The organism is Ottowia sp. VDI28 (genome assembly GCF_049532675.1).
Classification (GTDB): Bacteria; Pseudomonadota; Gammaproteobacteria; order Burkholderiales; family Burkholderiaceae_C; genus Ottowia.
Genome location: NZ_CP149820.1, coordinates 2,317,316 through 2,432,658 on the forward strand (window position 1 = coordinate 2,317,316; position 115,343 = coordinate 2,432,658).

General features: G+C 62.7%; 92 protein-coding genes and 6 pseudogenes (2 of these 98 running past the window's edge). 48 read left to right on the plus strand and 50 right to left on the minus strand.

The window, feature by feature from the left end:
* The 4 genes and pseudogenes from WJU18_RS11160 to WJU18_RS11175 form a co-directional block, all read left to right on the plus strand.
* On the plus strand, positions 1 to 1,484 hold the 3' portion of the coding sequence (locus WJU18_RS11160) for a VRR-NUC domain-containing protein (protein ID WP_423460122.1). The gene continues 202 nt to the left of window position 1, outside the view; the window shows 1,484 of its 1,686 coding nt (coding positions 203-1,686); its start codon lies off the left edge, out of view; the stop codon is at positions 1,482 to 1,484.
* The gene (locus tag WJU18_RS11165; RefSeq protein WP_423460123.1) at positions 1,481 to 3,826 is read left to right on the plus strand and encodes an ATP-dependent DNA helicase; all 2,346 of its coding nucleotides are present in this window, start codon (positions 1,481 to 1,483) and stop codon (positions 3,824 to 3,826) included. The genes WJU18_RS11160 and WJU18_RS11165 overlap by 4 nt, the downstream gene beginning before the upstream one ends.
* Positions 3,827 to 4,025: 199 nt before the next feature.
* Positions 4,026 to 7,312 (plus strand): annotated as a pseudogene (locus WJU18_RS11170) (carboxyl transferase domain-containing protein).
* A 68-nt stretch (positions 7,313 to 7,380) separates the two neighbouring features.
* Positions 7,381 to 9,108, plus strand: coding sequence for a thiamine pyrophosphate-binding protein (locus WJU18_RS11175; protein ID WP_423460124.1), 1,728 nt, complete (start codon positions 7,381 to 7,383; stop codon positions 9,106 to 9,108).
* A 20-nt stretch (positions 9,109 to 9,128) separates the two neighbouring features.
* Here WJU18_RS11175 and WJU18_RS11180 read toward each other — a convergent pair whose 3' ends face one another.
* Positions 9,129 to 10,103 (minus strand): LysR family transcriptional regulator, encoded by a 975-nt coding sequence (locus WJU18_RS11180; RefSeq protein ID WP_423460125.1) that lies wholly within the window; start codon positions 10,101 to 10,103, stop codon positions 9,129 to 9,131.
* A gap of 184 nt (positions 10,104 to 10,287) precedes the next feature.
* Between WJU18_RS11180 and WJU18_RS11185 the strand changes: the two genes are divergently transcribed.
* The 3 genes from WJU18_RS11185 (at position 10,288) to WJU18_RS11195 (ending at position 13,822) form a co-directional block, all read left to right on the plus strand.
* On the plus strand, positions 10,288 to 11,262 hold the full coding sequence (locus WJU18_RS11185; RefSeq protein WP_423460126.1) for a Bug family tripartite tricarboxylate transporter substrate binding protein: 975 nt from the start codon (positions 10,288 to 10,290) through the stop codon (positions 11,260 to 11,262).
* 86 nt (positions 11,263 to 11,348) lie between these two features.
* Positions 11,349 to 12,608 (plus strand): acyl-CoA dehydrogenase family protein, encoded by a 1,260-nt coding sequence (locus WJU18_RS11190; RefSeq protein ID WP_423460127.1) that lies wholly within the window; start codon positions 11,349 to 11,351, stop codon positions 12,606 to 12,608.
* The gene (locus tag WJU18_RS11195) at positions 12,605 to 13,822 is read left to right on the plus strand and encodes a CaiB/BaiF CoA transferase family protein (protein WP_423460128.1); all 1,218 of its coding nucleotides are present in this window, start codon (positions 12,605 to 12,607) and stop codon (positions 13,820 to 13,822) included. The genes WJU18_RS11190 and WJU18_RS11195 overlap by 4 nt, the downstream gene beginning before the upstream one ends.
* On the opposite strand, the gene WJU18_RS11200 is transcribed toward WJU18_RS11195, so the two are convergent.
* The gene (locus tag WJU18_RS11200; protein ID WP_423460129.1) at positions 13,815 to 14,750 is read right to left on the minus strand and encodes a helix-turn-helix domain-containing protein; all 936 of its coding nucleotides are present in this window, start codon (positions 14,748 to 14,750) and stop codon (positions 13,815 to 13,817) included. The genes WJU18_RS11195 and WJU18_RS11200 overlap by 8 nt on opposite strands.
* A 179-nt stretch (positions 14,751 to 14,929) precedes the next feature.
* On the opposite strand from WJU18_RS11200, the gene glcF reads away from it, so the two are divergent.
* From glcF to WJU18_RS11235, 7 genes are all read left to right on the plus strand, one after another.
* Positions 14,930 to 16,336 carry a glycolate oxidase subunit GlcF gene (gene glcF / locus WJU18_RS11205; protein WP_423460130.1) on the plus strand — a complete coding sequence of 469 codons (1,407 nt, stop codon included), beginning with the start codon at positions 14,930 to 14,932 and terminating at the stop codon, positions 16,334 to 16,336.
* A 22-nt stretch (positions 16,337 to 16,358) separates the two neighbouring features.
* Positions 16,359 to 17,921 (plus strand): FAD-binding oxidoreductase, encoded by a 1,563-nt coding sequence (locus WJU18_RS11210; RefSeq protein WP_423460131.1) that lies wholly within the window; start codon positions 16,359 to 16,361, stop codon positions 17,919 to 17,921.
* A gap of 172 nt (positions 17,922 to 18,093) precedes the next feature.
* Positions 18,094 to 19,296, plus strand: coding sequence for an imelysin family protein (locus WJU18_RS11215; RefSeq protein ID WP_423460132.1), 1,203 nt, complete (start codon positions 18,094 to 18,096; stop codon positions 19,294 to 19,296).
* Between the two features lie 72 nt (positions 19,297 to 19,368).
* A complete protein-coding gene (locus WJU18_RS11220; RefSeq protein WP_423460133.1) occupies positions 19,369 to 20,871 on the plus strand; it encodes a di-heme oxidoredictase family protein in 1,503 nt (500 codons plus the stop codon).
* Complete coding sequence (locus tag WJU18_RS11225) at positions 20,868 to 22,019, plus strand: imelysin family protein (protein WP_423460134.1); 1,152 nt, start codon at positions 20,868 to 20,870, stop codon at positions 22,017 to 22,019. The genes WJU18_RS11220 and WJU18_RS11225 overlap by 4 nt, the downstream gene beginning before the upstream one ends.
* Positions 22,003 to 23,109: a DUF1513 domain-containing protein gene (locus tag WJU18_RS11230; protein WP_423460135.1), complete on the plus strand. Its 1,107-nt coding sequence runs from the start codon at positions 22,003 to 22,005 to the stop codon at positions 23,107 to 23,109. Before WJU18_RS11225 ends, WJU18_RS11230 begins: the two co-directional genes overlap by 17 nt.
* A 73-nt stretch (positions 23,110 to 23,182) precedes the next feature.
* Positions 23,183 to 24,016, plus strand: a complete 834-nt coding sequence (locus tag WJU18_RS11235; protein ID WP_423460136.1) for an alpha/beta hydrolase — start codon at positions 23,183 to 23,185, stop codon at positions 24,014 to 24,016.
* Between the two features lie 507 nt (positions 24,017 to 24,523).
* Here WJU18_RS11235 and WJU18_RS11240 read toward each other — a convergent pair.
* The 6 genes from WJU18_RS11240 to WJU18_RS11265 all read right to left on the minus strand — a co-directional run bounded on the left by WJU18_RS11240 (position 24,524) and on the right by WJU18_RS11265 (position 31,243).
* Positions 24,524 to 25,210 carry an ATP-binding cassette domain-containing protein gene (locus WJU18_RS11240; protein WP_423460137.1) on the minus strand — a complete coding sequence of 229 codons (687 nt, stop codon included), beginning with the start codon at positions 25,208 to 25,210 and terminating at the stop codon, positions 24,524 to 24,526.
* A complete protein-coding gene (locus WJU18_RS11245) occupies positions 25,207 to 26,943 on the minus strand; it encodes an ABC transporter permease subunit (protein ID WP_423460138.1) in 1,737 nt (578 codons plus the stop codon). Before WJU18_RS11245 ends, WJU18_RS11240 begins: the two co-directional genes overlap by 4 nt.
* Positions 26,921 to 27,778 carry a branched-chain amino acid ABC transporter permease gene (locus tag WJU18_RS11250; protein WP_423460139.1) on the minus strand — a complete coding sequence of 286 codons (858 nt, stop codon included), beginning with the start codon at positions 27,776 to 27,778 and terminating at the stop codon, positions 26,921 to 26,923. The genes WJU18_RS11245 and WJU18_RS11250 overlap by 23 nt, the downstream gene beginning before the upstream one ends.
* Before the next feature lie 2 nt (positions 27,779 to 27,780).
* A complete protein-coding gene (locus WJU18_RS11255) occupies positions 27,781 to 28,932 on the minus strand; it encodes a substrate-binding domain-containing protein (protein ID WP_423460140.1) in 1,152 nt (383 codons plus the stop codon).
* 19 nt (positions 28,933 to 28,951) lie between these two features.
* A complete protein-coding gene (iaaH, locus tag WJU18_RS11260) occupies positions 28,952 to 30,361 on the minus strand; it encodes an indoleacetamide hydrolase (protein ID WP_423460141.1) in 1,410 nt (469 codons plus the stop codon).
* A 111-nt stretch (positions 30,362 to 30,472) separates the two neighbouring features.
* Positions 30,473 to 31,243 carry a Crp/Fnr family transcriptional regulator gene (locus WJU18_RS11265; RefSeq protein WP_423460142.1) on the minus strand — a complete coding sequence of 257 codons (771 nt, stop codon included), beginning with the start codon at positions 31,241 to 31,243 and terminating at the stop codon, positions 30,473 to 30,475.
* A gap of 199 nt (positions 31,244 to 31,442) precedes the next feature.
* Between WJU18_RS11265 and WJU18_RS11270 the strand changes: the two genes are divergently transcribed.
* Both WJU18_RS11270 and WJU18_RS11275 read left to right on the plus strand, forming a co-directional pair.
* Positions 31,443 to 31,994: a hypothetical protein gene (locus WJU18_RS11270; RefSeq protein ID WP_423460143.1), complete on the plus strand. Its 552-nt coding sequence runs from the start codon at positions 31,443 to 31,445 to the stop codon at positions 31,992 to 31,994.
* A 108-nt stretch (positions 31,995 to 32,102) separates the two neighbouring features.
* Positions 32,103 to 32,936 carry a helix-turn-helix transcriptional regulator gene (locus tag WJU18_RS11275; protein ID WP_423460144.1) on the plus strand — a complete coding sequence of 278 codons (834 nt, stop codon included), beginning with the start codon at positions 32,103 to 32,105 and terminating at the stop codon, positions 32,934 to 32,936.
* 9 nt (positions 32,937 to 32,945) lie between these two features.
* Here WJU18_RS11275 and WJU18_RS11280 read toward each other — a convergent pair whose 3' ends face one another.
* The 7 genes from WJU18_RS11280 to WJU18_RS11310 form a co-directional block, all read right to left on the minus strand.
* Positions 32,946 to 33,656, minus strand: coding sequence for an ABC transporter ATP-binding protein (locus tag WJU18_RS11280; protein WP_423460145.1), 711 nt, complete (start codon positions 33,654 to 33,656; stop codon positions 32,946 to 32,948).
* A complete protein-coding gene (locus WJU18_RS11285) occupies positions 33,653 to 34,402 on the minus strand; it encodes an ABC transporter ATP-binding protein (protein WP_423460146.1) in 750 nt (249 codons plus the stop codon). The genes WJU18_RS11280 and WJU18_RS11285 overlap by 4 nt, the downstream gene beginning before the upstream one ends.
* Positions 34,402 to 35,331, minus strand: coding sequence for a branched-chain amino acid ABC transporter permease (locus WJU18_RS11290; RefSeq protein WP_423460147.1), 930 nt, complete (start codon positions 35,329 to 35,331; stop codon positions 34,402 to 34,404). Before WJU18_RS11290 ends, WJU18_RS11285 begins: the two co-directional genes overlap by 1 nt.
* A complete protein-coding gene (locus WJU18_RS11295) occupies positions 35,328 to 36,200 on the minus strand; it encodes a branched-chain amino acid ABC transporter permease (RefSeq protein WP_423460148.1) in 873 nt (290 codons plus the stop codon). Before WJU18_RS11295 ends, WJU18_RS11290 begins: the two co-directional genes overlap by 4 nt.
* 191 nt (positions 36,201 to 36,391) lie before the next feature.
* Positions 36,392 to 37,537, minus strand: coding sequence for an ABC transporter substrate-binding protein (locus WJU18_RS11300; protein WP_423460149.1), 1,146 nt, complete (start codon positions 37,535 to 37,537; stop codon positions 36,392 to 36,394).
* Between the two features lie 32 nt (positions 37,538 to 37,569).
* Complete coding sequence (locus WJU18_RS11305) at positions 37,570 to 39,048, minus strand: indolepyruvate oxidoreductase subunit beta family protein (protein WP_423460150.1); 1,479 nt, start codon at positions 39,046 to 39,048, stop codon at positions 37,570 to 37,572.
* Complete coding sequence (locus tag WJU18_RS11310; protein WP_423460151.1) at positions 39,045 to 41,165, minus strand: thiamine pyrophosphate-dependent enzyme; 2,121 nt, start codon at positions 41,163 to 41,165, stop codon at positions 39,045 to 39,047. The genes WJU18_RS11305 and WJU18_RS11310 overlap by 4 nt, the downstream gene beginning before the upstream one ends.
* 217 nt (positions 41,166 to 41,382) lie before the next feature.
* On the opposite strand from WJU18_RS11310, the gene WJU18_RS11315 reads away from it, so the two are divergent.
* A complete protein-coding gene (locus tag WJU18_RS11315; RefSeq protein WP_423460152.1) occupies positions 41,383 to 42,291 on the plus strand; it encodes a LysR substrate-binding domain-containing protein in 909 nt (302 codons plus the stop codon).
* Between the two features lie 19 nt (positions 42,292 to 42,310).
* Here the strand turns inward: WJU18_RS11315 and WJU18_RS11320 are convergent, their stop codons facing one another.
* The 3 genes from WJU18_RS11320 to nirB are packed head-to-tail and all read right to left on the minus strand — an operon-like array spanning position 42,311 to position 47,994.
* Positions 42,311 to 45,103, minus strand: coding sequence for a molybdopterin-dependent oxidoreductase (locus WJU18_RS11320; protein ID WP_423460153.1), 2,793 nt, complete (start codon positions 45,101 to 45,103; stop codon positions 42,311 to 42,313).
* A 15-nt stretch (positions 45,104 to 45,118) separates the two neighbouring features.
* Positions 45,119 to 45,490, minus strand: coding sequence for a nitrite reductase small subunit NirD (gene nirD / locus WJU18_RS11325; protein ID WP_423460154.1), 372 nt, complete (start codon positions 45,488 to 45,490; stop codon positions 45,119 to 45,121).
* A 2-nt stretch (positions 45,491 to 45,492) separates the two neighbouring features.
* Positions 45,493 to 47,994 (minus strand): nitrite reductase large subunit NirB, encoded by a 2,502-nt coding sequence (nirB, locus tag WJU18_RS11330; RefSeq protein WP_423460155.1) that lies wholly within the window; start codon positions 47,992 to 47,994, stop codon positions 45,493 to 45,495.
* 248 nt (positions 47,995 to 48,242) lie between these two features.
* Between nirB and WJU18_RS11335 the strand changes: the two genes are divergently transcribed.
* From WJU18_RS11335 to WJU18_RS11360, 6 genes are all read left to right on the plus strand, one after another.
* Positions 48,243 to 49,418 (plus strand): nitrate- and nitrite sensing domain-containing protein, encoded by a 1,176-nt coding sequence (locus WJU18_RS11335; protein WP_423460156.1) that lies wholly within the window; start codon positions 48,243 to 48,245, stop codon positions 49,416 to 49,418.
* Between the two features lie 238 nt (positions 49,419 to 49,656).
* Complete coding sequence (locus WJU18_RS11340) at positions 49,657 to 50,877, plus strand: CmpA/NrtA family ABC transporter substrate-binding protein (protein WP_423460157.1); 1,221 nt, start codon at positions 49,657 to 49,659, stop codon at positions 50,875 to 50,877.
* Entirely contained in the window at positions 50,874 to 51,665 is a 792-nt protein-coding gene (gene ntrB / locus WJU18_RS11345; RefSeq protein WP_423460158.1) for a nitrate ABC transporter permease, read from the plus strand. Before WJU18_RS11340 ends, ntrB begins: the two co-directional genes overlap by 4 nt.
* On the plus strand, positions 51,662 to 52,465 hold the full coding sequence (locus WJU18_RS11350) for an ABC transporter ATP-binding protein (protein ID WP_423460159.1): 804 nt from the start codon (positions 51,662 to 51,664) through the stop codon (positions 52,463 to 52,465). Before ntrB ends, WJU18_RS11350 begins: the two co-directional genes overlap by 4 nt.
* A 226-nt stretch (positions 52,466 to 52,691) precedes the next feature.
* The gene (locus WJU18_RS11355) at positions 52,692 to 53,519 is read left to right on the plus strand and encodes an alpha/beta fold hydrolase (RefSeq protein ID WP_423460160.1); all 828 of its coding nucleotides are present in this window, start codon (positions 52,692 to 52,694) and stop codon (positions 53,517 to 53,519) included.
* Positions 53,516 to 54,556, plus strand: coding sequence for a leucyl aminopeptidase (locus tag WJU18_RS11360; protein WP_423460161.1), 1,041 nt, complete (start codon positions 53,516 to 53,518; stop codon positions 54,554 to 54,556). The genes WJU18_RS11355 and WJU18_RS11360 overlap by 4 nt, the downstream gene beginning before the upstream one ends.
* Positions 54,557 to 54,576: 20 nt before the next feature.
* Here WJU18_RS11360 and WJU18_RS11365 read toward each other — a convergent pair whose 3' ends face one another.
* Entirely contained in the window at positions 54,577 to 55,338 is a 762-nt protein-coding gene (locus WJU18_RS11365) for an IclR family transcriptional regulator (protein ID WP_423460162.1), read from the minus strand.
* A 146-nt stretch (positions 55,339 to 55,484) separates the two neighbouring features.
* Here WJU18_RS11365 and WJU18_RS11370 point away from each other — a divergent pair, with 146 nt between their 5' ends.
* The 11 genes from WJU18_RS11370 to WJU18_RS11420 all read left to right on the plus strand — a co-directional run bounded on the left by WJU18_RS11370 (position 55,485) and on the right by WJU18_RS11420 (position 66,041).
* On the plus strand, positions 55,485 to 56,459 hold the full coding sequence (locus WJU18_RS11370; RefSeq protein WP_423460163.1) for a Bug family tripartite tricarboxylate transporter substrate binding protein: 975 nt from the start codon (positions 55,485 to 55,487) through the stop codon (positions 56,457 to 56,459).
* A gap of 18 nt (positions 56,460 to 56,477) precedes the next feature.
* Positions 56,478 to 58,778: a xanthine dehydrogenase family protein molybdopterin-binding subunit gene (locus tag WJU18_RS11375; protein WP_423460164.1), complete on the plus strand. Its 2,301-nt coding sequence runs from the start codon at positions 56,478 to 56,480 to the stop codon at positions 58,776 to 58,778.
* A 20-nt stretch (positions 58,779 to 58,798) separates the two neighbouring features.
* On the plus strand, positions 58,799 to 59,191 hold the full coding sequence (locus WJU18_RS11380; protein WP_423460165.1) for a CoxG family protein: 393 nt from the start codon (positions 58,799 to 58,801) through the stop codon (positions 59,189 to 59,191).
* Positions 59,152 to 59,613: a hypothetical protein gene (locus WJU18_RS11385; protein ID WP_423460166.1), complete on the plus strand. Its 462-nt coding sequence runs from the start codon at positions 59,152 to 59,154 to the stop codon at positions 59,611 to 59,613. Before WJU18_RS11380 ends, WJU18_RS11385 begins: the two co-directional genes overlap by 40 nt.
* Positions 59,613 to 60,476, plus strand: a complete 864-nt coding sequence (locus WJU18_RS11390; protein WP_423460167.1) for an FAD binding domain-containing protein — start codon at positions 59,613 to 59,615, stop codon at positions 60,474 to 60,476. The genes WJU18_RS11385 and WJU18_RS11390 overlap by 1 nt, the downstream gene beginning before the upstream one ends.
* Positions 60,473 to 60,988 (plus strand): (2Fe-2S)-binding protein, encoded by a 516-nt coding sequence (locus tag WJU18_RS11395; protein WP_423460168.1) that lies wholly within the window; start codon positions 60,473 to 60,475, stop codon positions 60,986 to 60,988. The genes WJU18_RS11390 and WJU18_RS11395 overlap by 4 nt, the downstream gene beginning before the upstream one ends.
* Positions 60,985 to 62,205: an FAD-dependent monooxygenase gene (locus WJU18_RS11400; protein ID WP_423460169.1), complete on the plus strand. Its 1,221-nt coding sequence runs from the start codon at positions 60,985 to 60,987 to the stop codon at positions 62,203 to 62,205. The genes WJU18_RS11395 and WJU18_RS11400 overlap by 4 nt, the downstream gene beginning before the upstream one ends.
* A 2-nt stretch (positions 62,206 to 62,207) precedes the next feature.
* A complete protein-coding gene (locus tag WJU18_RS11405) occupies positions 62,208 to 62,918 on the plus strand; it encodes an isochorismatase family protein (RefSeq protein WP_423460170.1) in 711 nt (236 codons plus the stop codon).
* A 309-nt stretch (positions 62,919 to 63,227) separates the two neighbouring features.
* Complete coding sequence (locus WJU18_RS11410) at positions 63,228 to 64,922, plus strand: acyl-CoA dehydrogenase family protein (RefSeq protein WP_423460171.1); 1,695 nt, start codon at positions 63,228 to 63,230, stop codon at positions 64,920 to 64,922.
* A gap of 1 nt (position 64,923) precedes the next feature.
* Complete coding sequence (locus WJU18_RS11415; RefSeq protein ID WP_423460172.1) at positions 64,924 to 65,079, plus strand: CoA transferase; 156 nt, start codon at positions 64,924 to 64,926, stop codon at positions 65,077 to 65,079.
* The gene (locus WJU18_RS11420; protein WP_423460173.1) at positions 65,076 to 66,041 is read left to right on the plus strand and encodes a CoA transferase; all 966 of its coding nucleotides are present in this window, start codon (positions 65,076 to 65,078) and stop codon (positions 66,039 to 66,041) included. The genes WJU18_RS11415 and WJU18_RS11420 overlap by 4 nt, the downstream gene beginning before the upstream one ends.
* 114 nt (positions 66,042 to 66,155) lie before the next feature.
* On the opposite strand, the gene WJU18_RS11425 is transcribed toward WJU18_RS11420, so the two are convergent.
* The 5 genes from WJU18_RS11425 to WJU18_RS11445 are packed head-to-tail and all read right to left on the minus strand — an operon-like array spanning position 66,156 to position 70,879.
* On the minus strand, positions 66,156 to 67,268 hold the full coding sequence (locus WJU18_RS11425) for an SDR family oxidoreductase (protein ID WP_423460174.1): 1,113 nt from the start codon (positions 67,266 to 67,268) through the stop codon (positions 66,156 to 66,158).
* 7 nt (positions 67,269 to 67,275) lie between these two features.
* Entirely contained in the window at positions 67,276 to 68,244 is a 969-nt protein-coding gene (locus tag WJU18_RS11430; protein ID WP_423460175.1) for a Bug family tripartite tricarboxylate transporter substrate binding protein, read from the minus strand.
* A 24-nt stretch (positions 68,245 to 68,268) separates the two neighbouring features.
* The gene (locus WJU18_RS11435; RefSeq protein ID WP_423460176.1) at positions 68,269 to 69,186 is read right to left on the minus strand and encodes an SMP-30/gluconolactonase/LRE family protein; all 918 of its coding nucleotides are present in this window, start codon (positions 69,184 to 69,186) and stop codon (positions 68,269 to 68,271) included.
* Between the two features lie 8 nt (positions 69,187 to 69,194).
* The gene (locus WJU18_RS11440) at positions 69,195 to 69,518 is read right to left on the minus strand and encodes an AtuA-related protein (RefSeq protein WP_423460177.1); all 324 of its coding nucleotides are present in this window, start codon (positions 69,516 to 69,518) and stop codon (positions 69,195 to 69,197) included.
* 2 nt (positions 69,519 to 69,520) lie between these two features.
* Entirely contained in the window at positions 69,521 to 70,879 is a 1,359-nt protein-coding gene (locus WJU18_RS11445; RefSeq protein ID WP_423460178.1) for an acyclic terpene utilization AtuA family protein, read from the minus strand.
* Between the two features lie 105 nt (positions 70,880 to 70,984).
* Between WJU18_RS11445 and WJU18_RS11450 the strand changes: the two genes are divergently transcribed.
* Entirely contained in the window at positions 70,985 to 71,881 is an 897-nt protein-coding gene (locus tag WJU18_RS11450) for a LysR family transcriptional regulator (protein WP_423460179.1), read from the plus strand.
* Between the two features lie 206 nt (positions 71,882 to 72,087).
* On the opposite strand, the gene WJU18_RS11455 is transcribed toward WJU18_RS11450, so the two are convergent.
* The 3 genes from WJU18_RS11455 to WJU18_RS11465 form a co-directional block, all read right to left on the minus strand.
* A complete protein-coding gene (locus WJU18_RS11455) occupies positions 72,088 to 73,020 on the minus strand; it encodes a dimethyl sulfoxide reductase anchor subunit family protein (RefSeq protein ID WP_423460180.1) in 933 nt (310 codons plus the stop codon).
* 167 nt (positions 73,021 to 73,187) lie between these two features.
* On the minus strand, positions 73,188 to 73,916 hold the full coding sequence (locus tag WJU18_RS11460) for a 4Fe-4S dicluster domain-containing protein (RefSeq protein ID WP_423460181.1): 729 nt from the start codon (positions 73,914 to 73,916) through the stop codon (positions 73,188 to 73,190).
* Positions 73,913 to 76,849, minus strand: coding sequence for a molybdopterin oxidoreductase family protein (locus WJU18_RS11465; RefSeq protein ID WP_423460182.1), 2,937 nt, complete (start codon positions 76,847 to 76,849; stop codon positions 73,913 to 73,915). The genes WJU18_RS11460 and WJU18_RS11465 overlap by 4 nt, the downstream gene beginning before the upstream one ends.
* An 87-nt stretch (positions 76,850 to 76,936) precedes the next feature.
* Here WJU18_RS11465 and WJU18_RS11470 point away from each other — a divergent pair, with 87 nt between their 5' ends.
* Complete coding sequence (locus WJU18_RS11470; RefSeq protein WP_423460183.1) at positions 76,937 to 77,857, plus strand: LysR family transcriptional regulator; 921 nt, start codon at positions 76,937 to 76,939, stop codon at positions 77,855 to 77,857.
* Positions 77,858 to 77,878: 21 nt separating this feature from the next.
* On the opposite strand, the gene WJU18_RS11475 is transcribed toward WJU18_RS11470, so the two are convergent.
* Together WJU18_RS11475 and WJU18_RS11480 are read right to left on the minus strand one after the other, a co-directional pair.
* Entirely contained in the window at positions 77,879 to 78,469 is a 591-nt protein-coding gene (locus WJU18_RS11475) for a peroxidase-related enzyme (protein ID WP_423460184.1), read from the minus strand.
* Positions 78,470 to 78,505: 36 nt separating this feature from the next.
* Entirely contained in the window at positions 78,506 to 79,099 is a 594-nt protein-coding gene (locus WJU18_RS11480; protein WP_423460185.1) for an NADPH-dependent FMN reductase, read from the minus strand.
* Between the two features lie 83 nt (positions 79,100 to 79,182).
* Between WJU18_RS11480 and WJU18_RS11485 the strand changes: the two genes are divergently transcribed.
* From WJU18_RS11485 to queF, 7 genes and pseudogenes are all read left to right on the plus strand, one after another.
* On the plus strand, positions 79,183 to 79,878 hold the full coding sequence (locus WJU18_RS11485; protein ID WP_423460186.1) for a CoA transferase subunit A: 696 nt from the start codon (positions 79,183 to 79,185) through the stop codon (positions 79,876 to 79,878).
* Positions 79,879 to 79,893: 15 nt separating this feature from the next.
* Complete coding sequence (locus WJU18_RS11490; protein WP_423460187.1) at positions 79,894 to 80,535, plus strand: CoA transferase subunit B; 642 nt, start codon at positions 79,894 to 79,896, stop codon at positions 80,533 to 80,535.
* An 88-nt stretch (positions 80,536 to 80,623) separates the two neighbouring features.
* On the plus strand, positions 80,624 to 81,397 hold the full coding sequence (locus tag WJU18_RS11495) for a 3-hydroxybutyrate dehydrogenase (protein ID WP_423460188.1): 774 nt from the start codon (positions 80,624 to 80,626) through the stop codon (positions 81,395 to 81,397).
* A 45-nt stretch (positions 81,398 to 81,442) separates the two neighbouring features.
* Positions 81,443 to 82,216, plus strand: coding sequence for a peroxide stress protein YaaA (gene yaaA / locus WJU18_RS11500; RefSeq protein WP_423460189.1), 774 nt, complete (start codon positions 81,443 to 81,445; stop codon positions 82,214 to 82,216).
* A gap of 27 nt (positions 82,217 to 82,243) precedes the next feature.
* Positions 82,244 to 83,092 carry a 2OG-Fe(II) oxygenase gene (locus WJU18_RS11505; RefSeq protein WP_423460190.1) on the plus strand — a complete coding sequence of 283 codons (849 nt, stop codon included), beginning with the start codon at positions 82,244 to 82,246 and terminating at the stop codon, positions 83,090 to 83,092.
* Between the two features lie 97 nt (positions 83,093 to 83,189).
* Positions 83,190 to 83,501: pseudogene (locus tag WJU18_RS11510) on the plus strand (alpha/beta fold hydrolase); the annotation flags it as partial.
* A 543-nt stretch (positions 83,502 to 84,044) separates the two neighbouring features.
* The gene (queF, locus tag WJU18_RS11515) at positions 84,045 to 84,899 is read left to right on the plus strand and encodes an NADPH-dependent 7-cyano-7-deazaguanine reductase QueF (protein ID WP_423460979.1); all 855 of its coding nucleotides are present in this window, start codon (positions 84,045 to 84,047) and stop codon (positions 84,897 to 84,899) included.
* Between the two features lie 84 nt (positions 84,900 to 84,983).
* On the opposite strand, the gene WJU18_RS11520 is transcribed toward queF, so the two are convergent.
* From WJU18_RS11520 to fahA, 3 genes and pseudogenes are all read right to left on the minus strand, one after another.
* Positions 84,984 to 85,823 (minus strand): enoyl-CoA hydratase-related protein, encoded by an 840-nt coding sequence (locus WJU18_RS11520; protein WP_423460191.1) that lies wholly within the window; start codon positions 85,821 to 85,823, stop codon positions 84,984 to 84,986.
* A gap of 133 nt (positions 85,824 to 85,956) precedes the next feature.
* Positions 85,957 to 87,110: pseudogene (locus WJU18_RS11525) on the minus strand (Y-family DNA polymerase); the annotation flags it as partial.
* A gap of 88 nt (positions 87,111 to 87,198) precedes the next feature.
* A complete protein-coding gene (gene fahA, locus WJU18_RS11530) occupies positions 87,199 to 88,512 on the minus strand; it encodes a fumarylacetoacetase (RefSeq protein WP_423460192.1) in 1,314 nt (437 codons plus the stop codon).
* A gap of 555 nt (positions 88,513 to 89,067) precedes the next feature.
* On the opposite strand from fahA, the gene WJU18_RS11535 reads away from it, so the two are divergent.
* Entirely contained in the window at positions 89,068 to 90,831 is a 1,764-nt protein-coding gene (locus WJU18_RS11535) for a DEAD/DEAH box helicase (RefSeq protein ID WP_423460193.1), read from the plus strand.
* Positions 90,832 to 90,878: 47 nt separating this feature from the next.
* Here the strand turns inward: WJU18_RS11535 and WJU18_RS11540 are convergent, their stop codons facing one another.
* Positions 90,879 to 92,297 (minus strand): FAD-binding oxidoreductase, encoded by a 1,419-nt coding sequence (locus WJU18_RS11540; protein WP_423460194.1) that lies wholly within the window; start codon positions 92,295 to 92,297, stop codon positions 90,879 to 90,881.
* Between the two features lie 4 nt (positions 92,298 to 92,301).
* Positions 92,302 to 92,693: pseudogene (locus WJU18_RS11545) on the minus strand (DUF2069 domain-containing protein).
* Positions 92,694 to 92,750: 57 nt separating this feature from the next.
* Here WJU18_RS11545 and WJU18_RS11550 point away from each other — a divergent pair.
* The gene (locus WJU18_RS11550) at positions 92,751 to 93,989 is read left to right on the plus strand and encodes a YihY family inner membrane protein (RefSeq protein WP_423460195.1); all 1,239 of its coding nucleotides are present in this window, start codon (positions 92,751 to 92,753) and stop codon (positions 93,987 to 93,989) included.
* Between the two features lie 52 nt (positions 93,990 to 94,041).
* Here WJU18_RS11550 and WJU18_RS11555 read toward each other — a convergent pair whose 3' ends face one another.
* Positions 94,042 to 94,848 (minus strand): alpha/beta fold hydrolase, encoded by an 807-nt coding sequence (locus tag WJU18_RS11555; RefSeq protein ID WP_423460196.1) that lies wholly within the window; start codon positions 94,846 to 94,848, stop codon positions 94,042 to 94,044.
* Between the two features lie 158 nt (positions 94,849 to 95,006).
* Positions 95,007 to 96,305 (minus strand): O-acetylhomoserine aminocarboxypropyltransferase, encoded by a 1,299-nt coding sequence (locus WJU18_RS11560; RefSeq protein ID WP_423460197.1) that lies wholly within the window; start codon positions 96,303 to 96,305, stop codon positions 95,007 to 95,009.
* A 187-nt stretch (positions 96,306 to 96,492) separates the two neighbouring features.
* Here WJU18_RS11560 and WJU18_RS11565 point away from each other — a divergent pair, with 187 nt between their 5' ends.
* From WJU18_RS11565 to WJU18_RS11575, 3 genes are all read left to right on the plus strand, one after another.
* Entirely contained in the window at positions 96,493 to 96,951 is a 459-nt protein-coding gene (locus tag WJU18_RS11565) for a CBS domain-containing protein (protein WP_423460198.1), read from the plus strand.
* Positions 96,952 to 97,183: 232 nt separating this feature from the next.
* Entirely contained in the window at positions 97,184 to 98,266 is a 1,083-nt protein-coding gene (gene aroC, locus WJU18_RS11570) for a chorismate synthase (protein ID WP_423460199.1), read from the plus strand.
* Between the two features lie 166 nt (positions 98,267 to 98,432).
* Entirely contained in the window at positions 98,433 to 99,815 is a 1,383-nt protein-coding gene (locus WJU18_RS11575) for a sensor histidine kinase (RefSeq protein ID WP_423460200.1), read from the plus strand.
* Here the strand turns inward: WJU18_RS11575 and WJU18_RS11580 are convergent.
* The 14 genes and pseudogenes from WJU18_RS11580 to WJU18_RS11645 form a co-directional block, all read right to left on the minus strand.
* On the minus strand, positions 99,805 to 100,404 hold the full coding sequence (locus WJU18_RS11580) for a LuxR C-terminal-related transcriptional regulator (RefSeq protein WP_423460201.1): 600 nt from the start codon (positions 100,402 to 100,404) through the stop codon (positions 99,805 to 99,807). The two genes, WJU18_RS11575 and WJU18_RS11580, sit on opposite strands and share 11 nt — an antisense overlap.
* 106 nt (positions 100,405 to 100,510) lie before the next feature.
* Positions 100,511 to 101,827: a tryptophan--tRNA ligase gene (locus tag WJU18_RS11585; protein ID WP_423460202.1), complete on the minus strand. Its 1,317-nt coding sequence runs from the start codon at positions 101,825 to 101,827 to the stop codon at positions 100,511 to 100,513.
* Positions 101,828 to 101,833: 6 nt separating this feature from the next.
* Positions 101,834 to 102,502 (minus strand): site-2 protease family protein, encoded by a 669-nt coding sequence (locus WJU18_RS11590; RefSeq protein WP_423460203.1) that lies wholly within the window; start codon positions 102,500 to 102,502, stop codon positions 101,834 to 101,836.
* Positions 102,503 to 102,778: 276 nt separating this feature from the next.
* On the minus strand, positions 102,779 to 103,402 hold the full coding sequence (locus tag WJU18_RS11595) for an L-threonylcarbamoyladenylate synthase (protein ID WP_423460204.1): 624 nt from the start codon (positions 103,400 to 103,402) through the stop codon (positions 102,779 to 102,781).
* Between the two features lie 98 nt (positions 103,403 to 103,500).
* A complete protein-coding gene (locus tag WJU18_RS11600; RefSeq protein WP_423460205.1) occupies positions 103,501 to 104,355 on the minus strand; it encodes a 3',5'-nucleoside bisphosphate phosphatase in 855 nt (284 codons plus the stop codon).
* Positions 104,356 to 104,506: 151 nt separating this feature from the next.
* Positions 104,507 to 105,910, minus strand: coding sequence for an amidase (locus WJU18_RS11605; protein ID WP_423460206.1), 1,404 nt, complete (start codon positions 105,908 to 105,910; stop codon positions 104,507 to 104,509).
* Positions 105,911 to 106,051: 141 nt separating this feature from the next.
* Complete coding sequence (locus WJU18_RS11610; protein WP_423460207.1) at positions 106,052 to 107,539, minus strand: ABC transporter substrate-binding protein; 1,488 nt, start codon at positions 107,537 to 107,539, stop codon at positions 106,052 to 106,054.
* Between the two features lie 66 nt (positions 107,540 to 107,605).
* Positions 107,606 to 108,426 (minus strand): annotated as a pseudogene (locus WJU18_RS11615) (ATP-binding cassette domain-containing protein).
* On the minus strand, positions 108,392 to 109,420 hold the full coding sequence (locus WJU18_RS11620; protein WP_423460208.1) for an ABC transporter ATP-binding protein: 1,029 nt from the start codon (positions 109,418 to 109,420) through the stop codon (positions 108,392 to 108,394). The pseudogene WJU18_RS11615 and the gene WJU18_RS11620 overlap by 35 nt, the downstream one beginning before the upstream one ends.
* A gap of 120 nt (positions 109,421 to 109,540) precedes the next feature.
* Positions 109,541 to 110,317 (minus strand): ATP-binding protein, encoded by a 777-nt coding sequence (locus WJU18_RS11625; protein WP_423460980.1) that lies wholly within the window; start codon positions 110,315 to 110,317, stop codon positions 109,541 to 109,543.
* 12 nt (positions 110,318 to 110,329) lie between these two features.
* Positions 110,330 to 111,613: pseudogene (locus WJU18_RS11630) on the minus strand (sensor histidine kinase); the annotation flags it as partial.
* A gap of 316 nt (positions 111,614 to 111,929) precedes the next feature.
* Complete coding sequence (locus tag WJU18_RS11635) at positions 111,930 to 113,420, minus strand: sensor histidine kinase (RefSeq protein ID WP_423460209.1); 1,491 nt, start codon at positions 113,418 to 113,420, stop codon at positions 111,930 to 111,932.
* 148 nt (positions 113,421 to 113,568) lie between these two features.
* Positions 113,569 to 115,206, minus strand: coding sequence for a sensor histidine kinase (locus tag WJU18_RS11640; protein ID WP_423460210.1), 1,638 nt, complete (start codon positions 115,204 to 115,206; stop codon positions 113,569 to 113,571).
* Positions 115,207 to 115,294: 88 nt separating this feature from the next.
* Positions 115,295 to 115,343, minus strand: partial view of a helix-turn-helix domain-containing protein gene (locus WJU18_RS11645; protein ID WP_423460211.1) — the final stretch only. Its footprint extends 314 nt past the window's final position; 49 of the gene's 363 nt are visible here — the last part of the coding sequence; its start codon lies beyond the right edge, outside the window; the stop codon is at positions 115,295 to 115,297.

Below are 115,343 nucleotides of genomic sequence, written 5' to 3' on the forward strand. Positions count from 1 at the left end.
AGCTGGCATATGAGGAAATCCCCGACATCGCCGGGGCGGCAGAACCTCTGCTGGCACTCGGGTGGCTTGATGCCGTCCACCCCATCTCATTGGAAGAGTTGTTTGCCTTGCACACCAAACCGGAGCTGCTGAGGTTGTTCGCCTCGGCATCGGTTCGCCCGGAGATGCGCAAGGCTTCGATGCTTGAGGCCCTGCAGCCTGATTTCGGCGGGCCTAGAACTTACGCGGAGTGGAACCCCCTGGCACCCAAGGCCGCCTGGCGCGTGATGGTGGGTGATCTCTGCGAGCGCTTCCGGTTGATGTTCTTCGGCAATCTCTATCAGACTTGGTCGGAGTTCGTGTTGGCTGATCTGGGCGTGTTCCGCTATGAGCCCGTCGCCTTCGATGATGCCTCGCGCGCCTTTCAGTCGCGAGCTGATGTGGACGTCTATCTGGCGTTGCACGCCTGCCGGCAAGCGCTCGATGACAGCACGGAAATCGAAACAGTGCTGCAAGCCGCCGCGCGGTGCAGGAGCGATAACCCCTGGCTGGAGAAGCGCCGTGCCAAGTTGCTGCTGCGCATCGGCCAATCCTGCGAACGCGCGCAGGATTGGCCGCGTGCCGAGCAAGCCTATGCGCAAAGTAGCTATCCCGGAGCCCGTCACCGGCGCATCCGCGTGTACGAGCGCATGGGGCGTTTCGAGGAGGCCTTGGCCTGGGCTTGTGCATCCCTGGCGGAGCCGGAAAGCGATGAGGAGAGTCAGCGCGTGTCACGCATGCTGCCTCGCTTGAGGCGCCATCTGGGTCAAGAGGGCATGGTTTCGGGCGGTGCTTCGCCAGCCACTGCCAAGTCTACCGTGGCGCAACTGCGGATGGATCTGGAGCTGGATCCACCTGCCGAACCCGCTTCGGTCGAGTATGTACTGCGCGATCACTGGCATGCTGAAAACGCGCCGGTGTTCTATGTCGAGAACGCGCTCATTAATTCTCTGTTCGGTCTGCTGTGCTGGCCGGCCATATTCGCGCCGCTACCGGGGGCGTTTTTTCATCCGTTCCAGAGTGGCCCCGCGGATCTTGGCTCGCCGGATTTCGTGCAGCGGCGTGGCGGGTTGTTCGAGGCCTGCCTGGCGCAGCTCGAAGATGGCCGCTACCCTGAAACGATCCGCCAGCGTTTCGCGGACAAGCAGGGTATGCAATCGCCCTTTGTTTTCTGGGGCACGCTGACCGAACCCCTTCTGGCATTGGCGCTGGATTGCATCCCGCCCGCCCATCTGAAACTGCTTTTCGCGCGGCTTTTGAAAGATGTTCAAGCCAACCGCAGCGGTTTTCCAGATCTGGTGCGCTTCTGGCCGGAGGAGGGGCGCTATGAGATGGTCGAGGTCAAGGCGCCGGGCGACAAGCTGCAGGACAACCAGATTCGCTGGCTTCGGTATTGCGCCGAAAACGGCCTTCCTGTGCGTGTCTGTCACGTGCATTGGCGCGGCTTGGCCGGGGATGCGACATGACCTATGCCGTGGCGGTGCGGGCGCTGTGCGAATTCACGGCGCGAACAGGTGATCTTGATCTGCGCTACACGCCAGCGCCCAGCGCGCTGGAGGGTATGCAGGGGCACGCCTTGGTCCAATCCCGCCGGAGCAAGGCATATGAGACTGAAATCGCCCTGGCTGGGCAGTACGAGGACATGAAGGTGCGCGGCCGCGCCGATGGCTTTGATCCGCAAGCGGGGCAACTGGAAGAAATCAAGACCTACCGGGGCAAGATCGAGAGCGTCCGCGAGCATCATCGTGCCCTGCATTGGGCCCAGGCCCGGATCTATGCCCATCTGATGTGCCAAACGCGGGGGTTGGTGCAGTTGCGCGTGGCACTTGTGTACTTCAATATCGGTACGGGGGAGGAAACGGTATTTGTAGAGACGCACGAGGCCGCTGAATTGCAAGCCTTCTTCGAAAGCCAGTGCGCGCGCTTTCTGGACTGGGCTCGCAGCGAGGCCGCCCATCGCGTCCAGCGCGACGCGGCGCTGACGGATCTTCGGTTCCCGATGGAACGCTTCCGCGCAGGGCAGCGGGAGTTGGCCGTGGCGGTTTACCGCTGCGCTCGTTCCGAGGCGGCGGGCCAATGCCTGATGGCGCAGGCGCCGACGGGCATCGGCAAGACCTTGGGTACGATTTTCCCCTTGCTGAAGGCGGCCCCCCGGCAGGACGAGAGCCAGGGCATCGACAAGTTGTTTTTCCTGACGGCCAAGGGCACGGGCCATGCCTTGGCGCTGCAGGCATTGGATACCGTGAACGCCCAACTCGATAAGCAAGGCCAATCCTGCCGGTTGCGCGTGCTGGATGTACAGGCGCGCGACAAGGCCTGCGAGTACCCGGAGAACGCATGCCACGGCGAATCGTGTCCGCTGGCACAAGGGTTCTACGATCGGCTGCCGGCCGCAAGGGCCGCGGCGCTTGAGCACGCGCCGCCGTGGAATGCGCCCGCCCTGCGTGAAGTGGCATTGAAGCACCAGGTATGTCCTTACTACCTGGCCCAGGAGCTCGTGCGCTGGAGCGATGTCGTGGTGGCCGACTACAATTATTTCTACGACACCTCGGCCATGCTCTATGCGCTGACACAGGCCCAGCAGTGGAAAGTCGGGGTGCTGGTGGACGAAGCGCACAACCTGCTGGAGCGCGCGCGGCGCATGTACACGGCTGAACTCTCGCAGTATGCGCTGGCCGATGCGCGCAAGGCCTGCAAGGGTTCCGTGCATGTTGGCGTCACGGTCGACAGCCCCGTACGCAAGGCCTTGGATCGGTTGCATCGCGTCTGGAACACGCTCAACCAGGCGCAGGAAGAAGACTTCAAGACCTATGAGGTCGTGCCTGCCGCATTGCAGGGCGCCCTGCAGCGGGCCGTAAGCACCATCGCCGATGCGCAAGCCGACCGGCCGATGCTGCCAGGCGATGCGGTGTTGCGTTTTTACTGGGACGCTCAGCATTTCCTGGCACTGGCCGAGGAATTTGGCAGCCATGCGCTGTTCGATCTCAGCATGTCCAGGCCTGAGCTTGCCGAAGGGGTTCGGCCGCGCATAGTGGCTTCCATCTTATGCATCCGCAACGTCATCCCCGCGCCCTATCTGCAAGAACGCCATGCGGCGGCACATGCCACGGTCTTGTTCTCAGGCACCTTGAGCCCGTCGCATTTTTATAAGGACACATTGGGCTTGCCCGAAGAGACGCGTTGGATCGAAGCCGAATCGCCTTTCCAGGCCGAGCAATTGGCCGTTCGGGTGGCTGCCCACATTTCCACACGGTATCGAGACCGGGAGCGCTCGCTGAAGCCCATCGCCGATCTGGTGGCAGAGCAGTATGCGCGGCAGCCCGGCAATTACCTGTGCTTCTTCAGCAGTTTTGACTATCTGCAGCGGGTGGCTGAGAGCGTGCGGCAGGCCCACCCGCAATTGCCCATCTGGTTGCAGACGCCCTCCATGGACGACGAGAGCCGTGCGGCCTTCCTCATGCGTTTTACGGAAGAGGGGCAGGGCGTGGGGTTCGCGGTGCTGGGCGGCGCTTTCTCTGAAGGCGTGGATCTGCCGGGCCAGCGTCTGATCGGCGCATTCGTGGCCACGCTGGGGCTGCCGCAAGTCAACCCGATCAACGAAAAAATGAAGCAGGTCATGGATGGGTATTTCGGCAAGGACAAAGGCTACGACTACACCTATCTCTACCCGGGCTTGCGAAAGGTAGTGCAAGCGGCAGGGCGCGTGATCCGCAGCGAAGAAGACCGGGGCGCGGTCTTCCTGATCGACGACCGTTATCGCCGCCGCGAGGTGCGGGCGTTGCTGCCGAGTTGGTGGTTGGTTCGGTAATTTTGTTGAGCACAGTCCTTGTTTTCGTCATTCCCGCGCAGGCGGGAATCCAGTTCAGCCTTTGCACGTCCCCTGGATTCCCGCCTGCGCGGGAATGACGAGACAAGAACTCACCGAGGCTCGCGCTCCTGGGGCTTGTCAACTAAGTGGCGTTCGCGCCAGGAAGGCATACTTGCAGCTTCACTTGCGGGCTCCAGGTATGTTCAGACGAATTTTGATTGCGAACAGAGGCGAGATCGCGCTCCGGATCATCCGGGCGGCGAAAGACCTCGATGTGGAAAGCGTGTCGGTCTATTCGAAGGATGAAGCCTCTGCCGCGCACCCCGCGCTGGCCACGCAAGCGGTCTCCCTGGCTGGAAGCGGGCCTGGAGCCTACCTGCAGATCGATGAACTCATCCGCATCGCCCAGGCCCATGATTGCGATGCGGTTCACCCTGGCTACGGTTTTCTGAGCGAAAGAGCCGACTTCGCATCGGCTTGCACGCAGGCCGGACTGAAATTCATCGGCCCCACCCCTCGGCAGCTGGCTTTGTTTGGCGACAAGGCTGCCGCGCGCGCGCTCGCCGTCAGCCAGAACGTGCCCCTGATGCCCGGCTCCCAAGGCGCGGTCACCCTGGAGGCGGCCCAGGCGTTCTTCGCTGCCCAAAACGGAGCGGGCATCATGATCAAGGCCATCGGTGGCGGTGGCGGGCGAGGCATGCGGGCTGTGGCGCAATCGTCCGAACTCGCAGAGGCTTACGCGAGGTGTACCTCGGAAGCACGGTCGGCCTTTGGCGTGGACGGTGTCTACGTCGAAAGACTGATGGCCCGCGCCCGCCATATCGAGATTCAAATTCTGGGCGATGGGCATGACGTCATCAGCCTGGGCGAGAGGGAGTGCTCGCTGCAGCGAAGATTCCAAAAACTGGTGGAGATCGCGCCGAGCCCCCGGTTGGCTGAATCGATGCGACTGGAGATCACGGCAGCCGCGCTGAAGCTCGCGTCGGCGGTGAAGTATGAGGGGCTGGGAACCTTCGAGTTCCTGGTGGAGGAGGGCAGCGCCGATCTGCCCTGGGTGTTCATCGAGGCCAATCCCCGGTTGCAGGTAGAGCATACGGTCACCGAAGAGGTGACGGGATTGGATCTGGTGCAGTTGCAGATCGCCGTCGCTGCCGGCAGCCGCCTCTCTGATCTTGGCCTCGACGCCGCCCGTCCACCCGAGGCCAAGGGCTTTGCCATTCAATGGCGGATCAATGCCGAAACGCTGATGCCTGACGGCACCGCCAAGCCCTCCAGCGGAACACTGGATCGGTTCGATATGCCGAGCGGCCTTGGTGTGCGGGTGGAAACGCACGGCAGGACAGGCAATACACCTTCTCCTCACTACGATTCGCTTCTGGCCAAACTCATCTGCACGTCAAAGGCGAACGATTTTCCCGCGGCAGCCCGCCGGGCCACGAGAGCTTTGAGTGAAGTGCGCATCGAAGGCGTGGCCACCAATCTGGCGCTTCTTCAGGCTCTTGCCATCAGGCCGGAATTTGTCTCGCAAGACGTGCACACGCGTTACGTGGAGGAACATCTGGCTGAACTGCTGGAGCAGGCTGACAAGATCCAGCCAGCAGCCGGGCAGGGTCGTTCGTTGACGGGCCGCGGACCTTCCGGCGCGGCCAGAAGCGAAGTCGATCTGTCTGACAAGATCGCCATTCGCGCGCCCATGGCGGCCAAACTTGTCCAGTGCGACATGTCCGTGGGAGACATCCTGCCCTTGAGAAGCGAGGTAGCAGTTCTCGAAGCGATGAAGATGGAGCATGTTCTCCATACCCAAAGATCGGGCAAAGTCATCGAGATAAGAAAACAGGCGGGTGATCTCCTGGCGGAAGGGGACATCATTGTTCTGCTGGAGCCAGCCGAGGTTGGCGCAGATGCATCGGCCGAATCCGCTGAGGTGGATCCTGACCATATCCGGGCTGATCTGCAGCGCGTGATCGACCGCCATGCCCACACGCTCGATGAGAATCGCCCTCGCGCCGTGGAGACACGGCACGGGCGCGGGGGCCGCATGGCTCGCGAAAACATCGCGCAACTCTGTGCAGGCGGTGAGTTCCTCGAGTACGGCGCTCTGGCGTTGGCCGCGCAAAAGCAGCGCCGATCGCTCGATGACCTCATCCAGAACACGCCAGCCGATGGTCTGATCACGGGCCTGGGCACCGTCAACGAAGCCGAGTTTGGTGAGGAGGCGAGCCGGTGTGCCGTGATGTCCTACGACTACACGGTTCTGGCGGGTACGCAGGGCATGCGCAATCACCAGAAAACGGACCGGCTGCTCGATGTTGCGCACCGTCTTTCGCTGCCGTTCATTCTGTTTGCCGAAGGCGGTGGCGGCCGGCCGGGCGATACCGACATGCCGATCATCGCCGGCCTGCATCTGTCCACGTTCGCCGCATTCGCCAAGCTGAACGGCAAGGTTCCCGTGCTGGGCATCGTGTCGGGGCGGTGCTTTGCGGGGAACGCCGCGTTGCTGGGCTGCTGCGACGTGATCATCGCCACCAAGGACAGCAACATCGGCATGGGCGGCCCGGTGATGATCGAGGGCGGAGGCCTCGGCACGTTCGCGCCCGAGGAGATCGGCCCCAGTGGGGTTCAGCACCACAACGGCGTGATCGACATTCTGGTGAAGGACGAGACCGAGGCGGTAGAGAAAGCCAGAAAATACATCTCCTACTTTCAAGGACGGTGCGCCACCTGGGAAGCGCCCGATGCACGCGGGCTTCGCCACCTGGTGCCCGAGAACAGGCTTCGGGCCTACGATACGCGCGCTGCCGTGGAGGGCATCGCCGATGTGGGTTCCGTGACCTGGCTGCGCACCGGCTTCGGTACAGGCATTCATACTGCCCTGGTCCGCATCGAAGGCCGTCCCGTGGGCGTGATCGCCAACAATCCTCTGCATCTTGGCGGCGCGATCGATGCCGATGCGGCGGACAAGGCCGCGCGGTTCATGCAGCTCTGCAACGCGCACAAGCTCCCGATGATCAGCCTGATCGACACGCCCGGCTTCATGGTGGGACCGGAGATCGAGGAGAAGGCCCAGGTGCGTCACGTCAGCCGCCTTTTCATCAGCGCCGCGCATTTGCGCGTACCTTTTTCTCCGTCGTGCTGCGCAAGGGCTATGGTCTTGGCGCCATGGGGGTGGCGGCGGGCGGTTTCCATTCGCCGGTGTTCATCGTGTCCTGGCCCACAGGCGAGTTCGGAGGCATGGGGCTGGAGGGCAGCGTGCGGCTCGGGTTCCGCAAGGAGCTGGAGGCCGTGCCCGAGGGGGCTGAAAGAGATGCACTGTTCAACAAGCTCGTCGCGCAGCAATACGAGGCAGGCGGTGCCATCAACATGGCCGCCACTTTGGAGATCGACGCGGTGATAGACCCTGCTTCCACGCGGGATTGGCTGGCTAGAGGGCTGGCGCGATCACCCGCATGCCCGGACGAGGGCATCAAGGCGATTGATACCTGGTAAGAAGAATTCTTTCCGCGCACTCCCCGGTATTTACGAATATTTCCCTTCTGCAGTCATCGGAGTTCCCTATGCAAGACGCTCAAGCACCCCGCACACAAGACCAGATGGCGGGCCATCTGCTGGTGGAATGCCTCGTGGAACAGGGGGTGACCACGGCTTTCGGCGTTCCGGGCGAGAGCTTTCTCGCGGTGCTGGACGGTTTTCACACCTACCATGACCGCATTCGCTTCATCGTCAACCGCCAGGAGGGCGGCGCTGCCTTCATGGCCGATGCGCAGGGAAGGCTGACCGGCAGGCCGGGCATCTGCTTCGTGACCCGCGGGCCGGGCGCGACCAACGCCTCCATCGGTGTCCACACGGCCTTTCAGGACTCCACTCCGATGATTCTGTTCGTCGGTGATGTCGGCAGCGATTTTCGTGACCGGGAGGCCTTTCAGGAGGTCGACTATGCAAGCTTCTTCGGGCCGAGCACCAAGGGCTTTGCCAAGCGGGTCGAGCGCGTTGATTCGGCGGACCGGCTGCCTGAATATGTGGCCCGCGCTTTTGCCACGGCCATGAACGGAAGGCCAGGGCCGGTGGTGTTGGTTCTGCCGGAAGACATGCTGACGCAGCGCACGGCGGCGCGGCCCCTGGCTTGCGTGGAGCCGGCGGAAACCTGGTGCAGCCCCAAGGCGATGGCAGACTTGCGCGCCATGCTGATGGAGGCGAAAAGGCCGCTGGTGATCACGGGCGGCACCGGCTGGACGCCTGAGTCGGCACTGGCGCTGCAGCACTTTGCGGAACACTGGCAATTGCCCGTGGCCAACGCGTTCCGCTTTCAGGATCTCTTCGACAACAGCCACCCGCAGTATGCGGGCGACATCGGTATTGCGGTCAATCCCCGTTTGGCGGAACGGGTGCGCGAGAGCGATCTGGTGATCGCCATCGGCCCGCGCCTCGGGGAGATGACGACCAGCGGCTACACGCTGCTGGAAGCGCCGCGCTCCCGCCAGAAACTGGTGCACTTTCATGGGGGCGCCGACGAACTCAACAGGGTCTATCAGGCGGATCTCACGGTGGCCATCTCCATGTCGGCGGCAGCAGTCAGTCTGGCGGAGTTGCAAGCCCCGGCTACGGTGCCCTGGGGGGAGTGGACGCGCGCGGCTCAAGCGGACTACCGGGCCAATCTGGAGCCGCAGCCGCTCGCGGGCATGTCTTCGGAGTCGCCGCGCGGCGCGGTCGACATGGCGGCCGTCATCGGGCTCATGCAGAAGCACCTGCCGAAGGATGCCGTCTTGAGCAATGGCGCGGGCAATTTCGCCAGCTGGATCCACCGCTACTTCCGCTACCGCGGACTGGCGAACGGCCATCGCACCCAACTGGCACCCACGGGCGGTGCCATGGGCTACGGCGTGCCCGCCGGCATTGCCGCGAATTTGCTGACCGGGCGGGTGACGTTGACCATTGCCGGTGACGGCGACTTTCTGATGAATGGCCAGGAGCTGGCTACCGCGGCGCAGTTCGGAGGTAAAAGCATCATTGTCCTGCTCAACAACTCCATGCTCGGCACCATCCGCATGCATCAGGAGAGAGAGTATCCGGCCCGGTTGAGCGGAACCGAACTCCGCAATCCGGATTTCTGCGGCCTGGCACGGGCCTACGGATTCGCTGCGGAACGTGTCACGCGAACAGATGATTTCGAAGCAGCCCTGCTGCGGGCACTGGAGGCACCCACGGGCACCTTGATCGAGATTCCGCTGGAGCAGGAAGTCATCACGACCAGGGCGTCGCTGTCAAGGATTCGAGGGGGCGCGTAGCGCCAACCCGAAACCTGGCATCAGACCACCGGCGTGGCCAGGTCCTGAAAAAATTGCTCTGCGGCCACGGGAATCAGTTTTGCAACGGTTCTAACAGCTTGGGTGAAAGGCAGATGGCTGCTCGTGGCCAGGACCACGTGCTGGCGGTACTCCTTCTCGACGATGGGAATGGCCCGAAGCCGGCCCTCGACCTGCTCGTCGCGAATGGCATGGCTTGGCAGTATGCTGGCGCAGGGGTGGTCCAGCAGCATCCGCTTGACGGCGGCGGACGTGCCGCATTCCATGATGGGCTTCAACCGGAGTCCGTGCGTTGAAGCGCTTTCGTCGAGAAGCACGCGGATCGCGTTGGGAGGAGTGGGCAGTACGAAGGCCAGATGGCCAAGCTGGCTGATGCTCACATGCTCCGGCAGAGCGCTCAGCGGGCGGCCCTTCGAGGCTGAGAGCCCCTGCAGCAACACGGGCCGCGCGCCCACGACGCACAGTTGCGCATCGAACAGCCGCCGGTAGTTGTTGTTGCCCCAGGCACGGTAGCGGTTGAGAACCGCCAGATCGATACGCCCCTCCGCCAGCGCGCTTTCCAGCTCTCCCGTATAGCCTTCGTGAATTCTCAGGCGGATGCCAGGGTATTCGTTCAGCAGCGTGAATAGCGCGCTGGTCAGAGGCCCGGCAACACCGGGGACCAGGCCGACCGTCACGGTGCCTCCGAGCGTCCCGGCGACGACCTGGGAGGCTTCCCGAAGCTCTTCGGCTTGGGTCAGCAAGGCGCGTATCCGAGGCAGCATCGCCACCAGCAGTTCGGTGGGACTCACGCCTCGGCCGTGGCGATGAAACAGCGGGCCGCCGAATCCCTCTTCGAGTTCATGCAACTGCCGGCTGATGGCCGATTGAGCCAGGCCCAGTTGAATGGAGGCACGGGTCAGGCTTTGCATGTCCGATACGCAGATCAAGGTGCGCAGCGATTTCAGAGAGAAAAGATCGGTCGTATCGGAGTGCATGGAGGGCTTTTCAGGTTGAAGAGGGTTTGGCTTCCACGGGGCGAGCGCTCTCATGGCAGAAGCTCAATGCTCACTATTTATCTTGATTTTAGATTTCTGATATCTCCAAAAAATATATTCAATCAATGAAGCCAGAACTATATTTCTTCCGAGCCATGACCTATTCATCATGGAGGAGAAACCCATGTTCCCCCCGCGTCGCCAATTCCTCGTGGCCGCTGCGCTGACAGCGGCATCCGCGCATCCTTCCTTTGCCGAGGCTTCCTATCCCTCGCGGCCCATTCGCGTCATCGTTCCTTACCCGGCTGGCGGGGTCGTGGATCAGTACGCTCGGATCGTCATCGACGCAGTCAATCGCCAATGGCCGACGGGCTTCGTGGTCGAGCCCATCCCAGGTGCTTCCTCCAGCATCGGCACCCGCAAGGCCAAGCAAAGCAAACCGGACGGGTACACCTGGCTGATCAATGGCCCGGCCCTGATCGCCAACCCTCATCTGTTCAACGACGCGGGCTGGAACGTTCTGCGTGATTTTGTGCCGGTGGCCAACGCTGGCTATGGCCCGCTCGTGCTGGTCGCGAAGTCCTCGGCCGGCATCAGCTCCCTGAAGATGCTGCTGGACAAAGCCAAGGCCTCGCCAGGGACGCTGACCGCAGGCACCAGCCACGGATCATCAGTGCACATCAGTCTTGAAATGCTCCGCAAGACCACAGGTATTGATGTGACGCTGGTGCCTTACAGCGGCGCGCCTCAGATCATGCAGGCGCTGGGGGGCGGACAGATCGATTTCTCGTTTCTTCCTTATATGCTGGCGCAACCCCATGTCGAATCTGGGCGGCTGGTAGCGCTCGCGCTGTCATCTTCGGCACGATCATCCTTGTTTCCGAACGTACCGACCTTTGCCGAACTGGGTCTCGGAGACAGCGCGTTTCTCTCCTGGTACACCTTCGTGGTTCCCCGGATGACGCCAGTGCCGCTTCTGAAACAGATCAACGACGCATTCAACAAGGCGTTGGTGCAGCCCGATGTGATCGAGCGCATCAAGAAACAGGGCGGTGAAGCGGGAAGCCCCATGAGCATTGCCGAGCTGGAAAAGATGGTGAAGACGGACGACGACAAGCTGAGCCAGTTGATCCGCTCCACCAACATGCGCGGGGAGTAGCCCCGTAAGCAGGGTGTCCGCGCATCCGCGCAGGACAGGGCTCAAAAGCAGCCTTCCACGGCCGATACATTCCAAGGATTGTCAACGTGAATTTTGAAGAAACACCACGCGCGCGTGATCTGCGAGAGCGCATTTCCGAGTTCTTTTCAGCGAAGATCCTGCCCAGGCACCGCGAGTGGCACCATTCGGTCGTGGAGCTTGGAAAACCACCGGCTTTTCTGGAGCCGTTGCGCAAGGAGGCGAGAAAGCAGGGGCTTTGGAATCTCGCGCTGAATGATCCGGCCCATATGGATGGGCGCGAGCCCTACAGCAATGTGGAGTTCGCGCCGGCCTGCGAAATCATGGGGCGTCTGCCATGGGCTTCCCAGGTTTTCAATTGCCATGCGCCGGAACTGCCCAACATGCTCTTGCTGGAGCAGGCAGGCAACCTGGAGCAGAAGGCGCGTTGGTTGAAACCCTTGACTGAAGGGACCATGCGGTCCGCTTTCGCCCTGACCGAGCCTGACTTCGCTTCCTCTGATGCCACCAATGTGGGCACCCGCATCGACCGCGAGGGCGACACCTACCGCATCAATGGCCGCAAGTGGTTCATTACCGGGGCTGCACATCCTGATTGCCGGTTTGTCGTCGTTGTCGGGCGCAGCCATCCGGACAATCCGCGAACATCACAGCACACGGCGGTCATCGTACCCATGGACACGCCGGGCGTTCGCGTGGTGCGTCCGCTGCGGTTCATGGGCTGGGAGGACCACGTGGCCCCGGTGGGGGAGTTGGAATTCGTGGACGTGCGCGTGCCCGTGGAAAACAGAATAGGCGAGGAGGGTTTTGGATTTCAGGGTTCTCAGGCGCGTTTGGGGCCGGCTCGATTGCATCATTGCATGCGCTTGCTGGGGCAAGCCGAGGTCATGGTGGAAATGATGATGGCCCGAGCCAGGGAGCGTTCCACCTTCGGACGCCGCTTGGTCGAGTACGACACCATTCAGCGCTGGATTGCCGAATCGCGCGTGGAGATCGAACTCTCCCGCACCATACTGATGAAGACGGCGTGGGAGATAGACCAGGCCGGACACAAGGGCTCATGGCGTTCCGTGTCGATCTCCAAGGTGGCTGTCCCGCAGGCCGTGCAAAGGATTGCCGACAAGGCCATCCAGGTCTTCGGCGCGATGGGAGGCAGCGACGATATCCTTGCGCATCATGCGCTGGCCTATGCGCGGATCCTGCGCATCGGAGACGGGCCGGACGAGGTTCATCTGAGGCAGTTGTTCCGCACGGAAGACGTGCCCTCCTGGCCGGTCGCCGATTGCCCTTACGTGGTGGGTCCGTCAGCACGCCCCATTGAAGCATGAGCCCGCAGCAGACTGCCCGCACAGGCCCGTTGACCGGTGTGTCTGTGCTCGATATTGCCACCATCATCGCGGCCCCCATGGCCGCCACGCTGCTGGCTGACTACGGTGCGGATGTTCTCAAGGTGGAGCTTCCCGGGCGCGGAGACGGTGCGCGCGATTTCCCTCCATTCCGGGACGGAAAGTCCTTGTGGTGGAAGACAATCAACCGGAACAAGCGCTTCATGACGCTTGATCTGAGGCAACCGGACGGCCAGCAGATTCTCTGCCGCCTCCTGCCACGGTTCGATGTCCTGGTGGAGAATTTCCGGCCGGGCACGCTGGACCGCTGGGGCCTGACGCGCGAGAAGCTGTGGGAAGCCAATCCTCGCCTGATCATCTTGCGCACGACGGGCTTCGGCCAGGACGGCCCATACCGTGACCGGCCAGGATTCGCCCGCGTGTTTGAAGCCATGGGCGGCTTGACCTATCTGACGGGCGAGCCGGGCGGCGAGCCCATGCATCCGGGCCATCCCATTGGAGATTCGATCGGTGGCTTGTTCGGCGCCATCGGCATCTTGGCCGCGCTGGTCAGGCGCTCGGCCTCGGTGGATGGGCGTGGCGAGGAGATCGATTTGTCGATGACCGAGGCCGTCCTTCGGCTGCTTGATTTTCTGCCAATTGAACATGACCAGCTGGGCGTAGTTCGGCAGCGCTCGGGCAATGCGAATCAGTATGCGGCGCCTTCAGCCGTTTATCGGACCTCGGACGGCCACAGCGTATCGCTGTCGGGCAGCACCAATGCCTTGTTCGCCGCCAATGCGCGCGCGATCGGGCTGCCTCACCTGATCGATGACGCGCGCTACGCCAGCAATCGGATGCGGCTTCAGCACGCAAAGGAGCTCGATGCGCTCTTCAGCGCATGGATCGCGCAGCACACGCTTTCTGAGACCCTGGCCGCCTTTGAAAGGGCGGAAGGCACGATCGCCCCTATTTACTCCATAGAGCAGATCGAGGCTGATCCTCAGGTGCAGGCCAGGCAGGCCATTGTGAGCGTGCCGGATCAGGATTTCGGACACGTCCGCATGCCCAATGTGGTGCCTCGGTTTTCCAGTGCGCGCTGTCAGGTCCGGGAGCCGGGTGGCGCGATGGGCCGGGACAACACTCAGGTTCTTGCCGAAGAGTTGGGGATGTCGCCGGCGGAGTTGCAGGCGCTCTCGGGCCGGGGGGTCATATAGAACCCATTTGCCGGTATTCGGAGGGCGCCATGCCGAACTTCCGCTTGAACAGATAGTTGAAGTGCGACACGTCATTGAAGCCGGCTTGATAGGCGATCCGCGAAATCGGCACCTTGCCGGAGCCCGGGAGCTGGGTGGCGACGGAAGTCAGCCGCTCTTCGATGATGAACTGCGTGAAGCTGGTGTCCATCTCGTGCAGTACCTGTTGCACGAGACGCCGCGACATGTGGAGATGGCCGGCAGCGGTATCGAGCGTCAGGTTCGGGTCGCAGGCATGGCGCCTGAGATAGTGCACCAATGCCTGGCGCCTGAGTTCCTTGGCGTCACAGGGCGCATCTGTTTGCCTGGAAGTCACCTTGAGCAGGTTGCAAACGTTCTCCACGAGCGCTTCCATGTCCGTGGGCTGGACAGCGGCAGCCTCGCGCGATAGCTCCGTCAGATAGGAGATGAGCGTCGGCGCGAAAGGCCCTGAGGGCTGAAAGACCTCGAGGCGGGAGGTCAACAGCCCCGGCATTCTTAGTTCAAGCATCCTGGCGGGAAGTTTGGCCACGATGCGCCGCACTTCGGTCGGGAACGTCACGCTCGTCGGCCGCCGCGCATCCACGATCGCCACGCTGCCGGCTGGCTGGATCAGCCGCTGCGTACCATGCTCAATGTGGGCTTCGCCTTCGAGCTGCCAGCTCACCAGGTAGCCTGGGGTGCTGGCATCGGCCAGCTGCGAGCGCCCCCAGCGTACCCGGTGCGGCTTGCTCCAGAAGAAGCCGCAGGACATGGCGTCATGCTTCCTGACGGTCATCTTGGCGGAGAAAGTGTCGACCGACGCGCCAGACACCTCGACCTTGTGGATCATCTTGCTGCAGACAGACCGCCAGGAATCGCTCCGATCCTGCTTGCCCAGCGATTCCATATTGACCTTCACGATTTCCACGGCGCTTCTCCAGGGGGCTCCATGAACAGGGAATGAGGCCAGGGTATACCGCAGGCAGCGCCAGCTGTCCACAGGGCAATCCCACGCGGCGGATTCGTCTCCCCTGCGCGCCAACCGAAGTGGTGTGCGCGAAACCCCAAGACGGAAAGCGGGGCGGTTCCCAGAATCTGCTTCCATCCATGAAGACGAATTTCAGCGAGGCTCAGCTCGCCAACCCGCAGATCGCGCAGGCCAACCAGATTCTGAAAAGCTGCCAGCATTTCGGGTTCTGCACTTCCGGCTGTCCTACGTATGTGCTCCTGCACGACGAGAACGACAGCCCTCGCGGGCGCATCGATCTCATCAAGGAGATGCTGGAGGCGGGCGGCGCCCCTTCGGCCAAGACAGTGGGTCACATCGACCGTTGTCTCTCCTGCATGTCATGCATGACCACCTGCGCGGTGAAGGTCGACTACATGCATCTCGCGGACACCGCCAGGGAATATATTGAGGAGCACTATCGGCGGCCCTGGGCGGAGAGGTGGACGCGCGACGCCCTGGCCTTCGTATTGCCCCGCAGGGCCTGGTTCCGTTCCGCGCTTCGCCTTGGCCGCCTCGCGGTGCGGATGAAAATTCCTGTGCCGCCTCCGCTGCGTCCGGCGCTGCAGTTGCTTCCAAAGGGGCCGCCCGAGCCCGAGGCAGGTTTCGAGGGCGAAGTGTTTCAAGCCGAAGGCGCCCGGCGGTGGCGGGTAGCCTTGCTCTCGGGCTGCGTCCAACCTGAAATGGCGCCCCAGATCAATGCCGCGACGATCCGGTTGCTGACGCGGTTCGGATGCGAGGTCCTGGTGCCGAAGGCGTCAGGGTGCTGCGGTTCCTTGAACCTGCACATGGGCAAGGCTGCCAGCGCGCGTGCGTTCGCTCGGGCCAATGTGAAGGCTTGGGCGCACCTGCTGGAAAACGGCGGGCTCGATGCTGTCGTCACGAACGCTTCAGGCTGCGGTACCACCGTCAAGGACTACGGGCACTTGCTGAGCGGCGAGCCTGAGGTGGCGGCCTTGGCCATGAAGATCGCAGCTCTGGCGTGCGATGTGTCTGAGTGGATCACGTCCATGCGCCTGCCTGCGCCCGGGCATCCGCGGCGGCACCGCGTGGCCTACCACGATGCATGTTCGCTGCGGAACGCACAGCATGTCACGGCCCAGCCCCGGCAATTGTTGAGGGACGCCGGGTTTGTAGTGAAGGATGTTCCCGAGTCGCATTTCTGTTGCGGCTCTGCGGGCACCTACAACATTCTCCAACCCGCGATCGCGGCAGAGCTGGGCCGGCGGAAGGCTGGAAACATCGCCAGCACCGATCCGCAGATCGTGGCTGCGGGAAACATCGGTTGCATCACGCAGATCGGCCTGTACGGGCAAGCCCCGGTCGTGCATACCGTCGAGCTGCTCGACTGGGCGCACGGCGGTTCCTTGCCGCCCGCGTTGCGGGGTCGAAGCCTTGAAGAGGTGGAGACCGTGGAATCAGCTTCCACGGCCATCCCGGGTGGCGAGCAGGTTGTGAGCTTTGTGGCGCCATCGCCGGGCGGCGCTTCCGATGTGGGTATCTGGTAACTCAACGTGATGGGGGATTGAAATGAAGAACCTCGATGGTTTCCTGCGTTCCGTCAGCGAAAGGATTGGCGCCGAGTGGGTGGACACCCGGGCGGAGACGCTGTCCCGCTATGGCGAACACACCTTGCCGGCGGAGGCCAGGGCGCCCGCGGCCGTGGTGTTTCCGGCCTCCACGGCCGAGGTCCGCGAGATCGTGTTGGCGGCAAATGAGCACCTGGTGGAGTTGTTTCCCGTCAGCACGGGAAACAACATCGGCCTGGGCTCGCGCGCACCTGCCCGCACCGGGCAGGTGGTGGTCGATCTCGGCCACCGCATGAATCGGATCCTCGAAGTCAATGAAGAGACCTGTTATGCCGAGCTGCAACCGGGCGTGAGCTTCACAATGCTCCATGACGAACTGGAGCGGCGCGGCGGGAAACTCATGCTCTCTGCGACATCCGGGCCTCCGCATGGCGGCGTGCTGGGAAATGCCATGGACAGGGGCGCGGGTTACGGCCCTTACTTTGACCACTTCGGCATGCTGTGCGGCATGGAAGTCGTGCTGGGCAACGGCGATGTCATCCGGACTGGAGACGGCAGCCTTGATACCGACCAACTGGTGAACTGGCACGTGTCGAAGTTCTCGTTCGGGCCTGCACTGGATGGGCTGTTCTCGCAATCCAACTATGGCATCGTGACCCGCGTGGGCGTCTGGCTGATGCCAAGGCCGCCAGCGGCCCGTTCGTTCCATTTCACATTCCCTGAAGATGAGGACATTGCCGAGATCATCGAACTCTGCCGTCCCATGAAATTGTCCAATTTCGTGCCCTCGCTGTTCCGTGTCGCCAACGATCTTTATGCCATGGCCCCGGATGAGGTCAACGCCGAGTACCAGCCAGGGCAGCCGAGTGCCTTCAGCAAGGAAGGCCGCCAAGCTCTGCAGGCCCGGCACGGGCTGGGTGCCTGGCAGGTATCCGGCATGTTCTATGGGGCGTCGGATGCGGCGATAGAGCCGCTGATCCAGCGGGTGCGCGGGCATTTCGAGCGAAGCGGCAAGGCGCGCTACATCAGCCATGAAGAGGCGCAGAACATCCCGGCGTTGAAGACCGCCATCGATTCGATGACCGGCAGGCCCAGTGCCACGGAACTCGGTATGCTGAAATGGCGCCCAGGCAGCGGAAACGCCTGGTTTCTCCCCGGCACTCCCATGGTGGGGCGGCAAGCGCTGGAGCTGGATCGCCTTGGCCGCGCTATCTATGAAAAGCACGGCATGGATTACATCGTCATGCACGTGGCCTCCGCGCGTTTCGCGCGCGGCCTGCACGTGCTGGTGTGGAACAAGGAAGACGCGGACGAAAACCGTCGGGCGGATGCCTGCTATCGCGAACTGAGCACCGAGTTTGCCAAGCGTGGCGTCGGCGTCGGGCGGGCGCCAGCGGACTACTATGACCTCCATATGGAGCAGATGCTTCCCAGTTTGCAGAGCGTCTGCCGCAGCATCAAGAGAGCGCTGGACCCGAATGGGGTGATCAGCCCTGGCAAGTATGGGATTGATGGCCGAATGAGCTCAGCCAGCGCTGCCGCCCGCTCACCAGCGGGCGAATAACCGCCTGACTCTTCGGTGAATAAATAAGATTCATTCGCATTATGGTTATGATGCGCGCTCATACGCGCGGTATGCGGCCGAAAGGCCGCATTTCCATTTCTCAGCCCCAGCAGCGATATTGGGTGCCTGCCGCTCGTCCTGTTCTCGCTGCTCCAGCTCCTGAAAACCCTACATGAACAAACGACCCCTCGCCGCTCTGATGATTCTTGCCGCCCTGGGCAGCACTGCACTGGTGACCGCAGCGCAGGCTGCAACACCGACTGCCGCATCGGCGCAAAGCATTCCGGCTGGTACGGCGGTGAATGAAGGGGCCGTGGCGCGGCACTACGGCGCGTTGGTGTTCGCCAATTACAGCGATGCTCTGGCCGCCGCCAAGGAGATGCAGACCGCCATCAAGGCATTCGTTACTGCGCCTTCAGCCCAGGCCATGGACAAGGCACGCCAAGCTTGGCGCGATGCGCGCGAGTTCTATGGCCAGACGGAAGCTTTCCGTTTCTACGGCGGCCCGATCGACGACGAGAACGGGCCCGAGGGCCAGATCAACGCCTGGCCGCTGGATGAAGCCTACGTGGACTATGTGGAAGGCAAGCCCAATGCGGGCTTGATCAACGACAGGAAATTCACGATTACCAAGGCCAATCTGATCAAGGTCAACGAGCGCGGGGGCGAGGAGAACGTCAGCTCTGGCTGGCATGCCATCGAGTTCCTTCTCTGGGGGCAGGACCTGAGCGAGAAGGGGCCTGGCGAGCGCTCATTCGAAGACTATGTCGACGGCAAGAAATCCAACGCCGACCGCCGCCGCCAATATCTGACGGTGGCCACGGAACTCCTCATCGATGATCTGGCGAGCCTGGTGAAAGCCTGGGAGCCGGGCAAGAAGAACTACCGCGCCGGATTCGAAAAAGGCGGTAGGGAGTCGGTGCGCAAGATGATCGTGGGCCTGGGCTCTCTTTCGCGCGGCGAGCTCTCCGGTGAACGCATGGAGGTCGCGCTGAACTCGCAGGACCAGGAGGACGAGCACTCCTGCTTCTCGGACAACACGCACCGTGATGCCGTGACCAACGCCAAAGGAATCCAGAACGTATGGCTGGGCCAGTACCAGCGCCGGGACGGCAGCAAGCTGCAAGGCGTTGGCCTGCGCGATCTGGTGGCCGGGAAGGACGCACCGCTGGCCGAGAAGACCACCTTGCAGATCGCAGAGTCCGTTCGTTTGGCCGAAGCTATTCCCGCACCGTTCGACCAGGCCATCATCCAGGGCTCGGCAGGCCGCCCTGTGATCGAGAAGACCATTGCGAGCCTGGTCGAGCAATCCAAGCTGCTGGTGGATTCGGCCTCCGCGGTGGGCATCACCAAGCTGACGCTGGTGCAGCCCTGATTCACCGGGCCGGCGCTGTCATGGCGCCAGCCGCCGCCAGCACACGCGATAGTCCAGTCCACCGGCCCCACGATGTCCGTTCATTTTCTTGCTGCCCACCTTCCGCTGGCCTTGACGGCACTGTTGTTTGGCGCGGCCGCCTTTTCTTCGCTCGCTCCGCGTGCCGAAACCGCTCCTGATCCGCTGGGCGAAGCCACCGGCGGTAAAACCACCGTGTGGGCCGACGGCAAGAACGCCTTCTCGTTTCCGTCGGCCAATCTCGAAGATGCGGAGCGCACGCGTTTTGTCATCGGCAATTCCTTTTTCAAACGCAACTGGGTGGAGGCGCCCGCTTCGACTTCGGCGCGGGATGGCCTGGGACCTCATTTCATTGCCCGCTCATGCGCCGGATGCCATACGCTCGATGGCAGGGGCGAGCCGCCGGAATGGAAGCGCACCCTGGGTCCCGAGCCGGAAGGCACCGTGGCCTTGCTCATGCGCCTGTCCGTGCCTGGCGAACCTGATCCCCACCTGGGTGTGCGGCCTGAGCCGGTCTATGGCGATCAGTTCAACAACGCGGCGATCCAGGGCGTCAAGCCCGAGGGCCATGTCGAGATCCGGTCGCAGCCCCTCCAGGGCCGGTTCGCCGATGGGACGGTCTATACCTTGCACAAGCCTGAATACCGGATGACCAAGCTGGGCTATGGCCCGATGGCTGAGAACGTCATGATCAGCCCCCGCATCGCCCCCCAGGTGATCGGGCTGGGTTTGCTGGAGGCTATCCCGGAGAGCGAGATCCTCGCCAATGCGCGCGCGCAAGCGGCGCTGCCTGGTCCGATCAAGGGCCAGCCCAACCGGGTCTGGGACGCTTTCGCCGGCAAGGAGGTCATCGGCCGCTTTGGCTGGAAAGCCAACGTGGGCACTGTGGCGCACCAATCGGCCGGCGCCTTCCTGGGCGACATGGGCATCACCAGCAGCCTGTTCTGGCGCGAAACCTGTACCAGCGCACAGAAGGACTGCCTGGAAGCTCCCCACGGGGGAGGGGCGCGCAAAGGGCGCGATGGTGTCGTACCGGCCGCGCAGGCCAGCGCTGACAGGCCCGAGATCGATGACAAGACGTTGGGTGACGTGATCTTCTACACCGCCACGCTGGCGCCCCCGGCGCGCCGTACGCCAAGCGATCCCCAGGTTTTGCGGGGCCAGGCGCTGTTCGCTCAGGCACAGTGCGCCGTATGCCACCGGCCCGGCTACACCACAGGGAAAGTGCCGTTTCCAAGGCTGTCGACCGACAAACTCAGTGGGCAGCCTATCTGGCCCTACACCGATCTGCTGCTGCATGACATGGGGCCGGATCTGGCTGACGGCCGTCCGGATTTCCTGGCTAGCGGCAGCCAATGGAAGACACCGCCTCTGTGGGGTATCGGTTTGTTCAAGGCCGTCAATGGGCACCAACGGCTGCTGCACGACGGGCGTGCCGGCGGCGTGATGGAAGCCATTCTCTGGCATGGCGGCGAGGCAGCCCCTTCCAGGGAGCATGTACTCAAGATGGACAAGACTGACCGGCAAGCCCTGGTCAAGTTCGTGGAATCGCTATGACAACACTGGCCATTCAATCACTCGGCACGCCTGCGAAGCAGAGGCTTCGCCGTGGCCTGCTCGCCGCCATGGCGGTTTTGGGGTTTGGCGGGCAGGTACCGGCCGTCCTCGCGCAGGCCTCGCCGCCGTCTCCGCCGATGCCGGCTTCTGTCACGGCTTTTCCTTACTACCACGCTCAGCATGTGCTGAACGGTCTCTACGGCTTGCACCTGCCTCCGCGCGCGGAGGCTTTCCGCGCCGAGACCAAGCAACTGAGTGCCGCCCTGGCATCGGAATGCAATGCGGCGGCAGCACCCGCGCTGCAGGCGCAATGGCTGCGCGTGGTGGAGTCCTGGCAGGCGTTGGCCACACCGGCCATAGGGCCGGTGCTTTCGCGCAGATCACAGCGCGCCATCAATTTTTGGCCAAGCCGCCCCAACTTGCTGGAAAAGGCGCTAGCCAGACGGCCGAGCACTCTGAAGGATCTGGTGCGCATCGGCACGCCTGCCAAGGGCATTCCCGCGCTGGAATGGCTGTTGCGCCGTCCCTTGACGCCGGAAACCTGCGCCTATGCGGGCTTGCTGTCGCAGGATCTGGAGGCCGAGGCGGCCGGCATCTCCATCGAGTTGTCCAAGCTGGCGGCGAGCGTCAAAGAGGCCAACCGCGAAAGCGAAGAGGAGGGCTCGATCCTGGGGCCGATGTTCGGCGAATGGGTCAATCAGTGGCTTGGCGGGTGGGAGCAATTGCGCTGGGCCTACATTGAGCAGCCCTTGCAAAAGGCCCGTACCCGCCAGAGTTCTCCTGAGTTTGCACGGCAGGATGCCGCGGCGAATCTGGCTGAGTGGCGGGTCCAGTGGCAGGCACTGCAATTGCAGGCACGCTTGGCTCCGGAGCAACTCCGGGCGCCGCCTCAACCCAATGAAGCCTTGATTTCCATCGAAGCGCTGTTGATGGGCAAGGGGCAGATGGCCCTTGCAGGGCGCTGGGCGAAAGCGCTGGACAAGGTTCAGGTCCGCATGGAGGCTTTGGCGCCGCGCGCGCAAGGCTTCGATGCCAAGGAGCTGATGGCCTTGAGCCGCGAGATGAAAGCGGTGACCGTGCTTTTCCAGAACGAGGTGGCGCAGGCGTTGGACGTTCCGCTGGGATTCTCGGATGCGGATGGCGACTGACCGGAGACAGGCGCTGGCCCTGCTGGCGGCGCTGGGCGCGATTCCGCTCGGAAGCGCTTCGGCCGCCGCAACCGGAAAAGGTGCCAAGGGCACTCTGTTGGCGGCGTGGCAAGCCAGTGACCGTGAGCATATCGGCCAAGTGAAGCTCGGGGCTGCCGAATGGGCCTTGCAGCACGTCCTGGAGGTGCCCACTCGGGCCCATGGCTTGGCGAGCGAGGCTGGCGGCACCGTGTTGGCTGTGGCTCGCCGGCCGGGCGACTGGCTGGTGCGCTGGAGCCCGGCCACTGGAACAACCCAATGGCACTGGATGGAGGAGGACCGGCGTTTCAACGGCCATGTGGCGGCCGATGCCAGTGGGCGCCATCTTTGGACCACTGAAACCGAGCTGGAGCAAGCGCAGGGGCTGGTGGGGCTGCGTGATGCGCGCAGCCTGGAGAAAACCAGTGAATGGTCCACGCACGGGCACGATCCGCATCAACTGATGGCCTTGCCCGAGTCTTTGGGGCGCTTTTCGGCTGGCGCGCTGGTGGTGGCCAACGGCGGCATCATGGCGTTGCCTGAAACAGGGCGTACCAAGAAGCGGTTGAATGAAATGGATGCCTCCTTGGTGGTGATGGATCCGGCCAAAGGGCATTTGCTCGGTCAATGGCGTTTGCCTGACAGCTACTTGAGCATCCGCCACCTGGCCTGGGATCCGCGCCATCGCCGCCTGGGCATCGCACTTCAGGCTGAACATCCTTTGGCCGACGAGCGCCATGCGGCGCCCGTTCTGGCGGTGTGGGATGGTTCGTCCCTGCGCATCGCGGCGAACCAGCCTCCCATGGCCGGTTATGGCGGCGATATCGTGGCCCTGCCCGCGGGAGGCTTCGCCGTGAGCTGCCCGCGCGTGAACGCTATCGCGACCTTCGGCCCCGATGGGGCTTGGCGTGCCAATCTGTCTCTACCCGGGGCATACGCGCTGGCACGCGAGGCTGAGCAGTGGTGGGCCGGAGGTCTTCCCCAGATCCGGGCGGCTGGAGGCGAGCTCTTGCAGGCGCCGTCAGGATTGCAGTCCTTGCGCTGGGACAACCATTGGGTTCCGGCGGCATAGGGCCATTTCTGGTTAGAGCGTGTTCAAAGTCTCAGAACGTGTTTACGATCTCAGCTCTAAGAATGCGGTATCGATGAAAGAACCTGAAGCCATGCAAGACGACCTGGAATATCAATACGTGACCGGCCAGGGGCGGGCCACTTTCCCGGCACTGTTCGAAGAGTACCGCGCGGCAGGTGCCGCGGCCGAAGCTTTGGGAGGGTGGCTCTGGGATCTTCGCTACGGCGAGCACCCACGCGAAACATTCGACTTCCGTCCAGCCGCTGCTTCTGCCGGCAAGGTGGGCACGCTGATCTATCTGCATGCGGGTTACTGGCAATCGCGGGACAAGTCGCAATTCCGCTTCATTGCACCGGGTCTGAACGAGGCCGGATTTGACGTCGCGCTCGCCAACTATCCTCTCTGCCCGGAGGTTTCCGTATCGGACATCGTGAACTCGGTTTGCAAGCTGCCTCGCGCGGTTCGGGCTGTCTCGCCGCCGGCTGCGAAGGCTCAGCCGCTCATCATGGCGGGTCATTCCGCGGGCGCGCACCTGGCCGTGGAGATCGCGCTGAAGCCGGAAGCCGCTGGCGCGATCGATGGGGTGCTCGGCATCAGCGGCGTTTATGACCTGACCGATCTGGTGGGCACCACCCTCAATGAGAATTTGCGTCTCGATGCCGGGACTGCACGCATGTCGTCGCCTCTGCACCGTTTGCGCGGCGAGGTTCCGCCTGGCGCATTCGTCGTTGGGGAAGGCGAAACGGAAGCCTTCAGGCTGCAGACCCAGGCGATGGCAAACGGTTGGCGTGCCTTGGGTGCATGCCGGCATGCAGTGTCTCCCCAGGACGACCATTTCACGGTTCTGAAGAGCTTCTGCGCGGCGGATGGCCTGCTGCGCTCGATATTGACCGATCTCGTCGCTTGAGGGGTGCCCTCAAACCTATGCCTTTCAACGTCTTTGGACAGCATCCTGCGCCGCTGGGTCTGGATGCTGGCGTGCCGTTATGTCCGGATGGCGGTTGAGTATTGTGATGATGAGATAGGGAAAGGAACAGCCGCGTGAAAGTGGCGCTGTGAAAGCCCCCATCCCGGCCTTCCCCCAACGGGGGAAGGAGTAAGACAGTGGAGCGCAGCGCATGGGGTGGGCAGGAGCACTGCAAGATGCTCCTGCTTCGTGCTCTAGCTTGCTGCAGTTGTTTGAGCGGCGTGAACGAAGTGAACATAGCGAGTTCTGCAGCACCGCCCCATGCGTGAGCACCACAGGTTGCCCGTAGCGGAGCGCAGGGACACGGCAAGTGGGGTCGCCTTTTCTTGGGTTACCTTCTTTTGGCGACGCAAAAGAAGGTGACTGCACCGCCGGGGGCAATCCCGGCCTCCGACATCAAATCAAAAAGCAGAAGGTCATTAGGAAGCAGAGGACCATTCTCGGCCCTCAAACCACCATGTGTCGCTCTATCTGTTCTCGCCCGATGGCCGTGTAGGGGCCCTGCAGCACTACCTCGCCATGGTCCAGAACGACCACCTTCGTGGCAATGGCTGAAACGAATTCGAGGTTCTGCTCCACGATGATGAAACTGGTGCCCTTGGCCTTGCGTTGATTGACGGCCGCGGCCATGCGCTCGATGTTCTCGGGTTGCACGCCTTCTGTCGGCTCGTCCAGCATGGCCAGTGGGGCTTGCAGCCCCAAGGTTCGAGTGAACGAGAGCAGCTTGCGCTCTCCGCCGCTGAGGGAGCCCGCGCGTTGGCTGAGCCGGGTTTGAAGCAGCGGAAACTGCTCGAAGAGGGCCAGATACCGCTCTGGCTTGCGGTCGTTCAGATGCAGCCACAGGTTATCCGCCACGGACAGCTCGCCGAACACCACGTTGTCTTGCGGCGTATACGCGATGCCCAGGCCGAGCCGGCTGTACAGCGCATGTGTACTGATGTCCGAGCCGTTCCAGGTGACCGCTCCGCTCGTCAGCGGCAACTGGCCGGCCAGTGCCTTGAGCAGGGTGCTTTTCCCAACCCCATTCCTGCCCACCACGGCCAGCGCTTCGCCCGGCTGCACGTCTCCCGAGATGCCGCGGATCACCACGGTGTCTCCATAGCCGCACACGATCTTGTCGAACACCATGCTCATTTGCGGCCTCCCGCATAGACCGCGCGCACAGCAGGGCTGGCCTGGATCTGGGCCAGAGAACCCTGTTCGAGCAACCGGCCCTGGTGCAGGACATACACGTCGCCACCCAGGGCTGCGACGGCGCTGATGTCATGCTCGATGAGCAGGGCAGCCGCCCCGATCTGCGTGACCAAGGACTTGATCGAGTGGATCATGTGATGTGTTTCCGCCGGGGAAAGGCCGGCGCAGGGCTCGTCAAGCAATACCAGTCTTGGTTCGGGCAACAGGGTCATGGCCAGCTCCAGGGCTTGGCGATGGCCCTGTGCCAGCGTGCTGGCGGGGGCATCCAGCTGAGCGTTCAATTCCGGGAACTGCTGCAATATGCCGGTGAGCAGCGAGGTCTGCCAACCCAGGGGGCCGGGGCAAAGCGCGGTGAGTGCCGAGAGGCGGCCGCTCCAGACCGCGAGAGCTAGGTTTTCGCGTACCGTCAGATCGGGGAAAACCGAAGGCACCTGCATCTTCCGGCCGACCCCCTTGCGCGCCACGCGCCAGGCGGACTGCCCTCCGATATCCTGCTCATCCAGAAGAATGCGGCCTGCCAGCAGCGGTAATCGGCCCGTGATGACATTGAAGCTGGAAGTCTTGCCCGCTCCGTTGGGGCCGATGACGCACCGGATGCCCGGGCCCTGCAGAGAAAGCGTCAGGCCGTTCAGGATGGCCACGCCACCCTGGGCTGTTTCCACACGGTCGAGTTGCAGGGAGACCTTCCCACTGCCTGCTTCGGGCGCAGAGGGCAAAGGCGCGGCCACCTGGGGAGCGATCCGGCTTGCCGGCTTGCGCTTCAAGAGGCCTGCTACCCCTTGCGGCAGAAACAGCACGACGCCGATGAAGATCGCGGCGACGAAGACTTCCCAATAGAGGTATTTTTCGCGCAGCTCCGCCGACGCGAATCCAACGATCACTGCCCCCAACAGGGGACCCAGCGCGCTCGCCTTGCCTCCCACGGCGGCCCAGATCACGAATTCGGTCGAGAGCAGGAACCCCATGGCTTGCGGCGTGACAATCCCCTGGTGCGCTGCAAAGAGCGCGCCAGCCAGCGAAGCCAGCAGCGCCGAGAAGGCGAAGGCCTTTGCCTTGATCCGGTCCGTGGCATACCCGAGCAATTGCAGGCGCTCCTCGTTCTGCGCGATCGCTTCCCACATCACGCCAATGGGCCGATGGGCCAGCAGGGCCAGGACCAGGGTCGTGAGCACGGCGACCGCTGCGACCAGCCAATAGAGCGTGGCATACCTGTCGGTGCCGGGAATGTCCGGCACGTTGGCCATACCGTTGAAACCGCCGGTCAGGCCGCTCCACTGCTGGGCGGCCAGAAAACCCAGCATGGTGAGCGCCAGGGTGATCAGCGAGAAATAGGGTCCGCTTCGTGTGCTGCGGGCAAATACCAGACGGGCAATGAGATAGGCCAGGACAGCAGGGGCGATGACGGCCAAGGGGATGACGAGATACCAGGCCGGGTTGTTCTCGGCGGCGATCAGTGTCCCCCCGAAAAGGTAGGCCCCCAGCCCGAAGAACAAGGCATGCCCCAAAGGCAGGAAGCCCAGCCGCCCCCAGCAAAGAGCCACGCCCTGGGAGGCAATGCCGTAGATCAGGAACAGTGCGATCTGATAGGCCGCGAACTCGCTGGTGGCGAACGGTAAACCTATCAGCAGAACGGCCAGCGCGGCAGCCGATTTAGCGTCTCGAAAAAAGGCCATCGGGTCTGAGCCAGAGGAAAACGATGGAAAGCATCAGCACGACCGCATAGCCGCTGGTCTGGCCTGAGATGCTGCTGACGATGGCTTGAGAGCCGCCAATGATCCCGACGCCGCCGAACAGGCCGCCCAAGGTGCCGAGGCCGCCTACGACGAGCACGAAGAAGGCATTGAGCAGGTAATCGACGCCAATGCCGGGCTCGATGCGGATCAAAGGGGCGAGCAGGACGCCGGAGAGCCCTGCGAGCACCACGCCGATGACGAAGGCCTGGGAGGCGAGCCGCCGTGTGTTGATGCCCAGGGCCTGTGCCAGCACCGGGTTGGCTGTCATGGCGCGAACGCGCAAGCCGGCCGCGCTCCTCCGGTACCAGATGAACAGCGCGGCCATCACTGCCACCGCGAGCACCATCAGCACGATCCGATAGACAGGGTACTGGATGCCCAGCATGGACATGGGGGCTGCGAGCGTCGACTCCACGTTGCGGTATTCGCGCCCGAAGACCGCCTCGACCAGCTTTCGCATGAGCATGGCGAGGGCCCAGGTGGCGAGCAGCGTATCGAAGGGCCGCGCATACAGCGGCCTGATGAGCCAACGTTCGACGGCGTAGCCCAGCAGGGCGCAAACTGCGATGGCGAGCGGCACGGCCGTGACAAGTGGCCAGCCCCATTGCTGCACTGTGACGGCTGAGTAGGCGCCCAGCATCACGAATTCGCCGTGCGCCATGTTCATGACGCCCAGAAGCCCGAATACGATCGCCAACCCCAGCGTGGTGAGCGCGAGCGTGGCCAGGGCATAGGCCAGGTTCAGGCCATGCAGCAGGAGGCCGCTGTCCGCCACGTTCAGACCTTGCAGGTTTGGCCGGAGCCGACCTTGGGAAAAGTCTTGACGACGCGGAAGCCCTTGTCGGTGACATCGGCCACATAGATGTCCTGCTCGACATGGCGGGCCTTGATGGTGGCAGTGCCGCGCGGGCCGCTGTAGCTGGTGCCTTCCGACGCGGCATCCATCTTCGCTACATTCAGGCTGCCCGCTTTTTTGGCGATGGCTTCGAGCATCAGGAAACCTTCGTAGGTCGATTCGGCCAGGCCGTTGAGCGCCGGCGCGTTGGCACCATAGCGTTTCGCATAGTCGGCAGCGAAGGCCTTGGCCGCCGGCGTGTCGACGCTGGCGAAATAGCCCGAACTGGAGTAGAGGTTCCGCGCATTGGCGAAACCGATACCGGCCAGCGTGTTCTCCTCCAGCAAGGTGCCCAGGCGCAAGGCCTTGTCAGCCAGCCCGAAGCTGGCAAAGGCCTTGTTGAACGTCACCGAGGCTCCGCCTACCAGGGAAACCAGGACGGCATCGGCACCGGCATCGCGGATGCGGGCCAGGCTGGCGTCGAAGTTGTCCACCGTGAAGGGGAGGTATTCATCCCCAACCACCTTGGCACCGGTCTTGGCGATGTATTGCTTGGCCGCCGCGTTGGTGTTGCGGCCCCAGATGTAGTCGTTGCCGATCAAATACCATTTGGCAGGCTTGCGCTCGGCCGCCAGCCAGGGGATCACGGGCTCAAGCTGCTGCTCTGGCGTCTCGCCCTTCACGTAGGTGCCTTTGGCGCACTCGCCCCCTTCATACACCGGTGTGTAGAAATAGGGCACCTGGCCTTTGAACAAGCCGACGAGCGCTCCGCGCACGGCGCTGTCATGCATGCCGATGACGGCTTCGGCCTTGGAGCCTTTCCAAAGTTTGAGTGCGGCCTGGCCCGCTTCCGCGGGTGCCAGCCCGGCGTCGCCGAACAATGCTTCCACCTGGCGGCCCAGGATGCCGCCGCGCGCGTTCAGCGTGGCGACAGCCATTTCCGCGCAGGCTTTCGAGGAGGGGCCGAAGAGGCCGGCCGGTCCGCTTTGCGGGATCATCACGGCCACTTTGAGCGGCCCCGCCGCGAATGCGGATGGAGCGGCGGCGGAAGCCCCCGCTGCCAGAGTGCTTTGCAGGAAAAGACGACGATCCATGGAATGCTCCTTGCTGGGTTTAAGTGGGGATGACGATGCGCGGCGGGGAAGGAAGCGCAGCCTGGAACGCTTGCGCAATCGCCAGCAAGCGGCGGTCCGTATGGATAGGTCCGTCAAGTGCAAGGCCTACGGGGAGTCCATGGGCCAGGCCGAGCGGGACGGAGACACCGGGCAGGGAAGCATTGCTGCCCGGATCGGTATTGCGGATGAACGTGCCGAAGGTCGGCTGCTGCTTGCCGCCCAATTCGACGGTTTCATCTTGTCCAATCAAGGCGGCGGTGCGTGGTGTGGTGGGAAACACCAAGGCTTCGAGGCGATTCGCTTCGAAGGTTTTCGCGTACAGCGCCTGCAACTCACCCCGGGCGCGCAGTGCGCCCTGGTAGACCTCTTCGGGAATGCCGCCGCCGGACAGCAGAGTGCCTACCGCTCCCTGGACATCCGGGCTGCCTACCTGGGCGATCATCTGTTCCAAGGTCACCCCTCGCTGGCGGACCTGGAGGTATTCACGCATGTCGCGTACGAATTCGTAGAGCGCCACGGGGAAGCTGGCGTTCGCGTTCAGATCGGCGATCCCGGGCAGATCCACCTCGACGAGTTCGGCGCCCGCCCTTCGGAGCGTATCGAGCGCTTTTTCTGCAACGGTTCGCAGTTCGGACTCCAGATCGCTCCAGAAGAAGGCGCGCGGCACACCGATGCGGATGCCTTTCAGGGGGATGGTCTCCAGCGGTAGAGGAGGGGCTTCCGTCATGACTGCATCGAGCAACGCGCAGTCGGCCACGGTGTGTGCCAGAGGCCCGGCGGTATCGCGTGTGCGCGAAATCGGTGCAATTCCTTCACCGGGCACACGCCCTACCGTGGGGCGAAAGCCGGTCACGCCGCAAAGGGCCGCGGGAACGCGTACCGAACCACCCGTATCCGTGCCGATGGACGCCGGGACCAGACGGGCGCCCATCACTGCGCCCGAGCCGCCGCTGCTGCCTCCAGGAATACGTTGGTGATCCCAGGGGTTCCTGACGGCGCCCGTGACGGCATTGTGGGTGGTGGCGCCAAAGGCCAGCTCATGCATGCCCACCTTGCCGGCCAGGATGGCCCCGGCTGCCTTCAGCCTGGACACCAGGACCGCATCCGCCATGGGGGCCTTGCCTGAAAGCGATGCCGTGCCGGCCCCGCAGGGAAATCCCAGTGCTTCGATGTTGTCTTTCAGGGCGATGGGAATACCCAGAAGCGGAAGGCGCTCGCCCGCTGCCAGCCGGCCATCTGCTTCGCGCGCTTGTGCGCGAAGCGCTTGCGGATCGAAGCTGACCCAGGCATTGACCGCTTGCTGCGCCTGCGTGCGCGCGATGCACGCCTCTGCCAGATCCAGGCTGGAGACGATCCGGGCATCCAGGAGTTCGCGAAGGGCGGTGATGGGGAGGTCGAGGGCTTGCATGAGGTCGTACCGCAGTGGTGATGACCCCAATGTACGAATGCCCTTTCCGATGGGAACCTATAGGAATCGATAGGGTGGCGGCCCGGTCAAGACGATGAGACTACCTGCCGGTCATGTAGCGGTGTCAAGCATGTCCTCGTCCTTCGGGCGGGAAATCGAGAAGCGTTTCGTCATGGCTTCGTCCAGGTAAAGGTAACCTGGTTCGAACGCACCTGCTGCAGCCAGGCCATGCCAGTCATGGATGTCGACCTGCTGGTTGCGCAAACTGCATAAGCCTGCCTCACGGAGTTCCCGCACTACCCGGTTGACGTGCACGCTGGTCATGCCGCAGATTTCTCCCAGATCGAACTGAGTCAGGGGCAGGTGAAATTGCTTGCCATCCGAAAGCCCGACGGCTGCCAGGCGAACGGAGGTCTCGCACAGAAAATGGGCGATGCGGGCGATAGCCTTGAGGCGTCCGAGCCGGTATACCCATTTGCGGTGCATCGCTGCATCGAGAAGAGTCAGAAACCACAGCTTACGGGCTAACGCAGGGTGATCTTCCTGAATTTTCCAAAGCTCTGCGTGGGGAACAAGGGCCAGACGCACGACAGTCAGGGTGGCCACATCGTGATCGAGTGTTTTCAGGGGGTAGCCGTGCAGATCGACGAAATCTCCTGGCACCTGCAGCGCCACCATTTGCCTGTATCCCTCGAAATCATCAACATGCCGGCTCATCAGTCCTTCGAGTAGCAAGGCGCTGACATTGACGGTCTGTCCCTGGTTGACGAAAGTTTCCCGTGGCCCCAGCGTGACGACTGTCTGGATTGCCTGTTCCAGGATGGCGCGCTCGGCGTCGGTCAGAGCGGTACGCCTCGATTGCAAAACCCGTTGAACTCGCATGCGTACTCCTGTTGTGAAAGGCCACGAGCCGAACAGCCCGTACCGGACGAAGCGATTGTCGAGAGAGATAAGTCCTTGGCATTAACAAAAGTTAGTGCGCAATCGCGCCTCTCACGCTACAACCTGCTGTTCCAGTCAAACAGGCTGCTGCTCCGGCGCCTCCATGCCCGTTATACCAACACTTAGAAGGGAATCCCTGGTGATATCGAAGAAGTACAACCCTGAAGCTCTGAAAGAGCTGCTCCTGCAAATGATCGAAGCCAAAGCCGGGGAGAAACTGATTTACGCCATGGCTGTCCGCTGTGCATTACGCGAAGATCTGAAAGCGCAATGGGAGGAGCATTTGAAACGGGTTTCTACACACCGGGAAATCCTCCTTGATTTATGCCAGGCCGCCGCTGTCGATCCGAATGAGAGGTCCGCTGGCTGGACGGTTGCGAAACATCTTGAGGAAAGCCTTGTCGCGGCGATGCAGGCGGCTTTGGCGGCAAGTGACGGCGAGGCTGCTCAGCGCGTGGCCTGCGAATGTGTGATGTGGGCGGAAACCAGGGATCATCAGAAGTGGGATTTGATCAGAAGAATAGGGAGCATCAGTTCCGGCCCCTTGAAAGACGCCATTGATGCGCGTCTGGAGGAAATCGGGCGGGAGGAGGCGCGCCATCTTCGCCAGACAGCCACGCTTTCCGACGAGCTTTGGGCCGAGTTCCTGGGCTTGCCATCCGTTCCGGCGCGGGCGTTATCGACCCTATAGGAATCAATAGGGGCTTGAGGCACTTGATCTAAGGGGTAACCCACCCCTGAAATGGTATCGACGTGCGTAGGATGGTTATCTTGGCATGAACGTTGCCTGGATATACCCATGCACTTGTCCACTACTCAAACCAAAGCCCTGACAGATCTCATGAAACTCGTGGCGGATGCTACGGATGGGGATGAATTGCGCAATCGCATGGCTCTGCCATTGCTGAATTTGTTGCGGGCAGATACCTACGTTTCCATGGTCTGGAATGGAGGCCGGCAGCGATTCGAGCGAGTCACCGCCGTCAACATGTCCGAGGAGAATCTGCGTTCATGGGACAGCTATTTCCGGTTCGTTGACCCATTGACGTTTCCGATGATGCGGCTGCGCAAACCGACGGTCGCTACTCAGGTGATGTCCCAGAGCGAGTTGTCGCGCACGGAATTCTTCAACGACTTTCTGCAGCGAGATCGAATGTACTGGGGTGTCAACGTGTACTTCTACGAGCGCGAGCAATGTGTTGGAGACGTGCGGATATGGCGCAACCGGGAGCGTGGCAACTTCGACGCCAGCGAAATTGACATCATGAAGATGGTGGAGCCCGCGATTACAGCGGCCCTGGCGCGGCTCGGGTGGCGGGAGACTGCGCCTGCCCATGATGAGTGTGAGTGCGTCGAGGAGATTCTTCAGAGAGAAGGGCGCTTGAGCAAGCGTGAGGCGCAGGTAGCGTGGCTGGTCAGCTGTGGGTGTCCGGACAAGGAAATCCAGAGCCGTCTCGGCCTGGAATATCCGACCGTGCGCTTTCACCTCGGTAATGCATTCAAGAAACTCCGAGCCACGAATCGTGCGACGCTCGTGGGCCGGGTACGTTTGTTATTGGCGCATCGAGGCCGGGAGGCGCTGCCCTCCTCTTTGGCGCTGGGAGAGGGGCAGGCAGCCTCACTGAGGCACTGAAGAGCGTTCTCAGACCCCCAGGTAGGCCGAGCGGACCCGTTCGTCGGCGGCGAGTTCGGCCGCTGGTCCCGAGAGGGCGATATGCCCTGTCTCCAGCACATAGGCGTGGTCTGCGATGGCGAGCGCGGCGCGGGCGTTCTGCTCCACCAGCAGAATGGGAATACCGCTCTCCTTCAGGTCCTTGACGACGTGGAAGACTTCCTTGATGAGAAGCGGCGCCAGGCCCATGGAGGGCTCGTCGAGCAGCAGGACCTTGGGTTTGCTCATCAGCGCACGGGCCATGGCGAGCATCTGTTGCTGGCCTCCGGAGAGTTGCCAGGCCGCCTGGTCTTTCTTCGTCCGGAGAATGGGAAACAGATTGAACATGTCCTCGATCTGCTTCGGATCGGGCTTGTGGGTGTAGCCGCCAAGGCGCAGGTTGTCCAGGACCGACAAGGGGCCGAAAACCTGCCTGCCTTCCAGCACCTGGGCCAGGCCGGCCCGCACCCGAGATTCGGCGGGCAGGCGGGTAATGTCCTGCCCCAGCAGCTCGACTTGTCCGGCCCTTGCCTGGATCAGCCCGGAGATGGTGCGGAGCAAGGTCGTCTTGCCGGCGCCATTGGCGCCCACGAGCGCGACGAGCTGTCCCGCCTTGAGTTCCAGGTTCACCCCATGCAAGGCCTCGATGCGGCCGTATCCGGCGCAGAGGCCAGTCGTTTTCAGAACGGTTTGCGAGTTCATTCATCGACTCCCAGGTAGGCTGTGACCACCGCCGGGTTGGCGCGCACCTGCTCGGCTGTGCCTTCGGCGAGTTTCTTGCCTTGATCCAGGACCACGATGTGATCGGAGATGGACATCACCATTTTCATGTCGTGCTCCACCAGCAGCACCGTGGTGCCGCCGGAGGCGATTTTCCGGATCAGCTCGCCCACTGCATGCGTTTCGCTGTCATTGAGGCCGGCGGCCGGCTCGTCCAGCAGCAGAAGGCGAGGGCTCGCGGCCAGGGCCCGCGCGATCTCCAGGCGTTTGAGAACGCCGAATGAAAGCTGTGTGGCGTGCGCGTGGCGGGCGCTGCCCACCCCGACGTAGTCCATCAACTCGAACGCTTTTTCTTCCAGCTTCCGGTCGGCCGCGCGCGTCCAGCCGAAGAACCCTGACCAGAGGCTGGCGTTGGCGTGCAGGTGCGCACCGAGCATGACGTTCTCGCATGCGGTCATGTTCATGCAGATCTGCAAGTTCTGGAACGTGCGGCACATCCCGCGCTGGGCGAGTACCTCGGGCGGCAAGCCGGTGATGTCCTGCTTGTCCAGAAGGATTTGGCCTGCCGTGGGCTCGTAGACACCGCTGATCAGGTTGAACAAAGTGGTCTTGCCGGCCCCGTTGGGACCGATGACCGCGTGCACGTGCCCTGGCTGGACTTCAAACGACACGTCGTCGACCGCCGCGACGCCACCGAAGCTCCGGGAAAGGGATTTGACTGAAAGCATCAGCGGGCTCCTTTCTTCAAGCGCAGAGCGATGGAGGGGACCAGGCCTTTGGGCATGAACATCATCGTCAGCATCAGCACGAGGCCAAACACAATGGCCTCGTAGCCGTGCAGGCCGCCCACAAGCTGCGGCAGCATGGTGAGCAGTGCCGCCCCGAGTACCGCGCCAAATGTGCTTGACATCCCGCCCAGGACCACCATGGTGGCCAGCTCGACAGAGTGCGCGAAGGACGCGGTTGCCGGGCTGATGAACGCCAGATAGTGCGCCGAAAGAGCGCCCGAGATTGTCGCGAAGACCGCGGAGGCCACAAAGGCCCTGGATTTGAACGCCGCCACATCGACACCCACCACGCGCGCCGCATACTCAGAGCCATGCAGCCCCCGGAGGGCTCGGCCGGCTGGAGACGAAAAGAGATTGAGCGAGAGGACGATGGCCAAAAACAACAGCGCCGAAGCCAGTACATACCAGTGAGACAGTTTCACCATGGCAAAGCTGCCGACTGCCAGCGGCGGTACGGCCATTCCATCAGGACCGCCTGTCCAATCCACTTCGTTGATCAGAACGATGTTGACAATGACGCCGAGGCCGAGCGTGGCCATGGTCAGCGTGTGCCCCTTCAGGCGCAGAATGGGCTTGGCGATCAGCCACGCGACGATCGCCGATGCCAACGCCGCGGCCGGGATCGAGAGCAGGGCAGGCCATTCGAAGCGGGTGGCCAGAATGCCACTGCCGTAGCCGCCAATGGCCACGAACGCCGCATGGCCGATGCTGATCTGCCCCGCGAAGCCCATGAGCAGGTTCAAGCCGATGGCGGCGATTGCCGCGAGCGCGATGCGGATCGCGATGTCGAGCATGAAGTTGTTCGGCAGCAGGAAGGGCACCACCACCAGTACCGCCGCCGTTACGAGAAGAGAGATCCGGTGCTTCATACGCGATCCGTTTTGCGCGAGCCGAACAGCCCGTGAGGCATGACGAGCAGCACCACGATGATGAGAACAAAGGGCACCGCGTCCTTGTAGGCCGAGGAAATGTAGCCAGCCACCAGCGCTTCCAGAATGCCCACCAGCAGGCCGCCGACCACCGCGCCGACACCACTGCCCAGGCCGCCGAGCGTGGCGGCCACAAAGCCTTTCATGCCGAGCATGAGGCCGATGTCATAGACGGTGGTGGTGATGGGGGCCGAAACCACGCCTGCGACCGCGCCGAGCAGGGCTGAGAGGCCGAACGAGAGTTGCAGCACACGGCGCACCGGGATGCCGACCGCCATGGCGGCCATTTTGTTGGCAGCGACAGCGAGCATGGCCTTGCCGGTCAGGGTTCCCTTGAAGAAGGCTGCGCAGCCCGCCACCAGCACGGCGGCGGTGCCGAGCACCCACAGGGCTTGCGGCAGAACGTAGGCACCGAGGATCTGCAAGGGTGCATCGCCTGTCCAGGCAGGCAATACGTGCTGGTTCTTGTCGAGCACGACCTGTACAACCCCTTGAATGAAGGTGGAGGCGCCGATCGTGATGATGATGAGCGATACCACGTCGGCATTTCCCGCGGGCTGAATGGCCAGGCGGTAGAGCAGCACACCTGCCAGGGCGGTCACCGCGATGCCGGTGGCAATGGCCCCGCTGAGGCCCATGCCCTTGCCCAGCAGCGAGGCTGTGATCATGGCCGAGAGCATCAGGAAATCGCCCTGCGCGAAGTTGATGACCCCGCTGGCGTTGTAGATGAGCGCGAAGCCCAGGGCTGCGAGGGCATAGACAGCCCCTGTGGTCAGGCCCGAGAAGAGAAACTGTGGGAGGTCGGACATGTGTGGTTCCTGATGAGTCTCGGTCTTTCCCCATTCTCCTCGGGCATGAGTATCTGCAAATCCTTGGTTCCCCTCACGTCATTCCCGCCTGCGCGGGGGGGCCGGCTATCCGGGAATGACGGTGGACGGGATAGTCAGATGCTTATGCTTCCGGGAAAGGGAGAAAGAAAGCCAGCGAGCGCTTGCTTGGCTTATTTGACTTCCTTGAACGCGCCGTTGGTCACCTCCACCATGCGGAACGCGGAGTTGTCCAGGCCCATGTGGTCCTTGGGGGTCATGGTGTAGATGCCGCTCACGCCCACGAAGCCCTTGGCCGTTTCGATGGCGTCACGCACCTTGGCCTTGTCCGTGCCGCCAGCCCGCTTGATGGCATCCACCACCAGGAACAGCGCGTCATACGCATAGCCGCCGAAAGTCGAGACGTCGGTCTTGAAGGTGGTCTCGAACGTCTTGGCGTAGTCGACACTGACCTTGCGCTGAGGATCGTTCGCTGCCAGCGAAGAGGCGATCAGCAGGGCAGGGGAGGGCATACGAATACCTTCGGCCGCCTTGCCGGCGATACGGATGAACTCGGTGGAGGCCTGCCCATGCGTGGTATACAGCGGTTGCTTGACGGCCAACTGCTGGTAGTTGCGGGCCACGATGGCCGGGGCCTGGCCCGTCCCGAACACGAGGATCGCTTGCGCGGGGGAGGACTTCACGCGGGTAAGCTGCGGCGTCATGTCGGTGTCTTTCTCACCGTAGTTCTGGTCTTCGACCACCTTCATCCCGAGCGCCTCCGCCGCCTTCAGCGTTTCGGTGCGGCCGGACTTGCCGAAACCGCCCGTATCGGACAGAAGCGCGATCTGGGTGAAGCCGCGTTTTTTCATTTCTTCCAGCACCTTGTAGGCCGCCATGCGGTCCGAGTGAGGCATCTTGAAGACAAACGGCTTGACCGGCTCGACGATCACGGATGCGGCGGCCAGCGATACATTGGGAATCTTGGCTGCTTCGACCTGCGGCACCATGGCCATGGTCGAGCCGGTGGTGGACGCACCGATGATCACGTCCACCTCGTCCTGAATGATCAGGCGGCGCGCGAAGGCGTTGGCCTTGTTGGCGTCGCTGGCATCGTCATACAGCACGAGCTCGAGCTTGCGGCCCAGTACCCCGCCATCGGCATTGATCTTGGCCACATAGTGCTGCAGAGTTTTCTGCTGGGGATCGCCAAGAAACGAGGCGGGCCCGGTCGCCGAGACCACTGCACCGATCTTGATCGGGCCGTCTGCGGCGAAGGCGCTTGCCGTCAGCGAGACGAGCGCTGCGGCGGCCAGAAGTGTTCTGCGGGTGGATTTCATGAGGGTCTCCTTGGTTGTCATGGGGGTGGAAATCAGTTCGCGGGCCGGCGCTTCACGATTTTGATGGGGTGGGCAACGGGCTGTCCGATGGCCGCCGAAAGCTGGCGGCCTTCAGGATCCGCAAGGGCTGCCTCCCGTGCTGTGCGTACTTTGTCAGCAGTGGCGCCTTTGTTGACTTGGTCGAGGATCGCGTTCAGATTCCGGTGGCCGCGGCTGCTCGTTTCGCCGTAGCCCTTGACCAGGTTGCCGCATAGGGCGACTTCCAATGCCAGAGGGCCGGGCATGGCGGTTTCCACAGCGGCAAGCCACTTTTCTATGCCCGCCTGTTCTTCCAGATACCGTGACATGTGCCGGCGCAATGGCCGCAGGCTGCGCAGCCCGCACAGCATCAGGAAGCCGCGGATGGTGTCCGTGCGAATGTACATTCCCCGGTGCCAGGACCGTCCGGCGGCCTTGCGGCGCAGCCAGGCGGCCAGCTTGGGTGGCAGCACGGAGGCCATTTCATCCAGGCCCGGCTTGAGGTATTCGGTCATGTGAATTGGCTCGCCGCTGCGCGCGCCCACTTCTCGCCGCACCCGGTCAAGACGTTCCTGCCGTGTTTTCAACTGAGCGACGCGGATCACGTCTTCGTAGGACATCCACAAGGCGAGATACCGTGCGGTTTCCCGGACGGCCTCCAGGGCAGATTCGTCGCCGTTGGCGAGCGAGGCCAGACGTTCCACCCGATCCAGGTACAAATCGGCGTAGCGCTCGTTCTGGAAGTCGGTCGTCAGATCGACGCCGGCGGCAGTGATCTCATGCAGCGAGGCAGGCAATCGCTGCACCCTGGGCGGCACGGCGGGTTTCGCGTGCAGGGCGGCGTCGAGTTGGCCGGCCGCACTTACACGGCCCTCGGCGGTTTCGAAGCCCGCGGCAAATCCTCGCAGGCTGGCTTCCACGGCCTTGCCGGAGCGGCGGATGGCCCCCTCGCAGGCTTCGCGGTTGAAGGGCAGAACGCCAGCGCCAGCCATGGCGCCGAACATCACGGTGTTGATGACCGTGCCGTGTTGCAGCGCCAGGGCGCGCATGTCAAAGACGATCGCACGGCGCGCACGCTGCGTGGCGGCATCGATCACTTGCGTGCTGTCGTAGCGGCCATCACCCATGGCGGCTTTTTCCGACACGGCATATTCGCGGTGAGTCGAAGCGACGAGCGTGGTGCGCTTGGGGTCGACATAGCCGGACTGAATCGAGCGCCCTGCCTCTACCAGCTCGGAGGCGGCGACGATGTCGACCTGTCCTGGTGCCGGGGTCAGCGAAAGCACGGGCTCTTGCCCCTGGAGTTGTTCGCGGGCGCAGGGGAAGATCTCGACGTAGTACGTGGTCGCGCCGGTGCGCTGCGCGACGCCGGGCACGGACGTGCTTTGTACCGGGTAGCCGGCATGGGTCGCGGCATCGATCAGCCAATCGGCGAGCACGCCGCCGCCTTCGCCGCCCATGGCGGCCACGAGAATGCAAATGGGCTGGATCATGCCGCAAGCCTTTCTATGACTGCACCCCGAACCCGCGCCATGAATTTTTCGAAACGGCCTGGATTCTGGATGACTTCCGCCTTGTAGAACGAAGGGCAGAGTACCGCTGCATGGGCGTTTTCTCCGCAAAGCCCGCATCCGACGCAACCTGTATTCACCGCCGCCACCGGGTCCGTGCGCAGCGGGCTGGGATTGGGCTTGATGGTCAGGGATGGGCAGCCTGAGAGGCGGATGCAGGAGTGGTCTCCGGTACAGACGTCATCGTCAATACCGAACCGGGTGCGGACCACGCGTTCACCATTCTTGAGCTGCTGAGCGATTTGAGGTTTGGTGCGCCGCTGGCGCTCGAGCTGGCATTCACCGTCGGCGATGATGACTTTCAGGCCCCCTTCCGCCGTGGTCATGGCGTCGCGCAGGGTATCCAGCATCTCTTCGACGCGATAGCTGCCCACGGTCCGGATCCATTTGACGCCCACGCCGCGCAATGCTTTCTCGATGTCGAGCGTCAGCGGGCGTGCGGCGGGCTGTGTCGGAGAGGACGGGATGGCTTGCGTTCCTGTGGCCGACGTATAGCCGTTCTTGAGAATGACGAGCACCGAGTCCTGGTTGTTGTAGACCGCGTTCACCACGCCGCTGGTGAAGCCGTTGTGCCAGAACCCGCCATCACCCATGATGCTGATCGTGCGGTTGGGCAGAAGCGGGCCCACGCCGGACGAGCTGGCGAGGCCAAGCCCATAGCCCAGGACACTGCTGCCCACATTGAAGGGAGGCAGCGTGCCGAAGGTATGGCAGCCGATGTCGGCATTCACATGAACCTTGCCGAGCTCGCCCTGCAATTGCTTGATGGCGGAGAACACGGGCCGCTCGGGGCAGCCGATGCAAAATCCTGGCGGACGGTTCGGAACGGGCATGCCGAGGGCGGCCTTGGAACGCTCCTTGTCGTCACGCATCGCATTCGCGGTGGCGGCAGCCTGGCGCGCGTCCAGGCCGGCCGGGACGATCTGTTCGAGGAACTTGGCGATACCGGACAGCAGCACCTCTCCGGTGTATTCACCGGCCAGGGGGAGCAGGTCCTTGCCATGCATCACGGTCGTGGCATTCGCTCGCCGCAAGGCGGCCTGCAGAGAGTCCTCGATGTAGCTGGGCTGCCCTTCCTCGATCATCAGCACGGCTCGCTTGCCGCTGCAGAATTCAAGAAACTCGTCTGGCACGAGCGGATAGACGACGTTGAGCACATAGAGCGGCACGCGCGAGTTTCCGAAGGAATCGGCCAGGCCCAGTTGCTGCAGCGCGCGGATGACTCCGTTGTAGAGGCCGCCCTGCACCACGATGCCAATTTCCGAGAGATCGCCGCTGAATTGCTCGTTGAGCTGGTGCTCGCGGATGAATTTCACCGCCGCCGGCCAGCGCTCGTGGATTTTCTGGCGCTCATGCTCATAGATCGACGGCGGCAGGTTGATGCGCGCGTAGTCGAAAGTCGGCGTATCGATGGTGTCGCGCGTCGAGATTTTTGGGCCGCGGTTGTCTTTGCATTCGAAGGTGCCGTGCACATGGCAGGCCCGGATGCGGAGCTGCAGCATCACGGGCGTATTGCTGGCTTCCGACAGCTCGAAGCTCTGCTCCACGGCGTTCACGATGGACGTCAGGTTCGGCCGGGGATCCATCAGCCAGATCTGCGACTTCATGGCAAAGGCATGGGTGCGTTCCTGGATGATGCTGGAACCTTCCCCATAGTCTTCGCCCAGGATGATGAGCGCGCCTCCTTGCACACCAGCCGAAGACAGGTTTGACAAGGCATCGGAGGCGACGTTCGTGCCCACGGTGCTCTTCCAGGTCACTGCGCCGCGCACGGGGTAGTTGATCGAAGCGCCCAGCATGGCCGCGGCACCTGCTTCCGAGGCGCTCGATTCAAAATAGATGCCCAGATTGCCGAGCAATTCCCGGGCGTCGCCGAGAACGTCGATCAGATGGGACACCGGCGCGCCTTGGTAGCCGCCGATATAGCTGACACCTGATTGCAGCAGTGCTTTGGTCACCGCCAAAATGCCTTCTCCGTGGAAGGTTTGGCCTTGGCCAAGTGAGAGCGACCGGACCTCTCCGGCAAATGAGCGCTCCATGAATATGCCTCCTGCTGTGCTGCTCGTGGGTGGCAATATGCTAGGGATGGATGTTCATTCTTCCTATCGATACAATGCTTGTTACATATCGATTGTGTCTATACCCCCCTGAGTCGCTTACGCGCCTTCCCCTGGGGGACGCGCCTGGCGGCCTGGCAAAGCCAGCTCCGCGGGCGCCCTGGAATGGCCTGCTCCGCGGCCTTTCGGGATAACTGAAATGAAAGAGCGGTCGTTGCAGTTCGATTTGAATCTTGTCCGGGTTTTCGTTGCGATCTTCGAAACCCGCAGCGTCACGCAGGCCGCGGAACGCTTGGGGGTTTCCCAGCCGAGCGTCAGCCACGCGCTTTCGCGGTTGCGCGAACTCTATGGCGACCGTCTGTTTTCGCGCGGCGCGCAAGGGCTCATTGCCTCGGCGGCGGCGGAGCGGCTTTTCGAACAGGTGAGCGTGGCCTTGTCGGCCCTGGAGGGCACGCTGGAGGCCCAGCAAGGGTTTGATCCGGCCAGCTCGACGCGGCGCTTTCGTATTGCGGCGTCGGACATTGGAGCGCTGTTTTTCATTCCGCCTCTGCTGCGCCGTTTCCAGGATGCGGCGCCGAAACTGCAGGTGGAGTTCATTCAGCTTTCAGACGCCGTGATGGACGATCTGGCGACCGGCGCGCTCGATCTTGCCGTGGGCAATCTACCCAGCTTGCACGAGCACACCAAGGAGGCGCATCTTTTTACCGAGCGCTATGTCTGCCTGCTTTCTGCCGACTATCCGGTGGGGGAGGCGGGGCTCGGACTTTCCGAATTTCAGCAGGCACGCCATGTGATGGTGACCGCGCCCAGCTCGGGCCATGCTTTCATCGATAGCGCGTTGGCTCAAAGAGGGGTGAGGCGGAACATGGTCGCATTGATTCCGCACTTTTCAGCATTGCTGGAAGTGCTGGAAGGCAGCGATCTGCTGGTGATCATCCCCTCGCGCGTGGCGCACTTGTTCGCGAGCCAGAAAAAGCTCAAGGTGATCGAGCTGCCGGTGGAACTTCCGGAGTTCCAGGTTCGGATGCACTGGCATGTCCGCTCAGACAGCTCTCCAGCCCATAGGTGGTTGCGGGACGCGGTCGTGCAGAGCCTCAGCAGGCTTTGAGCGGCCATGGGGTGTGGCTTCATGTGGCTGCGTGGTGCGCCGTGTTCTTGATGAGCCGCTTGAGTTCGGGAACGCAGGAGCCGCAGTTGGTGCCGCAGCGCAGCTGAGTCTGCAAGCGCTGCAGGCGTTGGGCTTCATCGCCTTGAATGTTTGCAAGCGCTGCCGCAATGGCCGGCTCGTCCACATTGAAGCAGGTGCAGACTTGCCGGCCGCGCGGCGCCAGGGCGGCTGGCGGCTGGTTGCCGGGCATCAGCAGCAGGCGGCCATGGCTCTGCGCCGGCAGGCCTTCTTTCAGCAGCGTCGTCAGCCAGGACGCCGCGCGCGTGTCACCGGCCAGCATCAGCGCTTCCACGGTGGCGCCTTGCGCGTGCCGGGCCAGGCGCAAGGTGCGGCTGAGCTGGCGGCGTTTGTCCGCGTAGCGCAGCACCTCAGGGCCGGCGAGGCCGAGCAGGGCTTCAATACGTTGCAGCAGCGCCGCGTCAGGCGGTTCATAAGCCGCCGCGCGCAGCAGCACGCCGTGGCGCGCATGAGCGGCATCTTCCAGGAGCGTCTGGCTGGCAAACGGTACGCAGGAGGCGAAATCGAACTGTGCCATCAGCTCCGCAAGCGCTTCCCGGGTGCTGGCCGCCCGGGGCAGCCAGGCGACTCCGAGCAGCGTCCAGGGCAGCTCGGCCTTCGAGATCTTGACCGCCGCGTGCTTGAGTTCCGGCTGCTTGGATTGCGGGCAGAAGGCCGGGCTGGTGAGCGCGTTGACGCCCGCCAGGCGTTCCCCTGCCGAGGAACGGCCAGAGAGGTACTCGCCCCCCCAGTGCATGGCCATGAAGACCTGCAACGGTCCCAAATTCTCATCCGCTTGCACGGGGGCCACGATGGAGCCGTGCCGGTTGGTGATGTGAACGAGGTCGCCTTCTTTCAGCGAGCGGCGTTCCATGTCCCGCGGATGCATCTGCAGGCAGGGTTCAGGCACGTGGCCGAACAGGCGGCCCAGTTGGCCGGTGCGGCTCATGCCGTGCCACTGGTCGCGCAGGCGGCCCGTGGTCAGGCTGAAAGGATGCCGGGCATCGCGCGGTTCGGCCACGGGCGTCCACGGCAGAGCGCTGAAACGCGCACGGCCGTCGGGGGTGGGAAACACGCCATCTTCGTACAGCCGCTCACGGCCTGCCTGCGCTCCTTCCTTGAACGGCCATTGCTGCGGGCCTCGTTCTTCGAGCACGCTCCAGGAGAGCCCCGTGATGTCGAGATCGCGCCCGCGCGTGGTCTCACGGTGCTCGTCCCAGATGGCTTGCGCGCCAGGGTAGGGGAACAGGCTGGGGCGGCCGGGCTGCAGCAGTGCTTCGAGCCGCTGGGCGAATTGCATGGCGATCTGCCAATCATGCCGGGCGCTTCCAGGGGGCGGCACCGCAGAACGTACACGCGAGATCCGGCGTTCGCTGTTGGTCACGGTGCCGGCTTTTTCACCCCAGGTGGTGGCGGGCAGGAGGAGGTCTGCATAGGCGCAGGTGGCCGTTGTGGAAAAAGCCTCCTGCACCACCACGAACTCCGCGCGCTCCAGAGCCCGGCGCACCGTGGCCTGGTCGGGAAGGCTTTGCGCGGGGTTGGTGCAGGCAATCCACAATGCTTTGATCTCACCATCCGCGGCTGCCTGGAACATCTCTACGGCGGTCTTGCCGGGATGGGCTGGTACCGATTCCACGCCCCATAGCGCGGCGACCTCCGCCCGATGGGCTGGATTGCCCATATCCCGGTGCGCGGAGAGCAGGTTGGCCAGGCCTCCGACCTCGCGGCCGCCCATCGCGTTGGGTTGGCCGGTGAGAGAGAAAGGGCCCGCGCCGGGCTTGCCGATCTGGCCCGTGGCCAGATGGAGGTTGATGAGCGCGGCATTCTTGGCCGTCCCGTTCGCACTCTGGTTCAAGCCCTGGCAATAGAAGCTGAGCGTGGGCCCGGACTGCGCGAACCATTGCGCGGCCTGATGGATGTCCTCCTTGGGAAGGCCGCAGATCTGGGCTGCGTGTTCGGGTGTGGCTTCACGCACCAGGGCTTTGAGATCGGCGAATCCGGTGGTGTGGCGGTCTATATAGTCCGCGTTTATCCACCCTTCCCACAGCATGGCGTGCAGCATGCCGTGGAATAGCATCACGTCGGTGCCGGGCTGCAAAGGCAGAAACAGGTCTGCCATATCCGCGGTATCGGTGCGGCGCGGATCCGCCACGATGACCTTCATGGCAGGGTTGGCCGCGCGCGCTTCCTCGATGCGGCGGAAGAGGACCGGGTGCGCCCAGGCGGCATTGCTGCCCGCGAAGAACAGGCAGCCGGCATGATTCACGTCGTCGTAGCAGGCGGGGGGCGCGTCGGCTCCCAGCGTGAGCTTGTAGCCAGCCACCGCGCTGCTCATGCACAGGCGGGAGTTGGTGTCTATGTTGTTGGTGCCCACCAGGCCTTTGACGAGCTTGTTGAAGACGTAGTAGTCCTCGGTGAGCAACTGGCCGCTGACATAGAAACCCACGGCGTCAGGTCCGTGGCGGGTAATGATGCGGGCAAAGCGCTGGGCGGCCATGTCCAGTGCCGCGTCCCAACCAATGGCTTCTGGCGCTGCGCGGCGCTGGCCGCGGTGCATGGGTTGCAGCAGGCGGGTCTGCGCTGCCAGGGCTTCGGTGGCCGTCAGGTGCAGTGTGCTGCCTTTGGTGCACAGTTTTCCGAAGTTGGCGGGGTGCTCAGGGTCTCCGCGCACGCCGGTGATGCGTGTGCCCTCCGTTTGTATGAGCACACCGCAACCGACGCCGCAGTAGGGGCAGGTGGAGCGTGTTTCGGCCATGGATGCCACCTGGGCTCAAGCCCGGCACGGCCCCGCCGTGGGGCGAACGAGGTCGATGGCGTGGTGCGCGAGTTCCTCAGTGTCGAGGTAGATCATGCCTTCTTCCACTTTCACGGCGAAGCGGGGCGTACAGCCTTCGTCCGGCATCGCAGCCCGGCCGTCGCACAACTGGATCGTCCAGTTGTGCAGAGGGCAGGCCACGCTCTCGCCAAACACAAGTCCTTGCGACAGCGGTCCTCCTTTGTGGGGGCAGCGGTCGAGCAGCGCGAAGATGTGGCCTGAACCGGCGCGGAACACGGCCACGTCAAGGCCGCGTTCGCGGGCCACGCGCCGCGCGCCGAGTTCGGGAATATCTTCGGTGCGGCAAACAGGGGTCCACTGCGTCATGGTCAAACCCTTTCAGAAACTATAGAAGAGGCAACCGAAGAAGCCGTCGAAGAAGAAATCGAAGAAGTAATAGGCACGAACTGGCGTTGATCCACCCCCGCCTTGTCGAATTCGAACCAGGGGTCGGGTTCGCCGTCGAGCGCGAATTGCAACTGGGCCCATAGAGCCTTGCGGCCTTCAGCGTCATCGAGGATGCGGCGCTTCACATAATCCAGGCCGACGCGGTTGACGTAGTGCACCGTACGCTCCAGGTACCAGCCTTCCAGCCGGTACAGCTGCATGAACGCGCCCGTGTATTCCATGACTTCTTCGGCAGACTTGAGCTTGACGAAGAACTGCCCCACCTCGGTCTTGATGCCGCCATTGCCGGCGACGTGCATTTCCCAGCCGCTATCGACGCCGATGATCCCGACGTCCTTGATGCCGCTCTCCGCGCAGTTGCGAGGACAGCCGCTGACAGCGAACTTGACCTTGTGCGGCGCATGCATGCCCACGAAGGCGCGCTCCAGATCTTTGCCCAGTTTGGTGCTGTCCTGCGTACCCATGCGGCACCACTCGCTGCCCACGCAGGTTTTCACGGTGCGCAGCGCCTTGGCGTAGGCGTGCCCGCTCGGCATGCCAATGTCGCGCCACACCGCCTGCAGGTCTTCTTTCTTCACGCCCAGCAGGTCGATGCGTTGTCCGCCGGTGACCTTCACGGTGGGAATGCCGTATTTGTCCACCACGTCGGCAATGCGGCGAAGTTCCGCGGCCGAGGTCTCTCCGCCCCACATGCGCGGCACCACACTGTAGGTGCCGTCTTTCTGAATGTTGGCATGGCTGCGCTCGTTGATCAGGCGGCTTTGCGGATCATCCCGGGCTTCCTTGGGCCAGGTGCTGATGAGGTAGTAGTTGAGTGCAGGGCGGCAGGTGGCGCAACCGTTAGGCGTGCGCCATTCCATGAAATGCTGGACCTCGGCCACACTGAGCAGGCGATGCTTCGCAATAGCCTCGCGTACCGCCTGATGGCCGTGGTCGGTGCAACCGCACAGGGCCTTGGTTTTGGGGGCCGCCGAGAAATCGCCACCTGCCGTGAACATGATGATCTGCTCGACCAGCCCGGTGCATGAGCCGCAGCTTGCGCTGGCCTTGGTGTGCTTGCGCACCTCTTCCAGCGTGAACAGGCCCTTTTCCTGAATGGCTTTGCAGATCGTGCCCTTGGTAACGCCGTTGCAGCCGCAGACCTCGTCGCTATCTTGCATCGCGGCCGCCTTGTTGTGGCCTTGATGGCCGGCGTCGCCGATATTGGATTCACCGAACATCAGTTTGTCGCGGATGTCCTTGACCGTGCGGCCTTCTCTCAAAAGCTTGAAGTACCAGCTGCCATCCACGGTGTCGCCATACAGGCACGCGCCCACCAGCTTGTCGTCCTTGAGAACGAGCTTCTTGTAGACGCCCGCGAACGGATCGCTGAGCACGATCTCCTCGGTGTCCGCGCCACCCTGAAAATCGCCAGCGCTGAACAGGTCAATCCCCGTGACTTTCAGCTTGGTGGAGGTCATGGAGCCTTGGTAGCGCCCGATGCCGAACTCGGCCAGGTGGTTCGCGAGCACCTTGCCCTGTTCGAACAGAGGGGCGACGAGGCCATAGGCAATACCCCGGTGCGCCGCGCATTCGCCCACGGCGTAGATGCGCGCATCGGTGACGGTTTGCAGCGTGTCGCTGACCACGATGCCGCGATTGACGTGGAGCCGGATCTTTTCCGCCAACTCGGTGTTGGGGCGTATGCCCACCGCCATCACCACCAGCTGCGCGGGCGTTTCGCTGCCGTCCTTGAATTTCACCGCGCGCACGCGGCCGCCTTTGCCGCCGTCCGCATCGCCCAGCAACTCCTGTGTTTGCGCCGTCATCAGGAACTGCATGCCCCGTTCGGCCAGAGATTTCTGCAAAAGCTTGCCTGCGACGTCGTCCAGCTGGCGCTCCATCAGCCATTCGCCCGCATGTACCACGGTCACCTTCATGCCGCGTTTCATCAGGCCGTTGGCTGCTTCCAGGCCCAGCAGGCCGCCGCCGATGACCACGGCTTCCTTGTATTGCGTGGCGGCCTCGATCATGGCCTGGGTATCCGCGATGTCGCGGTAGGCCAGTACACCTTGCAGGTCCTTGCCGGGAATGGGCAGCATGAACGGGTTGGAGCCCGTGGCGATGATCAGCCTGTCGTATTCGGCGCTCACGCCATTGGCGGCATGCACAATGCGCCGGCTTCGGTCTACCCCCGTCACGGCACAGCCTGCGTGCAGCGTAATGTTGTTCTGCTCATACCAGGCCCAATCGTTGAGCACGATCTCTTCCAGCGTCTGCTCGCCCGCCAGCACCGGCGACAGCAGGATGCGGTTGTAGTTGGGGTGGGGCTCTGCGCCGAACACGGTGATGTCGTACAGATCGGGGGCGATCTTGAGCAACTCTTCCAGCGTGCGTACGCCCGCCATACCATTGCCTACCATCACGAGCCTTGGTTTTTTCATCGTGAACCTCTGTCTGGCTGAAACAAAACCTTCCGGGCTTCAGAACTTGGAGCGGCCCGGCAACAAAAAAAGCGCCTTCACGGAGCACGGTTTGACCCATGCCGGTGAATGACGCCTCTGTCTGGTGCGGCGCGCCTTTGCGCCGCGGCCTTGCGAAAAAGCGATGCAATTGCCGTGCCAGGTGCTGCGCTGCAAGTTGGTGCATGCCTGGACGGGTATTTCCGGCACGCGAATTGCTGGGAAGAGGCATGACTTCCGCTTTGCATTTCCTCCAGGTAGCCCGCCAGTGCGAGATCGCCGAGCTGGAGCAGCTTCAGCGCACCAGTGCGCTCGTCGATCTGCTCGGGCGGCTGATCCATGCGCTGCAGAAGGAGAGGGGGCTGTGCATCGTCTACCTGACGGGGGGTGGTGCGCCGGCCTTGCTGGTGGAGCAGATCGAGGAGTGTGAGCAGTTGGCGCGCGACGTACGGGCAGGCTTCGGCCAGTTGGACACGCCGGCTCAAGGAGCTCGCCTGTTCAGCCGAATTGCCTATGTATTGCAGGGGCTGGATGTGTTGCCCGCGCTGCGCGGGCGCATAGAGGCGCGCCTTGTCAATCCCGAAGAGGCGGTCGTGGCCTTCTCCAAGCTGGTGGCGGGTGTTCTGGCCGTGGTGTTCGAAGCCGCCGACAGCGCCGCAGACCCTGGCGTTTCCCGCCTGCTGGTGGCGTTGTTCCACTTCATGCAAGGCAAGGAACTTGCGGGGCAAGAGCGTGCGGCGGGCGTTGCCGCGTTCGGCGCGGGTGGCGAGCAGCGCCAGCAGCATTGGCTGCACCTGATTGCCGCGCAGGAGCGGTGTTTCCAGGTCTTCGCCGAATTCGCTCCGCCCGCGCTCCTGCCGTTGTGGCGCTCCGAAGATGCCGCGCTGGAGCGCCTGCGCCGCGTGGGATGCACCGATCCGGCGGGCGCCGGATCCGCGGCCGATCTGCGCGAGACATGGTTCGACGTCGCCACACGCCGCATGGATGCGCTCCACGCCGTGGAAACCCAACTTGCGGCAGAACTGCTGTATCAATGCGAATGCCGCATTGCCCAGGCGCGCGAACCCTTGCCGGCCGTGAGTGCGGATGCGGATTTCTTCGATACCGCCCAGGCTCCGGCCGCAGGCCTTGGGCCTCAGCTGAATCGGTCGGTGCTGGAACTGGTGCAGGAGCAGTCCCAACGCCTGCAAGCCATGCAGGGCGAACTGGAAACCGCGCGAGCCGCGCTTCAGGAGCGCAAGCTGGTCGAGCGCGCCAAGGGCCTCCTGATGGCTCGGCGGCAGCTCAGCGAGGGAGACGCGCACAAGCTGCTGCGTCAAACCGCGATGCATCAGGGCCGCAAGCTGGCTGAGGTGGCCGAGGCTGTCTTGGCGATGGCTGATCTGCTGCCGGCTGCACCGCATTGAGGTGTCGCAGGCCTTGAGCGGCACCAGCATGGTGCAGTGCAGCATCATTGTGTCAGCCAGAACCGCAGTGCTTGTCCGTGAGATGTGTTTGGCACGCTTCATGCAATGACTCACTCAAAGCTCGGCCAATGGCGGCCGAGTGGAAGAAGACAACGGCGTCCTCCTCTTCCCCGCACATGCGGGCTGAGGTCAGGCGCCGTTTTTGTTTTTTGTCTCCCACGTTCGAAGGAGTTTTGACATGTCGCCATCCACCATTCCACGCCGCGGTTTCCTTGCACTGACCGCGGGTACCGCCTTGGGTTACCGCGGTGCTTGGGCCGCTGGTTCTGACAAGCCCGAGAAGGAGGAGGTCAAGATCGGTTTCATTCCCCTGACCGACTGTGCAAGCGTCGTCATGGCCTCGGTGTTGGGGCTGGACAAAAAATACGGTGTGAAGCTCGTGCTCAGCAAGGAGGCCAGCTGGGCTGGCGTGCGGGACAAGCTCGTGAATGGCGAGCTCGATATGTCTCACGTGCTCTATGGCCTGATCTATGGCGTGCATCTGGGCGTGGGCGGGACCCGCAAGGACATGGCCGTGCTCATGGGCCTCAACCACAACGGCCAGGCCATCACGCTGTCGAAAGCCCTGGCCGGCAAAGGCGCCGTGGACGGCCCGTCGCTGGCTGCCCTCATGGCCAAAGAAAAACGGGAGTACACGTTCGCCGGCACATTCCCCACCGGCACGCATGCGATGTGGATGCATTATTGGCTGGCGGCGGCGGGCATCAATCCGTTGACCGGTGCCAAGCTGATCACCGTGCCGCCTCCGCAGATGGTGGCCAACATGCGGGTGGGCAACATGGATGGCTTCTGCGTCGGGGAGCCGTGGAACCAGCGCGCCATCATGGACGGCATCGGGATCACGGCCAATACCACGCAGGATATCTGGAAGGACCATCCCGAGAAGGTGCTGGGCACGACAGCGGAATTCGTCAAAAAATACCCCAACACCACGCGGGCGGTGATGATGGCTGTGATCGAAGCCGGGCAGTGGATCGACGCCAACCTGTCGAACAAGGCGAAGATGGCCGAGACCATTGCCAGCAAGTCCTACGTGAACACCAGCGTGGACGCCATCAATCAGCGCATTCTGGGCCGCTATCAGAACGGGCTTGGCAAGAGCTGGGACGATCCCAATCACATGAAGTTCTTCAATGACGGCCTGGTGAATTTCCCGTACCTGTCGGATGGCATGTGGTTTCTGACGCAGCACAAGCGCTGGGGCTTGCTCAAGACCCATCCGGACTACCTGGCCGTGGCCAAGCAGGTGAACCAGGTGGATCTGTACCGCTCGGTGGCGAGTGCCATGAAGATCAGCGTGCCGAAGGACGACATGCGCACCAGCAAGCTCATCGACGGCGTGGTCTGGGACGGCAAGGATCCTGCCAAATACGCGGACGGCTTCAAGATCAAGGCATGACCATGAAGGCGAGCGAGTTCCTCAAGTCGGCGCTCCCGCCCGCGTGTGGCCTGGGGCTGCTGGTGCTGCTGTGGTCGATCGTGTCATCGGTCACCAGCCAGAGCATTCCCGGGCCCATGGAAACCTGGCATCAGGCGGTGGAAGTGTTCCGTGATCCGTTCTACCGCAACGGCCCCAATGACCAGGGGGTGGGCTGGAATGTGCTGGCCTCGCTGGAGCGCGTGGCCGTGGGATTCGGCTTGGCTGCCCTGGTGGGTATTCCTGCGGGGTTCGTTATCGGGCGGTTCGAATTTCTTTCGCGCATGTTCAACCCGCTCATCAGCCTGCTGCGGCCGGTGTCGCCCCTGGCTTGGTTGCCCATTGGCCTGCTGGTCTTCAAGGGGGCGAACCCGGCGGCCATCTGGACCATTTTCATCTGCTCGATCTGGCCCATGGTCATCAATACCGCCGTGGGCGTACAGCGTGTGCCGCAGGACTACATGAACGTGGCGCGCGTGCTCAATCTGAGCGAATGGAAGGTTGCCACCACCGTTCTTTTTCCTGCGGTGCTGCCCTACATGCTGACCGGCGTGCGGCTTGCGGTGGGCACGGCGTGGCTCGTGATCGTGGCGGCTGAAATGTTGACCGGCGGCGTGGGCATCGGTTTCTGGGTCTGGGACGAGTGGAACAACCTGAACGTGAAGAACATCATCGTGGCCATTTTCGTGATCGGCATCGTGGGATTGCTGCTAGAGCTGGCGTTGATCAAGCTGGCCACGGTATTTACCTTTGAAGAGGTGAAGGCATGAGCGATATAAAGTTCATCGAAGTCCAAGGGGTGGAGCAAACCTTCAAGACAGCGAAGGGATTGTTTCCCGCATTGCGCCAGATCGATCTCCAGATTGCCAAGGGCGAGTTCGTAGCGCTCATTGGCCACTCGGGTTGCGGCAAGAGTACGCTGTTGAACCTGATCGCGGGCCTGACCACGCCAACGGCGGGCGCTCTGATCTGCGCCAACAAGGAAATCAAGGGGCCAGGGCCCGAGCGCGCCGTGGTGTTCCAGAACCATTCGCTGCTGCCTTGGCTGACATGCGAAGGGAATGTTTATCTGGCCGTGGAGCGCGTGTTTGGCGCCACCGAAAACAAGACGCGGCTCAGGGAGCGGACCGCAGCCGCCTTGGCTTTGGTGGGCTTGACCCATGCCGCGCAGAAGCGGCCCGGGGAGATATCCGGCGGCATGAAGCAGCGTGTAGGTATTGCGCGCGCGCTGTCCATGGAGCCTCAGGTGCTTCTGATGGACGAGCCCTTCGGCGCGCTCGATGCGCTTACCCGCGCCAAGCTGCAGGACGAGTTGCTGGAGATCGTGGCGCGCACCCGAAGCACCGTGGTAATGGTCACTCACGACGTGGACGAGGCGGTGCTCCTGTCGGACAAGATCGTGATGATGACCAACGGCCCGGCCGCGACGATCGGCGAGGTTTTGAGTGTGAACATCGAACGCCCGCGCAGCCGCGTGGAGTTGGCCGAAGACCCGCGCTATCTCCATGCGCGCAAGGCGGTGATCGATTTTCTCTATACGCGGCAACGCCACGTCGAAAAGACCGCCTGACGCGGTAAGGGTGACACTCCTGATGCCAGGCTTCGTTCCCGGAGTGGACGCCCCGCTGAACGCTCCGATATCTTCGTCAAGAAGATCATTCTGTTTGACGGAATGACGTTCTTCTGTGCAAAATACTCCTGTCGGCCCTAGGCAGGTGGACAGGCTTTGGGCTCGCCATTGGACGCTCGTTAGCGGAACGCGGGCGCGAAGAAGTCATTTTTAAACAGGAAGAATCATGAGCGTCATCCGGGGCGGACATGTCCGCGTCAATGGCATCCGCCAGCATTACCTGCATTTTTCCGGGAGCGGCCGGCCGGTAGTGATCGTGCCTGGCATTGTGAGCCCCGCCATACTGTGGGCTCACGTGGGTGAATGGTTGGCGCCGCGTTACGATTGCTATGTACTGGATGTTCGCGGCCGAGGTCTTTCGGAGGCTGGACCGCATCTGGATTACGGTGTGGGTGCTTGCGCGCAGGACGCAGCTGCTTTTGTGGCGGCGCTAGGACTGACGGAGCCCTTGCTCATCGGGCACTCGATGGGCGCGCGCATTTCCCTGCGGGCCGCCACGCTGGCGCCTGAGCGCCTGCATGCCCTGATCTTGCTCGATCCGCCTACCAGCGGCCCCGGCCGCCGGCCCTATCCGGTGCCGCTGGCGCGTACGCTTGCACTTTTGCGGGCGTCTCAGCGGGGAGAGGCGGCTCAGGCACTTGCCTCCAGCGCGGCAGCACCTTGGCCGGAGGAGTTGCACCGCCTCCGTGCCGAGTGGCTCTCCACCTGCGACGAGCGTGCGGCCTATGTGGCCAGTGATGACTTCCATGGGCAGGATATGTTCGCCGATCTGGCCCGCACCACCATGCCCATCTCGCTGATCTGCGCGGGAGAGGGCGGCGTGGTGTCCGACGAGGACGTAGAGGAAATGCAGCGCTTGAGGCCTGATCTGCACGCGGTCAGGCTGCCGGGCGCCGGCCATCAGATGCAGGCAGAGAATTTCGATGCCTTCAGCCGCTTGCTGGAGCAGACTCTTCTACGCCACGATCAAGAGTTCATAAGGAGCAACCATTGAAGATCGATGCCGAGATGCTTGAAGTCTTCACGCGAGAGCTGACGCTATGCCGCGTGAAGGCGAGTGAAACCGTTGTCGTGCTGACGGCGGAGGACGAGTGGCAGGAGCACGCGCAGGCCTTCATGGCTGCTGCCGAGGGGCTGGGGGCCTGCACGTTCAACCTCAACGTGCGCCGGACCCAGGCCAACGCCGTCGGAGTACAGGGGCGTCATCCACTGGTCGGCAACGAGCTCGCCATGAAGACGCTCAAGTCTGCCAGTATGGTGATCGATATGGTGGGCCTGCTGTTTTCCCGCGAGCAGGCGGAGATCCAGGCGGCAGGCGTGCGCATTCTGCGTGTGATGGAGCCATTTCATGTCCTCAAGCAGATGTTTCCCACCGAGGATCTCTGCCGCCGAGTCGAGTACGCCAAGGGCTTGCTGGAAAAGGCCAGCCGGATGCGGATCACTTCGGATGCGGGCACCGACGTCACTTACAAGCTGGGTCAGTACCCTGTCATCTCTGAGTACGGTTATACCCACGAACCCGGCCGCTGGGATCATTTTCCCTCTGGTTTTGCCTTCACCCAGGGAGACGATGGGGGTGTCGAAGGCCGCGTCGTGTTGCAACCTGGCGATATCCTCTGCGCGTTCAAGCAATATGTCCAGTCGCCGGTTACTCTCGAGGTCCGCAAGGGCATGGTGGTTGAAATCATCGGCGAAGGCATGGATGCCCAGTTGATCAGAAGCTACATCGACAGCTTCAATGATCCGCGTGCCTATGCCATTTCCCACATCGGCTGGGGCTTGAACGAGAAGGCGCGCTGGTATCAGTTCTCGGTGACGCGCCAATTGCCGCTGGAGCATGTGATGAACGCGTTGTCGTTCTACGGCAATGTGCTGTTCTCGCTGGGCCCCAACCTCGAACTCGGCGGTACCAACGACACAGCCTGCCACCTCGATCTGCCCATGCGACGCTGCAACCTGTGGCTCGACGACATGCAGATCTTGCGCGAGGGCGATGTCATTCACCCTGAGATGAGGGTGAGCACACCCTAGTTCAGGCGGAGCGCGCGGTTTCAGTCCATGGGATTGGACAGGGCGCTGAGTGAATCAGCGCGGTCCAGCATGGATGAGTCGCCGCCCAGACGTCTTGTCAGTTCGGAGGCTGCCTTCAAAAGCGCTTGCGACATCGCTGGAACGAGGTCGAGCGAGAAGCGCACGGCTGGCCCCGAAATCGCCAGGGCGCCGCGGAGGCTCCCCTGTGTTCCGAACACCGGCGCCGCAATGGCGGCAATGTCGGGTTCACGCTCTCCTACCGTGGCGATGAGCGGTTGTGCCGGGAAGTGCGCCGGGTCTGTCAGTGTGCGGTCGAAACTGGCCAGTACCCGGCCTGCGGCTCCCTTATCCAGCGGCAGCAGGTCTCCGGTATGGACGTGGTCGCGGATCGAGCGCGAAGAATCCACGCGGAACAGGCAGACGCGGACGGAGCCCTCTCGCGTGAAGAACGAGGCTCCTTCGCCGGTTTCCTGCGCCAGGCGGCGCAGGATGGGCGGCACATGGTCGTCCAGGCGCAGTGCCGCCTGGTAGAGACCGCCCCAGTGCAGCAGCATTGAGCCAAGCTGGTAGGTGCCGTCGTCAAGCCGCACGATGCAGTGCTCCTGCACCAACGTGGTAATGAGCCGGAGGATGGTGCTCTTGTACATGCCGGTGCGCCGGGCAATCTCGTTCAGCGGCAATGAGGCATCGCCTGCGCGGAACGCGTTGAGGATAGCGAACGCACGCTCGACAGCGGCAACTCCCCCTCCCGGTTTCTGATCGTTCTCTGGTTCCTGAGGCATGTATGAACTGAGCGCAATTAGCAAAAATTCTGCTTGACATTGTATCGTACCGTTCTGCAGAATGGCATTCTCTTTGTCAGAACGATATTCCCTCAGGCGAAATGTGCGAGGGATTTCCGATCCCAACCTCTTCAGGAGCTGCAGCGATGTCTAAATGGAAGAAATTCGTAATGGCGATCTGTGGTGCCAGCCTGGCGGTAGCTGCCGCCGGCGTGCAGGCGCAGGGCTATCCCGCCAAGGCCATCACCGTGGTGGCGCCGTATCCGCCGGGTGGCGCCACGGATCTGTATGCCCGGTCGGTGGCCAATGGCCTGGGTGAATGGGGCCAGGCGACGGTAGTCGACAACAAGGCGGGCGCCTCAGGGATCATTGGCGCTGAATACGTGTCGCGGCAGCCGGCCGATGGCTACACGCTCCTGATCGGCGCGTCCTCCATGTTCTCCATCCTTCCTCAACTGAATGACCGGATGAAAGAGGTCGCCCAGCGCGTCGAACCGATCTCGCTGCTCGGCTTCAATCCTTCGTACGTCGTGGTGCCGGCCACCGTACCTGTCAATACCATCCAGGAACTGATCGCCTATCTCAAGGCCAATCCCGGCAAGTTTGGCTACGCGTCCGCCGGAAAGGGCACGTCTCAGCATGTGTTCATGGAGCTTTTCAAACAGCGAGCCAACGTCGACGTGTTCGGCGTCCAGTACAAGGGCAGCGGGCCCATGGTGGTCGATCTGATCGCGGGCCGCACCGTGATGGCCATCGAACAGGGGCCCGCCGTACTTACCCATATCAAGTCAGGCAAGCTCAAGGCGTTGGCCGTGACCACGGCCAAACGCTCGCAAGCCCTGCCTGATGTGCCCACGCTTTCAGAGACCGCGCTGCCCGGCTTTGAGGCTGTGACCTGGTTTGCGTTGTATGCCCCGGCCGGCACGCCCAAGAGCGTGGTGGCGAAGATGGTGCCGCAGATCGCCAAGACCATGGCATCGGCCGAGGTCAAGGAGCGCCTGCATGCCGTGGGCGTTGAGCCCACCTCCAGTACGCCAGAAGAGGTCGTGAAACGCCAGTCCGCCGAAACCGCGATGTGGAAGGACGTGATCGCCCGCGCCCATATCACGCTCGCGGATTAATCGAATCTTTTTGCCGACATGCACACTCCCGCATCCCTGCCACTCCACGAAGAGCCGCGCGCCGACTATCTGCAGAAGGTGACCGGTACGGCTGTCTATGCCAGTGACGTGGAGGTGCCTGGCATGCTGCACGGAAAGATCCTGCGCAGCACAGTGCCGCATGCACGCATCCGCGGCATCGATGCCAGCGCCGCGCTGGCCATTCCGGGCGTCGTCGCGGTGTTGACCGGTCAAGATCTGCAGGACCTGCAGGGCACCGAGGTGCGTTGGGGGCTCTCCCTGCGCGACCGTCCCGTCATTGCCATCGACAAGGTGCGCTATGTGGGAGATCCGGTGGCTGCGATCGCGGCCATTGATGAAGCTACAGCCGAAGAGGCGCTTGATGCCATCGTCGTGGACTACGAGCCGCTGCCTTTCGTGACCACCGCCCAGGAGGCTATGGCCGAAGGCGCCGCTTTGGTCCACGAGGATATGGTCAAGCTCAAGGACTTCTATTTCCGGGGCGAAGCCTTGCCGGTGGAAGGCACCAATATCTTCCAGAGTTGGCAGTACGCCTCGGGTGACGTCGACCAGGCGTTCGCCGGCGCCGCTCGCGTGTTCGAGGATACGTTTACGTTTCCCATGGTGTTCCACTTCGCTATGGAACCCCATGTATGCCTGGCGCATTGGAAGCCAGGCTCGCTGGAGATCTGGAGCGGCGGGCAGACGCCGACTGCCATTCAGCGTGTGTGCTCGGAAATACTGGGGGTACCGCTGGCTTGCGTGCGCGTGCATTCGCCTTACGTGGGCGGAGGCTTCGGCGGCAAAGCTTCGGTCAAGATCGATCCGCTGGTGGCCGCACTGTCCTGGAAGGCACGCGCGCCGGTGCGCGTTTGCCTGTCGATTCCGGAATCGATGCTGACTTGCCGCCGGCTTGACGCAGAGATTTCGCTCAAGACAGCGGTCGATGCGCAAGGCCGCATCACCGCCAAGTCCGTGCGCGCCGTGCTCAATGGCGGCGCCTATGCGGATACCGGCCCGGCCATTGCCATCAAGGCCGCCATCCGCGCCATCGGGCCGTACCACATTCCCAATCTTCGGTTGGAGGCCATCGGGGTGTACACCAACACCGTGCCGGGCGCCGCTTTCCGTTCCATCGGGGGCCCGCAGGCCGTCTGGGCCACCGAATCGCAGATGGACATCATCGCGGCGGCCCTGGGCCGCGATCCTATTGAATTCCGCCTTGCCAACATGGCCGGCAAAGGCCAGACCATCAAGCCTGATCTGCGGCCGATCGACGTCGACATGCGGCACTCGCTGCGACAAGCGCTGCAGGCGCTGGAAAACCTGCCGGAGCCCAAACATGAACACCGCCGCGGACGTGGTGTTGCGGTGGGTGTGAGCGATCCCGGCATCGTTCCTGTGGGCGGCGCGATCGTGCGTCTGCGTGCCGACGGGTCGGTGAACATATCGGCCAACACGGTCGAGATTGGCCAGGGCAATCGCGGTGTGCTGCGCATCATCGCCTCCAAGGTGCTGCGCCAACCTATGCGCCTGATCGCCGTCGCAGAACCCGATACTCTCCAGGCCCCGTACGACTGGGGTACGGGCGCCAGCCGATCGACTGTGATCATCGGTCTGGCGGTGCAATTGGCCTGCGAAGATATCGTGCGCCAGGTGCTTGAGACCGCCGCGGAGGTGCTGGGAGGATCGCCGCAGGACTACAGGCTGGAAGCGGGGCGTATCGAGGGGCCGGGAGAGCCGGTGCCGATCATTGAGTTGCTGCGCCGCCTCAATGGCATGGCGGCGGGCGAATTCCTGGGCGTCGGCCGTGTCAATTCAGGAACGAAGAACGGCGATTTCAAGCTCGCTCCCTTGTTCTGGGAAACCGGCGCGCAAGCATGTGAAATAGAGGTCGATGAAGGCACTGGTGCCATCCGGGTATTGAGAGTGGGGGGCGCGGCTGATCTTGGCCACGTTATCAACCGCAAGGCCGCCGAAGGCCAGGACGAAGGCGCGATGGTCATGGGAATGGGGCATGCGCTGTCGGAGGAGTACATCTACGAAGACGGCCAGGTCGTCAACGGGACGCTCTTCGACTACAAGGTTCCCACAATCGATGACGCGCCGCAGCATGTTGGCACTGCTCTGATCGAAAGCGGCGACGGTCCTGGACCTTTCGGCGCGCGGGGCGGAGGCGAGGGGGCTATTTTGCCCATAGCGCCCGCTATCGCCAATGCGCTCTACCAGGGTTGGGGTGCGCGCATCAAGGAGTTGCCTTTGACGCCCGAGCGCGTTTGGCGGGCGCTGCAAGCGGCCAAGGCCGAGCGCCAGAACTGAAAAGAGAGACAGAGACACATATGGATTTCAAGATCGACGCCACATTGCCTGCCACGGCCGCTCAGCTCTGGGCGATCTTCTTCGACGTGCAGCGCGTGGCCGGGCTCATACCCGGTTGCGAAAACGTCACCGAGGTCGAACCGCTCAAGGAGTTCTCGGCCGTCATGAAGCAGAAGATCGGCCCGTTCAAGCTCGAGGTGCCCACCCGCATCCAGCTCGAGTCGCACACGCTGGAAAAGCACGTGGAACTCAGCGCGGCTGGCCGAGACAAATTTACCGGCACCACGATTGATGTGCGCATGAAGGTCGATCTTGAGGAGCAGGGAGTGCTGGCACGCCCGCATGCCGCCTCGGTGTTGACGCGCAGATGGTGGTGGCGGGCCGTCTCGCGGCGCTTGGCTATCCGGTGGTGAAGAAGCGCTCGGAGGAGTTGTTCGCCGAGTTCGAGAAGCGCCTGCGTGAAGAGTTGGTGCAGTTCGATTCAGAAACACCTGGTGTACACGCGGCTTCGGCCAGGCAAGCGGGCGCACCCGCGCTGACGCCTGTTCCGCACACAGCCATGCCGGCCAGCAGACTTGCTCCCGTGGCCCCGGTTTCGCGGGCAAGCGGCGCGCACGCATCATCGCAGCAGGCCGTGATGCCAGCCGCCCCGGAGTCAGTGCGAACCCGCCCGCGCCGCGTCGAATTGGTACTCGTCTGGCCGCGCGTAGGCGTCAGCGTTGCGGTGGGATTCGCCGTGGCGCATGCGGCGGCCATGCTTGGACAGGCCCCCTGGTGGTGGTTGGTGGCGCCGTTGCTCGGCGTGGCTGCCGGCCTGGGTCAGCGAGAGAACTGATGCGTCCCGTCCGATTCGAGCTGCATCGTCCCACAAGCCTGGAAGACGCGCTGGCGTTCAAGGCGGTGTACGGCGACGCGGCCACGTTCCACGCCGGTGGTACCGAACTGCTGGTAGCGCTCAAGGCGCGCGTGCTGCACTACGACCACGTGATTGACCTCAAACAGGTGCCGGAGTTGCGCGATATCCACGTTCGCGAGGATGGCACCCTGGTCATAGGGGCGTTGTCGACCCACCATGTGATCGCCCGCGATCCTCTGGTGCGCCGCGTGTTGCCAGGCTATGCCGAACTCAGCGAAAACGTGGCCAATATCCGGGTGCGCGTGGCGGGAACGCTTGGCGGTGTCCTTTGCTTTGCGGAACCGCACGCGGATGCGCCCACCATGTTGTGTGCCCTCGATGCGCGCATGGTGCTGGCGAGCCCGGAGCGTACGCGCACAGTGCCCTCGCGTGAATTTCACCTGAGCGAATTCACCACTGCGCGCGAGGAGAACGAGATCCTGGTGGCTATCGAGGTGCCACCATCATCGGCCGGTACGCGCTCGGCCTATCGCTGTTTCGGCCATACCGAACGTCCTGCCGTGGGCGTGGCGGCCGCGTGGTCTCTCAATGGCCCGAAACGCCTGAATCTGTGGGCAGGGGCCATCACCGCCACGCCTCAGCCGCTCTCCGAGACTGAAGAAGCTGCGAACGTACTGGCTGCGGACTTGCCGTACGAGGAGGTCTGGGCCAGCCTTTCGTCCGTACTCGCCGCCGAAGCCGCCCGGATTGACGCGCATGACGACCTGCACGGCAGCGCGGATTACAAGCGCCATCTGGTCAGCGTGCTGGCCCAGCGCGCCATCAAGGCAAGCCTGACATGAACGAATCGACGCTAACCGAATTTCCGTTGATGCGCGTGGACATGACGCTCAACGGCCAGCCCGCCACTGTCGAGGTCGAGCCGCGCGAGATGTTGATCGACGTCTTGCGCGACCACCTGCGCCTGAAAGGTACCAAGCGCTCCTGCGACGTCCAGGTCTGCGGTGCCTGCACCGTATTGGTCGATGGTTTGCCGATGTCCAGCTGCACCACGTTGTGCGCCGACATGGAGGGGCGCAGCGTGACCACCATCGAGGGCCTCTCGGATGGTCCGAGGCTCGATCCCGTGCAGCGTGCGTTCATCGCCCATGGGGCGCTGCAGTGCGGCTTCTGCACGCCGGGAATGATTCTGGCCGTGAAGTCGCTGCTGGCCGTAGAACCCAGTCCATCGGAAGAGACCATTCGCCATTACCTGCGCGGCAACATTTGCCGTTGCACCGGATACGTCAAGATCATCGAGGCCATCCTGGACCTTGCCCAAAACCCAGATCGTTATCAATCGGAGCAGAAATGACAGACAAGGAACAGCGAGGCCAGCGCCTGCATGTGATCATCGCCGGTGCGGGCATGGGCGGGCTCACGCTCGCGGTGGCGCTGCTGCAGAAGGGGATCGATGTCGATATCTATGAGCAATCCTCCGAGCTGCGTGAGGTAGGTGCGGGGTTGTGGATTTCGGCCAATGGCGGGAAGGTGCTGGAGGCGCTGGGCCTCAAGAAGGCCGTAGAAGCTATCAATCTGCCGCCCCAGGATCGAGTGGTGCGGTTCTGGAAGACCGGCGAGGAGCACTCTGTCTACAACCGCGACCCGCAAGCTTCCAAGGCAGACCATACGTTGATCCAGGTACTGCGGGCCGAGTTGCAGCGCGTGCTGTATGAGGCGGTGATTGCCCTCAAGCCGGATGCCGTGCACTTCGGCTTGCGGACGGTGGGTGCCGAAACGGTGGATGACCGGGCGCGCCTGCTGCTCGAAGGTGGCGCCGTGGTGGAGGGCGACGTCGTTGTCGGCTGCGATGGGGCGCACTCTCGTATACGCCAGTCGCTTTTCGGCCAGGCCCCTGCCCGTTATACAGGCGCCAACGCCTGGCGCGGCCTGGCACCGATGTCCCGCCTGAAGCCACAGCACCGGCGGGCGCTGGCATCGACGTGGATTGGCCCCACGGCACACGTCACGACTTACCCGGTTCAACGCGACGGCGAGGAGTTCGTGAGCTTTTCGGCTCAAGTCGACAGTGAGAACTGGCAGACCGAATCTTGGTCGGAGCGCGGTGAGCTGGCGGATGCACTCAAGGATTTCGAGGGCTGGCATCAGGACATCCTTGATCTGTTTGTCCAATCGGAGAACCTGTTCCGCTGGGGCTTGTTTGTCCGCGATCCCCTCGAAGCCTGGTCCAAGGGCCATGTCACGTTGGTGGGTGATGCCTGTCACTCCATGACGCCTTATCTGGGCATGGGCGTCAATGTGACCATGGAAGACGCCTATGTGCTGGCACGTTGCCTGGAAGAGCCGTCAGGCAACATCGAAGGCGCTCTGCGGCGCTATGACGATGCCCGTATCGGGCGCACTAACCGCACGAAAGCCAAATCCCTGGAGATGTTGAATATTTTCCACAGCCCCGAACTGGAGCGTATTGAAACGGCACGTCCCTACATCCAGAAGGAATGGGCGCCGCAGGCAGTGCGTGATCGCTATGACTGGCTTCTGTCGTATGACGCGACCACGGTGGAGATCTGAGCATGACCGCAGCAGTATCGCAACCCCGTCCCTGGGACGGCATCATTCCGCCCGAAGAATTGGCCATCTACCGCCGAGCTGGCTGGGGCCTGCCCAGCGGCATCGGCAGCCGGCCGGCCTTGCTCATCATCGACGTGCAATATCGGTCCATGGGCGATCAGCCGATGCCCATCGAGGAGGCCATCATCACCATGCCCACCAGTTGCGGCGAATACGGCTGGCGTGCCGTGCCGCACATTGCTCGCCTGATCGACGTGTTCCGTGAACTGAAGGCGCCGATTCTCTATCCGCATGTGGCGCCCAAAGGACCGCACAATCGCGGCCAGTTCGAGACCAAGGTGCCTGGCGTGATGGACGTGACGGCGCACGGATATGAGTTCGTGGCGGAGGTGGCACCTGTGCCCGGCGACATTCTGATCCCAAAGTTCCAAGCCAGCGCATTCCACGGCACAGCACTCACCAGTTATCTGGTGGGGCTGGGCGTGGATACGGTGGTGGTCACCGGTTGTACCACCAGCGGCTGCGTTCGCGCCACGGCGGTCGATGCCTGCGCGCTCAACTTCAAGGTGGTGGTGCCGCAGGACGCGGTCTACGACCGGTCTCAGACCTCGCACGCGGTCAATCTTTTTGATATCGCTAGCAAGTATGCCGACGTGCTGCCGGCTGGTGATCTGGTTGATCTGCTGCGCGAGAGTAGCGAGCGAGCAGTGTAAGTTCAATGACGCTGGAGTCCCGATTACAACGCTGCTTAGACCCCAGTTATCGGTACCGTGTTCACCGCGATACCGACGTTGGGGCCCAGAATGATCATGAGGAGAAAGATGTTCCAGCCGAAACCTGCCTGGCCCGTTTTTCCCTGATGTAGTCTTCTTGAAGCAAGGCGGTGATCGATTTTCTCTATACACGGCAACGCCACGTGGAAAAGACCGCCTGACTCCGGCCTGCCCGGCGGGCGTGCTTGCGGTGGCCGCGGATCGGGCACACTACCTGCCAAGCAAGGACTTGGGAAAAGAGGGTGCCGAATGAGTCAGAACGTGGATGCGCAGATGCTGGAGCAGATCAAGGCGGCAGGCACCCTGCTGGCAAGGCTGCGAGTAGTGTTCAATGCCGCGCTTGAGACGCTGGGACAGCGCTGCCTTGAGCACGGCCGCTTAAGTAACCGGCTGCTGGATACTCAGCAGGTGACCAGCTTCGAAGTGGCTTGGGCAGGCGCGGAGCTGTTGGCCTCCGAAACCGCGATCGCGGCGCTCACACCTGACAGTCATCCGCTCGACGCGCAATTGGCCCTGATTTTCACGGTGGATGCTGTGATCGCCATCTTCGACAGGCTTGACATCATCCACACTGAAATAGGGGTCGACCAGGCCGTAATGGGTGAATTGCGCGGCGCGGCGGAATGGCAGAGGTTGCGCCAGGCGGCCGGCAGCGCCGAGGCTTTGCAAGCTGCTGGCGCCGGCGTGGTTCAGGCGCAAGGCCTGGCGGGCGAAATCGCGTTGGGCGAGCCGCATGCCCTGGCCCGGGATTCTTTCCGGCGCTTTGCCGCCGAGGTGGTGGCCCCGCAGGCCGAAGCCATTCACCGGCAAGACCTGACCGTGCCTGAATCGCTGCTGCAACCCATGCGCGAAATGGGGGTGTTCGGGCTGGCGATTCCTGAGAAGCATGGCGGCAGCGCGCCGAATGATCATGAGGATACGCTGCTCATGGTGGTGGTGACTGAGGCGCTATCTGAAGGTTCACTTGCTGCCGCGGGCAGCCTGATCACGCGGCCCGAAATTCTTACACGCGCCTTGCTCGCGGGAGGGACGGATAAACAGAAGGCGCATTGGCTGCCCAGGCTGGCCGCCGGTGACCCCCTGTGCGCCATCGCCATGACCGAGCCGGACTATGGCTCCGATCTCGCGGCGTGTCAACTCAAGGGCGTGCGCGTGGATGGCGGCTGGCGGCTCAATGGGGCCAAGTCATGGTGTACCTTTGCCGGCAAGGCGGGCGTGCTGATGGTGGTCACTCGAACCGATCCGGATCGCCAACTCGGGCACAAGGGGCTTTCGGTGCTGCTGGCCGAGAAGCCGTCGTTCGATACCCACGAGTTCGAGGTCCGGCAAGAGGGCGGCGGCCGCCTGACAGGGCGCGCAATTCCCACCATCGGTTATCGGGGCATGCATTCCTTCGATCTCTCTTTCGAGGACTACTTTGTTCCTGATGCCAACGTGGTGGGCGGCGAGACTGGGCTGGGCAAGGGCTTTTATTTCGCGCTGGCCGGAATGGTCGGCGGACGCATGCAAACTTCGGCACGGGCTTGTGGCGTGATGCGGGCCGCTTTGCGGGCTGCGGTGCGCTATACGCAGGACCGCCGAGTCTTCGGCGCTCCGCTGTCGGAGTTTGCGCTCACGCAGGCCAAGCTGGCGCGCATGGCGGCGCGGCTGGCAGCCTGCCGGCGCCTGGCCTACACAGTGGCTGGCATCGTCGACCAAGGGCAGGGACGCATGGAAGCCAGCCTGGTGAAGCTGCTGGCCTGCCGTTCGGCTGAATGGGTCACGCGCGAGGCGCTTCAGTTGCACGGCGGAATGGGGTACGCGGAAGAGACACCCGCGAGCCGCTATTTCGTGGACGCGAGGGTGCTCTCCATTTTCGAAGGCGCGGAGGAGACTCTGGCGCTTAAAGTCGTGGCGCGCAGCCTGATGGAGCGCGCGCTGGGCATCGCCATCCAGGAGGCCTGATGTGACGCAGCGGGGTATCTTGTCTGGCATGCGAGTGGTGGAAGCTGCTGCCTTCGTGGCTGCTCCGTTGGGCGGCATGACGCTGGCCCAGATGGGCGCCGATGTGATCCGCATCGATGCCCTGGGGGTGGCCTTGACTACCGGCGCTGGCCTGTGACGGCAGACAACACCAGCCTGTTCTGGTGCGGCCTCAACAAGTCGAAGCGCTCGGTGGCGCTGGATCTCGCCTCGCCTGAAGGCCGCGAGTTAGCCATGGCTATCGCCTGCGCGCCGGGCGAGGACGCGGGCCTTTTCCTCACCAATTTCCCGCCCCGTGGATGGTTGGATCATGACGCGCTCAAGGCACGCCGGCCCGACCTGATCCAACTCACGTTGCAGGGCGATCGGCATGGCGGTTCGGCGGTGGACTATACCGTCAACCCGCGCCTGGGCCTGCCCTGCGTGACGGGACCCGTGGAGGGGGAGGGCGCCGTTAATCACGTGCTGCCCGCATGGGATCTGATCACCGGCCAGATGGTGGCCGTGGGCCTGCTCGCCGCCGAGCGGCACCGCAGCCGTACAGGCTTGGGGCAGCATGTGAAGCTGGCTCTGGAGGATGTCGGGCTGGCGGTGATGCAGCACCTGGGCTTCATCGCCGAAGCCCAACTGGGCCAGCCGCGCCAGCGCCACGGCAACGCCTTGTTCGGGGCTTTCGGCCGCGATTTTCTAACGCAAGATGGTGAGCGTGTGATGGTGGTGGGGCTAACTCCCCGCCAGTGGCGTTCCATCGTCCTTGCTACACAACTGGCGGTGGAGTTCGAAGCCTTGGCTGAACGCTTGCAGTTGGATTTCAAACAGGAAGGTGATCGCTTCAAGGCACGCGAGCCCATTGCCTCGCTGGTCGGCGCATGGATGGCGGCCCGGCCAATGGCCGAAATCGCCGCAGCGTTCGATCGCCATGGTGTCTGCTGGAGCCGCTATCAGAGCATGGCCGAACTCGCTCAGGATCCTGAGTGTTCCCCTGCCAACCCCATGTTTCGCACGGCATACCAGCCGGGCGTGGGCCACATGTCGTTGGCTGGGATTCCACTGGAGTTCAGTGGAACCCCCGCTTGGACGCCGAACCGGCGCCGCGCCTAGGTGAGCACACGGAGGAAGTGCTAGCCCAGTTGGTTGGCGTTGACGCTGCCCAGTTTGGCCGTCTGCACGATAGAGGCATCGTGGGCTCAGCGTAGCTTTGAGCTGAGCACCTCTTCAGGAGGTGGCACCCTCCGCGTGCCTGGCCGGCTGCGGAAGAATTTTCCTATCGGCCAGCACTGTCAGCCAGTGCCTGATGCTGGCTTCAGTGTCATAGACCTGGTTGAAACCAGCGCTTCTGACCTTGACCGTGCTGACGAACGCCGGTGCTGGTGCAGCCTTCAGTCCATACCCGAACCGGGCGTCAGCTGAATGATGGGATTCGCCGAGTATCTGGGGCATGGTCAGGGAGCGCAGACCTTGTGTCTGCACGATGCGTGCCCATGTGTCAGCTTGAGAGGGCAGGTATTCCGCCAAACTCAAGGGCTTGTCGAGTCCGGGCTTGACATGCAGAAAATCCGCCAGGGCCGGCCACAAGTCCTTCCAGCTGAAGACTTCCCCGTTCGTGAGATTGAAGTGCTCGTTCCAGACTTGGCGGTTGTCTGCTGCCCACGCGCAGGCATCGCCGATCAGGCGGGTATCCACGGCTTCGCGCGGATATGAGATGTGCCCGGGGTAGGAAAAGCCATGGCCGAGCTCCCGGCACAGCGCCGCATAGACACCGATCACTGGCACGGTGTTCATGGCGACACCCACGTTGGGGCCCAGAATGATCACGGGGCGGAAGATGTTCCAGCCGAAACCTGCCTGGCCTGCTTTTTCCCTGATGTAGTCTTCCTGAAACCAGTAGGAGTTGGGATGGTCATCGCGCGGGTAGCGCTCCCGGGCTGGGATGCGGATGGGGTGCAGGTGAACCCCATAGGCCTTGGTGCCCTGCAGGAGCGATACGTGGGTCAGCGGCGATCCTCGTGTCAGCGGCTCAACCACGTTCTGGATCATTTTCAGATTGATCGCCATCTGATCAGGGTCTTGCCAACCCTGGATCAGCCCGGGCTTTTCATAAACAGCTGCATACACCAGATGGCTGACATCCGATAGCGCGCCGAAGGCGCTCATGCATTCGTCGGCGTTCTGTAAATCGACCGGCAGATGCCTGAAGGGCTTCGCGCTGCACACTTCCGGGCGCCGCCGGGAGACGGCAATGACTTCCCATCCGGCGTCAAGAAACGAATCGACGGCAGCGGAGCCTACCAGCCCGCTGGCGCCTGCGATAAGAACGGTTCGGGACATCGGGTGATCAGTCCAGCTGAAGGTTGATGGATTTGAAGAGTTCCTTGAAGCGCGCGTGCTCAGTGGTCATGCGCTTGCCGAACTCCAGCCTGCTTTCGGTGCCGGCACTGATGCCCAGGCTGGTGAATTTTTCCTGGACTTCCGGGTTGTGCACGGCTTTGGCGATTTCATCGCCAAGGCGCGTGAGAATCTCAGGTGGCGTGCCCGCTGGCGCCACGATGCCATACCAGGCCACGCTTTCAGCGCCGGGCAAGCCGGCTTCCGCGACGGTGGGAACGTCCGGCAGGAGCGGGGAGCGTTTGGTGTCGGCCACCGCCAGTGCACGCAACTGGCCGGACTTCACAAAGGGCAAGATGGGGGGAACGCCACTGATGACCAACTGCGTGCGGCCCCCCAGGGTGTCGGTAATGGCCTCGCTGTTGCCTTTGTAGGGCACGTGCAAGATCTTGGTTTTCGACAGATGCTGGAACAGCTCGCCCGCGATATGGCCGCTGGTTCCCATCCCTGCCGAAGCAAAACTCATTTTGTCCGGGTTGGCCTTGGTGTAGGCGATCAGTTCCTTGAGGTTCTTGATCTGCAGCGACGGGTTGACGAGGATGACGTTCGGCCCGGTGGCGATCAAAGCCACCGGAACCAGATCCGTCATCGAGTCGTACGGCATCTTCTTGCGGGCATTGGGGTTCACTGTGATCGGGCCGGCTGAAGCAAAGCCGATCGTGTAGCCGTCTTTCTCCGCCTTCGCGACGACATTGGTGCCAAGGTCGCCGCCGGCGCCGGGCCTGTTTTCCACGATCACGGGTTGTCCCAGTTGCTCGGAGAGCGGTTTTGCCACCAGCCGGGCGATGATGTCGATCGAACTGCCAGGGCCGTAGGTGGCGATCAGCCTGATGGGCTTGTGGGGGTAAGTGGGCTGTGCGGTTGCCAGGACAGAGCCCAAAGCCAAGCCCAAGCCTATGAATAGCCGGTGAAGTTTCATGTCGTTGTCTCCTGATCGAAAAAACTAGTCCGTATGGGAAAACATCAGCTTGCCGGGATGAGGCAGGCGCGCCATCAAGATGGCCCCCCTTTCGGCTTCGGTGATGAAAAGCGTGCGGCGCTCAGGTCCGCCAAAGGCGACGTTGGTGGTGCGCAGGCCCGTGCACGAGCGGATGCGGTAGAGAGGCTCTCCGATCGGACTGAAGATCCAGACGGTCCCCGCTTGCGCATGCACGACGGCGAGGTTGCCTGCTTCATCCAGGGCCAGGCCATCAGGTCCTGCTGTGCTGCCGGACAATTGGATGAAGCGGCTGACCTTGCCTCTTGTGCCGTCGGGCTCCAGGCGCAAGGCATAGATGGCGTTGTCATGGGTCAGCGCGACGTACAGCACATTCTCTGCCTTGTTCATGACCAGGCCATTGGGCCCGGGCAGGCCGTCCATGATGAGATCGACCGTCTTGCCGTCCGCGCGTAGCCTGAACACCCGGCCAGTCGGGTTGTCCAGGGAACTTTCACCTTGGTCGGTGAAATACAGGTCGCCATTGGATGCAAAGAACAGGTCGTTCAAACCCTTCAAGCCCTCGCGCCTCACGTGTTGCAGATAGGGCTGGATGGTTTTGGCCACCGGGTCGAGCAACATCAGGCCGTGCAGGTGATCAGCGACAAAGATGCGTCCGTCGCGATGGATCTTCAAACCATTGGGCTCGCCAGCGTAGCTCACGACGACCTCGAACTCGCCCCTGGGGTTGACACGCAGGATCCGTCCGTGTGCCAGGTCCACACACCAGAGGTTGCCGCTGCGGTCAAAAGCCGGCCCTTCCAGGAAGGAGTGCATCTTCGTATGGCGAGCAGCCAACCAGGTGGACGCTTGATGGGTCAGGTGAAGCGACTCGGGCAGTTGCGCAAAAATTTCTGTCTGCAGGGGTTCGGCTGGTGGGTACATGGGGCCGCTCAGAAAAGAGATGAATCGGAAAGCTCGATGCCCAGCATCAACGCGCTGAGCGTCTTGCCATGAGGGTCCAACCGCAGTGAGCGCGTCACACCTCCAGCCAGCACGTTGGGGATGACAAAGTTCAGCGCCTTCAGGCTTTCAACTTCGTATCTTCTGACCTCGCTTGCGCCCAGATGGGCAAAGGCCTGACTGACCCGTGCCGCCGTGAGTTCCCGGTGAAGGATGTTCCAGCTCGCATCGTCGTAGGCGAATACGGCGACGTTCGATGTGTTGCCCTTGTCTCCAGCGCGGGCATGGGCCAACTCGTGTACCAGGGTAGCCATGCTCAAACTCCCAGTGTGATGATTTGCGGGCTGACCCAATCACGGGGAATCAGCAGACCGTCTACGGCAATGACTTCCTTCGCGCCATGGTTGAGTGGCCCTCCCGCGCCATACGGGCCTTGCATATTCAACTGCCGCACATGATCTCCAATGAGGTGAGCGCTTTTCTTGTCGGAGCATCTGGCCGCTACACGCAGGCGCACTTCATAGGGCTCGCTGGACATGGCCTTGGCATGACTTCCATGCAAGCTGTTCATGCCAATCAGGTCTACTTGTATCTCGCTGGCTTGGCCGCCGTCCAGACGAAACCGCTCTTTCACGATGTCCGCCGCAAGCTGCGCGCGCGCCAGAGCGTTAGGGCCTGCATAGGCAACTTCACCGCTCCCTATCCAGCCATCGAAGTAGCCTACGACCACCTTGTAGCTGTCGGTCCGCTTGCGCGCGCTGGCGCCCCGCACCGCGACACGGTCGGGACCGGCTTCTTCGAAGTGCAGTCCGTTCAGTGAGAGGACGCAGTCTGGGGTGATGTAGGCGTCGGGGTCGTGAATTTCATAGAGCGCCTGTTCACTGCAGGTCATGCGATCCAGCCGCCCTCCGGATCCTTCCGGTTTGCCGATGAAGAGCTCGCCGTCCGGGAGGATGTCCGCGAACGGATAGGGAAGCTCCGCCAGGCGCGGGACATCTTTCTTTCCGGGATCGGCAAAATAGCCGCCGGTGACTTGCGCCGAGCATTCCAGCAGATGGCCCATGATGGTGCCCGATGCCAACCGGGGCAGGTCATCGTAGCTCCAGCCATGGTGGTGCAAGGCGACGCCGAGAAACAGCGAAGGATCCGCGACCCGGCCCGTCATGACCACGTGCGCTCCGGTTGCCAACGCGTCGCGGACCACGTCGGCCCCCAGGTAGGCATTGGCCGAGGCCAGGCGCGGCAGAATGTCCTCCAGGGGCAGTTGGCGATCCATCAGTGGCAGCTCGGGGTGCTTGCTGATGCGCTCCTTCACATCATCACCCACGACCGCGGCACATTTCAGGTCGTGCCAGCCCAGGGTGTTTCCGATTTCCCTGGCGGCCCGAGCGGCGCCGACGGGGTTGGCTGCACCCATGTTCGACACCAGCCGCACGCCGTTTTTCTGGCACAGGGGGAGGAACGCGCGCATGCGTTCTCCCAGCATCGGGTTGAATCCTTTGGCCGGGTCATGCGAAAGCGTGAGCGTTTCCCGCGCAATCGTCCGCTCAGCCAGACATTCGCATACGAGGTAATCCAGGTCACATCGCTCCAGCAGTTGGAGCGCGGGGCCGATCCGGTCGTCGGCCATGCCCGCGCCTACTCCAATGCGCAATCGATTTTGTTGCCGGTCCATGCTTTGTTTCAGTCTCGCTGTTCTCGCTCATGGAAAGTATCGATCTGTTCTTGTAATGCTCAAAATGATAAATTTTCATCTCGGTAATAAATAGAGAACATCACCATGGCGACCGCGCAACAGACTTTGTCCATTCCTGAATTGGAGGCCGTGCTGCTGGTGGCGGAAACTCGCAATTTCCGCATGGCGGCCGAACGCGCCCATGTGTCGCAGCCAGCGTTGAGCCGCCGGGTACAGGCGGCGGAAGAGAAGCTCAATGCGAGGCTTTTTGACCGTACCAAGCACAGCGTCGCGCTGACCGACGCCGGCGCTGAACTGGTGCCCATTGCGCAGCGCATGTTGTCGGAGTTCCGGAACTCGCTCAGCGATCTCTCGGAGTTCATCGCGGGCCGAAGAGGCAGCGTCACGATCTGGGCGTTGCCATCGATCGCGGCTGCGATCCTGCCCCCGGCGGCGCGTGCCTTTCAGCGGACCCATCCGAATGTGCGCCTGGTGATTCAAGCTGCATCGGCCCGTCAGGTCACGCAGGCCGTAGCCGACGGAAGCGCGGATCTGGGCCTTTCGGTTGCTGTGCCTGATTCGCCCGCCAGCATCCGTTTCGATCCGCTGCTGGAAGAAAGTTTCGTGATGATTTGCCCGCGCGGCGATGTGCTTGCGAAAAGAAAGCGCGTGGACTGGAGCGTCTTCGCGAGCCGTCCGTTCGTGGCGAGCGGACCTGCGAGCAGCATCCGGCTGGTGACAGACCGGATCCTGGCGGCCACGGGGCAGGCGCCGGACGCGCAATTCGTGGCAGACAATATTTCCGTGGTGGGGGCGATGGTGGCTGAGGGCGTCGGCATTGCCGCGGTTCCTAAGCTGGCCCTCCGATTGATGGACCGGGAGCGCCTGCAAAGCGTTGTCCTGCACACGCCCACCGCGACTCGTGAAGTGGGTATTCTGACCAGGAAGCAACGCTCTCTATCTGCCGCCGCAAAGGCGTTCTTGCTGGTGTTGCGGGGGTGAGGCGAGCTATCGCAGCTTAAGAGTAAAGAGGGCGCCGCAAGAGTCCCCTCCGTCATTCCCGCGCAGGCGGGAATCCAGTGCCACTTCCTCACCGCCGCCTGGATTCCCTCCTGCGCGGGAATGACGAGAGTCATCTTCCAGGTTTTTGTGACACCCTCAGCTGTTCGTACGAAGACGACACATGTCTTAGGTAAGTACCATTCGCCCTATGAGCGGCTCCTGTAATACAGATTCTGCGGGTGCTGCCCTTCGGCGAAGAAGCTCCAGCGTTCGGCCAGCATCCCGATCCATTGAATGACGAAGAGCAGGGCCAGCAAAAGGGCAGGGGCCGACCCGGCCCCAAGGCCCAGGGCAGCGGCGGGAATGGCGAAGCCCAGAATGACGGCGGTCCAGCGGATCGTGCGGACGGCCTGGGGTGTCTTGCTGTGGAAGAACTCGCGCGTGTTGAAGGACCCACCCATCGCGCCTTGTGCTTTCTGAATGACCTTGGGGTGGCGCACGCCGATGGCGGTTTGTGTCGTGGTCGTCGGCACGAGGCGCAGGTTGCGCCATAGCGTGGCGCCTCGTGCGAGCGCAGCCACGGCGATGGCGCAGAGGGTCAGCTTGACCAGCGTGGACGTGAACTCCGGTGCCAGCCAGGCGGTCAGTGCCGTCGACAGCAGCAAGCCAGAGGCGAGGCCCAACAAAGCGTAGTTGAGCGGGGTCAAGGGTGTGGCCCACTCCTTGATGGCCTTGATGGCCGCGTAGATCATGCCCGTGCACAGATACAGCAGCAGAGCGAGGGCCGCGGCGATGGCGCCTGCGACCGTGCTCGAGGTGTCCAGCCAGTGAAGAGCTCCCCACGCGGCAACGGCGGCCATGAACGCCGGCAGCACGATCACCTCGCGCGAGAGCCAGGATGTCCGCCACATGGCGGCGGAACGCCAGGCGCGCGAAGGGCGGCCCAGGTGAAACGTCGCGGCCACCAGGCCGATCGCGGAAAGCACGAGGATCACCAGGGCGCCCACAGTGAACAGCGCTGGCGGCGCCTGGGTGAGGCGCCAATGCGTGCTCAGCTGGATGCCGAACAGGACAAGCAGGAGCCCCTGTGCGGCACCGGCCAGGGTGGTGAAGAAAATCATCGAAAACGGGGGATGCATGTCAATTACCCATGGCGCTGCGTGTCACCCGCAGCATATAAAACGCTAAAGGTTCGCGAGGCTGCTGCGCAATCCATTCGGGGGCTTCCGCGGAGCTGGCTTCGCCAGGCCGCTGGAAGCGTCCCCAGCGGGGGATGGCGCGTAAGCGACTCAGGGGGAGTCCCATTTCAATGTTCCCAGTCGGCCTCGAGAGGCCTTCCAGTGCCGTGTACCGGCTCCCGGCCTTCCACGCGCAGAGGGTTTTCCTCGCGGACGATCTGCTGCGGGTCTATGCGCAGCTCGGTCTTGCGGCGGGGCAGGTAGTGATTGGCTGGCAACGTGCCTTGCTCCGGCATGAGCGGGTAGCCGCCGCGCTCACGGATGGCGGTGGACACCTCGGAGTCAGGGTCGTGCACATCGCCGAACAGGCGCGCATTGGTCGGGCAGGCGATCACGCAGGCCGGCCTGCGCTCGGGCTCGGGAAGCTTCTCGTCGTAGATGCGGTCCACGCAGAGCGTGCATTTGCTCATCACCTGGCGCTTCTCGTCGATCTCGCGCACGCCATAGGGGCAGGCCCAGGCACAGTATTTGCAGCCGATGCACTTGTCGTAGTCGACCAGCACGATGCCGTCCTGCTCGCGTTTGTAACTGGCCCCTGTGGGGCATACCGGCACGCAGGGCGGCTCCTCGCAGTGCAGGCAGCTCTTGGGGAAGTGCACGGTCTGCGTGTTCGGAAACTCACCGACCTCGAAGGTCTGTACGCGGTTGAAGAAGGTTCCGGTCGGGTCTGCACCGTAGGGGTTTTCATCGACCAGCGCCCCTGCGCTGCCGGAAGTGTTCCACTGCTTGCAACTGGTGACGCAGGCATGGCAGCCGACGCACACGTTCAGGTCGATCACGAGCGCCAGCTGGGTCATGGCGTGTCTCCTTGCGTATCTTTTTCCTTGCGGCCTGCAAACCAGGCGCGCCACTTCGGTGCTTTGGGGCGTCCTGGCGGCGTGGGCATGGCTTCGAACTGAGGCCAGGTTTGCGCGGGCTCGTCCGCTTCGGCCTTGCGGATCCGTACGCGCACGTCGTACCAGCCAGCTTGCCCGGTGACGGGGTCTGAGTTCGATGCGCGCACGCCGTTGGCGTCTGCCGGCAGTTCTTCGCTGATGAGGTGATTCAGCAGGAAACCAAGCTGTGATTCGTTCGCATCGCTCGAAAGCGCCCAGGCATTCTTGGATTTGCCGATGGCGTTCCAGGTCCACACCGTGCCGGGCTCGACTGCCTCGCTGTGGCGGCACATGCAGCGCACCTTGCCCCACATCGATTCGACCCACATCCAATCGCCGTCTTCGATGCCTTCGGCGAGTGCGGTCTTGGGATTGACGAAGAGGTAGTTGTGCGCATGGATCTGACGCAGCCACGCGTTCTGCGAATCCCAGGAGTGGTACATGGCCATCGGCCTTTGCGTGACCGCGGCCAGCGGATAGCGTTGCTGATCCGTGGTCTGCAATTCCAGCGGTTGGTACCAGATCGGCAGCGGATCGAAGTAGGTTTCCACGCGCTTGCGCAGGCGATCGGGCGGTTGACGGCCTTCACCCTTGCCTTGCGCGGCCAGGCGGAAGCGCTGCATGAATTCAGAATAGATGTGGATCACGATCGGATCCAGATCCCGCCGCAAGCCCACCTGTTGGGCCCATTCCAGATAGCCGCGGTTCCAGTTGCGCATGTACTGGTATTCCAGCGGCATCGTGACGTGGTGAACGCAGTTGTTGGCGGCGTACTGTTCCCACTGCTTGGGGTTGGGCTTGCCGCGCAGGGACTGCTGGCCGTCTTCGCCGCGCCAGCCGATCAGGAAGCCGATGCCGGAGCCGGGAGCGGTTTCATAGTTGACGATGAAATCCGGGTAGTCGCGGTACTTGCGGCTGCCATCGGCCTGCGTGAAAGCCGGCAGTTTCAGTCTTGACGCCAGCTCGATCAGCACTTCCTGGAAAGGCTTGCACTCGCCACGGGGCGGCAACACGGGCACCCGCACCGAGTCGCATGGGCCGTCAAACTCGCTGATCGGGCGGTCGAGCATGGACATCACGTCGTGCCGCTCGAGATACGTGGTGTCGGGCAGGATCAGGTCGGCGAAGGCCGTCATCTCCGACTGGAACGCGTCGCAGACGACGATGAAGGGGATGCGGTATTCGTCCGTGCCCTCCTTCTTGTCCACCAGCATCTCGCGGACCTGCGAGGTGTTCATGCTCGAATTCCACGACATGTTGGCCATGAACAGCATGAGCGTGTCGATGGGGTAGGGCTCACCGCGCCACGCGTTGGTGATCACGTTGTGCATCAGGCCGTGGGCAGAGAACGGGTATTCCCACGAGAAGCCCTTGTCGATGCGAACGGCTTCGCCGGCCTCGTCCACAAAGAGATCTTCGGGCGATTCGATCCAACCCAGCGGAGGCGCATCGAGCGGCTTGCCCGGTTGAACCGATTGCGGCCCCTTGGGCGGGCGGGCGTTGGGCGGCACGGCGCGGGGGTAAGGCGCCTTGTGGCGAAAGCCGCCTGGCCGGTCAATGGTGCCGAGGAGCGACATCAGGATCGCCAGCGAGCGGATGGAGTGGAAGCCGTTGCTGTGCGCAGCCAATCCGCGCATGGCGTGAAACGCGACCGGGTTGCCCTTGACGCTGGCATGCTCGCGCCCCCACCAGTCCGTCCAGGCTATGGGCAGCTCCACCGTCTGATCACGCGCCGTGACGCCCATTTCGTGCGCCAGGCGCCGGATGGTGTCGGCGGGAATGCCGGTGATCTCGGATGCCCATTCGGGCGTGCAATCGCGAACGCGCTCTTCGAGCAGTTGGAAAGCCGGGACGGCGGGCGTGCCGTCGGGCATCCGGTATTCCCCGAACAGTGCAGGATCAGCCCCTTCGGCGTGGTCGGCCACCGGCTGATTGCTGTGACGGTCCCACCACCAGAAATTGTGCGGCCGCAGGGGGTTGATGATGTCGCCATCCTCCTTGCGCAGCATCATCCCGAAGTCGTCGCTGTTTTCGTCGCGATTGACCAGTTGGCCTGCGTTGGTGTAGCGGGCCACGAAGTCGCGGTCATACAGGCCGAGCGCGATCAATTCGCGGATCAATGCCATGAACAGGGCGCCGTCGGTGCCCGGGCGGATGGGAATCCATTCATCCGCGATGGCTGCGTAGCCCGTTCGCACCGGGTTGATGGCCACGAAGCGCCCGCCGGCCCGCTTGAACTTCGAGAGCGCGGCCTTCATTGGATTGCTGTGATGGTCTTCCGCGGTGCCGATCATCACGAAGAGCTTGGCCCGATCCAGATCGGGGCCGCCGAACTCCCAGAATGAGCCGCCGATGGTGTAGATCATCCCCGCGGCCATGTTCACGGAGCAAAAACCTCCGTGAGCCGCATAGTTGGGGGTGCCGAATTGCCGGGCGAAGAGGCCGGTGAGCGCCTGCATCTGGTCGCGGCCGGTGAACAGCGCAAAGCGCTTGGGATCGGTGGCGCGCAGGTGAGCCAGTCGGTCCTGCAGGATCTTGTAGGTTTCCTCCCAGGAGATGGGCTCGAACTCTCCGGCACCGCGGGCACTTCCTGCCTTGCGGCGAAGCGGCTGCGTCAGCCGTGCGGGCGAGTACTGCTTCATGATGCCCGAGGAACCCTTGGCGCACAGAATGCCCTTGTTCAGGGGGTGCTCGGGATTGCCTTCGATGTAGCGCACCTCAGGGCCTTGGCCACCGTCACGCAGATGCACGCGGATGCCGCAGCGGCAGGCGCACATGTAGCAGGTCGTGGTCTTGATTTCCGTGGTGGCACCGGGGAGGGGCGGTGCCAGTGGATCGTGCAATGGCGAGGTCATGCCTTGTTCTCCACGTCTTCTTATTCCTGAATTGATATTTGATCGTAAGACAAGGTCATGAAGAAAAAACGGATAATTGTGTTCAAAATGATCGATAAATCAGATCAATCAACAGGGTTGCAGCACCCCAAGCTGACTTTGCGTCAGCTCAGCATCTTCGTGGCCATGGTGCGCACGGGCACCACGCATGCGGCGGCCGCGCAGATCTCCCGTTCGCAATCCGCGGCGAGCGCGGCGCTGGCCGAACTGGAGGAGGCCCTGGGCGCCAGCCTGTTCGATCGCGTGGGCCGCCGGCTGGTCCTCAACGCCAACGGCCGGGCATTGCTGGCGCCAGCGCAGGCCATGCTGGAGCAAGCGGGAGACATCCAGTCGCTGTTCAAATCCGAAAGAGGCGCTCACATCCGGGTGGCCGCGAGTTTCACCATCGGTGAATACCTGTTGCCGCCGCGGATTGCCGCCTGGAGCCAGGCATGGCCGAAAAGCCTGATTCAGATGCGCGTGGGCAATACCAAGGAAGTGATCGAGTCAGTGGCCGAGCTCGGTGTGGATCTGGGTTTCGTGGAAGGGCCGCAAACCCATGCCGAAGTGGTGATCCATCCCTGGCTGGAGGATGAACTGGTCATCGTGGCGGCGCCTGGACACCCGCTCACGGAGCGCGTGGTGGCACGGCGACAACTGGATGAAGCCCACTGGGTGCTGAGGGAGGCCGATTCCGGGACGCGCAAGGTGGCCGACGAATGGCTGCTGAACAACCTCCGGCAGGTGAACGTAGCCATGGAACTGGGCAGCACCGAAGCCATCAAGCGCGTGGTGGCCTGTGGCGACGGCATTGCGTTTCTATCGGGGCATGCCGCGGAGCAATCGCTCAAGGATGGCCGGCTGGCGATCGTGCGGACGGATTTGCCCAAGGCACGGCGGCGGTTGGGGGTGGTCGTTCACCGCCGCAAGCAGCAAGGGCAGGCGGTGCTTGATTTCATCAGGCACTGCGGCGCTCAAATTGCGGGTTGACGAATGCCCGCCCTATAAGAACTACCTCTTCTCTCTCGGAAGGCGGCCCATCAGGTAAAACTCCGGGTTGGGTTGCATGCCGCTGAAACTGGCGATCCGGTTGGAAAGGCCAAAAAACGCCGTGATGGCGGCGATGTCCCAAATGTCTTCGTCATCGAAGCCATGGGCATGCAGAGCTTCGAAGTCGGCATCATCGATCTCGGCTGAGCGCTCGCACACTTTCATGGCGAAATCGAGCATGGCCTTCTGGCGCGGGCTGATGTCGGCGGCCTTGCGGTAGTTCACCGCCACCTGATCGGCGACCAGCGGCTTCTTCTCGTAGATGCGCAGCAGCGCGCCATGCGCCACCACGCAGTACAGGCACTGATTGGCGGCGCTGGTGGTGGTGACGATCATTTCCCGATCGCCCTTGGTGAGATGGCTCGTACGGCCCGCGCTTTCTGGCTCCATCAACGCATCGTGGTAGGCGAAGAAAGCGCGCCATTCGGCGGGGCGGCGCGCCAGTCCCAGGAAGACGTTGGGCACGAATCCTGCCTTGGCCTGCACCTCCAGTACCTTGGCCTTGATGTCGTCTGGCAGCGTGTTGATATCAGCAAGCGGGTAGCGGCTCATGAATGTCTCCGGAAGATGATGGCGAGCTTATTCTCTTCATTTTGAGCGCAACGCAGTGGCCAGCGAGGCGAGCGCTCCGAGGGCCGCCTCGACTGACTGTGCGGCTCTTGGGTCGGCCAGCTCGCCGGCCGGATTGAACGCTTCATGCGCGCGCCCCAGCGCAAACTGCTGTGGCACGACGATCATCTGGAAGGCCATTTGCAGGTACTGCCGCAGGAAGTTCATCGACCGCATGGCGCCGCCTGCTCCTGGGGATGCGGACAGAAGAGCAGCGGGCTTGTTCGCCGTGGTGGCCAGGCCTGCCGGGCGCGCACCATTGCCCTGGATGCGGGAGAGCCAGTCGAAGGAATTGATGACCAGCGGCGTGGGAAAGCCGTTGTACTCAGGCGTGACGATCAGGATGCCATCGCTTCCAGCAATGGCGTCCTGGAGTTTGAGTGCTCCCGGCGGGACACCCTGCGCGGCTTCCAGGTCACCGTCGTAGACGGGCAGCTCCAGTTCCCTGAGATCAAACACGGATACGCGCGCACCCATGCGCGTGGCCGCATGGGACGCGGCGGTGGCAAGCGTGAGATTCAGCGACCCGCGCCGTACGCTGCCGGGAATGATGAGAATATGAAGCGGTTCCATGGTGGCTTTCCTTCGTTTAATCTCGGCGTCAAGCTGGGGGCATAGAATTGGCCGGGATTGCTCAAACTGTTGGAGACTTTCAATTGAACAAAATATACCCTTCAGCCGAAGAGGCGCTCAAGGGCGTCATCAAGGACGGCCAGATGCTGGCCGTGGGCGGTTTTGGCCTGTGCGGGATTCCTGAGGCACTGATTCAAGCGCTGCATGACTCGGGTGTCAAGAATCTGACTTGCGTGTCGAACAACGCCGGCGTGGACGGTTTCGGCCTGGGCAAGCTGCTGGAGACCCGGCAGATCAAGAAAATGATCGCCAGCTACGTGGGCGAGAACAAGGAGTTCGAGCGCCAATACCTGGCCGGTGAACTCGAACTGGAATTTACGCCCCAAGGCACGCTGGCCGAGAAGCTGCGCGCTGGCGGCGCAGGTATTCCGGCCTTCTTCACCAAAACGGGGGTCGGCACCCTCGTGGCAGAGGGCAAGGAGCTGCGCGAATTCGACGGCCAGACCTACGTGATGGAGCGCTCGATCGTGGTCGATGTGGCACTGGTCAAGGCCGACGTGGCCGACGAGGCCGGCAACCTTCGCTTCAATCTGACGGCACGCAATTTCAATCCGGCCGCTGCCATGGCAGGCAAGCTCTGCATTGTGGAAGTGGAGCGGGTCGTGCCAACCGGCGAGCTGGCGCCTGACGATATTCACCTGCCCGGCATCTACGTGCACCGTATCGTGCATAACGCCAATCCTGAAAAGCGCATCGAAAAGCGTACTGTCCGCACATAATTTTTGGAGATAGCAATGGCTTGGACGCAAGATCAAATGGCCGCGCGCGCCGCGCAGGAATTGGAGGACGGCTTTTACGTGAACCTGGGCATCGGCATCCCGACGCTGGTGGCCAATCACGTGCCAGCCAACAAGGAAGTCTGGCTGCAGAGCGAAAACGGCATGCTGGGTATCGGCCCGTTCCCGACCGAAGACGAGGTGGATGCCGATCTCATCAACGCCGGCAAGCAGACCGTGACTACCATCAAGGGCAGCAGCATCTTCGGCAGCCATGACAGCTTTGCCATGATCCGCGGCGGCAAGATCAACCTGAGTATCCTCGGCGCCATGCAGGTGAGCGAGCAGGGCGATCTGGCCAACTGGATGATTCCTGGCAAGATGGTCAAGGGCATGGGCGGCGCCATGGATCTGGTGGCGGGCGTGCCGCGCGTCATCGTGCTGATGGAGCACGTGGCGAAGAAGAAAGACGGCACCACCGACCTGAAAATCCTGCCCAAATGCACGCTGCCGCTCACGGGTGTGGGCGTGGTGGATCGCGTCATCACCGATCTAGGCGTGTTCGACGTGACCAAGGGCGGCCTGAAAGTGACCGAGCTGGCCGAGGGCGTGACCTTCGAGGAAGCGCAGTCGAAGACAGGTGTGACGCTGCTGAAGTAAAGGCACGCGCCGCGTTTGGATCCAGAGAGCAGGGAGCGTTTGACAGCGCGTCCCTGCTTTTTTGTTTTATTTCCGGGAGAACAATGTCATGACTCTGAAAAACAAAACCGCTCTTGTGACCGGCTCCACGAGCGGTATCGGGCTGGGTATTGCCATCGAGCTGGCCAAGCAAGGCGTGAACATCGTCATGAATGGCTTTGGCGATGTGGAGGGCCCGAAGGCCCAGATCGCGGCCTATGGCGTCAAGGTGGAGTACCACGGCGCCGACATGAGCAAGCCGGCCGAGATCGAGGCCATGATGAAATTCGCGGCTGAAAAATTTGGCGGCGTCGATATCCTGGTGAACAACGCCGGCATCCAGTACGTCGCCAACGTGGAAGACTTTCCAACCGAGCGCTGGGACGCGATCATTGCCATCAACCTCAGCTCGGCCTTCCATACCACGCGCCTGGCCATTCCCCACATGCGGCAGAAGAACTGGGGCCGCATCATCAATATTTCCTCGGCCCACGGCCTGGTCGCGTCGGCGGCCAAGAGCGCTTACGTGGCGGCCAAGCACGGGATCATCGGCCTGACGAAGGTCACGGCCCTGGAAACGGCTACCACCGGCATCACGGCCAATGCCATCTGCCCCGGCTGGGTGCTGACGCCGCTGGTGCAAAAGCAGATCGACGACCGCTCCGTGCGCGAGAAGATCACTGTGGAGCAGGCTACCAAGGAACTGCTGCAGGAAAAAGAGCCCTCGCTTCAGTTCACGACGCCCGAGCAATTGGGCGGTATGGCTGTTTTCTTCTGCTCGCCTGCCGCCGACAACGTGCGCGGCCAAGCCTGGGCATCGGACGGCGGCTGGACGGCGCAGTAATCCGCGCGGGGGTTTTGATGGATGACACGCCCTAGAATCGGGCGCATGCTGTTTCTTCTGTCCCCCGCAAAAGCGCTCGATTACGACACCCCGGTGGCGGATGATCTACCCCATACACAACCACTGTTCACCCGCCAATCAGCGGAGCTGATCAAGGTGCTGCGCGAGAAGTCGCCGGCGCAGATCGCGGAGCTGATGCGCCTGAGTGATGCGCTTTCGGCGTTGAACGTAGCACGTTATGAGGCTTGGTCATCCCGGTTCACCGCCAAGAACTCCAAACAGGCGGTTCTGGCCTTCGATGGCGATGTCTATGGCGGCCTGGATGCGAAAAGCCTCACGGAGGCTCAGATGGGCTGGGCTCAGGAGCACATCTGCATTCTGAGCGGCCTGTACGGCGTGTTGCGCCCACTCGATCGCATGCAGCCCTACCGGCTCGAAATGGGCACTCGGCTGCAGACGGAAAAAGGCTCCAATCTGTACCAATATTGGGGCAGCCAGATCGCCGACTACTTGAACGAACGGCAAGCCAGCGAAAAGACGCCCATCGTTGTGAACCTGGCTTCCCAGGAATACTTCAAATCGGTGGATCGCAAATCCCTGCAAGCGCGTGTGATCGACTGCGTGTTCGAGGATTACAAAGCCGGCCAGTACAAGGTCATCAGCTTTCTGGCCAAACGCGCGCGTGGGCTCATGGCCCGCTATGCGGTACAAAAGCGGGTAAGCACCCCGAAGAAGCTCGAAGATTTCGATCTGGAAGGCTACGCTTTCGAGCCGTCAATTTCCGAGCCCAACCGACTGGTGTTTCGCAGAAAACGTTGACGCAAACGCCGAGATGAGGGACTACCCATGAGCCAGCACATCACCCCCGAACTTCGCGAATGGATCGTCGCCCAGGCCCAGGCCGGTCATACCGCCGAGTCGGTCCTGCAGTCGATGAAAGCCTCCGGCTGGGATGAGGACGTGGCCGTCGAGGCCATGGAGTCCACGCTGCGCGGCCATCTCGACAAGCAGGCCGCCGCGCAGGGCCTGCCGCCAGCAGTACCGGTGCCTGAGCCAACCATCGCCGATTCACCTTTGTACCTGGATGGCGGTGACCGCCAGGTGGCCGTGCTGGGCGCCATGGCGCTGCCGCGCCTGGTGATTTTGGGCAATCTGTTGTCCGACCAGGAGTGCGACGAACTGATCGCCGCCGCCACGCCGCGCCTGAGCCGGTCGCTTACGGTCGCTACCAAGACAGGCGGGGAGGAGGTGCATGCCGACCGCACCAGCCAGGGCATGTTCTTCCAGCGCGGCGAAAACGAGCTGGTCTCGAGGATCGAGGCGCGCATTGCCAAGCTGCTCAACTGGCCGGTCGAAAACGGAGAAGGCCTCCAGGTGCTGCAATACGTGCCAGGCACCGAATACCGTCCGCACTACGACTACTTCGATCTCTCCGAGCCGGGCACGCCGACCATCCTCAAGCGAGGCGGCCAACGCGTCGGCACCGTGGTGATGTATCTGAACGAGCCGGAAAAAGGCGGTGGCACTACGTTCCCGGGCGTGCATTTCGAGGTGGCGCCCAAACGCGGCAATGCGGTGTTCTTCAGCTATGAGCGCCCCCATCCTTCCACCAAGACCCTGCACGGCGGCGCACCCGTGATCGCGGGGGAAAAATGGATTGCGACGAAGTGGTTGCGTGAAGGGGAGTTCCGTTGAGTGTGACCAGAGGCAGCGCTGCATGAAGCTGCACGTGAACGGCATCACCATCGAGGCCGAGGACTCAGGTGGTTCCGGCGAGCCGGTGTTGCTCATCATGGGGTTGAATGGCCAGCTCATTCATTGGCCAGACAGCCTTCTGCAAGGCCTGACGGGCGCGGGCTACCGGGTGCTGCGCTTTGACAATCGGGATGCCGGTTTGTCGACCCACCTCGCAGACAAGCCCGCACCCCGCATTCCCTGGGTAGCCACCCAGGCATGGATGGGCTTGCGTCCGAGCGTGCCCTACAGGCTGGCCGACATGGCGGCCGACGCGCTGGGTGTCCTGGATGCGCTGGGCCTGTATCGCGCGCACATCGTCGGTCTGAGCATGGGTGCCATGATTGCCCAGCGTGTGACGCTGGCCGCGCCGGAGCGGGTGCGTTCGCTGACCTGCATCATGGGCAGCAGCGGCGGGCGCGGCTTGATGAAGCCCAAGGCGGCCGTTTTGCGCGCAGCCACCACCAAGCCGCGCGGCAGCGCTGACATGGCCGCGCTCGAGCAGTACTACCTGAATTTTTTCGCGCCATCTCCAGCCCGACGCTGCCGCCGCCGGAGAGCGAGCTTCGGGCGGCGCTGGAACGCACCGTACGCCGGGGCGGCCTGGACACGGAAGGCACCTACCGGCAGCTTGCGGCCATCCTCGCCGACGACGACCGTGCCGAGCTGTTGTCCCGCATCGCCTGCCCGACGCTGGTCATGCACGGGGCTGAAGACACTTTGCTGCCGATGGCGTGCGGCGAGGATACGGCCAGGCGCATTCCAGGCGCCCGGCTGGAGATCATTGCAGACATGGCGCATGATCTGGTGCCGGCCGCGCACCCTGAAATCGTACGCCGAGTGCTGGCCGTTCTGCTACCTTTCCTGGCTGGGCAGGACGTGCGGCAAGAACCCTTTTCCTAGGAGTCACGGCATGAGCCATTCCCCAGGCGCAGCGGATTCTCCGCTGGGCAAATCCACCGTCTATGCCGATCAATATGATGCCGGCCTGCTGTTTCCTATTGCCCGGGCACCCCAGCGGGCCAGCATGGGGATCCAGGGCCAGCCGATGTTCTTTGGCGCCGATCTCTGGACGGCCTACGAGCTTTCCTGGCTGAACCCGCGCGGCAAGCCCCAGGTGGCTATCGCGCACATCATGGTACCGGCCGAGAGTACGCACATCATTGAAAGCAAATCCTTCAAGCTCTACCTGGGCAGCTTCAGCGGTACACGCTTTGCCGATGCCGACGAAGTGCGCCAGCGCATCCGCCAGGATCTGAGCGCGGGCATCTGGCAGGGCGGTCCGGTGCGGGCGTCCGTGGGCGTCAGGCTCGTAGCGCCAGAGGAGTTCGATCAGGAGCCCCTGCAAGAACTGGATGGCCTGAACCTGGACCGGCTGGATATTGAATGCGACCGCTTCGAGCCTGCGCCGGACCTGCTTTCCTCCGCGCAGGATGAGCAGCCGGTGGAGGAAACACTGACCAGCCGCCTGCTGAAAAGCAACTGCCCGGTGACGGGGCAGCCGGACTGGGGCAGCGTGCAGATCCGCTACATAGGGCCGCAGATCGATCAGGCAGGGCTGCTCAAGTACATCATCAGCTTCCGGGGCCACGATGAGTTTCACGAGCACTGCGTGGAGCGGATGTTCACGGACATCTGGGCGCGCTGCCGGCCGGCCAAGCTGTCGGTCTACGCGCGCTATACGCGGCGGGGTGGCCTGGATATCAACCCCTGGCGCACCAGCCACCCGGGGCCGATGCCCCTCAGTGTGCGTACCGCGCGACAGTAGCCCTGGGACCGCCAAGCTCCAGCTTGGCATTCAGGCCACAAGGACACGCTGCTGCCAAGCTGGAGCTTGGCGGTCCCAGGGGGCTCAATCACCAAAAGTCTTCAGCGGAGACAGCGGTGGAAACTCTCCCGCACGCTTGTCCTTCATCGCAGTCACGGCTTCCCGCACATGCGCATTGCTCCAGATCGAGCCCTGGAGCCAGCCCATCTGGCGCAGGCTGTCTTCCACCGAATGATCCCGCGCGTAGTTCACAGCCTGCTTGGTGCCCCAGATGGCGATTGGCGGCTTGGCGGCGATTTCGGCGGCGCATTGCAGCGCGGCGGCGAGTGTGGCTTCCTGCGTGTCGAAGACCTCGTTGACCAGGCCGTACTGCATGGCTTTCTGCGCGCTCAGGCGGCGGCCGGTATAGGCCAATTCCTTGACGACGGCCATCGGCATCAGTTTGGGCAAGCGCTGCAAAGTGCCCACATCGGCCACCATGCCGATGTTGATTTCCTGGATGCAGAAGAAGGCGTCCGCGCTGGCATAGCGGATGCAGGTGGCCGTCACCATGTCCACCGCACCGCCGACACAGCCGCCATGGATGGCGGTGATCACAGGGATGCGCAAGGTCTCGAGCTTGGTGAAGGTCGCCTGTAGATCTCCCAGCAGATCGAAGATAGCCGCGCGGCCTTCCGCGCTTTGGTCATCCATCTGAATGGCACCGCCAAAAACATCGAGCGCCATGCCGGCGGAAAAGTGCTTGCCCGTGCTGGAAATCACCAGTGCGCGTGCTTCGCCGCTCCTGTGCAACTCCGTCAGTACGGCATCCAACTCGTGCCAGAAGGCTGGATTCATGGTGTTCATCGCTTCCGGGCGGTTGAGCACCAGGTGAGCCACATGGTTGTGGATGGTGAGCGAGAAGCTGGTGAGTTGCAGGGGCATGAATGTCTCTTGGGTGAGTGTTAAAAAGCTCCCCGGTCAGCGTGTCGTGCCCTCTCGTTCTATTCGCCAGGAGGGCTGGGTCCGCGCCGGTGGATGACGCATTCTGGGCCAATCCGTCGGGAATGGCATCCGCTTTTACCAGCGAGCCCACGCGCACCCCCAGCAGGCGCAGGCGGCGGGAAAGGTCGGCGCGCTTCAGGCACAGGCCCGCCACGCGGCGGATGAGCTTGGCGTCCGACGTATAGGCGTCGATGCTCTGGTCCCGCGTGACGATCTTGAAGTCGTCAAAACGCAGCTTGATGCCGATGGTCTTGCCCACATAGCCCTTGGCGGCCAGATCGCCGGCCACCTGCTCGCACAGCCTCGTAAAAATAGCTCCCAGCGTGGCGCGATCGTGCACGGCGTGCAGATCGCGGTCGAAGGTGGTTTCCCTGCTCATGCTGACCGGTTCGCTTTCGACCACCACCGGGCGGCTGTCGCGGCCATGAGAGGCTTCGTTCAGCCATGCGCCGTAGGCTTTGCCGAAGTTGGCCACCAGCCATGCACGGTCACGCGCGGCCAACTCGCCTATGGTGTGGATGCCATAGCCCTGCAGCTTCGCGTCAGCCTTCGGCCCGATGCCGTTGATCTTTCGGCAGGGCAGGGGCCAGATCCTGGTCTCGAGATCGCTCTCATGCACGATGCTGATGCCGTTCGGCTTGTTGAATTCGCTCGCCATCTTGGCGATGAGCTTGTTGGGCGCCACGCCGATGGAGCAGGTCAGCCCCGTGACGTTTGCGATGCCTTTCTGGATCAACCGCGCCAGTACGCGCCCCCCTCACGCTGGCCGCCCGGTACGTCGGTGAAATCGATGTACACCTCATCCACGCCACGGTCTTCCATCACTGGGGCGATATCCCGGATGACCTGCTTGAACATGCGCGAATACCGGCGGTATTGATCGAAATCGACCGGCAGCAGAATCGCCTGCGGGCAGAGCTTGGCAGCTTTCATCAGCCCCATGGCGGAGCCTACCCCGAACCGGCGCGCGGGGTAGGTGGCCGTGGTGATCACGCCGCGTCCTACGTAATCCTGCAGAAGGGGGAAAAACTCGACAGGGATCTCGGCGAGATGCTCGGCTGTCCATTCGCGCTCCGGAAACGCTTCGTTCAACCGGGCAATCAGGTCATCCTCGCGCCGCCGCGAACCGCCAATGACCATCGGCAGGCCTTTGAGCTGGGGATAGCGTAGCCATTCGACGGACGCGTAGAAGGCGTCCATGTCGAGGTGGGCGATGCGGCGGGACATGATTGATCTTGCACGACTGGCTGCTCAACGCCCTCTTTTTCCGGAAGAGGGGGTGAAAATGCTTTGAACACGCTCTTAGCGCGTGCTCTTATGCGGCGGGCAGCACGGTCCCCACGCATTCACCAAACCCGATGCGAACGGCACCTGGCTTTTCGCACCAGCCCCGCAGCACCACCGTATCGCCGTCCTCCAGCCAGGTCCGGGTTTCGCCGTTGGCCAGCTGGATCGGATTCTTGCCTCCAGAAGTCAGCTCGATCAGCGCGCAGGCCTGGTCCAGGGTAGGGCCGGAGAGGGTGCCTGTACCCAGCAGGTCTCCTGGCTGCAGGTTGCAGCCGTTCACCGTGTGGTGGGCCACCATCTGCCCTGCTGTCCAATAAGCGTGGCGATAGTTGGTCAGGGTGATGCGGGCCGGTGCAACCTTGGCTTCGCGCATTTTTGGTGTTTCGATGAGCGCTTCGAGCTGAATGTCGAGGCCGCCCGAGGCGCTGTTGGCAGCACTGCTGAGATAGGGCAGTGGCTGGGGATCGCTCTCAGGGTGGGCGAAGGCGGCACGGAAGGGGGCGAGTGCCTCCATGGTCACCACCCAAGGTGAAATGGTGGAGGCAAAGTTCTTGGCCAGGAAGGGGCCCAGAGGCTGGTACTCCCAGGGCTGGATGTCCCGGGCTGACCAATCGTTGAACAACACCAGGCCAAAAATGTGCGACTCCGCTTGCTCGATCGGGATGGCGTCACCCAGTTCATTGCCCTGGCCGATGAGAATCCCCATCTCCAGCTCGATGTCCATGCGCGCGCTGGGTTTCACCTGAGGGACTTCGGCCTCCGGTGGTTTCACTTGGCCGCGCGGCCGCTTGAACGATTGCCCCGAGACACCAATACTTGACGACCGGCCGTGATAGCCGATGGGCACCCATTTGTAGTTGGGCAGCAATGGGTTGTCCGGGCGGAATTGCTTGCCGATATTGGTGGCGTGGTGCACCGAGGTGTAGAAATCGGTGTAGTCGCCAATGCGCGCCGGCAGATCGTATTCGGCCTCCGATTGGGGCACCAGGCAGGCTTTCAACGCAGCTTCGCGCGAGGATCCTTGGCGGAGGGCTTGCGAGAGCGCGCCACGCAAACGGGAAAGGGGTTGCGTGCCGAGACCCATCAGGTGATTGAGGGTGGGTTCGGCGGCGGCTTGCGCTGCTGGCAGCGCATCGCCTTCGAACACGCCGGCTTTCAGGGCCGCAGCCATGTCCACGATCTGATCGCCAATGGCCACGCCGCCACGCAAGGATTCCTGGGCACCACGGCGGCGGAAGATGGCGAAAGGCAGGTTCTGGATCGGAAAATCGGTCTGGCCGCTGTTGGCTGACTCCACCCAGCTTTTCAGGGCTGGATCGTGTGTTTCGTTAAGTTGGGTCATGAGGTCTCCTGCGCCATGTTGGCTGACGGCATGTTGAACATAATTTGCAATGGCGTGGATGGTACCCAGCCTGGAGGGGCCATGCCAAAACAAGGTGTTTCGCGCACGCTGTCAGCGCTTGTTGATGAGGAATAGCGTCGCCTTTTGGCTGCGAACAGTCATGTTGCATTGCAGCAATTTGCGTTTCAGGTGATAATCGAAGGCTTCGCGGATCGGCAATAGGCCGGCGCGTTAGATACATCTCCCTTCTCGCACGCTGTCACCCGTCAAACTGGCCATGATGCCGGGGGTTGACTCAAAGGCGGAAAGCAGGGGGCCTTCTCAGATCGTGAATACGTTCTTGAGGCCACCGCATTTGTTTTCCGTCCAGCGTTACGCTGTTTTTTCAGCGCCACGCTGTTTCTTTTGCATGCCGCGTTGTTGGATGGTTGGTGTTTTTGAAACCCCGGGTGCCTTGAGCGCCCGCCATTTGACATGCGCGCAGCCGCTTGACCTGCCAGGGCCATTGCTCCCTTGGCAGAGCTTGGCTTTTTGCATGCCGGAAAGAAACAACACATGGATTCCTTCGATCACCTGACAGACCTGCCTTCGCAAGACATTGCTCCCGAGGCTGCCAGTTCCATTTCCACTCCCGTGGCCCCCACGGCACCTGTGGCCCCCGCTCCCAACGCCTTCGCTGCACTTGGCCTGGCACCTGAACTGGTGCAGGCCGTGACCGATCTGGGCTTTTCAGAGCCCACCACTGTGCAGGCCCGCGCCATTCCCCTGGCGCTGCAAGGCGATGCCGAGCATTTTGCCGACCTCATGGTGTCCAGCCAGACCGGCAGCGGCAAGACGGCGGCCTTTCTGCTGCCAGTGTTGCACACCTTGATCGGTCTGCAGCAGCAAGCCTTCGAGCAGGAAAAAGCCGCCTGGGATGCCAAGGTGGCTGAAGCCCTGGCACGCGGCGAGGCCGCGCCCAAGCGCCCACGCCGCAAGGACCCCACCAACCCCCGCCACTTCAAGCCCGCCGTGCCCGGCGCGCTGGTGCTGTGCCCCACGCGCGAGCTGGCCCAACAGGTGGCGGCCGACGCCATTGATCTCGTCAAGCATTGCCGCGGCTTGCGCATTGCCAACATCGTGGGCGGCATGCCCTATCAGATGCAGATCGCCAAGCTGCAGAACGCGAACCTCGTGGTGGCCACGCCCGGCCGTCTGCTTGATCTACAGCGCTCCGGCCAGATCCGCCTGGATGAGGTGCGTTTCCTGGTGGTCGACGAAGCTGACCGCATGCTCGATCTGGGCTTCGCCGATGATCTGGCTGAAATCAACGAACTGACCGCCCAGCGCCAGCAGACCATGATGTTCTCGGCCACCTTCGCGCCGCGCATCCAGCAACTGGCCATGCGTGTGATGCACGAGGGCGGCGCACGGGTGCAACGCGTGCAGATCGATTCTCCGAAAGAGCGCCACGCCAACATCCGCCAGGAACTCTATTGGGCAGACAGCCCTGAGCACAAGCGCCGCCTGCTGGATTACTGGCTGCGCGATCCTGGCATTGACCAGGCCATCGTGTTTGCCTGCACCCAAGTAGAGTGCGAAGAGTTGGCCGAAGACCTGCAGCAGGCCAACTTTGCCGCCGTGTCGCTGCATGGAGCACTGAGCCAGGCCGTGCGCAACCGCCGGCTGAATGCGCTGCGCGACGGCCGCGTGCAAATCCTGGTGGCCACCGATGTGGCTGCGCGCGGGATCGACGTGCCCACCATCACGCACGTCTTCAACTTCGGCTTGCCGATGAAGGCCGAGGACTACACGCACCGCATCGGCCGCACGGGCCGCGCCGGCCGCGACGGGCTGGCCGTGACCCTGGCCGAAATCCGCGACCGCCGCCGTCTGGCCGATATCGAGGCCTACACGCAGCAGCCTTTCCGTCCGCTCACCGTGGATGGCCTGGAGCCGACCAAGTTCTTCCCTCCCGTGACGGGGCCCAAGGAGCACGGACGTGGCGGCAAGCCGGGCGGCCGTCCGCGTCGTGGCGGTGGCCGTGAAGGCTTTGGCGGTCCTCGCGGGGGCGAATCCCGTGGTCCGCGCCAATTCCGGCCGGATTCGGGCTTTGACCGGCAAGAACGCAGTTTTGACCGCCCCGAGCGTGGCGCTGGCGACCGCCGCAGGGAAGGCGGTGCCGGCGATTTCGGCCGGCCTGGCCATGGCCAGCCGATGGCGCGCGTCAAGGCCACCACTTTTGGCCAGAACCGCAAGCCTGCCGCTCCGCGCGGTCATGGGGCCCCGGCTGGGCGCCCTGCGGCCAAGCCCTACGCGCCGCGCAAAGCGGGCCGCTGAGACCGTACGAGGCCCGCTCCGCTTGCCGGAGCAGGCCTCCCCTGCTTTTAGGTTTGAAGCACCCGCCCAGGATTCATGATGCCCTCAGGATCGAGGGCTTTTTTGATCGCCTGCATCATCTCCAGCGCCACCGCTGATTTGTAGTTCGGCAACTTGTTGACTTTCAGGCTGCCGATGCCATGTTCGGCGCTGATCGAACCCTCATGCCGGGTCACGGCATCGAACACCAGGGTATTGATGCGGTCCTCATGCTGGCGCAGGAATTCGCGCGCGTCGCCACCCTCGGGTGTCTGTACGTTGTAGTGAAGATTGCCATCGCCCAGGTGGCCAAAATCGACCAGGCGCACGCCGGGAATCTCACGGGCCAGCAGGGCGTTAGTTTCCTCCACGAAGGCGGGAATGCGTGACACTGGCAGGCTGATGTCGTGCTTGATGTTCAAGCCTTCTTCAGACTGCGCCAAAGGGATGCTTTCCCGGATGTGCCACAGGGTGCCCGCTTGGGCCAGGCTCTCGGCCACCACGGCATCAGCCACGCAACCGGACTCCAGCGCCGCTTCCAGCAGGCGCTCGAATTGCACCCTCGCATGTTCCTCGCCCTCATGGTCCGAGTTTTCCAGCAACACGCACCATGGATGGTCACGCCACAAGGGTGCGCGCAGTTGCGGCATATGCTTGTCCACCAGGCTGAGCGCGAATTGGTTCATCACCTCGAAACCCGTCAATCCGGCGCCCAAGTGTTTGTGCGCCAAGCCCAGCAGGTCCACGGCGGCCTGCATCGAGGGTACGGCAGCCCAGGCGGTCAGGCGTGCCGCGGGCAGCGGGTAGAGTTTCATCGTGGCGGCGGTGATGATGCCCAGGGTGCCTTCGCTGCCGATGAACAGGTCCCTCAGGTCATAACCTGTGTTGTCCTTGCGCAGGCCGCTCAGGCCGCTCCATATCTCGCCTTTCGCGGTCACCACTTCGAGGCCCAGGCACAGCTCACGTGCGTTGCCGTAGCGCAGTACCTGAGTGCCTCCCGCATTGGTGCCGAGGTTGCCGCCCAGCGTGCAGCTTCCCTCCGCGGCCAGGCTCAATGGAAACAGAAATCCCGCCGTTTCGGCCGCGGATTGCAGGTTTTGCAAGATACAGCCGGCTTCGGCGGTGAGGGTCAGATTGGCCGGATCGATGGCGCGCACGGCGTCCATGCGCCGCAGGCTCAGCACCACCTGCGTGCCGCTTTCATCGGGCACCGAGCCTACCGCCAGCCCCGTGTTGCCCCCTTGCGGCACGATGCTGGTACCGTGCTGCGCGCAAGCCTTGACCACTTCCGCGACTTGGGCGGTGTTCGCGGGGCGTACCACGGCCAACGGGCGGCCTTGGGCGCGCTGGCGCCAGTCGCGTGTGTAGGCGCTCAGATCGCCTTCGGTCAAGACGTGGGTGGGGCCGACAATGCGGCGCAGGGCGTCTGGCAGGCTGGATGAGGTCATGGCTTCAGCTTTCTCTTTCTATTGGGGTGCTCGCCGCGGCTGAGCGCTTGGCGTGCTTTTGCCGCAAGCGCACGTGCAGCGTGCATGCGGTGAACAGCACCACGCAGAGCAGCACCTGCAGCATCGCGAGCTGGTTGCTCGGTGGGCGGTCTCCGCTCGCACGCACAATACCCTCGGTCACGTAGAGCCAGATGAACAGCGACACCCAGCGGTAGGTGTACATGCGCAATCGGAGCAGACCGGGTAGCGGCAGCAGGAGGGGAGAACCTTAAGTGCCAGCCAGGAGCCGCCAGGGCGCAGCGGCGCCAGCCACAGCTCCCAGGCCAAGACAAGCGCGATCAGTGCCAGCAGCGCGGAGACGGCGACGATTCTCGTCCAGCGGACGTCGGTATTCATGCGGGTATGGTCAAGATATTGAGCGGTCGATGACCGTTTTCTAGGATGATACCCACCATGAAGCTGCAGGCTTTGCGTACGCGCGCATACGATTTCATCACCGAGGTCACTGACTTCCCGGTGCTGCCCACGGCTGCCACTCTATGGCAGCGCTTCAAGCAAGACCGGCTGGGCCTGACGGCCAGCTCGCTCACCTTCACCTCCACGCTGGCGCTGGTGCCTTTTTTTGCCATCGTGCTCTCCGTGTTCACGGCGTTTCCGCTGTTCGGCCAACTCAAGCTGGCGCTGGAGCAGTGGCTGATCGACAGCCTGATTCCTGCCAGCATTTCCCACAATGTGCTCGACTATCTGACCCAATTCGTCGGCAAGGCGAGTGAGCTGGGGGTGGCCGGGGCCGTAGGCCTTTTCGTGACCGCGCTTTCATTGGTGCTCACGATCGACCACACCTTGAACGACATCTGGCGCGTGACCGTCAAGCGCCCGCTGGGCCAACGTGTGCTGGTGTACTGGGCTGTCCTGACGCTCGGGCCGTTGGTCCTCGGAGCCAGCCTGGCGATCACCTCTTATGTGATCACACGTTCACGCGGCTTGCTGCCTGATCTGCCGGGGGGCGTGAATTTTCTGCTCGATACCGCGCAGTTCTTGCTGCTGACTGGCGGGCTCACGCTGCTGTACCGTTTTGTGCCGAATACGCCGGTGAAATGGAAGCACGCACTGGTTGGCGGCCTGTTCGTGTCGGTTTTCATGGGGCTCGTCAAGCAGATCCTGGGTTGGTATTTGTCGAGCATCCCGACGTATTCGCTGATCTACGGTGCCTTCGCCACGGTGCCGATTCTGCTGCTGTGGAGCTATCTGTCATGGCTCATCGTGCTGTTCGGCGCCGTCATTGCGGCTTATCTGCCTAGCTTGCTCACAGGCGTGGCCCGGCGCGGCGGGGGGCCGGGCTGGGAGTTCGAGCTGGGCTGCGAGGTTCTGCAGGCGCTGGCCCGGGTGAGGAGCACGACGGCGCGCGGCTTTACCCTGCCGCAGCTGGCCAACTGGCTGAAAGTCGATACCTTGCAGCTGAGCCCCGTGCTGGAGGCCCTGCAATCGCTCGACTGGGTGGGCGAGCTCGCGACGCACACCGAGAACGAGCAACCGCGTTATGTCTTGCTGGTGGAGCCGGCCCGGACCCCGCTCAGGCCGCTGATGGAGCGCCTGCTGCTGGCGCCTGATGAGGCGCTCAGCGGGTGGTGGACGCATGAAGGTGTGGCGGGCATGACGGTGGAGGACGTTCTGGAGCGTCCAGGCCGCTGATGGCCGCTATTCAAGGGAGGCACAGGTGCCCACTCTGCTGGGAGTTCTCCGCCTATTCGGAGAGAAACTCTTGGAGCGCCCACAGTACCTCATCGGGGGCTTCGCTCATCAGCGCGTGGCCACCGTTGACTTCCACCAGCTTGACCAGCCTGGCGTGCGCGGCGAGGGCGCGCGCGGCTTTGGGCGGGGTCATCTGGTCGTGCCGGCCGATGATGAACAGGGTGGGGCAGTGCACCGCCGCCATGGCCTGCTCGCCGCCCGCGTAGCTGTCGCAGGCCTTGAAACCGGTGTAGAACACGTTGGTCTTCGCATTGCTGGCCAGCATGCGCCGCATCAGGGCCCGGGAGCCGCCATAAAGCCAGGTGCCCGGCCCCAGGGCCGATGGTGGGGGCGCCAGCGTGGAGTGCGAAAACTGGTTGACCATGGCAATGGCTTTTTCGGGCGCCTTGACCGAGCTTTCCAGCAGGGCGGGTGAGACTTTCATCGGGTAAGCCGAACCGGCCATGACGAGATGGCTGATGTGCGCCGGCGCGCGCGCGGCAGTTTCCAGGGCGATCAGCGAGCCAAAGCTGTGGCCTACCAACGCAGCCTGATTGAGGCCGGCGGCACTGAGCAGCGCGATGATGGTGCCGGCGGCTTCTTCCACCGTGGCAGGCGGCTCGCCGCCGCTCTTTCCCTGGCCCGGCAGGTCGATCGCCAGCACGTTCCAGCCATGATGGGCCAGATAGCGGCTTTGCAGGATCCAGACGCTGTGATCGTTCAGCACGCCATGGATGAAGATGACCGTCGGCTTGGCGGCATCGAACGCCTTGCCGCCGGTGTAAGCGTACAGGTCGTGACCGTTGACTTTGAGGTACATATCAGTTTTCCATGGTGCTATGCGACGCCCGTATCGCATGAAACACAAAGGCTTGAAAGGCCGCGGAGCAGGCCATGCCAGGGCACCCGCGGAGCTGGCTTTGCCAGGCCGCTGGGTGCGTCCCTTGGGGGAAGGCGCGTAAGCGACTCAGGGGAGTTTCATTTTGCTACTTTCAGCGCGCGCTTGAGATCATCGATCAGATCATCGGGATCTTCCAGTCCGATGGACAGCCGGATGGTGCCGGGGCCGATGCCGGCGCCAGCCAGAGCGTCGTCGCTCATGCGGAAATGCGTGGTGCTGGCTGGATGGATCACCAGACTGCGGCAGTCGCCCACGTTGGCCAGGTGGCTGAAGAGCTTGAGCTGCTCGATGAAGCGCTTGCCCTGCTCGCGAGAGCCTTTCATATCGAAACTGAACACGCTGCCAGCGCCCTTGGCGCCATGTTTCAGCAGCTTGTTGGCCAGGGCATGGCTGGGATGCGATTCCAGCAACGGGTGGCGCACGCCGGACACGAACGGGTGCTCGGCCAGAAAGCGCACGACTTTTTCAGTGTTGGAAAGATGCCTTTCCATGCGCAGCGGCAGCGTTTCGATGCCCTGCAGGATCAGCCAGGCGGAGTGCGGGCTCATGCACGCGCCAAAATCGCGCAGGCCCTCCCGCCGTGCCCGCAGCAGGAAGGCGCCCACAGTGCTTTCGTCGCTGAACACCATGTCGTGGAAGCCATCGTAGGGGGCGGTGAGTTCGGCGAACTTGCCGCTCGCGTCCCAATCGAACGCGCCGCCATCCACCACAATGCCGCCGATCACCGTGCCGTGGCCGCTCAGGAACTTGGTGGCCGAGTGGTAGACCAGATCGGCGCCATGATCGAAGGGCTTGAGCAGGTAGGGCGTAGTGAAGGTGGAATCGACCAGCAGCGGAACGCCGGCCTCGTGGGCAATGGCTGATACGGTAGGAATGTCGAGTACGTCGAGCCCCGGGTTGCCCACTGTTTCGCCGAACAGCAGCCGCGTATCGGGCCGGATGGCGGCCCGCCAGCCGTCGATGTCGCCCGGCTTGACGAACGTGGTTTCAATGCCGAAACGGCGCAGCGTGTAATGCAGCAGGTTCTGGCTGCCGCCATAGAGGGCGGTACTGGCCACGATATGGCTGCCGGCCCCCATCAGCGTGGCAATGGCCAAGTGCAGCGCCGCCTGGCCGCTGGCGGTAGTGATCGCGCCAATACCGCCTTCGAGGGCGGCCACGCGCTGCTCCAAGACGGCGTTGGTGGGGTTGCTGAGGCGGCTGTAGACATGACCCGAACGTTCGAGATTGAACAGCGCCGCCGCATGGTCGCTGGACTCGAAAACGAACGAGGTGGTCAGATGGATCGGTACCGCACGCGCGCCGGTAGCTGCGTCGGGGGCAGCGCCGGCGTGAATGGCGAGCGTATCGAAGCCGGGATCGGCGTAACCGGACATGTGCATCTCTCCTGATGAATTTTTGCTGGTAGGCCGCTACCGAGGCAAAAAGCGCCCCCTCGGGGGGCAGCGGACCTCGCGTAGCGGGAAAGCGTGGGGGCCATTTTTTGTTACCGGCTGCTGGTGGCCGTGCGTCATTGTGGGCTATATTTGTTCATCACCACGTTGGTGCTGGAAGGAACAGAGCATGAAAGTCAGTGATATCTTGCGGGTCAAAGGCAATGCCCTGTACACCGTCACGCCCGACGAGCCCTTGGCCAGGGCGGTCGACATCATGGCGGAGAAAGACATCGGCTCGCTGGTGGTCATGGAGCACGGCGACGTGGTGGGCATGCTCACCTTCCGCGAAATCATCCTGGCGCTGGCGCGAACCGGTGGCCAGTTGGGCGACGTGCCGGTGCGCACCAACATGGACGACCACCCGCTCACTTGCACCCTGGAAACCGACATGGACGAGGTCCGCCGCATGATGCTGGACCGCCATGCGCGCTACATGCCGGTCATGGACAAGAAAATGCTGATGGGGGTGGTCAGCTTCTACGACGTTGCCAAGGCGGTGGTAGACAGCCAGAATTTCGAGAACCGCATGCTCAAGGCCTACATCCGCGATTGGCCTGAAGAAGGGGCCCGCGCTGAAGACGCGTGAGTTGTTGCCCCCTGAGGCGCTGACGCACCATCCACCAGGGGACGTTGCCAGCGGCCTGGCAAAGCCAGCTCCGCGGCAACCCCGTATGGCCTGCTCCGCGGCCTCTCGAACATGTTCGCAACTTCTTTGCAGGGTCTTTTCCCCGTCATACCCGGATGGTCGGGTAAGAGCTGAGCAAAGGCACCGTGAGGAGATCGTGGACACATTCTTAGACGCGCGATAATCGCGCTCTATGAGTGGCAATACTTTCGGCTCCCTTTTTGCGGTTACTAATTTTGGTGAATCCCACGGTCCGGCCATCGGCTGCGTGATCGATGGCTGCCCGCCCGGCATGGAGCTGTCGGAAAGTGATATTCAGCCTGAACTGGACCGGCGCCGGCCAGGAACCTCCAAATTCGTCACCCAGCGCAACGAGGCCGACGCGGTCGAGATCCTGTCCGGGGTGTACGAGGGCAAGACCACGGGCACGCCCATTTGCCTGCTCATCCGCAACACCGACCAGCGCAGCAAGGACTACGGCGATATCGCCCAGACTTTCCGCCCCGGTCATGCGGATTACACCTATTGGCGCAAGTTCGGCATCCGCGATCCCCGCGGCGGAGGGCGGTCTTCTGCGCGATTGACCGCTCCCACGGTGGCGGCTGGCGCGGTGGCCAGGAAGTGGCTGCACCAAAAATACGGCACCACATTCCGGGGCTGCATGACGCAGGTGGGCGAATTGGCGATTGGCTTCGAGGATTGGGCGCACGCGGGCAACAACCCCTTCTTTGCCCCTGTGGCCGATGTGTCGGAAATAGAAAACTACATGAACGTCTTGCGCAAATCGGGCGATTCATGCGGCGCGCGGCTGCGCGTCACGGCGGAGCAGGTGCCGGTGGGCCTGGGCGAGCCGCTCTATGACCGGCTGGATGCTGATATCGCGAAGGCCATGATGGGGCTGAACGCCGTGAAAGGCGTGGAAATCGGCGACGGCTTTGCCAGCGTGGCGCACAGAGGCAGCATGCACGGTGATTCGCTCCAGGCCGGTGGCGGTTTTGCTAGCAACCACGACGGCGGGGTGCTTGGAGGCATCAGCACCGGGCAGAACCTGGAGGTGGCCATTGCCATCAAGCCGACCAGCTCGATTCTGGTGCCACGTGAATCGCTCAATACGGCCGGCGCCCCGGTCGAGGTGATCACCAAGGGCCGGCATGACCCCTGCGTGGGCATACGAGCCACCCCTATCGCTGAAGCGCTCCTGGCGCTGGTGGTGATGGAGCACGCGTTGCGCCTGCGGGCCCAGTGCGGTGATGTACCTGTACCGCCTGGGTTTTGAGTGTCCGTTGCGGCTTGGCTTGCCCCTTCCCCCTCTGGGGGAAGGCCGGGATGGGGGCTTTCACGGCGGTGGATTCGAATGGCCTTCTGTTGTGCACATCGCATGGTGAAAGCCCCCATCCCAACCTTCCCCCAGAGGGGGAAGGAGTAAGACCAGCCAGTAGCCCATGACCACCCCCTCTGATGCCGTCACCCAGCTTTCCGAAGCCGATTGGATAGAGGCCGCCAGGTACGACAAAGTCGTGACGGGTATGCGTTCGAGCCAGGTGGCGGCCCTGGTCGTGATTGGCTTGCTTTGCGGTCTGATGTTCCCCTATGTGCCTGCCTGGCAGCTCGCCTTGTGGGGGTTGGCTTCTGTTCTGGCCCTGGGGCTGCGCCATGATTTTGGCAAGCGCTTTACCAAGCTGGGTGAGTTGCAGTCGATTGATGCGCAACTGAACTTCGCGCGCAGCCGCACCTGGATCTGGGGGCTGTACGGAGCCGTCTGGACCAGTTGCGCCTTCCTGCTCCTGGAGCCCATGCCGCCGCAACTGGAGGGGGTCTGCTGGATGCTGCTGGCGGGCGCATGCAGCGTGGCGGTGCTGTGGATGTCGGCCCATCTGGGGGTCGCGCGCCTGTTCCTGCTCTCCGCGGCGGTCTGTCTGGTCGCCAGCCTGGGCTTGCATTCATTGATCGGATGGCACGCAGTACACAGCGAGAGCACGTTCTGGTTCGCTGGATTTCTGCTGGCCTATCTGCTGGTCTTGCTGCGCGTGGCAGCGAAGCAGCATGAAATGCATGCGAAAAGCATTGACCTGAGCTATCACAATGCCCGGCTGATCTACTCGCTGCGGCAGCAGACTCGCACTGCGCAGGAGGCCTTGATTTTCAAGGACCGGTTCCTGGCGGGTGCCGCGCATGATCTGAAGCAGCCGGTGAATGCGCTCAGCATCTATGCGGAATGGCTGGGCAAGGAACCTGAACTGAGCACGGAACTGGGGCCGAAGATCCTGCAGGCCGCCCAGGCGGTGAACACGCTGTTCGATTCCATGTTCGATCTGGTCAAGCTCGATGCCGGCCAGTTCCGGGTGGTGGTGCAGCCCGTGGATCTCCGGCGGCTGTTTTCCGATCTGGAGCTTCAGTTTCGGCCGCTGGCGGCCCAGAAGGGGCTGGAGTTGCGTGTACGGCCCCCGCCGGCGGGCGCTGCCTTGAACAGTGATCCAGCCATACTGCAGCGCATTCTGGGCAACCTGCTGGGCAATGCCATCCGCTATACCCGTCAGGGTGGGGTCCTTCTGGCCGTCCGCTGTGAGCCGGAAGCGCTACGCTTCGAAGTGTGGGATACGGGCATTGGTATCCCGCCGGATCAGCAATCCCGCATATTTGGCGAGTTCTACAAGGTGCAGTCCGCGGGCACCGAGGAAGGCTTTGGCCTGGGGTTGGCTATTGTGCAGCGGCTGTCCGGGCTGCTGGGACATGGTGTGAGCATGCGCTCTCGCCCTGGTAGGGGCTCGGTCTTTTGTGTGCGTGCGCCTTTCAGCGTCGCCTTGACCGAGGAAATCAGGCGTTGATCAAACCGTTCACGCGCGCGAAGTGCAGGGTCTGCGTACGACTTTTGACGCCCAGGCGCCGAAACAGTCGCCAGAGGTGCACTTTGACGGTATGTTCGCTGATGCCCAGGCGCTCGGCGATGTCGCGGTTGGAGAGGCCTTCATCCAGCATGATGATCAACTGCCTCTGCCGCTTGGTTAGCTTGGTTTCAGCAGGTGCTTCGCCTTCCTCCGCGTCCTGGCCCTCAGGCTGGAGCATCGCGCGCAGAGTGGCGGCGATCTCGCTGGCGCCAGCGGACTTTTCAATATATACATCCGCGCCGGCCTCGCGGCACCATTCCTCGACATCGACGGCCGGGGTGGCCGAGATCACGGCCAGAGGGGTTTCGGGATAACTGGCTCTCAGCACCTTCACCCCGGAAATGCCCACGGTATCGGGCAGCTTCAGGTCAAGGCACAGGATTTCCGGCTCCCCATGCTGAGCAACCGCGGACTCCAGGTCGGATAGCTGCGAGAGCTCCACCACCTCGGAACCCGGCCGGACACGACGTAGAAGCATGACGATCGCGTCGCGCATCAGTGGGTGGTCGTCGATCACATAAATAGCCATTTTTCACTCCCTGACAAGCAGGTTCTATTTGTTGAGTGATTTTGGCTTATTCAGTTCTATTAGTTTCACTACTTATGACGCTAAAGTCTCATAAGTAGTGCGTATTTCACAAATTATCGCTATTAAGGAGGCGATTTAACGCTTCTTCAACGGTCGCGGGCTCAATTCCAGCCGGCAACTCCAGCACGTCCTTCAGGGTGTTTGCGGCTGCCGGCCCCTCGGTTTGCAGCCGTTTGACGGCCTGGCCGGCTTCACGCGGCGAGTCAAATCCCTTGCTTTGGAGCAACACCTGGCCGCCAGTGCTGGTGAGCTTGAAGTAAAAGAGGCCGTCTTTTTCGCGGTATTGCTTGAATACCGGCAGGCTGTCCTTGTGCGGATCCTTGGTTTTCGTGGCGGTCGCCTGAGCGGCGCCCAGCGCGCGCAGGCCCACGGCGGTGCGCAACTGCCGCATGAGCGGGATGGCGACCGCACGCGCTTTTTCCGCGCCCGCGACCAGCAGGGCTTCGACTTCTTCGGGGTGCGAGATCAGGTGTTCGTAGCGCTCGCGCATGGGGCCGATTTCCTGGTCGATGCGCTCGAAGAGCTGCTGCTTGGCATCGGCCCAGCTGATGCCTTCCGCGAAAGCCTTGGCGAATGCCGTGGTTTCCTCCTGGCTGGCAAAAGCGCGGTAGATCGAAAACAGGGCTGAATCCTCGGTGTCCTTGGGCTCACCGGGGGCGCGGGAGTCGGTCACGATGCTCCCGATCAGCTTGCGCAACTGCTCGCGCGAGCTGAACAGCGGAATGGTGTTGTTGTAGCTCTTGCTCATCTTGCGGCCATCCAGGCCGGGCAGCAGGGCTACGTTGTCGTCGATCACCACTTCAGGCAGCACGAGCAGTTCGCCATAAAGGTGATTGAAGCGCTGGGCGATGTCGCGCGCCATTTCCAGGTGCTGGGTCTGGTCGCGTCCCACGGGCACGCGATGGGCGCTGAAGAGCACGATGTCGGCTGCCATCAGCACGGGGTACATGAAAAGCCCGGCAGTGACGTCGAAATCAGGGTCTTCGCCGGCGGCTTCGTTCTTGTCCAGGGCCGCCTTGTAGGCATGGGCGCGATTCAGCAGGCCCTTGCCGGTGACGCAGGTGAGCAGCCAGGTGAGCTCGGGAATTTCGGGAATGTCGGCCTGGCGGTAAAAAGTCACCTTTTCCGGGTCGAGTCCTGCCGCCAGCCAACTGGCTGCGATTTCGAGCGTCGAGCGCTGGACGCGGTCCGGGTCGTCGCACTTGATGAGCGCGTGGTAGTTGGCCAGGAAGTAAAAATTTTCGATTTCTGGCTGGCGGCTGGCGCGCACGGCAGGACGAATGGCGCCAACGTAGTTGCCCAGGTGGGGCGTACCGGACGTGGTGATCCCGGTGAGGGAGCGGATAGGGGCTTGGGAGGTCATGACGAACTAGCGAATCAGGGCAGCCAGCGGGGACAGTAGCAGATCAAGGAAACCGAACGTGAGCGACATCAGCGGCCGCATCCACAGGTTGCTGATGACACCAGCCACCACGAGGGCCATGACAATGAAGAAGCCCCATGGTTCGATGCGGCTGAAGGGAATGGACAGCCTGGCCGGCAGGAGGCTGGTCAGCACCCGTCCGCCATCCAGCGGCGGCAGGGGGAACAGGTTGAAGGCGAACATCACCACGTTGACCAGGACGCCCGCCCGGCACATTTCAAGGAAAAAACGCTCTTCCACCGCAGCGCCGCGCAGCAGATACAGCGCCACACCCCAGGCCAAGGCCTGGATGAGGTTGGAAACCGGCCCGGCCAGCGCGACCCAGATGGTGTCGCGGCGAGGATTTCTCAGCCGGCCGAAATGAACCGGCACCGGCTTGGCGTAGCCAAAAAGGAAAGCGCCGCCCGTGGCTATATAGAGAAACAGCGGCATCGCGATGGTGCCGATGGGATCAATGTGCTTGAGCGGGTTGAGGGTGACCCGGCCCAGCATGGCCGCCGTGTTGTCGCCATAGTACCGGGCGACGTAGCCGTGAGCGGCTTCGTGCACGGTAATGGCGAACAGCACTGGCAGTGCATAGATGGCGATGGTCTGGATGATGTTGGCAATGTCCACGGGGGGATTGTCTCAGAACGTGTTTACGATCTCGGCGCGAGGGCCGTTGTGATCGAAAAATGGTGGATGCAAGCGGTGCGCCGATGCGACGAAAACCGCAGGGATACCTCGTGGTATCGCGAGGATTGTCAACGCGGCATACGCGGTTTTTGCGGGCGCCGTGCAACGGGCGCAACGGACCCGCGAGGAGATCGTAAACACGTTCTCAGAGTGAAGGGGCCGGTTTTTCGTCACACCGGCAAGAGATAGCTGTAGAGCCGGAACTGGAGGCCTGCCCTACAGACCCAGAATGGCCGGGTCGCCGCGCCCCCGGCGCAGGATTTCGGGAGGGCTGTCTGTGAGGTCGACCACGGTGGTGGGCTCCAGGGGGCACGCACCGGCATCGATCACACCCGCGATCTGGCGTTCCAATTGATCCCGGATGGTTTCTGGATCATTCAGAGGCTCGGTTTCTCCAGGGAGGATCAGCGTGGTCGCCAGCAACGGAGCGCCGTGCGTTTCGATCAAATCGAGCAGCACCTGATGTTCGGGAACGCGCAATCCAATGGTTTTGCGCTGCGGGTGGCTGACACGGCGAGGCACTTCCTTGCTGGCTTCCAGCACGAAAGTGAACGGCCCAGGTGTACCGAGCTTGAGCAGGCGGTACTGCGCGTTGTCTACCCTGGCGTAGTTGGAGAGCTCGCTCAGGTCGCGGCAGATCAGGGAGAGCAGTTGCTTGTCATCGAGCCCGCGAATGCGCCGCAAGGTGTCGACCGCTGCTTTGTCGTCCAATTGGCAGACCAGGGCGTAGCTCGAGTCGGTCGGGACGGCCAGCACACCGCCCTGCTGCAGCAATCCGGCCGCCTGCTTGAGTAAACGGGGCTGGGGATTGGCGGGGTGAACGCTGAAGTACTGGGCCATGATGTGATGATAGCGGGGCGTGCTTTGAACACGCGCTTAACACGTTCTTGGAGGGGCGGATTCGAAACTCGCCCATACGCCCGGAAAGAGAGGTGCGGTCAGTGCACGCGCTCGCTGAGTTGCGACCACACGGGGATGAGGCCTGCTGGCAAAGGAGGCAGCTTGCCAAGGTCGATGTGGCTTTCATCGGGGCTGTGGAAGTCGCTGCCGCGTGAAGCCAGGAGATCGAATTCGCGGGCCATGCCGGCATAGCGCACGGCCTCGGCCGAGGTATGGCTGCCTGTGACCACCTCGACGCCCTGGCCGCCATGCTGCTTGAATTCCGAAAACAGCGCGTATTCGACGGTGGGCGAAAAATGGTAGCGCGCCGGGTGGGCAATCACGGCGATGCCACCACTTTGTGTGATCCAGTTGACGGCATCACCCAGCTTGGCCCACCGATGCGGCACGTAGCCCGGCTTGCCCTCGGTAAGATATTTGCGGAAAACCTCGGGTGTATCGCGGCATACGCCGGACTCCACCAGGAACCGGGCGAAATGGGTGCGGGAGATCAGCCTCGGGTTGCCGACATACTTGAGCGCGCCCTCATAGGCGCCGTGAATGCCTACCTTGGCCAATTGCGCGCTCATCTCGATCGCGCGGGGGCCTCGGCCATCGCGTGTGTCGGCCAGGCCCTCGGTCATGCGCGGATCGGTGTGATCGAAGCCCAGGCCGACGATGTGCACCGTGGCGTCGGCAAAGGTCACGGAAATTTCCACCCCGGTCAGGTATTTCAGGCCCTGCGCCCGGGCCGCCTCCAGTGCCCGTTGCTGGCCGCCAACTTCGTCGTGATCGGTCAGCGCCCACAGATCCACCCCATTGGCCTTGGCGCGAGCGGCCAGCACTTCGGGCTCTAGCGTCCCGTCGGATACGGTGGAATGGCAGTGGAGGTCGGCGTTGGTTGGAGAGGTCACGGTCTTATTCTACGAGTGTGACTCCTTCCCCTCTTGGGGGAAGGTTGGGATGGGGGCTTTCACTGCGGTCAATTACACGGTGCTTTTAATTTCCTTCTGCCATTCGATCGAATTGGGCAAGCAGATGTGTGCGCTGGTTTTTGAACACGTTCTAAGGCGAAGGCCATGCCTGTTGAGGCCCGCGCAACTGCTCGAACGCGCGCGCCATTTGCAGCACACCCAGGTCGTCAAAGCGCTGGCCGGCGATCTGCAGGCCGATGGGCCAGAGCTTGCCGTTGCCTGCATCGGCATAGCCGCCATTGACCGAGACGGCCGGCTGCTCGCCCATGTTGTAGGGCACGGTGAAACCGATGTGCTCCAGGCCGCGCAGAGGATCGTTGGTGGGCGAGGCCCAATCGAACAAGGCGGGCCCCACGGGCGAGGTGGGCGAGAGTACATAGTCGAAGGGTTGCAGCGCCATTTGTGTAGCCACGCGTGTCGCGTGCGTGGCGCTGAAGGCGCGGAAGACATCGGGGCCGCTCATGCCGCGCGCGCTGTCTGCCCACTCGCGGATCACGGGCAGCACGCCGTCGCGGGCCTCGGCTGTCAGGGCATCGATGTCGAGCATGGAGCGCATGCGCCAGAAATGATCCAGGCCGGCCAGTAGTTCAGGCGTCATGAAAGGCGCCATCACTGTCACCACGGCTCCGTGCGCCTCGAAGAGATGGCCGGCGTGCTCCACCGCCGTACGGATGGCGGCGTCAACGGGCAAACCGCAGCCCGCATCCAGGTGCAAGCCGATGCGCAGGCCTTTCAAAGGCTTGTCTTGGCGCCACACCAGAGACCAATCGATCGCTTGCGGGGGCAAGGCCATGCTGTCGCGAGGGTCGGGGCGGCTCAACACCTGCATCAACAGTGCGGCATCGGCCGTGGTGCGCGTGATGGGACCGGCGGCGCGGCCCATGTAGGGAGGATCGATCGGGACGCGGCCGAGGCTGGGTTTCAGGCCCACGGTGCCGCACCATCCCGCCGGCAGACGAATGGAGCCGCCGATATCGGTGCCCAGGTGCAGCGGCCCGTAGCCCGCGGCTGCGGCGGCGCCTGCACCCGCGCTGGAGCCGCCGGGTGTTCGCGTGGTGTCCCAGGGGTTGCGCGAAATGGCGTGAAAGGTCGAAAGCCCCGAAGACAGCATGCCGTAGTCCGGCATCGTGGTTTTGCTCACGATGACGGCGCCCGCTTCGCGCACACGCGCCGCAGGAGGGGCGTCGGCTGGGGCGGGCGTGAGTGTGGTGGCCTTCGTCCCCAGCGGGACGGGATCGCCCTGAGTGGCGATGTTGTCCTTGATGGTGACAGGCACCCCGTCGAGCGCGCCGCAAGGCTGCCCTTTGAGCCAGCGTGCTTCGGATGCACGGGCTTGTTCCAGCGCGGCTTCGGGCCGGAGGAGATACGTGGCCGCGATGTGCGGCTCCCAGCGGTCGATTTGTGCCAGGACCGCCTGAGTGGCTTCTACTGGCGAGAATTCCCCGGATTTGTAGCCGGCGATGAGATCATGCGCTGATAGTTCATGCAAAGCCATAACGGTATGTTCCTTGTTCCCGAGGCGTAAGCAAAATGACCGTCATTCCCGCGCAGGCGGGAATCCAGGGGCTTGGAATCGCTGCACCGGATTCCCGCCTGCGCGGGAATGACGATAGAGCGCAATGAGGGTGCTCTCGGCTCAACTCCAGCTGAGGGCCGCCAGATCGTTGACGAAGATCGGCATGTCTTTCCAGAGCCCATTCAGGCGCCGGTTGGCCACGGTCAGCCATTGGGGCTGATAGAGCCAGGCCAGCGCGGCGTCGTCGGCCAGTATCTTCTGTGCCTCGCCCAGCAGTTTGTTGCGCTCGGCCACGTTGGCCGTGACCTTGATCTTGTCGAACAGTTCGTTGAACTTGGGGTTGTTGTACCCCCAGTAATAGTCCGGCTTGGTGAAGTTGACCAGATCGAACGGTTCCACATGGCTGATGATCGTCAGATCGTAGTTGTGCGCACCGCCGTAGGTGTTGGCCAGCCATTGTGCCCATTCGACGTTCTGCACCTTGGCCGTGATGCCGGCCTTGGCCAGCTGAGCCACGATGACCTCACCGCCCTGGCGGGCATAGGGCGGGGGCGGCAGTACAAGGCTCAACTCCAGCGGCGTGGTGATGCCGGCTTCCTTCAGCAGCGCGCGGGCCTTGTCCGGGTTGTAGGGGTTGATGCCCGTGGTGTCGATATAGCCTGCCGCACCTGGTACATAGTGGCTGCCAATCGGCACACCAAAGCCGTCTCCCGCGCCCGCGATGACCGCCTTGCGGTCGATGGCCGCGGAGATGGCACGGCGCACCCGCACGTCGTTCAGGGGCTTCTTGGCGTTGTTGATGGCCAGCACGGTCTTGGCGCGCGAACCGCTCACAATGGTTTGCAGGCGGGAATTGGCCTTGAACTGCGCCGCTCCGCGCGGAGTGACGCGCACGAAGGCATCGATGTCGCCTGAAAGCACGGCAGCGACCTGGGCGGCAGGGTCGCTGATGAAGCGGAAGGTCGCGCGCTTGATTTTGATGGCACCCGGGTTGCGGTAGCTGGGCGAAGCACTCAGCATGACCGATGAGCCCTTGTTCCAGCGCTCCATCGCATAGGGGCCCGTGCCCACGGGTTGGGCGCTGTTGTTGTCGGCGCTCTTGGGCTCGACGATGACGGCCGTGGCCTGGCCCATGTAGAACAGGAAATCCGGGTCGGGTTCCTTGTTTATGATGACGACCGTGTGCTCATCCACCGGGCGCACGCTTTCCATCGCCGCGAAGGTACGCTTGTCCTTGTTGGTGCTTTTCTCGGCGGCGGCTCGTTCGAAGCTGAACTTCACGGTTTGCGCGTTGAACGGTTCGCCGTTGCTGAACTTCACGCCCTTGCGCAGCCTGAAGGTGTAGGTGCGTAGGTCAGGAGAAACTTCCCAGCTTTCGGCCAGAAGCGGTGTGACGCTGCCGTCGGCGTTGATCTTGGTCAGCGTCTCCAGAATGTTGTACTGCACGATCTCTGCAATGGCCGATGCGGCGCCTGCAGTGGGGTCCAGGCCCGGCGGCTCCAGCGTCATGCCCAGGACCACCGCATCCTTGCGCGCCTGGGCCAGGGCAGGGGCGCCCGCGAGGACGGCGGCAGCGGGAATGGACAAGGCAAATTCGCGACGTTTCATTTTCTGGTGTCTCCGTTCAGGCGGGGGTAAGAACGCTCCGAGCGCATGGTAGCGCACGCTGTGGTGTCAGGCATTTTCAGTGATCATCAACTCCGGTACGGAGGCGAGCAGGGTGCGCGTGTACTCATGCTGGGGCTCCCGGAGGACCTGCCGTACAGGGCCTTGCTCCACGATCAGGCCACCCTTCATCACGGCAACGTCCGCACACAGGTGGCTCACCACCGCCAGGTCATGGCTGATGAAAAGGAAAGTCACTCCCTGTGCGTCGCGCAGATCGGCCATCAGGTTCAGTACCTGCGCCTGCACGGATACATCGAGGGCGCTGACCGCTTCGTCGGCCACAATCAGCTTCGGCCGTGTGACGAGCGCGCGGGCAATGGCAATGCGCTGGCGCTGGCCGCCGGAAAACTCATGGGGGTACTTGTCGATGGCATCGGTACGCAAGCCCACGGATTCCAGCGCTTCAGCGGCGCGTTCACGCAACTGCGCGCGCGATGAACGTTCGGTGGCGGTCAGTGGCTCAGTCACGGTGCGCCACACCCTGCGGCGCGGATCCAGCGAGCCGTAGGGGTCTTGGAACACCATCTGAAAATCGCGCCGCGCGGCACGCAGCTCATGTGCCGGGAGCGCATGAAGATCACGTCCTTCGAAGCGCACCGTGCCGCTGTTGGGGCGTTCCAGCGCCATCGCCAACCGTGCCAAGGTGCTTTTGCCTGAACCGGATTCTCCCACGATGCCCATGCTGCGTCCTGCCCGGACGTCAAGCGACACCCCCGCAGCGCCTGCACCGTCCCGGGAGGCTTGAACAGCGACTCACGAGGCAGCGTATAGCTGCGGGTGAGATCCCTGATCTCAAGCAGTGAGTGGGGATTCTCGATGGCCGTCATGAACTGGAAGAGACTGATGGATGGCTTCCGGTACCCCGCAGCGGACGTGGTGAAGGTCGATGAGCTTCAACTCGGGTGGTACTTCGATGTGGCAGGAGGGGCGCGTGAATGCGCACCGCCCGGCGAAAGGACATCCCGCCGGCAGATGGAACAGATCGGGCACCGAGCCTGCAATGGTGGGCAATCGCTCGCTGCGGTGCGCCACCAGCCGGTGAGCGAGGCTGGGGCGGGCAGCGAGCAAGCCGCGTGTATAGGGGTGAGCCGGATCGGTAAATACTTCCTGGGTCGTGCCGCGTTCAACCACGCTGCCGCCATACATCACCAGGAGGCGCCGCACGTTCTGCGCAATGACACCCAAATCGTGCGATATCAGTATGAGGGCCATGCCGCGCTCGGCTACCAGATCGGCAATCAGCTTGAGCACTTGCTTTTGCACGGTGACGTCGAGCGCTGTGGTGGGCTCGTCGGCGATCAGCACGTCGGGCTCGGCGGCCAAGGCCATGGCGATCATGATGCGCTGGCGCTGCCCGCCCGAAAACTGGTGCGGAAAGCTGTCGATGCGTTTGGCGGGCTCCGGAATGCCCACGCGCTCCATCAGTTCGATGGCCTTGCGGCGGGCAGCCTCCGCGCCAAGACCAAGATGCAGCCGCATGGGCTCCGCAATCTGCATGCCCACGCGGTGCACGGGGTTCAACGCCGTCATCGGTTCCTGAAAAATCATGGCCATGCGCCTGCCGCGTACGGCCCGCCAAGCGCGGTCGCGCAGTCCAACCAGCTCTTCGCCATTCAGCCGAAGGCTGCCGCTGACCACTGCATTGCCGGGAGCAAGGCCCATGAGCGCCAGAGCAGTCATGGATTTTCCGCAGCCTGATTCCCCTACCAAGCCGAGCGTATCGCCTCGTTCGAGCATGAAATCCATGCCTCGCACGGCCGCCACGATGCCGCGGTGAGTGCGCAGGTCGACACGAAGGCGAGAGGCTTCGAGCAAAGGCATCGTGTGGTCGAATGAGAAGGTTCTTCGGCTGCCGGTTTCTGTGGGTGAATGCTAGCAGAGCATGCTTTGTCCAGAGTCTGTGAAGCCTCATTCTCCACCGCTTTCCTGCCAGCGCCTGAATCAGGCGATCCAATCCTTTCTGCCGCGCGATGCCAGCGTTTGTATCTCAGGGAAGTTGAATTGTTCCAACAGGTCTCGCAGTTGGGCAATGAATGGAGCGTAGGCGGCCTCATGGGCATAGCGTTCGATCCAGTGCTCGATATCGGTCACGTGACCCTGAGACGCCAGAACGGCGAGTTCATTCAGAGCCTGGTCTTCCGGCATGGCATTGCGAGGCAGGGAGGAGTCCGATAAGGGCTGTCGGGATCCCCTCTCTGGCGGAGCGAAGGCGGACCAGCCTGTACTGGAAGCGCCGATAACCGGCGTGAGAAGCTCAAAAGAAAACGACGAGCCTTCGCCTGAGACGCTGGTCACACTCAAGGAGCTGCCCATGGCCGAGACGATGCGCTGCGTGATGAACAAGCCCAAGCCAGCGCTGCCGCTTGCCGCCTGTACTTGTTGGAAAGCACCGAAAATGTCGACGCCCTGATCCAGGTCGAGCCCTATGCCGGTATCGCTGACGGTAAAGCGCAGGACGCAGGCTTTCCCCTCAGGTTGGGCCGAGACCGACAAGGTGATCATGCCATCGCGCGTGAACTTGGCGGCATTGGAGAGCAGATTCAGCAGCACCTGCTGCAAGCGCTTTCCGTCAACGCTGATCTGCCGGGGCAACTGGTCAGGAGCCTCATAGTGAAACCGGTTGTTCTGCTGTGAGCACAGGGCGACGGCATATTCGGAAATATCATCCAGCAGGAGCGGCAGGTTGGTAGCCGCGGGCTGGATAGCCAACGGCTGCAACTCTGACTTGGCATACTCCAGCAGCTCGTCGATCAGATCGAGTTGGTATTTGACGCTGCGCTGGATAGTCTGCAGCAGTTTGTGCTGCTCTTCGGGCGCATCGGCGAGCAGAATGTCTGAGTACCCTCTGATAGTGGCCAGCGGCGCCCGCAGGTCATGGCCGATGTAGCCCAGCACTTCGACTTTCTGCCGGTCCTTGGCTTTGGCGTCTGTAAGTGCCACGTTCAGGTCCGCATTCAAGGCGGCTGTGCGTTTGGCTGCGCGCTGTTCTTCTTGGCGGCGCAGCACCATCTGTCCCATCGCGTTGCAGGAAAGCAGGATCAGGGCCAGGCCAATGGCCGTCACCAGTATTGCCATCAGAACGTGCTGTTTGCGCATGGGCGTCAGGTAGTCCAGCGAAGCCAGCGTGAGCAACTGGTACTGGTTATTGGCCAGCGGCTGACGCTTCAGCAAATAGGATTTGCCATCGATAAGCCACTGATCGGCGTGGCCTTGGCCAGCCAGCGAGCGTATGTCCATAGGCTCGCCTGGCTCTTCGCCATCCGCTGAAGGCTGTACAGTGCCCGGCGGCAGAAGCGCTGCCACGTTGCGCAGTGCGAACGGCTCGGATGACGAGGTGGTCACGCGCCCCTGGCGGTTCACAACCAGCGCGATGTGGCTTCCTGTCATGAATTTGGCCATTTCTGGCGCATCGAACCTGACCGTCACGGTCCCTATCGGGACGTCGTTGGCGTCTTCAATGCGGCCGGTCACGAAGTACGACGGCAGCTTGAGCAAGCGGGCGATGCCGAATGACTGGCCTTGCCCGGTGCGCAGCGCGTCATTGAGGTAGGTGCGGCCGGTGTAGATCATGCCCACGATGCTGTCGTCCGCTGCCCAGTTGCTGGCCGTCACGGTGTTGTCCGACATGTTGTTCATGTAGATGCGTCCGTAGTGCAGATCTTTGGACAGCCCGTCCATGAAGTCGCCGACCTTGCGCGTCAGGGGATCGCTGGTGAGCCGCGCCGCCCGCTCCTGGCGCGTCAGCTCGGCCATGCCGGGTGGATCGGTGAGGTAACGCCGAGCAAGTTCAACCACCTGGGACTGGCTGGCCACCATATTGGCGACGCTGACCATCTGGATGAACAGCAGATCCATGACGCGTCCGGTCGTTTCGGCCTCGTATTCGGCACTGGCCGACAGGCGGTCCAGCCGCGTGGCCGCCGTACGTTGCGACAGCCACCAACCCAGGCCAGCGACCAGGGCCAGCCAGAAGACAACCAGCGCCAGTGTGACCCGTCGCACACGCGGCGGCATTTGCCGGCCGGGCCGGCTGTGCGGCGGCAATAAGCCGTCTGCTACATTGTCATTGGAAAGGTGCTGCTCCAAAACGGTATCCCTTCATACGGCTAGGGGTGTTGTCAATCAAAACCTCACGCGCTGCCAAGCCGTGCAGTGCAGGGCGAGGCGCAGCGATGGTGATTGTTTTAATGACGCGAAGTGAGCGAATGTATCGCAGGGAAGTCGAACCGTTCCAGCAGCTCGCGTAGCTGGGCAATGAAAGGCTCATGTGCGGCCTCATTCGCATGACGTTCGATCCAGCGCTCTATATCGGTGAATCGGCCATCAAGCGCTAGATTGGCAAGCTCTTCCAGAGACTGGCTGTCCGGCATGGCCTGCCGGGGCGTGTCGAGTTCTGGCGAGGGCGCGCGAGGTTTTTTCCCCGTTGAGCGACGGCGAACCAGCCTGAAGCTGATCCAGCGGCAATTGGCGCTGAGAGAGCGAAAGAGAAAGTGGTGCCTTGGCTGGGGACGCTGGCCACGCTCAAGGACCCACCCATGGCCGAGACAATGCGCTGTGAGATGAACAGGCCCAGGCCGGTGCTGCCATTGGTGGCTTGTATCTGCTGGAAGGCGCCGAAGATATCGACATTCTGGTCCAGGTCGATCCCTATTCCCGTATCGCTGACAGCGAAGTACAGGGCACAGGCACTTCCTTCTGGCTTGGCCGTGACTGAAAGAGTCACCGTGCCATCGTGCGTGAACTTGGCCGCATTGGAGAGCAGATTGAGCAATACTTGCTGCAAGCGTTTCCCATCGGCGTCGATCCGCCGCGGCAGTTGGTCAGAGACGTGGTAATGGAAGCGGTTATTTCGTTGTGAGCACAGCGCGACGGCATACTCGGAAATATCGTCCAGCAGATGGAGCAGGTCAGTGGCAGCCGCCTGGACAGTGAGAGGTTGCAGTTCGGACTTCGCATACCCCAGCAGTTCATCGATCAAACCGAGCTGATATTTGACGCTGCGTTGGATGGTCTGCAGCAGCTTGCGTTGATTGTCGCGCGCTTCAGCAAGCAGAAGGGATGAGTATCCGCTGATTGTGGCCAGTGGCGCGCGCAAATCATGGCCGATATAGCCGAGGACTTCGACTTTCTGCCGGTCCTTTGCTTTGGCATCGGCCAGTGCCACGTTAAGTTCTGCGTTCAAGGCCGCCGCATGCATGTTGCCGAATGCCTGTGCATAGGCGATATGGATCGACATCAGGCCAAAGGCCAGCAGGGTTTGGAAATTGCCGGAGGCCAGAAAATCCTGCGGCGCGGGAAAAAACGGGCTGCCCAGCATGCGCGCGCAATGAACCACCAGAAACAACACGGTTACCACCACGACTTCTGGATTGAGGCTTTTCTTTCGCTCGCGGCCTGCCACGAAAAGAGTTCCAAGCGTGGTCAGCACGATCAATGCCTGGGCCATGCTATAGACATAGACGCGTGCTGATGTGTTGTATATGACGTAGGCGTAATAAGCCAGGAAGGTGACCTCCAGGCCGAGTATCACCACCATCCAGGGCAACCAGGACCGGCGCCGGCCGAAGAATAGGCAGATGCCTATGTAGAACAGAACTGAGCTCAATGTCGTGAGGAGATTCGCGACAAGGATGGAAAGAAAGTCAGGAACCTTGTCCCTCAAGGAGATCAGCAGGGATCCGGCCCCGAACACCAGGAAGCCCAAACTCCAATAAATGAGATAGCGCGCTTTCTCCCTGGTCCATAGCACCAGCATGCCCAAGCAAAGAGCGAACTCCACCAGCGCGCTGAAAAATGCAGCAGTTGCCAGATTCAAATTCATTTTTGCTTATCCTGGTGTCTATGGCCGATTCAAGCGACTTAGCAGCCGGTCTACGACGCGCGCCCGTGGTTTGGGCTTCGTACTCGGGGCTGGCTGTCAGGCGCTCCAGCCTTGTGGCCGCGGTCCGCTCTGGCCGCCACTACCCAAGTTAGTGACGCGAAGTGAGCGAATGTATCGCAGGAAAGTCGAATCGCTCCAGCAGATCGCGTAGCTGGGCAATGAATGGCCTGTGGGCAGCTTCATCGGCATGGCATTCGATCCAGCGCTCTATATCGGTGAAGCGGCCATGAAGCGCCAGGCTGGCGAGTTCTTCCAACGCCTGATCGTCCGGCATGGTTTGCCGGGGCACGATGAGTTCTGGAGAAGGGGTGCGAGGATTTGTCTTCCGTGGCGGGACCGTGAACCAGCCCGAATCTGATCCCGCGGCGATCGGCGCGGACAGCGCGAAGGAGAGGGTAGTGCCTTGGCCCGGAACACTGGCCACGCTCAAGGACCCGCCCATGGCCGAGACAATACGCTGCGAGATGAACAGGCCCAGACCGGTGCTGCCATTGGTGGCCTGTATCTGCTGGAAGGCGCCGAAGATATCGACATTCTGGTCCAGGTCGATCCCTATTCCCGTATCGCTGACAGCGAAGTACAGGGCACAGGCACTTCCTTCTGGCTTGGCCGTGACTGAAAGAGTCACCGTGCCATCGTGCGTGAACTTGGCCGCATTGGAGAGCAGATTGAGCAATACCTGTTGCAAGCGCTTCCCGTCAGTGTTGATCCGCCGTGGCAGCTGTTCGGAGACGTGGTAGCGGAAGCGGTTGTTTTGCTGCGAGCACAGCGCGACGGCGTACTCGGAAATATCGTCCAGCAGAGGGAGCAGGTCAGTGGCAGCCACCTGGACAGTGAGAGGTTGCAGTTCGGACTTCGCATACCCCAGCAGTTCGTCGATCAGACCGAGCTGATATTTGACGCTGCGTTGGATGGTTTGCAGCAGCTTGCGCTGTGCTTCAGAGGCACCGGCAAGCAAGAGGTCGGAATACCCTCTGATCGTGGTCAGCGGCGCCCGCAAGTCATGGCCGATATAGCCGAGGACTTCGACTTTCTGCCGGTCCTTTACTTTGGCATCGGCCAGTGCCACGTTCAGTTCTGCGTTCAAGGCCGCCGCATGCATGTTGCCAAATGCCTGTGCATAGGCAATGTGGACCGACATCACGCCAAAGGCCATCAGGGTCTGGAAATTGCCGGAGGCCAGAAAATCCTGCGGCGCGGGGAAAAACGGGCTGCCCAGCATCCGCGCGCAATGAACCACCAGAAACAACACGGTCACCACCACGACTTCTGGATTGAGGCTTTTCTTTCGCTCCCGGCCTGCCACGAAAAGAGTTCCAAGCGTGGTCAGCACGATCAATGCCTGGGCCGCGCTATAGACATAGACGCGTGCTGATGTGTTGTATATGACGTAGGCGTAATAGGCCAGGAAGGTGACCTCCAGGCCGAGTATCACCACCATCCAGGGCAACCATGACCGGCGCAGGCCGAAGAATAAGCAAATGCCTGTATAAAACAGAACCGAGCTTGAGGTCAGGAGGGAATTCGCGACAAGGATGGAAAGAAAGTCAGGGACCTTGTCTCTCATGGAGATCAAGAGAGACCCGGCCCCGAACACCAGGAAACCCCAACTCCAGTAAACGAGATAGCGTACTTTTTCCCTGGTCCACAGCACCAGCATGCCCAAGCAAAGAGAGAACTCCACCAACGCGCTGAAAAACGCAGCAGTTGCCAGATTCAGGTTCATGCTCGCTTGTTAAGTTGATATGCGAGGTGTATGAAAAAGTGCGTCTTCGCAGTTTTCTGGTAGTGGTAGCGCTGCTGGTGCGGCTCAGTTAATTGAATTTCACTGAGATGAGCTGCTGCAGTGAATCGGGATTTACC

Bases quoted from the DNA above. Each gene is read 5' to 3' on its own strand.
- WJU18_RS11565 (WP_423460198.1), top strand. From the start codon at position 96,493: ATGAAAGTCAGTGATATCTTGCGGGTCAAAGGCAATGCCCTGTACACC.
- WJU18_RS11435 (WP_423460176.1), bottom strand. From the start codon at position 69,186: ATGTACCCACCAGCCGAACCCCTGCAGACAGAAATTTTTGCGCAACTG.
- WJU18_RS11480 (WP_423460185.1), bottom strand. From the start codon at position 79,099: ATGGAACCGCTTCATATTCTCATCATTCCCGGCAGCGTACGGCGCGGG.
- WJU18_RS11540 (WP_423460194.1), bottom strand. From the start codon at position 92,297: ATGACCTCATCCAGCCTGCCAGACGCCCTGCGCCGCATTGTCGGCCCC.
- WJU18_RS11320 (WP_423460153.1), bottom strand. From the start codon at position 45,103: ATGGCCGAAACACGCTCCACCTGCCCCTACTGCGGCGTCGGTTGCGGT.
- WJU18_RS11395 (WP_423460168.1), top strand. From the start codon at position 60,473: ATGAACGAATCGACGCTAACCGAATTTCCGTTGATGCGCGTGGACATG.
- WJU18_RS11490 (WP_423460187.1), top strand. From the start codon at position 79,894: ATGGCTTGGACGCAAGATCAAATGGCCGCGCGCGCCGCGCAGGAATTG.
- WJU18_RS11210 (WP_423460131.1), top strand. From the start codon at position 16,359: ATGAAGAACCTCGATGGTTTCCTGCGTTCCGTCAGCGAAAGGATTGGC.
- WJU18_RS11620 (WP_423460208.1), bottom strand. From the start codon at position 109,420: ATGCCTTTGCTCGAAGCCTCTCGCCTTCGTGTCGACCTGCGCACTCAC.
- WJU18_RS11305 (WP_423460150.1), bottom strand. From the start codon at position 39,048: ATGATCCAGCCCATTTGCATTCTCGTGGCCGCCATGGGCGGCGAAGGC.
- WJU18_RS11230 (WP_423460135.1), top strand. From the start codon at position 22,003: ATGCGGATGGCGACTGACCGGAGACAGGCGCTGGCCCTGCTGGCGGCG.
- WJU18_RS11215 (WP_423460132.1), top strand. From the start codon at position 18,094: ATGAACAAACGACCCCTCGCCGCTCTGATGATTCTTGCCGCCCTGGGC.
- WJU18_RS11430 (WP_423460175.1), bottom strand. From the start codon at position 68,244: ATGAAACTTCACCGGCTATTCATAGGCTTGGGCTTGGCTTTGGGCTCT.
- WJU18_RS11560 (WP_423460197.1), bottom strand. From the start codon at position 96,305: ATGTCCGGTTACGCCGATCCCGGCTTCGATACGCTCGCCATTCACGCC.
- WJU18_RS11350 (WP_423460159.1), top strand. From the start codon at position 51,662: ATGAGCGATATAAAGTTCATCGAAGTCCAAGGGGTGGAGCAAACCTTC.
- WJU18_RS11335 (WP_423460156.1), top strand. From the start codon at position 48,243: ATGACTTCCGCTTTGCATTTCCTCCAGGTAGCCCGCCAGTGCGAGATC.
- queF (WP_423460979.1), top strand. From the start codon at position 84,045: ATGAGCCATTCCCCAGGCGCAGCGGATTCTCCGCTGGGCAAATCCACC.
- WJU18_RS11175 (WP_423460124.1), top strand. From the start codon at position 7,381: ATGCAAGACGCTCAAGCACCCCGCACACAAGACCAGATGGCGGGCCAT.
- WJU18_RS11585 (WP_423460202.1), bottom strand. From the start codon at position 101,827: ATGACCTCCCAAGCCCCTATCCGCTCCCTCACCGGGATCACCACGTCC.
- iaaH (WP_423460141.1), bottom strand. From the start codon at position 30,361: ATGCAAGCCCTCGACCTCCCCATCACCGCCCTTCGCGAACTCCTGGAT.
- WJU18_RS11465 (WP_423460182.1), bottom strand. From the start codon at position 76,849: ATGACCTCGCCATTGCACGATCCACTGGCACCGCCCCTCCCCGGTGCC.
- nirB (WP_423460155.1), bottom strand. From the start codon at position 47,994: ATGAAAAAACCAAGGCTCGTGATGGTAGGCAATGGTATGGCGGGCGTA.
- WJU18_RS11245 (WP_423460138.1), bottom strand. From the start codon at position 26,943: ATGGCCTTTTTTCGAGACGCTAAATCGGCTGCCGCGCTGGCCGTTCTG.
- WJU18_RS11195 (WP_423460128.1), top strand. From the start codon at position 12,605: ATGAGCCCGCAGCAGACTGCCCGCACAGGCCCGTTGACCGGTGTGTCT.
- WJU18_RS11520 (WP_423460191.1), bottom strand. From the start codon at position 85,823: ATGCCCCTGCAACTCACCAGCTTCTCGCTCACCATCCACAACCATGTG.
- WJU18_RS11580 (WP_423460201.1), bottom strand. From the start codon at position 100,404: ATGGCTATTTATGTGATCGACGACCACCCACTGATGCGCGACGCGATC.
- WJU18_RS11355 (WP_423460160.1), top strand. From the start codon at position 52,692: ATGAGCGTCATCCGGGGCGGACATGTCCGCGTCAATGGCATCCGCCAG.
- glcF (WP_423460130.1), top strand. From the start codon at position 14,930: ATGAAGACGAATTTCAGCGAGGCTCAGCTCGCCAACCCGCAGATCGCG.
- WJU18_RS11505 (WP_423460190.1), top strand. From the start codon at position 82,244: ATGAGCCAGCACATCACCCCCGAACTTCGCGAATGGATCGTCGCCCAG.
- WJU18_RS11280 (WP_423460145.1), bottom strand. From the start codon at position 33,656: ATGAACTCGCAAACCGTTCTGAAAACGACTGGCCTCTGCGCCGGATAC.
- WJU18_RS11470 (WP_423460183.1), top strand. From the start codon at position 76,937: ATGATCGATAAATCAGATCAATCAACAGGGTTGCAGCACCCCAAGCTG.
- WJU18_RS11605 (WP_423460206.1), bottom strand. From the start codon at position 105,910: ATGGCTTTGCATGAACTATCAGCGCATGATCTCATCGCCGGCTACAAA.
- aroC (WP_423460199.1), top strand. From the start codon at position 97,184: ATGAGTGGCAATACTTTCGGCTCCCTTTTTGCGGTTACTAATTTTGGT.
- WJU18_RS11595 (WP_423460204.1), bottom strand. From the start codon at position 103,402: ATGGCCCAGTACTTCAGCGTTCACCCCGCCAATCCCCAGCCCCGTTTA.
- WJU18_RS11475 (WP_423460184.1), bottom strand. From the start codon at position 78,469: ATGAGCCGCTACCCGCTTGCTGATATCAACACGCTGCCAGACGACATC.
- WJU18_RS11425 (WP_423460174.1), bottom strand. From the start codon at position 67,268: ATGTCCCGAACCGTTCTTATCGCAGGCGCCAGCGGGCTGGTAGGCTCC.
- WJU18_RS11180 (WP_423460125.1), bottom strand. From the start codon at position 10,103: ATGCACTCCGATACGACCGATCTTTTCTCTCTGAAATCGCTGCGCACC.
- WJU18_RS11220 (WP_423460133.1), top strand. From the start codon at position 19,369: ATGTCCGTTCATTTTCTTGCTGCCCACCTTCCGCTGGCCTTGACGGCA.
- WJU18_RS11405 (WP_423460170.1), top strand. From the start codon at position 62,208: ATGACCGCAGCAGTATCGCAACCCCGTCCCTGGGACGGCATCATTCCG.
- WJU18_RS11555 (WP_423460196.1), bottom strand. From the start codon at position 94,848: ATGTACCTCAAAGTCAACGGTCACGACCTGTACGCTTACACCGGCGGC.
- WJU18_RS11265 (WP_423460142.1), bottom strand. From the start codon at position 31,243: ATGCGAGTTCAACGGGTTTTGCAATCGAGGCGTACCGCTCTGACCGAC.
- WJU18_RS11640 (WP_423460210.1), bottom strand. From the start codon at position 115,206: ATGAACCTGAATCTGGCAACTGCTGCGTTTTTCAGCGCGTTGGTGGAG.
- nirD (WP_423460154.1), bottom strand. From the start codon at position 45,490: ATGACGCAGTGGACCCCTGTTTGCCGCACCGAAGATATTCCCGAACTC.
- WJU18_RS11315 (WP_423460152.1), top strand. From the start codon at position 41,383: ATGAAAGAGCGGTCGTTGCAGTTCGATTTGAATCTTGTCCGGGTTTTC.
- WJU18_RS11185 (WP_423460126.1), top strand. From the start codon at position 10,288: ATGTTCCCCCCGCGTCGCCAATTCCTCGTGGCCGCTGCGCTGACAGCG.
- WJU18_RS11635 (WP_423460209.1), bottom strand. From the start codon at position 113,420: ATGAATTTGAATCTGGCAACTGCTGCATTTTTCAGCGCGCTGGTGGAG.
- WJU18_RS11340 (WP_423460157.1), top strand. From the start codon at position 49,657: ATGTCGCCATCCACCATTCCACGCCGCGGTTTCCTTGCACTGACCGCG.
- WJU18_RS11290 (WP_423460147.1), bottom strand. From the start codon at position 35,331: ATGAAGCACCGGATCTCTCTTCTCGTAACGGCGGCGGTACTGGTGGTG.
- WJU18_RS11240 (WP_423460137.1), bottom strand. From the start codon at position 25,210: ATGAGCATGGTGTTCGACAAGATCGTGTGCGGCTATGGAGACACCGTG.
- WJU18_RS11370 (WP_423460163.1), top strand. From the start codon at position 55,485: ATGTCTAAATGGAAGAAATTCGTAATGGCGATCTGTGGTGCCAGCCTG.
- WJU18_RS11400 (WP_423460169.1), top strand. From the start codon at position 60,985: ATGACAGACAAGGAACAGCGAGGCCAGCGCCTGCATGTGATCATCGCC.
- WJU18_RS11255 (WP_423460140.1), bottom strand. From the start codon at position 28,932: ATGGATCGTCGTCTTTTCCTGCAAAGCACTCTGGCAGCGGGGGCTTCC.
- WJU18_RS11550 (WP_423460195.1), top strand. From the start codon at position 92,751: ATGAAGCTGCAGGCTTTGCGTACGCGCGCATACGATTTCATCACCGAG.
- WJU18_RS11165 (WP_423460123.1), top strand. From the start codon at position 1,481: ATGACCTATGCCGTGGCGGTGCGGGCGCTGTGCGAATTCACGGCGCGA.
- WJU18_RS11310 (WP_423460151.1), bottom strand. From the start codon at position 41,165: ATGGAGCGCTCATTTGCCGGAGAGGTCCGGTCGCTCTCACTTGGCCAA.
- WJU18_RS11380 (WP_423460165.1), top strand. From the start codon at position 58,799: ATGGATTTCAAGATCGACGCCACATTGCCTGCCACGGCCGCTCAGCTC.
- WJU18_RS11535 (WP_423460193.1), top strand. From the start codon at position 89,068: ATGGATTCCTTCGATCACCTGACAGACCTGCCTTCGCAAGACATTGCT.
- fahA (WP_423460192.1), bottom strand. From the start codon at position 88,512: ATGACCCAACTTAACGAAACACACGATCCAGCCCTGAAAAGCTGGGTG.
- WJU18_RS11610 (WP_423460207.1), bottom strand. From the start codon at position 107,539: ATGAAACGTCGCGAATTTGCCTTGTCCATTCCCGCTGCCGCCGTCCTC.
- WJU18_RS11450 (WP_423460179.1), top strand. From the start codon at position 70,985: ATGGCGACCGCGCAACAGACTTTGTCCATTCCTGAATTGGAGGCCGTG.
- ntrB (WP_423460158.1), top strand. From the start codon at position 50,874: ATGACCATGAAGGCGAGCGAGTTCCTCAAGTCGGCGCTCCCGCCCGCG.
- WJU18_RS11390 (WP_423460167.1), top strand. From the start codon at position 59,613: ATGCGTCCCGTCCGATTCGAGCTGCATCGTCCCACAAGCCTGGAAGAC.
- WJU18_RS11365 (WP_423460162.1), bottom strand. From the start codon at position 55,338: ATGCCTCAGGAACCAGAGAACGATCAGAAACCGGGAGGGGGAGTTGCC.
- WJU18_RS11410 (WP_423460171.1), top strand. From the start codon at position 63,228: ATGAGTCAGAACGTGGATGCGCAGATGCTGGAGCAGATCAAGGCGGCA.
- yaaA (WP_423460189.1), top strand. From the start codon at position 81,443: ATGCTGTTTCTTCTGTCCCCCGCAAAAGCGCTCGATTACGACACCCCG.
- WJU18_RS11225 (WP_423460134.1), top strand. From the start codon at position 20,868: ATGACAACACTGGCCATTCAATCACTCGGCACGCCTGCGAAGCAGAGG.
- WJU18_RS11445 (WP_423460178.1), bottom strand. From the start codon at position 70,879: ATGGACCGGCAACAAAATCGATTGCGCATTGGAGTAGGCGCGGGCATG.
- WJU18_RS11375 (WP_423460164.1), top strand. From the start codon at position 56,478: ATGCACACTCCCGCATCCCTGCCACTCCACGAAGAGCCGCGCGCCGAC.
- WJU18_RS11285 (WP_423460146.1), bottom strand. From the start codon at position 34,402: ATGCTTTCAGTCAAATCCCTTTCCCGGAGCTTCGGTGGCGTCGCGGCG.
- WJU18_RS11575 (WP_423460200.1), top strand. From the start codon at position 98,433: ATGACCACCCCCTCTGATGCCGTCACCCAGCTTTCCGAAGCCGATTGG.
- WJU18_RS11275 (WP_423460144.1), top strand. From the start codon at position 32,103: ATGCACTTGTCCACTACTCAAACCAAAGCCCTGACAGATCTCATGAAA.
- WJU18_RS11495 (WP_423460188.1), top strand. From the start codon at position 80,624: ATGACTCTGAAAAACAAAACCGCTCTTGTGACCGGCTCCACGAGCGGT.
- WJU18_RS11300 (WP_423460149.1), bottom strand. From the start codon at position 37,537: ATGAAATCCACCCGCAGAACACTTCTGGCCGCCGCAGCGCTCGTCTCG.
- WJU18_RS11235 (WP_423460136.1), top strand. From the start codon at position 23,183: ATGAAAGAACCTGAAGCCATGCAAGACGACCTGGAATATCAATACGTG.
- WJU18_RS11440 (WP_423460177.1), bottom strand. From the start codon at position 69,518: ATGGCTACCCTGGTACACGAGTTGGCCCATGCCCGCGCTGGAGACAAG.
- WJU18_RS11455 (WP_423460180.1), bottom strand. From the start codon at position 73,020: ATGCATCCCCCGTTTTCGATGATTTTCTTCACCACCCTGGCCGGTGCC.
- WJU18_RS11295 (WP_423460148.1), bottom strand. From the start codon at position 36,200: ATGTCCGACCTCCCACAGTTTCTCTTCTCGGGCCTGACCACAGGGGCT.
- WJU18_RS11460 (WP_423460181.1), bottom strand. From the start codon at position 73,916: ATGACCCAGCTGGCGCTCGTGATCGACCTGAACGTGTGCGTCGGCTGC.